We start from the raw sequence: 108,713 nt of genomic DNA, 5'->3' as shown, positions 1-108,713 counted from the left end.
TCTCCGCCATGCCCTGCTACGCCCTCGACGATGTCGGCCCTACCCTTCAGCCCGAAAGCTGGGTGGCGCCCAGTGCCGACCTCATCGGTGATGTCCGGCTTGGCGAGCGGGCAAGCGTGTGGTTCGGAGCGGTGATCAGGGCCGACAATACGCCCATCCTGATCGGCCGGGAAAGCAACATCCAGGACGGCGCGGTGTGCCACAGCGATCCGCACGCGCCGCTCACCATTGGTGAGCGGGTGACGGTCGGCCACCAGGCGATCCTCCACGGCTGCACCATCGGCGCTGGCGCGCTGATCGGGATGGGCGCGCGGGTGCTGAACGGTGCGATCATCGGCGAACGCTGCATCGTCGGAGCGGGCGCGCTGGTGCCTGAAGGCAAGGTGTATGAGGCCGGGCACCTGCTGGTCGGAACGCCGGCCCGGATCGTCCGCGCGCTGAGCGAAGCGGAGCTGCAGATGCTGCAAGCAAGCGCGCTTCATTATGCGGAGAAAGCCGCGCTTTATGCGCGCAGCCTGCGGTTACAGGGCTGACACTTGAGGGCCTCGATCGAGCGTCCCAGATTGCCGGCATGATCGAGATCCGCCCCTTCGCTTCGCTCGGCCACGCCGACCACGGCTGGCTCGATGCCCGCCACCATTTTTCCTTTGCCAACTATTACGATCCCTCCCGCATGGGCTGGGGCCGGATCCGGGTGTGGAACGACGACAAGATCGCCGGCAAGTCCGGCTTTCCGCCGCATCCGCACCGCGACATGGAAATCGTGACCTATGTCCGCACCGGCGCGATCACGCACCAGGACAGTTTGGGCAACAAAGGCCATACCGGCGCCGGCGACGTTCAGGTGATGAGCGCCGGGACCGGCGTCACCCATGCCGAATATAATCTGGAGGACGAGGACACGACCCTTTTCCAGATCTGGCTCGAAACCGACCGGCCGAATGCCAAGCCCAGCTGGGGTGCGATGCCGTTCCCGCGTGAAGCGCGTGACGGCGCCTTCCAGCTGCTCGCCAGCGGTAACGAAGGCGACGGCGCGCTGACCATCAATGCCGACGCACGGATCCTCGGTGCGACGTTGAAGGGCGGGAGCGAGATCACGCTCGAGGCCGATCCCGCGCGTCACCTGTATCTCGTGCCCTCGGCTCCGATCCGCATCAACGGTGTCGCGGCCGGCCCGCGGGACGGGGTGGCGATCACCGGCGAGACGAAGCTCGTCATCGAAGGCGACGAGGACGCCGAGCTGGTGCTGGTCGACGCCCGGTAACTCGAAGCGATGCTTGCCGCTGGAGGAGGGGAGGCCTAGATGCTGGCCATTCCTCCTTCAGCATCGATCCTGTAGCGCCCGACACGTGACGCGTTCCCCCCTTCTCATCCTGGCCGGTCTGCTGATTGGCCTCGGCGTTCCTGCGGCGGCGCAGAACAATGCGGCGCCCGCCAATGTGGTGACCCCCGCCCCGGCGCCGCGCGAAGGCACGGTCGGACCCGAGCAGCTACGTGATTTCGCCTTGCCCGGAACACGGCAGGCGCCGCCGCCCGCCACGACCGAGACGCCGCGCACGGCCCCTGCGCCGACGCCGCGGATCGTTCCGCCGCCGGTTACGACAACTCGCCCGGCCCCGCAGGACGCGCCCACTCGTGCAGCAGCCGATGCCGCGCCTTCCGCGCCCGCGCGCCCGCGCGCAGCCACGAGTGAAAGCCAGCCTCCTCAAGTCGCTGCACCTGCTCCGGCCTCCTCGCTGCCGTCCACCCTCTTGCCCTCGGCCACGCCGGCGGTTCCCGTGGCGGCCGCGCCCTTGCCGCCGATTACCGTCAGCCAGCCAGGCAGCGACACGTCCGCGCCGCCGCTGGCCTTGTGGTGGCCGTGGCTGCTGCCGGCGGTGCTCGGCGGGGTTGGCCTGGCCTTGGTGCTTCGCCAGCGGCGCCGTCCGGCGCTCGCCGGGCATTCGCAAGAGGTGTTCGAGCGGGCCGCGCCCGAGCCAGCGCCCCTGCCGCGCGCGGCGGCGCCACGACCGGCACCCGCTCCTGCGCCCGCAGAGCCGCCGCAAGCGCCGCTTCCGACCGGGCTCGTCACCACCCGGCTCCGCCCGCCGCTCGGCACCGCGCCGCCTGCCGCGCCGCCGCCTCCGGTATCGGCCCCGGTGTCGGGGGGCATCGTCAGCACCCGCCTGCGCGGCTGGGTCGAGCTCGATCTCGTGGTTCGCGAGATCCTGTTCACTCCGCGCGAAGCCCTTCTGCGTTTCGACATCATCGTCGCCAACAGCGGCACCGGGACGGCGCGTGAGATCGCGCTGGAGGCGTTCGCCACCAACGGGGGTGACGAGCAAGCCGCGGCCCTGGCGGGCTTCTTCGCCCGCCCGGCTGCGACCAGCGTCGCCATTCCCGAGCTTGGCAGGCTCGCCGAAACGGTGCTCAGCCACGAACTGGTCGTGCCGCGCAGCGCGATCCGTGCCTATGAGGCGCAGGGCAAGGCGCTGTTCGTGCCGGTGATCGCCTTGAGCGCGTCCTATCGCACCGGGTCGGGGGAAGGGCGCACGGGCGCTGCGTTCCTTGTCGGACGCGACGTGCCGGGTTCCGACAAACTGGCGCCAGTGCTGTTGCCCGAAACGGACGGGCGGCTGCTCGGCCTTGGGGTCCGGCGCCTGGAAGAAGCCGTCCGACGCTGACAGCGAAGTTGACAGGCACTGCGCCGGGCGGCATTGGCGCCCGGCCTGACCTCGTGGAGAGGTGGCCGAGTGGTTAAAGGCAGCAGACTGTAAATCTGCCCGACGTTGTCGTACGCTGGTTCGAATCCAGCCCTCTCCACCATCCCCCCGCTTCAAACCGAAGCGCCCGGATGTGAAACCTGGACCCAAGCGTTGGTTGCGAACGACGACTGATTCGCCTTCGTCTTGCGACGAGCGGGTCGGTTAATCGTGGTTACTTCCCGCCAGTAACCAAAAGGTGCAGATTTTGGGCGTATCGTCCCGTTTCTGCTCTTTTTTTCCGGGTAACGAACCCAATCGCTTTCTGCTAATCCTTGCCCATGATCTCAGCTTACCCAGCAAGTTGCGGATCGGCGGAAGGAGTTGAGCCGGACGGGGGACCGGACTTTTCGAGAGCGGCCGAGCAGGCTGCCACGGACCGCTGCGCTCGATTGAGCCGCGGTCAGCTCGAAGTGTTGCGCCTAGTCAATCGTCACCTCAGCTCCAAGGAGATCGCGGCCGAGCTCGGCATCTCCAGCCATACCGTCGATCAGCGTGTTCGCGGTGCGATCCGCACCCTTGGCGTTGCCCGTCGCAGCGAGGCTGCACGCCTGGTTGACGATTATGAAAAGGCGCTTGGCACGGGGGAAACGGCGCCCGCTCCCTCTGCAGAGACATATCAACGGTTGATACATCAACCGCCGCACATCGACGCCCAACCGGACCAACCGCAATCAGAGGGGGCGGTCAGTTCTCAGATTCGGCACGCTGATCGCACAGGTGGGACCGGGACGGTACGTCTCGAAACCGAGCAGAGCGCGTATCGCACCCGGTCCCCCCTGTTACCCTGGTCGACTTCGCAACAGGTCCGCAACACCTGGGGCGCGGGCACCAAGCTGGCGGCGATCGCGGGGATTGCGATCATCTCCAGCTTCTCGGCGGGGATGCTGCTGGCGGGGCTGGAAAGCCTGTCGCGGCTGCTCTTCTCCTGACGGGCCTGCACCCGGGCACATTTGCGGATGACAACGACAAAGCCCGAAGGCCACGCGCTTTCGGCAAGGAGAGTTCATGCGCAGGCAGATTATCGAGCAAACCGCCCTGGACGTCGCCCACCAGATCCGGGCCGTCGAGGACAGCATCGAGGCGGCTCTCATTGAGCTTGCCGAGCTTCAGAACCGAATGATCCGCGCCCGCTCCGTCACTGGCGTCGGCATTGCCACCGGCCATGACGCGCTGGAGCAAGTGGTCGTCTCGTTGCAGGGGCTGATCCATGCCCGCGGCGGCATGGCGCAGTGTCACGCCGCGCTGGTGAGCGCCAAGCAGCAGGTGCCGGGGCTTCGCACCACGTCCTTCGGCGATGGGCAGGATTGTCCGCCGGCGCCGCAGGTCGGCACGTTGCGAGCGGTCGCCTGACCCGTCACACCGCCTTACCCAAGGTGCCGCTGGCCTTCACGCCGGCGGCACCCTGAGCCGAGTCACGACTTGATGGCCTTACGGGTCTACATCTTCTATCTGTTGCTGGCAGGGCTGGTGGCCCTGACCTGGTGGCGCGGCCGCAGCGATGAGCGCTTGGCGGCCGCTGTTTGCGTTGGAGGAACGGCCCTCACCGTGCTGGTCGGCAACAAGCTCGACATCCACGGCTCGGACTTCGACCTTGCCGCCTTTATCGTCGATGGCGCCATCTTTATCGCTTTTCTCGTGATTGCCTTGCGTTCCGAGCGCTTCTGGCCGCTGTGGGTGGCGGGGCTGCAGCTGACCACGGTCAGCGTTCACCTGCTGATGATCCTTTCGCCCGATCTGCCGGGACTGATCTTCGGCACCGCACTCGCCTTCTGGTCCTATCCGATCCTGCTGCTGATCGCGATCGGCGCCTGGCGCACCCCGGTCATCGAACGCTGGCGCGTCGCGCATGACGTTGCCTCACGGCAGGGGATCACCTAGCCACCTGAGTGCCATGCCGCTGCCGCCCCTCGTGCTTGCCCTACTGGACGCGCTGGAGGAGCCGGCGCTGCTGATCGCGCGGCAGCGCACCGAAGCTGCCAATCGCGCCGCCAGGGCGCTGCTTGGCGCGGGCCTTGTCGATCAGGACGTCCGTTTCGCCATCCGTCAACCTCAGGCGCTCGACGCCATCCTGTCGGGCCGCGAAGGTCGCTTCGAGGTGCGTGGGATCGGCGGGATCGAGCGCAGCTTCGAGGTGGTGCTGACAAGCCTCGACACGGGGCTGCTGCTGGTTCGCCTGGTCGACCGCTCGGCCCGGCAGGCGGCCGAAAAAGCGCAAGTCGATTTCGTCGCCAATGCGAGCCACGAACTCAGGACCCCGCTGGCAACGGTGCTCGGCTATTCCGAGACGCTCAGCGAGGAAGGCGAGCTGCCCGAGCCGCTGCGGCGACGGTTCGGCGAGCAGATCCACGCCCAGGCAACCCGCATGATGACCATCATCCGCGACCTCATGAGCCTGTCGCGGATCGAGGCGGACCGGTTCAGCGCGCCGATTGCCGAGGTCCGGCTCGACGCGCTCGTCAGGGAAGCGGTGGTGGCCGCCGGCCCGCTCGCCGAAAGCCGCTCATGCCGGATCGAACTTGCACTGGCCGATGAGCCGGCAACGGTTCGCGGGGACCTGGCGCAGCTTCGGCAGTTGCTCGACAATCTTCTCGGCAATGCGGTGCGCTACGGGTGCCGAGGCGAGGGCGGCCGGGTGCTGGTGTCGGTCGCCGACGCCGGACGCTGGATCAGCCTTATCGTCCGCGATTGGGGCGAGGGCGTCAGCGCACGGCACCTGCCGCGCCTTACCGAACGCTTCTACCGGGTGGATGCGGCGCGCAGCCGCGACGGGGGTGGGACCGGTCTTGGTCTCGCCATTGTCGCGCAGATCGTCGAGCGTCACCGCGGCCTGCTCGACATCCGCAGCCGCGAAGGCGAGGGCACCGAAGTCGAAATCCGGCTTCCGCGGGTGTGACCGGGCCGGGCGTTGTCATAAGCCTGTAACCTGCCGGTCACATGGCGCTCCCGACGGCCGGGCAAGAGGCGCCGGAGCGGGCGAATCGCCCTCGGGAGACAAGAAGACAATGACCAAGTTCTGGCTGGCACTGCCGCTCGCGTGTCTGGTGAGCGCCTGTGGCGGCGGCTCCAACAATGCCGCGTCGCAGCTGAAGATCGTCGGCTCGTCGACGGTGTATCCGTTCACCACTGCGATTGCCGAAGCGTTCCAGAAGGCCAATCCGGGCACCAGCGTGATCGTCGAATCGACCGGCACGGGCTCGGGCATCAAGCTGTTCTGCGAAGGCGTCGGGCAGAAGTTCCCCGACATGGTCAACGCCTCGCGGCAGATGAAGAAGAGCGAATATGACGCTTGCTCGGCTGCCGGCGCCAAGCAGGTGATCGAAGTGCCGATCGGCATCGACGGGCTGACCCTGATCGAAAGCAACCAGGCCGCTCCGCTGAAGGTCACCTTGGCCGACATCTACGCCGCGGTCGCTGCCAATCCTTACGGCAAGGGTCCCAACAAGGCGCAGACCTGGAAGGACGTCAATCCGGCGCTTCCGGCGATCAAGATCCGCGTCATGGGCCCGCCGCCGACCAGCGGCACGCGTGACAGCTTTGCCGAGCTGATGCTGACCAAGGGCTGCGAGAGCGACCCGGCGATGAAGGCGCTGAAAGCCAGCGACGAGGCCAAGCACAAGGACCTTTGCACCAAGATCCGCGAGGATGGGGTGTATGTGGAAGCCGGTGAGAACGACAACCTGCTGGTGCAGAAGGTCGAAGCCGATCCCGGCACCATCGGCGTGCTCGGCTACAGCTTTCTCGAGCAGAATGCCGACAAGATCCGTCCGCTCGAGGTGGGCGGCGTGCTGCCGACCGAAGCGACCATCCAGGATCTGAGTTATCCGGGTGCGCGCAAGCTCTACATCTATGTGAAGGGCGAGCATGCGGCGGTGAAGCCGGCCATCAAGGGCTTCCTGGCCGAATACGCCAAGGGCTGGAGCACCGGCGGGCTGCTCGAGAAGCGCGGGCTGGTGCCGTTCGTCGGCGACGATGCGGCAAAGGCCACTGCGGTCGCGACCGGCCTCACGCCGCTCGACGGCGCGACGCTGAAGTAAGCGCGCCACCGGCATGAGCCTCGCCCTCGGCCTCCTTCTGGTGCTCGGCGTCGCCGTCGCCGCCTTCGTGCTGGCGCGCGGGCGGGCAGCGACGCTGCGCGCTGGCGGCGGCGCCGGGCGGCAGCGGCTCAACAGCCTGCCCTTCTACCACGGCGCCTATGCGTTCCTGTGGGCGGCACTTCCGGCCTTGCTGTTCCTGGCCGCTTGGGCACCGATCCAGCATGGCCTGATCAACGACGCGGTGCTGGCCAGTCCGGTCGGGCAGCAGCTGCCCGACTTCGACCTCGCCCGCGACGCCATCCTGTCGGAAGCGCGCGCCGTGGCGAGCGGGGCATCGGACCTTGCCTTCAACCCGCAGGCGCAGGCGCTGGTGCCGGTGTTCCAGGCGGCGAGCGGGCGGTACGGCTTGATCGGGAGCGGCCTTGCCCTGCTCCTGGCACTGGCGGGCGCGGGCTGGGCCTGGTCGCGGATCAGCCTCGACCTGCGCGCCCGGACGGGGGTCGAGAAGTGGCTGATGGGCCTGCTCGTCGCGGCGTCGATGATCGCCATCCTGACCACCTTCGGCATCGTCCTCTCGCTGTTGTTCGAGACGATGCGCTTTTTCCAGATGGTCCCGGCGAACGATTTCCTGTTCGGGCTGAACTGGTCGCCGCAGGTCGCGATCCGCGCCGACCAGGCGGGATCGTCGGGCGCGTTCGGGTCGATCCCCCTGTTCTGGGGTACGATCTTCATCGGCGCGATCATCGCCATGATTGTCGCCATCCCCTTGGGGCTGATGAGCGCGATCTTCCTAACGCAATATGCGCCGGGGAAGCTGCGCAAGGTGCTGAAGCCCTTGCTCGAGATCCTCGCCGGCGTGCCGACGGTGGTCTACGGCTATTTCGCCGCGCTGACGGTGGCACCGCTGGTCCGCGACCTCGGCCTTGCCATCGGCGTAAGCAGCGCATCGAGCGAGAGTGCGCTTGCCGCCGGTCTCGTCATGGGCGTGATGATCATTCCGTTTGTCAGCTCGATGGCCGACGACAGCATTGCCGCGGTGCCGCAGGCAATGCGCGACGGTAGCCTGGCACTCGGCGCAACGCGGTCGGAGACGATCCGCAAGGTAATCCTGCCCGCCGCGCTTCCGGGCGTGGTCGGCGGCGTCCTGCTCGCCGTGTCCCGCGCGATCGGTGAGACCATGATCGTGGTGATGGCCGCGGGCCTTGCCGCCAACTTGACCGCCAATCCGTTCGGCAGCGTGACCACGGTCACCACCCAGATCGTCCAGTTGCTGACCGGCGACCAGGAATTCGACAGCCCCAAGACGCTGGCCGCCTTTGCGCTCGGCCTGGTGCTGTTCCTGGTGACGCTGGTGCTTAACCTCATCGCGCTCAGGGTCGTGCGCAAGTATCGGGAAGCGTATGAATAAGCCTGACAGCCGCTGGTCCAGCGAGGCAATGACCCGCCGGGTCAAGCGCCGCTACGCCGCCGAGCGCCGGTTCAAGGCGCTGGGTCTGGCCGCGGTGCTGATCAGCCTCGCGTTTCTCGCCTTTCTGCTGATTACCATGACGGTGCGCGGCGCGGGCGGGTTCAGCCACACCTTCCTGACGGCAAGCGATGCCACCGACCCCGAGATGGTCGGCGTGTGGGGCGCCCTGAAGGGCTCGTTCCTGACCATCATGGTGACCATGGCGCTGGCCTTCCCGATCGGGGTGCTGGCGGCGGTCTATCTCGAGGAATTCGCCAAGCGGAACCGCTGGAACGACTTCATCGAGGTCAGCATCAACAATCTTGCCGCGGTGCCGTCGATCATCTTCGGCCTGCTCGGCCTCGCGGTGTTCCTGAACCTGATGCAGCTGCCGCGCTCGGCCGCGCTGGTCGGCGGGCTGACGCTGGCGCTTATGACCATGCCGGTGATCGTGATCGCCGGGCGCAACGCGATCAAGGCGGTGCCGCCCTCGATCCGCGATGCGGCGCTGGGCGTCGGCGCGTCGAAGATGCAGGTGGTGTTCCACCATGTTCTCCCCCTGGCGCTGCCGGGCATTCTCACCGGCACCATCATCGGCATGGCCCGCGCGCTTGGCGAAACGGCGCCGCTGCTGATGATCGGCATGCGCGCGTTTATCGCGACGCCCCCGGGCAGCGTGGTCGATCCCGCCACGGTGCTGCCGGTGCAGATCTTCCTCTGGTCGGACGAGGTCGACCGCGCCTTTGTCGAGAAGACCAGCGCGGCGATCATCGTGCTCCTGCTGTTCATGCTGCTGATGAACGGCCTCGCCATCTATCTTCGCAACCGCTTCGAGCGCCGCTGGTAAGGCCGCCTAGCCATGAACGACGAAAAAGAACCCATCCTCACCAACTCGGCGGTGCCATTTCCCTCGACCGCGATTGCCGCCGAAGCGGCGCGCGAGGATCCGCTGGCGCCGGCCGACGGCGGCGAACCGCAGGCGGCGGGCGAGCAGCCGCGGGTGGTAACACCGGCCGCGGCTGACGTTGCGACCCTGCCCAAGATGCGTGCCGAGGACGTGCGCGTGTTCTACGGCGAGAAGGAAGCGCTGAAAGGCGTGTCGATCGAGGTTCACGACGACAAAGTCACCGCATTCATCGGCCCGTCGGGCTGCGGCAAGTCGACCTTCCTGCGCTGCCTCAACCGGATGAACGACACCATCGCGGGCGCGCGGGTGACGGGCACCATCACGCTGGACGGCGAGGACATCACCGCGCCCGAAATGGACGTGGTGCAGCTTCGCGCCCGCGTCGGCATGGTGTTCCAGAAGCCCAATCCGTTTCCCAAGTCGATCTTCGAGAATGTCGCTTACGGCCCCCGCATCCACGGGCTGGCGGACAGCAAGGACGAGCTGGAAGCCATTGTCGAGAAGAGCCTGCGCCGCGCGGGTCTGTGGGACGAGGTCAAGGATCGGCTGGCCGAGAGCGGGACCGCCTTGTCGGGCGGTCAGCAGCAGCGCCTCTGCATCGCGCGGGCGATCGCAGTCGATCCCGAAGTGATCTTGATGGATGAGCCCTGTTCGGCGCTCGACCCGATCGCCACCGCCAAGATCGAGGAGCTGATCCACGAACTGCGCGGGCGTTATGCCATCGCGATCGTCACCCACAACATGCAGCAGGCGGCGCGGGTCAGCCAGCGGACCGCCTTTTTCCACCTCGGTGAGCTGATCGAATACGGCAAGACCAAAGAGATCTTCACCAACCCGCGCGAGCAGCGCACCCAGGACTATATCACCGGCCGTTACGGCTAAGGGGACAGGACACGTGGCTTCTCAAGGACATACGCTGAAGGCGTTCGACCAGGATCTGGACCGCTTACGCGCGCTCATTACCGAGATGGGCGGCCGCGCCGAGCATGCGATCATCGAGGCGATGCGCTGCCTGTCGGAGCGTGACGGCGACGCCGCGCTGAAAGTGATCGAGAACGACAAGAAGATCGACGCGCTGGAGGCCGAGACCGAGCGCAGCGTGATCCAGCTCATCGCGCTCCGCGCGCCGATGGCGGGCGACCTGCGCGATGTGGTCGCCGCGCTCAAGATTTCGGGCGTGGTCGAGCGGATCGGCGATTATGCCAAGAACATCGCCAAGCGGGTGCCGCTGCTGGAAGACGCCGGCAAGATCGAGCCCTTGTCGCTGCTCCCCGAAATGGCGCGGATCGCGGTGCAAATGGTGCACGACGTGCTGAACGCCTTCGTTCAGCGCGATGCCGAAGCGGCGCTTCGCGTATGCGAGCGCGACAAGGCGGTAGACGATTTCTACGACAGCATCTTCCGCACGCTCCTCACCCATATGATGGAGAACCCGCACAAGATCGGGCAGTCGGCGCACCTGTTGTTCGTCGCCAAAAACCTCGAACGGGTCGGCGATCATGCGACCAACATCGCCGAGATGGTCTATTATGCCGCGACCGGGCAGCAGATGGCCGACCGGGTCAAGGGCGCCGAGGGGCTGGGCGTCTGATGGCCAGCCGGGGGCGGTTGCTGCTGGTCGAGGACGATCGTTCGCTGGCCGAGCTCATCACCTTTCATTTCGAGCGCGAGGGCTACACGGTGGTCCGCACCGGCGACGGCGAAGAAGCGCTGCTGCTCGCCGAGGAACTGCGCCCCGACCTGATGGTGCTCGACTGGATGATCGAGGGGATCAGCGGGATCGAGGTGTGCCGCCGCCTGCGCCGCCGCCCGAGCACCGCCAACCTGCCGATCCTGATGCTGACCGCGCGCGGCGAAGAGAACGATCGGGTCCGAGGGCTCGAGACTGGGGCCGACGATTACATCACCAAGCCGTTCAGCCCCAAGGAGCTGGTCGCCCGGGCCGCCGCCGTGCTGCGCCGGGTTCGGCCTGCGCTGGCCGCCGAGACGCTGGATTATGCCGGGCTGGAGATGGACCTTACCGCGCACCGCGTCCGGCGCGACGGTAAGACGCTGTCGCTGGGGCCGACCGAATATCGCCTGCTGCGTCACTTCCTCGAGAATGCAGGGCGGGTGTTCTCGCGCCAGCACCTGCTCGAGACCGTGTGGCCGCACAGCGAGGAGATCGAGCTGCGCACGGTCGACGTCCACATTCGCCGGTTGCGGCTGGCGCTGGGCGAGCCCGACCTTATCCGCACGGTACGCAGCGCCGGCTATGCGCTCGACGCGGAAGGCGTCGCCTAAGCCCTAGCGAACGAGCAAGGCGACCAGGCTGGCGGTGACGCTGAGCAGGAAGGCGATGATGATGAGCGCGATCCGTAAGCCTGCGGCTTGGCTGCGCTTGATCGCGGCTTCGTCGAGCCAGTAGCGGCCGTCCCCCGTTGCGCGCACGTGGCCGCGCTTGACCAGTGCGGCAAGCAGCTTGTCCGCGCCCTTGGCCGACAGGTCGAGGGTGGTGGCACTGCGGGCGCTGGTCGCGCCGGCGGTCTTGAGTGGTGTGGTGACGTGCTGCTCGGTCAGCGCCTGCTGCGCGGCCGCCGCAGCGATAAGCGCGGCGTTGATCCCGGGATTGGCCATCGGCGCAGCCTAACGCAACCTTGCCGATCGCCCAAGCGGCCTAAGGCGGAGATCTGGTGCCCTAGCGGAGCAGCAACCAGGCACCGAGCCCGCCGATCAGCAGGGATACCAGCAGGATCTTCAGATTTCGAACGCCCTTGCCATGATCGCGAGCAAGCGCCGCTTCGTCGAGCCAGTAGCGCCCAAAGCCAGCCTCACGCATGTGACCGAGCTTGAGGTATCCCGCGAGGATTTCGCGGGAGCCTTCGGCGGTGAGGTCGAGCTCGATCGCCGTGCGGGAAGAGGTCGCACCTGCGTTCCTGAGCTGGTCGGGTGGCGATACGTCGCCTGCCACCTTGTGGGCAGCGGCGGCGAGCGCGGCGGCTAGCGCTGGGTTGGCGATTGCGGAACCCTAACGGAACCGCCGCGCTCCCCCAAGCGATTCAGGGCTGAATCGACCCTTGAGGAGCACCGACGATCATGGCCGCGCGTCCCAGCTGGCGGGGACAGATCCGCCTCGCCCTTGTCTCCATCCCGGTCGAAATCTTTCCCGCGTCCAAGTCGGGCGCGAGCATTTCCTTTCACCAGATCCACGAGCCGAGCGGGCAGCGGATCAAATATGAAAAGGTGGCGCCGGGCATCGGGCCGGTGAAGGCCGACGATATCGTCAAAGGCTTCGAGGTGACCAAGGGCGAATATGTCCTGCTGGAGCCCGAGGAAATCGAGAGCGTGAAGCTCGAGAGCCGCAAGACGCTGGAGCTGGCGCAGTTCGTCGACGCCGACGACATCGACGCCCTTTATTACGAGAAGCCTTATTTCGTGGTGCCGGCGGACGACCTTGCGGAAGAAGCGTTCATCGTGCTGCGCGAGGCGCTGCGGCGGAGCCACAAGGTGGGGATCGGGCAGCTCGCGATGCGCGGGCAGGAATATGTGGTCGCGATCAAGCCCTGCGGGCGCGGCATCCTGATGGAGACGCTGCGTTATGCCGACGAGCTGAACAAGGCGTCGAGCTATTTCCGCGATATCGAGGATGCCGAGCCCGATGCCGACTTGCTCGATCTCGCGACCACGCTGATCGACAAGAAAACCGGCAAGTTCGACGCGGGCGAGTTCCACAATCGTTATGTCGATGCGCTGAAAGGCCTGATCGAAGAGAAGCGCAAGAAGAAGGGCAACGGGTTGGTGATCCAGGACAAGGACACCGGTCCGCCCAAGAAGAGCAATGTCGTCGACCTGATGGCGGCGCTGAAGAAGAGCCTGGGCGAAAGCAACGACAATGAAGGCGCGGCGCCGGCAAAGAAGCCGGCTGCCAAGAAGGCGGCCGCCAAGGCTGCGCCCGCGCGCAAGCCGGCAACCCCGAGGAAGGCCGCCGGGGGCAAGAGGTAGGCCGGCATGGCCCGCGCCGCTCGCCCGAAGGGTCTCGACATCGAGACCTACAATGCCAAGCGCGACTTCAAGAAGACGAAGGAGCCCAAGGGCCGCAGGCGGAAGGGGAAGGGCGACAGCTTTGTCGTCCAGAAGCATGACGCGAGCCGCCTGCACTGGGACTTCCGGCTCGAGCTCGATGGCGTTCTGAAGAGCTGGGCGGTGCCCAAGGGACCGAGCCTCGATCCCAAGGTCAATCGGCTGGCGATGCGGACCGAGGACCATCCGCTTGATTACGGGACGTTCGAGGGGATCATCCCGGCCGGCGAATATGGCGGCGGGACAGTGATGCTGTGGGACCGCGGCCGCTGGATCCCGCACCCGGACAAGGATCCGCGAAAGACGCTGGAGGAAGGTCATTTGCACTTCACGCTCGAAGGCGAGCGCATGAAGGGTGAGTGGGTCATGTTCCGCATGAAGGGCAAGCCCGGCGAAAAGGGCGAGGCGTGGGTGCTGAAGAAGGTCACCGATGAGGCGGCGGCGCCGGACGAGGGGGATGCGCTGGTCGATGGGTGCCTGACCAGCGTCGAGACAGGGCGCAGCATGGCCGAGATCGCGGCCGGTGAGGACGTGTGGGTATCCAATCGCGGCGGCAAGAAGGGCGGCCGAACCAAGCGCAAGGTGACGCCGCCGCCGCCGTTCCAGGAGCCGCAACTGGCGACGCTGGCCGATACCCCGCCGACCGGAAGCGGGTGGCTGCATGAGTATAAGTATGACGGCTACCGCCTGCTGCTTAGCGTCGGCGAGGGCGGCACCGTGGCGTGGACGCGGGGCGGGAAGGACTGGTCGAATTTCTTTCCCGAACTGACCGAGGCGGCGACGGCGAGCTTGCCGGCGGGGTGCCTGATCGACGGCGAGGCGGTAGCGCTGGACGAGGCGGGCAAGCCCAATTTCGGGCTGCTTCAATCGACGGTGAAGGGCGGCAAGGGGCAGGAGCGGCCGAATCGCGCATTCTATGCCTTCGACCTGCTGATCGACCGCGGAGAGGACATTCGGAAGCTTTCCAACCTGGAGCGCAAGGAGCGGCTTGCATCGCTGATGAAGGGCGTGCCGGGACCGCTGGTCTATGGCGATCATGTGATCGGCAAGGGCGAGCAATTGTTGAAGACGATCTGCGCCGATGGGGGCGAGGGGATCATCAGCAAGAAGGCGGATGCGGCCTATCGCGGGGTGCGAACCAAGTGCTGGCTGAAGGTCAAATGCATCGCCCGGCAGGAGTTCGTGATCGTCGGCTGGCAGGCGAGCGACAAGCGGCGCGGGTTCCGCTCGCTGCATCTTGGCGTGAATGAAGGGGGTGCGCTGCGCTATGTCGGCAAGGTCGGGACCGGGTTCGACACGGCGACGCTGGAGAGCCTGAGCGAGCGGATGGCGCCGCTGAAGCTCGCCAAGCCGGCGCTGGAGGTGCCGCGGACGGCGCTTAGAGGATCGACCTGGATCACGCCCGAACTGGTGGCGGAGATCGCTTACACTGAGTTCACGAGTGACGGGGTGCTTCGGCACCCGAGCTTCCTCGGCCTGCGCGAGGACAAGACGGCGAAACAGGTGGTGCTGGAAACGCCCGTGGCGGCGCCCAAGACCAGGAGCGCGGCGAAACTACGCACCGCGGCCGATTTCAAGCTGCGCCTGACCAGCCCGGAAAAGGTGATCTTTCCCGAAGATGGCCTGACCAAGGGCGACCTCGCGGACTATTATGCGGCGGTCGCCGACCTCTTGATGGTGGATCTGGCGAAGCGGCCGATGACGCTGATCCGCTGCCCGTCGGGACGTGCCAAGAAGTGCTTCTTCCAGAAGCACGACAGCGGATCGATGGGCGAGCATGTGCTGCGGATCCCGGTCAAGGAGGGCGCCGGCACGACCGAAGAGGATTATCTCTTCGTCGAGGAGCCGCTTGGCATGCTCGAATGTGTGCAGATGAACACCATCGAGTTCCATGGTTGGGGCAGCCGCATCGATCCGCTGGAGAAGCCCGACCGGCTGGTGTTCGACCTCGATCCCGACGAGGGGCTTGGGTTCGACAAGGTCAAGGCGGCGGCGGTGCGGTTGCGCGACCTCCTCGCCGACCTTGGCCTCGAGACCTTTCCGTTGCTGTCGGGCGGCAAGGGCATCCATGTGATCGCGCCGCTCGACCAGGAAGCCGAGTGGCCGGCGGTGAAGAGCTTCGCCGAGCGGTTCAGCCGGGCCATTGCCGACGCCGAGCCCGAAACCTTCACCGCCAACATCCGCAAGAACCAGCGCAAGGGCCGGATCTTCCTCGATTGGCTGCGCAACCAGCGGGGCGCGACGGCGGTGATGCCCTATTCGGCGCGCGCCCGCGAAGGGGCACCGGTCGCGGCGCCGGTGTCGTGGGAAGAGCTGGAGGGGGTCGAGAAGGCAAGCCTCTACACCATTCGCGACGCCGCGCAGCTGCTTGAACGGGCAGGCGGCAAAGGGCTCAAGGGCTGGGGACAGTCGAAGCAGACGCTGCCCAGTGTGTGAGCCGAGCGGAGCGCGCTGAACCAGGACTGCGGTTCCTCGTTGGGCGGGTATGCTGCGTTTCTTTTTCCACATCCACAATGGCATCGGTTTTGTACCGGACAAAGAAGGTGTATCCCTGACCGGTCTGCCTGCGGCACGGACCCAGGCGATCGTGAGTATCCGATCGATCCTCGCCGAGGAGTTGAAGCTTACCGGCATCGTCGATCTTAGTGGCCGGATCGACATCGTGGACGAGGACGGAACAGTGACCGCCATCGGGTTCGGCGAGGCGGTCGAGGTGCGAGGGGCAGACTGAAACACCATGGATATTCACCTCAAGCGCCTGCGCTCCCGCTTTCATATCAGCGACGAGGAAGAAGCGGTCATCCGCGGTCTGTCGGACCGGGAAGAGGAATTCGGGCCCGACCGGACCGTCGTCCGCGCTTATGAGGAGCAGCGGGACAGCCGAGTCCTGCTGAGCGGCGTCACCGGGCGGCACAAGGGGCTCCGCAACGGTTCGCGGCAGATCACCGAAGTGAACCTTCCCGGTGATCCGATCGATCTCCACAGCTTCACCCTGAAGTGGCTCGACCACGATATCGTGAGCTTCACCAAGGTTCGCCTTGCGCGGGTGCCGCACGAGCGGCTGTGGAGGATGATGCAGAACCAACCGCGACTGGCGATGATCTACTGGTTCGGGACGAACCTCGACGGCTCCATCCATCGCGAATGGGAGTTGTCGCTCGGGCGGCGGCAGGCCTTGGGCCGGATGGCGCACCTGTTTTGCGAATTGTACGAACGTTTCGCGGTGGTCGGGCTGACCGAAGGGCTGAGCTTTGCCTTTCCGTTCAACCAGACCGAGCTTGGCGAATGCCTGGGCCTGACCGCGGTGCACGTGAACCGCACGCTGCAGCAACTGCGCGAGCGCGGGCTATGCGATGCGCGCGACCAGCGGGTGGTGATCCACGACCTGCCCAAGCTGCAGGCGCTGGCCGAGTTCGACCCGCGCTATCTGTTCCTGGGGCCCCACCCACTCTGACCTGAGGCGCGGCGGGCGAGCGCGATACCACCGAGGTTCTGCGCGCGCGGGATCCAGCGCAGGCGGCGGGGTGGGTGAGCCGCAGCGGCGTCGCGAAAGCGGGCGAGGAAGGCGCGGGCCGCGGGCGTGCGGCACGGAACGATGCCGCTTGCTTGCTCGATCACCGCGCGGCTGTCGCCGAGGAGGTCGAAGGCCGGAACGCCGAGCGAGTGTGCGACCTCCAGCGCCTTGAGGAGTGCGAGCCATTCGGCGTCGCCGTTGCTGCCTTGGCCGAGGTCGTCGAACAGGTGGACCTCACCGCGGGCGACCACCGCCACCTCGAGCTGGCCGGGGTTGGGACGAGCGCCGCCGTCGAAGAAGATCTTGAGGGTTCTAGGGGGCATGGAGCCTTGTAGGCGGTTCATCTCACCTTGACAAAAAGAACCATAGCGGCTAACGCATCTACTCAAATCTAGATGGATCCGGTTCATGGGCATTGTCGGGGGTAATGGCTGCGACATTCAGCGGCGAGGCGAGCGGGCGAACGAGTTCGGACTGGAGCGGCAACAGGCTTTTCTCTCCTTCTTTGCCGAGAGCTGCAACATCAAGGCGTCCGCGAAGAAGGCCCGGGTGTCGGCGTCGACCATCTACAAGCGGCGGCGCGACGATCCCGAGTTTCGCGTCGCTTTTGCCGCCGCACAGGATCATGCGACGGCCCTTCTGAAGGCGGAACTGGTTCGCCGCGGGCTGGAATTGCTCCGAGCGGCAACGCCGGATGAGGCGGCTGGAGCAGCGTTGGCGGGCATGGATGCCAAGCTGCTGCTGTCGCTGGTTGCCCAGCATGAACGCAATGCCGGCAAGGAGCTTGGCGACCAGAACCCGCGCAAGTCCGACGCCAAGGAGGCGGCGGCGCGGTTGCAGGCGTTGCTGATCCGGATGCGACTGGAGCGCAAGCGGGAGGAGGAGCAGCGGCGGCTCGAACGGCTGGAGCGTCTCGAGCGGAAGCGCTGAGCGATGGCCGAGGAAGTGTGCCCCCGCGCGGTGCTGCGCGAGGTCGCGAATGCGCCCAAGTGGCTGCGCGACAAGCTGCCGATCGAGCAGTTGAGCAAGGCCGATCAGCGCGCGCTGGCGTGGGCCTGGGCTTCGTTCCAGCGCGACAGCCAGAAGCCGCCGCCGGGCGACTGGTCGGTGTGGCTGCTGCAGGCCGGGCGGGGGTTTGGCAAGACGCGGGTCGGCGCGGAATGGGTGCTGGAGCAGGCGCGGCGTCATCCTGGCTGCCGGATTGCGCTGGTCGGGGCGACGATCGACGAAGCGCGGCGGATCATGGTCGAGGGCGAAAGCGGGCTGATCGCTTGTTCGCCGCCTGGCGAAGAACCGCGTTGGTGTGCGTCGCGGGGCGAATTGCGGTTCAAGTCGGGCGCGGTGGCGACGCTCTATAGCGGGGCCAATGGCGACGGCCTGCGCGGGCCGCAGCATGACTTCGCCTGGGCCGACGAGCTTGGCAAATGGAGCGATGCGGCGGAGGCGTGGAGCAATCTGCAGCTCGGCCTTCGGCTGGGCGACCATCCGCGGTCGGTGGTGACGACGACGCCCGGCAATGATGCGTTGCTGGTGGAGATCGGGGCGCAGGTGGGGACGGTGACGACCCGTGGACGGACGGCCGAGAACCTCGATTTGCCCGAAGGCTGGCACGTCAGGATGGAGGCCTTGTACCGGGGCACGCGGCTGGGTGCGCGCGAGCTCGATGGCGAACTGACCGGCGAGGCCGAGGGCGCCTTGTGGAGCCGCGAGACGGTGGAGCAATCGCGGGTTGCGGGCGAGGATTGGGGCGCGCCCGAGCGGGTGGTGATCGGGGTCGATCCGCCCGCGACCACCACCGGCGACGCGTGCGGGATCGTGGTCTGCGGCCGGGTTCCGAGCGGACGGCTGCTGGTGCTGGCCGATCTCAGTTGCCGGGGCCAGTCACCTTCCGGCTGGGCCGATCGTGTCGCGGAGGCGGCGGCGGTGTGGGGCGCCGACAAGGTGGTGGTCGAGGCCAACAACGGCGGCGACATGGTGCTGCAGGTGCTGGGCGCGGCGGACTTCCACTTGCCGGTCGCCAAGGTCCACGCGCATCTCGGCAAGTCGGCCCGGGCCGAGCCGATGGCGATCCTGTTCGAGAACGGTAAGGCGGGGTTGGCCGGCCGTTTTCCCGAGCTGGAGCAGGAGCTCTGCCACCTCACCACCAGCGGCTACGAGGGCAAGGGCTCGCCAGACCGCGCCGACGCGATGGTGTGGGCGCTGACCGAGTTGGCGGGTGGGGTGCGGGCGAGGCCCGGGGTGCGGGGGTTCGCCAGACCCTAGAAGCTGAGTTCGTCGTAGACGTGGGTGACGTCGCCCTGCCAGTCGCCATGATACCAGGCGAGGAGGCGGTCGGCGGGGGTGATGCCGGTGGCGATCACCTCGCGCAGGGGATCGAGAAAGCCAACCTCGTTGGTTCCTCCGCTGTCGAGTTCGGCGCGGGCGGAAAGACCGGCCGACGCGATGTCGAGAACCCGGGCGCCAAGGTCGCGCATCGTGCCGCCGCCGGGGACGGGTGCTTCGAGCGCCTGGGCCGGGACGGCGGAGCGGAGGGCTTCGCGTTCTTCGATGGTCCAGTGCTTGACGAGGTCCCAGGCGGCGTCGAGCGCGCCCTGGTCGTAGAGCAGGCCGACCCATAGAGCGGGAAGGGCGCAGATCCGGCCCCAGCGTCCGCCGTCCGCGCCGCGCATCTCAAGGAAGCTCTTGAGGCGAACTTCGGGGAAGGCGGTCGAGAGGTGGTCGGTCCAGTCGGCTACCGTAGGCCGCTCGCCGGGAAGCTGGGGCAGTTTGCCGTCGAGAAAGGCGCGGAAGCTTTCGCCGGCACAATCGATGTAGCGCCCATCGCGCATGACGAAATACATCGGCACGTCGAGCGCGTAGTCGCAGTAGCTTTCGTAGCCGAAGCCGTCTTCGAACACCTGCGGCAGCATGCCGGTGCGATGCGGATCGGTGTCGGTCCAGATGTGGGAACGGAAGCTCTTGAAGCCGTTGGGCTTGCCTTCGGTGAGAGGCGAGTTGGCGAACAGCGCGGTGGCGAGCGGCTGGAGAGCCAGGCCGACGCGGAACTTCTTCACCATGTCGGCTTCGGAGCTGTAGTCGAGATTGACCTGGATGGTACAGGTCCGAAGCATCATGTCGAGCCCGAGCGACCCAACCCGCGGCATGTGCCGGAGCATGATCGCATAGCGGCCCTTGGGCATGATCGGCAGTTCGGCGCGGGTCTTGTCCGGCCACATGCCGAGGCCGAGGAAGCCGAGGCCGAGGCGGTCACCGATGGCTTTGGCCTGTTCGAGGTGGCGGCCCGCTTCGGCGCAGGTGTCGTGCAGGGTGCGAAGCGGGGCGCCCGACAATTCGAGCTGGCCGGCCGGTTCGAGGCTGATGATGCCGTCGCTGCCGGAAAGGGCGATGACCTTGCCGTCTTCGAGCACCGGGCGCCACCCGAACTCGGTCAGGCCCATCAGGAGGTCGCGGATGCCGCCGGGTTCGTCCCAGGAAGGTGCGCGGTGATCGGCGAGCCGGTAGACGAATTTCTCGTGCTCGGTGCCGATGCGCCAGGCGGATTTCGGCTTTTCGCCCCCGCTGAACACCGACAGCAGGTCGTCGCGGCCCTCGATCAAGGGGCTGTCGCTAAGGTCGGTGCGCGTGGTCATGGTTTCGCCGTTAGCGCCAATCCCCGGTCGCCGCCATATAGAGCGCGACGGCGGCGAGCGCCGCGGTTTCGGCGCGCAGGATGCGGGGGCCGAGGCCTACCCCGATGGCGCCGGCGGCGAGGATGCGGTCGCGCTCTTCAGGCGTGAAGCCGCCTTCGGGGCCGGTGAGGATGGTGGCCGGGCCGGGCTCAGCGGCGCTGACGAGGGGCGCGCCGCCGGTCTCGTCGGCGAACAGGATGTGGCCGGGCGGATCGGTCAGCAACGTGTCGAGCTTCACCGGCGCGAGCAGTTCGGGCAGGCGGGTGCGGCCGCATTGTTCGGCGGCTTCGATTGCGATGGCCGAGAGGCGCTCGGGATTGAGGCGCTCCACCACCGTGCGGTGGGTGATGACGGGCTGGAGGCGGGCGACTCCGAGCTCGGTCGCTTTTTCGATCAGCCATTCGAGTGGGGCGCGCTTGACCGGGGCGAAGGCGAGGGTGAGCGGGGGCAGGTTTTCGGGCGGGCGGGTGCGAGCGGTGGGACGGAGGACCAGCTTCTTCTTGTGCGCGGCTTCGATCACCGCCTGCCATTCGCCGCTCGTGCCGTCGAACAGCAGCACTTCCGCGCCTTCGCCGAGGCGGAGGACGTTGGCGAGATAATGGGCGGGTTTGCCGTCGAGCAGCAGCGACTGTCCTTCGGCCAGTGGCTGGTCGACGAACAGGCGCGGCAGGCTGCGCGGGGGCCAGGCGGGAGTGGCGGGCATCGGCGACGGGCTAGCCCCGGGCGCGGCAATTGGGAAGGTGACAAGCCATTGGACTTCCGCGAAAGTCGACTTATATACCGATCGATATGGTAAGCTGCATGCCCAAGGTCTGCAAAGGCCGCCCGCGGGAGTTCGATGTCGATGAGGCATTGGCGGCCGCGCTGCGCGTGTTCTGGAGCAAAGGGTATGAGGGCGCGTCGCTGAGCGATCTGACCGACGCAATGGGGATCACCCGGCCGAGCCTGTATGCCGCGTTCGGCAACAAGGAAGCGCTGTTTCGCAAGGCGCTTGACCTCTACGAACGGGAAAAGCTCGCTTACATCGGCGAAGCGCTTGCGGCGCCGACGTCGCGCGAGGTGGCGGAGCGGCTGCTGACCGGCGCGCTCGAGATGCAGACCAGCGAGTGCGAACCGCGCGGCTGCCTGCGGGTGATCAGCACCATCAGCTGCGGTCAGGAGGCCGAGTCGGTGAAAGCCGACCTGATGGCGCGGCGCGGATCGTCGCACCGGGCGCTGCTCGACCGCATGCAACGCGCCAAGGACGAAGGCGACCTGCCGGCCCATGTCGATGCGTCGGCAATGACCGATTACCTGCTTGCCATCCTGCAGGGGATGTCAGTGCAGGCAAGCAGCGGCGCGTCCAAGGAGCAGCTGCAGCAGGTGGTGCGCACCAGCATCGGCATCTGGCCCGGAAAATAGCGCAAGATTTTTTCGCTACCGGGCGGTATAGAACTCTTGACGTGAGCTGAAGCTGTTTATATACCGTTCAGTATAGAACAGAGGAAAGCTTCCATGGCTCCTATGCCCGACAAGGTTCTCGACACCCGCTAAGCGGGGTTCGAACCCGCTCAACATTTCCGCAGCTTGGTTGCAGGCCGACGCGCGTTTTTGCGTCGCAGCCACGGTCGCTGCTCGCCCACTCATTGCCCTGCCTGCTCCCGAGCCCGCGTGCTCCGGGAACCGATCTGCCGCGCCTTCGAAAGGAATAACTCATGGCCTCTCAGCCCATCACCGCCTGGCCGCATCAGCCCGCCCCCGCCGCCCTGCCGTTCGCCAAGCCGCGCCTTGTGCCGGTCGAGACCGCCGCGCCGGCGAGGGTCGCCGAGCCCCGGTTGTCGGCGCTGGAATGGTCGGTGGTCGCCCTGGCCGAGCGTGACACCATCGCCAGCCTGCGCGAGCCCGGCCGGATCGCGGCGGCGCTGGAAAGCCTGTTCGGGCTGCACCGGCCGAGCAAGCTTGCCAACCCGCGGCTGGAAGTGCTGCGCCGCGTGGCGGTGTTCGCCTGGCGGCAGGGGTGGAAGGTGCCCAAGAGCGAGCTGCAAGCGTTTCTGGCCGAGGGATTCAGCCTCGATCATTATGAGCTGGTCCAGGCCAGCATCGCCAAGCGCGCGACGTCGAACCGTCGTTCGGGACGCGGTCGATGAACGCGCCGTCGCACCCTCAGAGGGATGAACGCGTGACCCCCATCGCACCGCCCGCCGGTCTGTCCCGGCTCAATCGCAGCCAGAAAATCGCGCTTGGCCTTGTCCCGCTGGCGCTGGTCGCCGGCATCGCCTTCGGTCGCCCGGGCGGACCCGAGGCCAATGCTGCCCCGCCGCCGGTCACCGTGACCGCCGCGCAGCCGCTGGTCCGCCAGGTTGCGGAGTGAGACGATTATTCCGGCCGCTTCGAAGCCAGCCGCTCGGTCGAGGTGCGCCCGCGCGTGTCGGGTGCGATCGTCGGCGTGCATTTCAAGGACGGTTCGTACGTCCGCCAGGGGCAGCTGCTCTTCACCACCGACCCGCGGCCGTTTGCCGCCGCGTTGGCGGAAGCGAGCGCGGCGGTGGCGGGAGCGCGGAGCGAACTTAATCTCGCGCAAGCCGACCTGTCGCGGGCGCAGCGTCTGCTAGAGGTCGACGCGGTGTCGCGGAGCGATGTCGACCGGCTCCGCGCGCGGGTGCAGGCGGCGCAAGCTTCGCTGGCCGCAGCCGATGCGCGGGTCCGCTCGCGCCAGCTCGACGTCGGGTTCACGCAGGTCCGGGCGCCGATCAGCGGGCGGATTTCCGACCGGCGGATCGATGCGGGCAATCTCGTCACCGGCGAGGGTGCGGGGCAGGCGCCGCCGCTGACCACCATCAACGCGCTCGACCCGATGTATTTCACCTTTGACGCGTCGGAAGCGCTCTATCTCAAGGCGCGGCGCGCGCAGGAGAATGGCGAGGCACCGAGCGAGGTGCTGATCCGGCTTCAGGACGAGACCGAGTTCCGCTGGCGCGGGCGGCTCGACTTTACCGACAATGGGCTCGACACGAGGTCGGGGACGATCCGCCTGCGGGCGGTGATCGACAATGGCCGCAATTTCCTGACGCCGGGCATGTTCGGCAATCTCCGGCTCGCGGCGGGCGGATCGCGCGCCGCGCTGCTGGTGCCGGACGCCGCGGTCACGACCGATCAGGCACGCAAGGTGGTGACGGTGGTGGCCCGAGACGGCAGCCTGGCGCCGCGGGCGGTGGTGACCGGACCGTTGATCGACGGCCTGCGGGTGATCCGCTCGGGCCTCGAGCCCAACGACCGCATCGTGATCAGCGGGGCGCAGCTAGCGATGCCGGGAATGAAGGTGCAGGTCCGCCCCGGCGCGATCAAGGCCGCGGCGGCGACGGCTTCGGCTCCGCAGGCGCCGCCGCCCGCGGGCTCGGCCACCTTCGCCACCCGCTAAGACCCACTTTCCTTCCAGCCGTCCGGCGCCCGTGCGCGCGGGCGGGGAGAACACCTATGCGTTTGTCACGCTTCTTCATCACGCGCCCGATCTTCGCGGCGGTGATTGCCGTGCTGATCACCGTGATGGGCGCCATCGCCTATTTCGGCCTGCCGGTATCGCAATATCCGGACATCGTGCCGCCCACGGTAACGGTGAACGCCAGCTATCCCGGCGCGTCGGCCGAAACGGTCCGAGACGGTCGCCGCGCCGATCGAGCAGGAGATCAACGGCGTCGACAACATGCTCTACATGTCGTCGCAATCGACCGGGGACGGGCGGCTGACCATCACGGTCACCTTCAAGCAGGGGACCGACCTCAACGCCGCGCAGGTGCTGGTGCAAAACCGCGTCGCGGTCGCCACCCCGCGCCTTCCGCAGGAAGTGCAGCGGCTGGGTGTCATCACCCGCAAGACGTCGCCCGACTTCCTGATGGTGGTGAACCTCGTGTCGCCCGACCGCTCGCTCGATCGCGGCTATATGTCGAACTATGCGCTGACGCAGGTGCGCGATCGCCTGGCGCGGCTGGACGGCGTCGGCGACGTGCAGCTGTTCGGCGCGCGCGATTATGCGATGCGGGTGTGGATCGATCCCGACCGTGCCGCCGCGCTCAACCTGACGGCGGGAGAGATCGTCGCCGCGTTGCGAGCGCAGAACGTCCAGGTCGCCGCCGGCACGCTCGGCCAGCCGCCTTATGCGACGGGCGCCGCCTACCAGCTCAATGTCGAAACGCAGGGCCGACTGACCGATCCGCAGCAGTTCGCCAACGTCATCATCCGCAGCGATGCCGACGGGCGGCAGGTGCGCGTGTCGGACGTCGGACGGGTCGAGCTCGGCGCCGCGGACTATGCCTCCAACACCTATCTGTCGGGCGAGCCGACCGTGCTCTTGGGCGTGTTCCAGCGCCCCGGCTCGAACGCCCTCGCCGCCGCCGAACTGGTCAAGCAGGAGATGGAGTCGGCGTCGAAGTCCTTCCCCAAAGGCCTCGAGTACAAAGTCATCTACAACCCGACCGAATTCATCGCCCAGTCGATCGACGAGGTCGGCAAGACCTTGTTCGAAGCGATCCTGCTGGTCGTGCTGGTGATCATCGTTTTCCTCCAGCGCTGGCGCGCGGCGGTGGTGCCGGTGATCGCCATTCCGGTGTCGCTGATCGGCACCTTCGCGGTGCTGCAGATGGTCGGCTATTCCTTGAACAACCTGTCGCTGTTCGGGCTGGCGCTGGCGATCGGGATCGTGGTCGATGACGCGATCGTGGTGGTCGAGAATGTCGAGCGCAACCTCGCCAAGGGCATGACGGCGCTCGACGCCGCGCGCACCTCCATGGACGAGGTGGCGGGCGCGCTGGTGGCGATCGTGCTGGTGCTGTGCGCGGTGTTCCTGCCGACGCTGTTCCTGAACGGCCTGTCGGGCGCCTTCTATCACCAGTTCGCGGTGACCATCTCAGCCGCGACGCTGATCTCGCTGCTGCTGTCGCTGACGCTGTCGCCGGCGATGGCCGCGCTGCTGTTGAAGCCGCACGGGCATGAGCCGGCGAAGAACCGCTTTGCCGCGCTGGCAGAACGGGCTGGGGACGCCTTCAACCGGATGTTCGAACGGTTCAGCGAAGCTTATGCGCGGCTGACCCGCCGGCTGGTCGCCGCGCCCAAGCGGATGATGGCGGCTTATGCGGTGCTGATCGCGCTGACCGTGGGGCTGTTCTCGATCACGCCGACCGGGTTCATCCCGGCGCAGGACCAGGGCTATTTCCTGACGGTGGTGCAGCTGCCGCCGGGAACGTCGCTGGAACGCACCGACGAGGTGCTGCGCAAGGTCGCCGACCGCATCCTGCCGATCAAGGCGTCGAAGGCGCGGTGATGCTGGCGGGCTTCGACGGCGCGTCGCAGACGCAGGTGCCGAATGCCGCGGCCGCCTATGTGCCGCTCAAATCCTTCGAGGAGCGCAAGAAGCTCGGCGCCATCTCGCCACCATCATGGCCGAGGCGAAAAAGCGCACCGCCGACATCAACGAAGCACGGCTGCTGATCATTCCGCCGCCCTTGATCCAGGGCATCGGCTCGGCCGGCGGCTACCGGATGATGGTGCAGGACACCGGCGGGCACAGCTTCGCCGAACTGTCCGGGCTGTCGTGGGGCATCATCGGCAAGGCCAATCAAACCCCGGGGTTGAAGCAGGTCCATACCCTGTTCGATATCTCGACCCCGCGGGTTTATGCCGATGTCGACCGCGGCAAGGCCGACATGCTGGGCGTGCCGCCGGAGCGGATTTTCGAAGCGCTGCAGGTCTATCTGGGGTCGGCGTTCGTCAACGACTTCAACCTGCTGGGCCGCACCTACCGGGTGACTGCGCAGGCAGAGGCCGATGCGCGGGCGAGCGAAGCGGATATCGCCAACTTGCGCGCCCGCTCCAACTCCGGCGCGATGGTGCCGATCGGGTCGGTCACCACCGTCGAGGACCGCACCGGGCCGTACCGCGTGTCGCGCTACAACGGCTTCCCGGCGGTCGAGATCGATGGCGACACGGCGCCCGGCTATTCGTCGGGCCAGTCGCTGCAGGCGATGGAAGACATCGCCTCGGCACAGCTGCCGGCGAGCTTCCGCACCGAATGGACCGGCGTCGCGTATCAGGAGAAAGCGGCGGGAAGCACGGCGACCCTAGTGTTCGGGCTGGCGGTGCTGTTCGTGTTCCTGGTTCTGGCGGCGCAATTCGAAAGCCTGGTGCTGCCGCTGGCGATCATCCTGATCGTGCCGATGTGCCTGCTGGCGGCGATGGCGGGCGTGAACCTGCGCGGCATGGACAATAATGTCCTGACGCAGGTCGGCTTGGTGGTGCTGATCGCGCTGGCGGCCAAGAACGCCATCCTGATCGTCGAATTCGCGCAGCAGGACGAGGCGGCGGGCATGTCCCCGGTCGAGGCCGCGGTGCGGGCGGCGCGGGACCGTTTGCGGCCGATCCTGATGACCAGCTTCGCGTTCATTCTCGGCTCCGTGCCGCTGCTGATCGCGGAAGGTGCGGGCGCGGAGCTTCGCCAGGCGCTGGGCACGGCGGTGTTCTTCGGGATGCTCGGCGTGACCGCGTTCGGCCTCATCTTCACCCCCCACCTTCTATGTCGTCTGCCGCGCGCTGGCCGAACGTATCGGCCGCCTGCGCGGTGGTCGCTCGGCAGCTGCCCCGGCGCCGCTGCCGGCGGAATGAGGAGCTTTGCCATGACCAAGCGACTGATGCTTGTTGCCGCCTCCGCGCTCACCCTTGCCGCGTGCGCCAGCGGTCCCGACTATGCTGCAAGGCCGGTGCCTGGCGCGGCGGCGGCGCCGTTCCTCGGCTCGGCAACCCCGCTGGTCAGCACCGCGCAGCCGGCGGGCGACTGGTGGCGGTTGTACCGCGATCCGGTGCTCGACGGCCTCGTGACCGACGCGCTTGCCGCCAACACCGATGTGCGGCTGGTGGTGGCACGGCTGCAACGGGCGCGGGCGCTGCTGCGCGAAAGCCGGTCGGCGCGCGAGCCGCAGGTCGGGGTCGGCGCCGGAGCGCAGGTCGACCGCTCGCCGCAGGGGATTGCGGCCGGGCAGAATGACACGGACCTTCAGCTCGATGCCGGGCTGAGCGTCGCTTATGAAGTCGATCTCGCCGGCCGAATCAGCCGCTCGGTGGAAGCGGCGCGCGGCGATGCGGCGGCGGCGGCCTTCGAAGCCGATGCGGTGCGGGTGCTGGTCGTTGCCGACACGACGCGGGCCTATGCCGACGCGGCGTCGGCGGCCGAACGGATTGCGGTGGCGCAGCGCATCGTCGCGCTGCTCGACCGCTCGCTGCGACTGACCGAGCGGCGGCGGGTGGTGGGGCTTGCCACCGGGCTCGACACCGCGCGCATCGCTGCGCTGCGCGATCAGCGGCGGGCGGAGGTGCGGTTGCTGGAGGCGGAGCGGACGGCCGCGTTGCTGCGGCTCGCGACCCTGACCGGGCGGGCACCGCGTGAGCTGCCCGCGATCGCTGCGGTGCGGAGCGACATCCTCAAGCTCGAGCAGCCAATCCCGGTCGGCGATGGCGCGGGGCTGCTCGCCCGCCGGCCCGATATCCGGGCAGCCGAGCGACGGCTGGCCGCCGCCACCGCGCGGATCGGGGTCGCCACGGCCGATCTCTATCCCCGCATCACGCTGGGCGGATCGGCGGGGGGCAGCGGGACCAGCCTCTCCAACCTGTTCAATCCGGTCAGCTGGCTGGTCGGACCGCTGCTCAATTGGACCGTCAACCGGTCCGCCGCTCGGGACCGGGTTGCGGTGAGCGAGGCCGACACCCAGGCGGCGCTGGCCGAGTTCGACGGCAGCGTCCTCACCGCCCTGCAGGAAACCGAGAGCGCGCTGTCCGCCTATCAGCGGGCGCAGGAGCGGCGCACCGCGCTTGCCGCGGCGCAAGTGCAGGCGGAAGCCGTGGTGCGGCGGGTGCGGGCCTTGCAGCGCGAGGGCCAACAGCTCGCTCGAACTGCTCGACGCCGAACGCACCTTTGCCGACGCCGAGGCTGCGCTGACCGAGAGCGATGCGCGGATCGCCAGCGCGCAGATCGACCTGTTCCGGGCCTTGGGCGGCAACTGGACGTCGTGAGGCACGTGAAGCTCTGTTGACCAGCGTGCCCCTGTCGTGGCAATCGCCCCGCATCGTTGCACGAGCGGCCTCCTGGGGCTGCTCGGACGGAATGCGGGTGTAGCTCAATGGTAGAGCAGAAGCCTTCCAAGCTTACGACGAGGGTTCGATTCCCTTCACCCGCTCCATCATCCCGCTCCCCCAAGCCGGCGCTGCCGCGATGATCAGGCCGCAGAAGCTAACGCCTGGTCCAGAGCAGCGCGTAGGTCGTCGATGCGATAGGGCTTCGGCAGGATCCTGACCCCGATCTCCTGCGCCTCGCCAGCTGCTGCCTCGGCGTAGCCGCTGGTTAGGAGGACAGGAAGGCCGCGCCTCCTTCGTTGAACCTCGCGTGCGAGTTCGACCCCATTGAGGTCGCCGGGCATCATGATGTCGGACAGCACGAGGTCGATCGAGCGGCCATTTGCCAACGCGCCAAGTGCTGCCGTGGCGCTTGCCGCCCTGGTGACTTCATAGCCGAGGTGCTGGAGCATCTGAGCGACAAGGACCGCGACTTCCTCATCGTCTTCGACCAGCAGCACGGCGCCCTTGCTGGACGCCGGCTGCCGAGCGACGGTGAGATCGATCAGGTTGCGGTCGGCGGGCTTGGGCGCCTTGTGCGAACGCGGCAGGAAGAGCGTGATGCTGGTTCCTTTTCCGATCTCGGTATCGATCCGCACGGTTCCGCCGGATTGCTTGGCGAAGCCGTGGACCTGGGCCAGGCCGAGGCCGGAGCCGCGGCCGATTTCCTTGGTCGTGAAGAAGGGCTCGAAGACCCGCTCCTTTACATCCGGAGCCATGCCTTCCCCGGTGTCGATGATCGACAAGCGGACGTAATCCCCGGCAAGGTCATCATCCGACAGACCCGCAGCGTTTTCGGCCCGGACGATGATGGTCCCGCCCCTTGGCATCGCGTCCCTGGCGTTAACGGCGAGGTTGAGCACGACCAGTTCGAGTTCGCCCGGATCGACCTCGATGGCCCACAGGTCGTCCGCCATCTCCAGCGATACGTGAACGTCGCCGCGCAGGCTGCGGTCGAGCAACTCGCGCATCCCGCCAATCTGTCGCCCGATGTCGATCGGCTCCGGCTTGAGCTCCTGGCGCCGGGAAAAGGCAAGAAGCTGCCGCGTCAGGCCGGTACCGCGCTGCGCGGCTTGCTTCATGCCGTCCATCAGACGCTGCCGGCGGGCGGGATCCGACTGCCGGTCCAGCATGTCGAGCCCGCCTGAGATCACCATCAGCAGGTTGTTGAAGTCGTGGGCGACGCCGCCGGTCAGCTGGCCGATCGCCTCGATCTTCTGGGCATGCCGCAAGCTCTCCTCAACCCGCGCCCGCTCGGTTATCTGTCGGCGCAGTTCCTCGTTCGCCGCCTCGAGTGCGCTTGTTCGCTCTGCGACCAGACCTTCCAGTTCCTGCGCCGCACGCTCCCGGGCGGCGAGCAGATCCCGCACTTCGAACTGACGTTGCCGGGCCCGCACCGCCGAGCGGACAGCGCTCGTCAGCGTCATCGGATGAACCGGCCGTTCGAGCAGCGAGACATTGCCCAGCCCGTTGGTGACCCTGCGGCGCCACTCGGCAACGGCATGCTGTTCCTGATGGCTGGTGAGCATGACGAACGGCAGGTCAGACCAGGCCGGCTGCTTCGATACCCGGTCCAGCAAGGCCTTGAGATCCCGTCCGAACAGCCCTTCCTCGGCGATGAACACCGCACCGACGTCATCGCCGATGGCGGCGATCAGTTCGGGCAGGTCGGAGCAGAGCGCCGCTTGGAGGCGAGCACGCGTGAAGAGCTCAACGGACGCCGGCCCATCGCGCCCGATCGGCGCGAAAACCAAGATACGGTTCTCGGAAGGTTCAGTCCCGCTCATGCATGCCGACCGGCATTAGCGAGGCATCTTCGCCGTGATAGGTCGGGGATCCGGCGAAGATGCCATGGAAGCCGACAAGGGGAGGGCCAAGGTTGATGCCCTCCTTCGTGAGCCGAAACTCACGAATGGTTTTCTCATGGTCTCCGCTGCGCTTCTTGACGACGGACAGGGCGCGGCGGACGGTTCCGTTGACTTCGAAGTAGCGCAGCATCAGCACCGCGTCGCTAAGATAGCTGATGTCGATCGGCGTCTCCATCGGCCCCACCAGCCCATGTTGAGCGAGGACCAGAATGGTAAGCACGCCCTGCTGTCCAAGATAGCTCAGAAGCTCGTGCATCTGCAGGACGAGGAATCGCTCATCCGGCATGGCATTCATGTAGCCGTTGAGACTATCGATGATGACGACCCGCGCGCCGTCGACGTCCACGCTGCGCCGGACATTGGCGGCGAATTCGCCCGGCGACAGCTCAGCAGGATCGATCTGCTGAAATCGGATCGATCCTTTTTCGAGCTTCTCATCGAGCGGCAGGCCAAGCGTTCGCGCGCGAGCTTCAAGGGTGCCACTGCCTTCGTCGAAGGCGAAGAAAACGGCGTGCTCGCCCCGGTCCGCAGCCGCGAGCGCGTAGGTCAGCGCCAGCGAGGATTTGCCAACACCCGCAGCGCCGATCAGGAGGACGTTGGTGCCCCGTTCCAGACCGCCGCCCAGCAGCTGATCGAGTTCGGCGTTGCCGCTCGAGGTGAAATCGCCGACGAAGGTCGTGTGATGCTCGGCCGCAACCAGTCGCGGGTGGATAACAAGGCCGCCGCGCTTGATCGTGAAATCATGATAACCGCCACGAAACGCTATGCCGCGCATCTTCATGACCCGCAGCCGGCGCCGTTCAGCGCCGTAGTCGATGGCGAGCTGCTCCAGCAGAACCACCCCGTGTGCAATGGAATGGAGCTGCAGGTCCTCGCCCTTGGACGCAAGGTCGTCGAGGAGGAGCACGGTGCAGTTCCGTTGCGCAAAGTAATGCTTCACGGCCAGCACCTGGCGGCGATATCGCAGCGGGCTTTGCGCCAGGAGCCGCAGCTCTGACAGGCTATCGCACACCACCCTGGTCGGATTGATGGCATCGACCTGATCGAAGATCAGCTTGGTGGTTTCGCTGAGCTCAACCTCAGCGGGATGAAATACCGTCAGCTCTCGCTCTGGGTCGAGCGTCGTTTCAGGTGGCACCAGCTCGAAGATGTCGACCCCGTCGAGTGACCATCCGTGGCGTCTTGCGACCAGCCTGAGTTCCCGCTCGGTTTCAGACAGCGTGATGTAGAGGACGCGTTCGCCTTTCTTCACTCCGTCCAGGAGAAACTGGAGCGCGATCGTCGTCTTGCCGGTGCCGGGGCGGCCTTCATAAAGGTACAACCGGCTGGGATCGAGACCGCCGCCCAGGATGTCGTCGAGGCCCTCGCTTCCGGTCGAGACCCGAGGTGCTTCTTCAGTCATGTCGGGCGCTCCGGAGCCCTGCTCTGTCACATGCCATCTCCCGTTCGGCTTTGGACATCTGCCGGCCGCAGCGGCACGCCGCGACGATTGCAAAGCCTGTTCTCGTTCGAACCGCCACTAACGCCCATCCTAATCAGCCCGTTGCCTACTGAGAAGCGGCCCACCGGCAGAAACGCAACATCGCAGGGCGCGTCTCCGCATCGTATTGGAAGGGCGTTAACTGCCTTTGCTAAACGATCCATCACGCAGGCACGCTAAAGGTGCGGGATGCTGCACCAGCCGATCGTCGTTCCTATCGCCACCCGGGCCGAGGTCATTGCCGCCTTCAGCTACGCGCTTGACCTGACCGAAGGACAGCCTGCCGGCCATTGCATTCGCGCCTGCTGGATCGGGATGCAGGTCGGCCGCGAACTTGGCCTTGGGCGGACGGAGCTCGCCGACCTTTACTACACCTTGCTGCTGAAGGACCTTGGCTGCAGCAGCAATGCCGCCCGTATCTGCGAATTGTACGCGGCCGACGACCGTGCTTTCAAGCAAGGCTACAAGACGGTCGGCACCAGCCTCGCGGCGACCTTGCATTTCGTGTTCAGCAAGACGGCGAAGGGGCAGCCGCTGGCACGGCGGGCGGCGGCGATCGGCAACATCCTGCGCAACGGAGACGGGATCGCGCAGGAGCTGATCCTGTCACGCTGCACCCGCGGCGCCGACATCGCGCGGCGGCTGCGGTTCAGCGAAGAGGTATGCGCCGGCATCTACCATCTCGACGAGCATTGGAACGGGTCGGGCCGGCCAGGGCGGTTGACGGGAGAGGCCATCCCGCTTGCCTCGCGCATCGCGCTGCTGGCGCAGGTGGTGGATGTGTTCCACGGCCACGCCGGGCCGCAGGCGGCGATGGACGAGGTCCGGCGGCGCAGCGGGCTGTGGTTCGATCCCGCCTTGGTCCGCGCGCTTGAAGCGGCAAGCGTAGCCTCGAGCTTCTGGACCGTGCTGCAGTCACCCACGGTTGAAGCGCGGGTGGTCCGCCTGGCACCTGAGGAAGCCGCCGGCTCGCTCGACGAGGAGTATCTCGACGACATCGCCGACGCGTTCGGACAGGTGATCGACGCCAAGAGCCCGTTCACCGCCGGGCACTCGCTGCGGGTCGGGTCGCTCAGCCATCGCATGGCGGTGACGCTTGGCCACGACCAGCATGGCGCACGGTGGGTCCGGCGGGCGGCCGTGTTGCACGATGTCGGCAAGCTCGGCGTGTCCAGCGCGATCCTCGAGAAGCCGGGCAGCCTGGACGAGCGCGAATGGGAATCGATGCGCGATCATGCGGTGCATACGCGGGCCATTCTCGGGCGGATCGGGGCGCTGGCGGACATGGCCGATGTCGCCGCGGCGCACCATGAGCGGCTCGACGGGACGGGCTATCCGCTTGCCTTGCCGGGCGCCGCGATCGGCATGGATACGCGCATCATCACCACCTGCGATTTCTTCGACGCCCTGGTATCGGACCGGCCCTATCGCGCCGCGCTGCCGGTGGAGGAAGCGCTGGGGATCATGGACAAGGAAGCAGGGTCGGCGCTCGACAGCGACTGCCTGGCGGCGCTGAAGGCGAGCCTCGGCTAAAGCCGCCCTGCGGCGTGCGCGACCTGGCTTCCGACCAGGCGAAGCTGGGCGGCGCAGTCCTGGTCGAGGAAGCGGCCGTGCTCGTCGAAGCTGTCCGGCCCGATCCTGAGCGCCGCGCCGAACGGGGTCGGCCAGCCGCGCAGGGCGTGGGCGATGGTGCGGAGCGTGGTCATCGAGCTGTTGGCGGCCTGGTGGCCGAAGGCAGTGACGATCAGGCCCACCGGGCGCCCTTCCAGATAAGGACGGCTGTCGTTTGCCAGTTCCTCGAGATAGTCGATCGCGTTCTTGACCATGCCCGAGACGGTGCCGTGATAGCCGGGTGTCGCCAGCAGGATGCCGTCGGCGGCGCGGACCGCTTCGATCATCTCGCGGCCATTGTCCGGGCTCCAGTCGGGCCCGCGATAATGGGGCAGGCCGGCCATGTAGGCGCCGCCGAACGCCTTGACCTCCGCGCCGTTGCAGCGCGCGGCGTCGGCGGCGAGGCCGAGCACCCGTTCGGTGCTGCTGTCCGGGCGGGTGGTTCCGCCGATGGCGACGATCAGGCGCGACATGATGACCTTAGAGGACCTTGGTATTGTAGCTGTGCCACGCCAGCACCGCCGCCGCACCCCGGTAAGGAGCCCAGCTTTGCGCCCGCTCACGCAGCCACTTTTCGGCAGGCTTGGCCTCGGTGCCGAGCAGGCGGCCAAGCTCGATCTGGACCGCGAGGTCGCCGGCAGGGAATACATCGGGGCGACCTTCGGCGAACAGCAGGTAGATCTCCGCCGACCAGCGGCCGATGCCCTTGACCTTGGTGAGGAGGGCGATCGCCTCTTCATTGTCTTCTGGCAAATGGTCGAGGTCGAGTTCGCCTGACAGGGTGAGGGTGGCAAGGCTGCGGAGGTAGCCCGCCTTCTGCCGCGACTGGCCGAGCGCGCGGAGTTCCTCGTCGGAAGCGGCTGCGAGGCGATGAAGATTGGGCGGGTCGCCATAGGCGCCAGTCAGCTTGTCCCACATCGAGCGGGCAGCAGCGACGCTGACCTGTTGGCCAACGATGGTGCGAAGGAGCGCCGCGGTGCCGCGTTCGGAGCTGCGAGGGCCAGGGGGGCCGAGACGGTCGATCACCGGCACGAAGGCAGGCTCCGCGGCGGTGAGGTGGGCCAACGCCTCGGCCATTGTTTCGACCGTGTGGACCATCAGGCCTGGCTTGCCGCGTAAAGGGCGATGGCGGCGGCGTTGGAGACGTTGAGGCTTTCCACCGCGTCGGTGATCGGAAGCCTTGCCAGCGCGTCGCAATGCTCGCGGATGTTCTGGCGCATGCCGGGGCCTTCGGCGCCGAGCACCATCGCCACCCGCGGGGGCCCCAGCGCTTCACCCAGCGTCGACTTGGCGTCGCCGGCAAGGCCGATGCGCCAGAAGCCGGCTTCGGCCATTTCGTCCAGCGCGCGGGCAAGGTTCACGACGCGGATCCACGGCACCCGCTCGAGCGCGCCGGAAGCGGCCTTGGCCAGCGCGCCGCCTTCGGGGGGTGAGTGGCGATCCTGCGTCACGATCCCGATCGCCCCGAACGCCGCGGCGGAGCGGAGGATGGCGCCGACGTTGTGCGGGTCGGTGACCTGATCGAGCACCAGCAGGGTCGCTTTCTCGTCAGCTTCCGACAGGATGTCGCCAAGCCAGATGTCTTCCAGCGGCTCGACCTCGATCACCACGCCCTGATGCGGCGCGTCGTTCGGCACGAGGCGGGCGAGGTCGGTGACTTCGGCGCGGGTCAGGATGACCTCGGGCGGGAAGTTCATGAAGGTGGCGGCTTCCTGCGTCGCCCAGGCTTTCAGTACCCGGCGATCGGGATTGTCGAGCGCGGCGGCGACGGCGTGGCGGCCCCAGAAGCGCGGGCGATTGGCGCTGCCGTGGGAGGATTGATGCGACTTCTTTCGGCGGGTCATGCGAAACGCTGTAGCTTCGCCTTGCCCCATGGTGAACCCGCGTTAAAGCCGGGGCCATGTGGCAGCTCCTGCAATTTCCCCTGTGCCCCTTTTCCCGCAAGGTCCGGCTGGTCATGGCCGAGAAGGGCGTGCCGGCCGAGCTGGTGCGCGAAAATCCGTGGGAGCGGCGGGACGAGTTCGTTGATCTCAACCCGGCGGGCGAGACCCCGGTGCTGGTCGAGACCGAGCGCAACATCGTCCTGATCGGCAGCCAGCCGATCGCCGAATATTTCGAGGAGACGGTCGACAAGGTGCCGATGATCCACGGCGACGCGGCGCAGCGGGCCGAGATCCGGCGGCTGACCGAATGGTTCGACGAAAAGCTGTTTCGCGAAGTGGTCGAGCCGCTGATGGTGGAACGGATGAGAAAGCGCCTGGTCAGCAAGGAAAGCCCGGATACGCGGGTGCTGCGCGATGCGATGCGGGTGGGGAACAACCATCTCGATTATCTCGACTATCTGCTCGATCATCGCCGCTGGCTGGCCGGGCCAGCGCTGAGTTTGGCGGACTTTACCGCCGCCGCCCATCTGAGCGTGATCGACTATCTCGGCGCGGTGGACTGGCGCGGGCACAAGCAGACCAAGGATTGGTATAGCGTGATGAAAAGCCGGCCGGCATTCCGCCCGCTGCTCGGCGAGCGGATGGAAGTGATCGTCCCGCCGCAGCATTACGACAAGGTCGACTTCTAAGCGCGGTGATGCGGCTGACCTTCACCAAGGGTGCCGGCAAATATGACGCGCTGCTGATCGAGCGCGGTGGCCGTGCGGACGAGCGGATCGAGTGCCCGAAGCAGGGCATTATCCCGCACGACATGGTTCATTATGCGGTGGAGAGCGTCGTCGGGCACGGCTTTCTTGGACTTGTTGCGAACGGCGCGCCGGCGGCTTTCACCACCAGCGGCGGGGCCGAGGAGGAAGCGGTCGAGCGTCTGGTCGAATGTTTTCAGGCCGAGATGTGGGGCGGGCGGGTGCCGGCGGCCGAGCTGCTCGCCGCTTATGATCATGCCTGCGCTGCACGCGGCCATGCGGCGATGGCGGTCAGCGAAACGCATGTCGATGCCATTCGCGCACGGCTGGACGAATTGAGCAGGGTCTGGGCGGCGGTGCCGGTGCTCGGCGCGCTGGTGCTGGAGCTCTAGCCCCTCCCGATTCGGAAGGCTTCGCTAACCATGATGGGCAAGCCCCTCTTGAAGGCTTGGCGAATAGGCTGAGCCCGCTCGGTTGTAGGGGGCCCTGTCATGTTCATGGAGAAGATCGTTCGCGCCGGCCTCGATGCCGAGGAGGCGAACGAGGATCGGGGCGAGGGTTTCAAGCCGCGGCGGTTCGAACGGCGCGAGGTGCGCTGCCCGGTGCGGGTGCGGATCGGCAACCGCCAATATGCCGCTTATCTCGACAATGCGTCCCATGGCGGAGTCAAGCTGCGCACAGGCTGCCCGATTGTGCCGGCCGAGCGGGTGATCGTACAGATTCCCGACCTGCCGCCGATCAAGGGCGAATTGCGGTGGGTGTCGGGACGCGAGGCGGGGGTCGCCTTTCCGCTGGTCGATGGCCTCGCGCCTTTGTCGGAGTGGCTGGAGCAGCGGGCGCCCAATTCTGCGTCGGACGACTAAGCCTCACGATTTCAAGCGGCGGTGACGCCCCAGCGGACCAGCAGCAGGTCGAACACCGCCTCGTAAACGGGCTGAACGAATTCCACCCCTGCCTTGCGGCTTTCGGTCCAGCGCACGCGCGCTTGCACGGGGGCGAGGCCGGGTAGGGCCACCCACACCCATTCGCCTTCGAACGGCGCGTCTTCAAAAGTGAGGCAGCAGCCGAAACGTGAGAAGTCGCTGACCTCCAGCACACGGGCGCGGCGGCCGGCCTGGCGGACCACCAGCTCGGTCTGGAGCGGCACGCGCGCGACCTTGCGTGGGCGCTCGATCCGGTCGGGCTCGACCGGCTTGAAGGAGACGCCGATGCCGTACGCATTGTGCCAACGCACCGTGCCGGGAATGGCGCCGCGGCGCAGCACGGTGAGATGGATCTCGTCTCCGCGCGACAGCCGCGCCGCCGATTGCATCCTGCAGCCGCCGTAGGACAGGTTGTCGATGAAGAAGTCGTGCGCCTGCTCCTCGCCGTTGCGGACCAGCCAGCCGCTCAGGGCCACGGGACGGCGTTCCTCGCGGGCAGGATGTTCGGGTACTTGGACGGCTTGTTCGGTGCCCGGCACGAGCGACTCCATCGATATTTCGACAGTTCGCGATGTTACTAATCTCGATCAGGCTAACGAATGGTTAGCGCCGGGTCGCCGCCACCAGATAGTTGAGGCTGAGGTCCTGGCTGAGGTGCAATCCGCGCGCCGGGCTGAAGGCGATCCCACGGGTTGCGGTGACGGCGAGGCCCGCGTCGGCCAGCAGGGCGGTCAGCTGCTCCGGGCTGAGGAACTGGTCGTAATGGTGGGTACCACGCGGGATCCGGCCGGTGCCTTCGGCAAGCGTAATGGTGAGGAGCCGCGACCAGGCAGTGCGGGCCGGCGTGCTCATGACCAGGAGGCCGCCTGGCGCCAGGCGCTGTTCGAGGCTGCGGATGAAGCCGGCGGGATCAGCGACATGCTCGATCACTTCAAGCGCGGTCACGAGGTCATATTGGCCTTCGAGCGCGGCGACTTCACCCGCAACATAGCGGATGGCGAGCCCGGTTTGGCCCGCATGGGTGCGAGCGGCTTCGATCAATTCGGGCGCGGCGTCGATTCCGGTGACGTGGGCGCCGAGGCGGGCGAGCGGCTCGGCGAGCAGGCCCGCGCCGCAGCCCACGTCGAGCGCGGTGCGGCCGTCAAGGGGACGAAGAGCGCGTTCGTCGGCGGCGAAGTGGCCGTCGATCGCCTCGCGGATGAAGCCGAGGCGGACCGGGTTCAGCTTGTGCAGCATGGCCGAGCTGCCCTTGGGGTCCCACCAGTCGGCGGCCATCGCCCCGAAGTGGCTTGCTTCCTCGGGACGGATGCTTGTTGTCGCTCCGGCGAAGCCTTCGCTGGTGCTCGTGCTTGTTTCGACCATCACGCGCCTCTAACAGGCAAGCCCTTCCAACCCAAGGATTGCCGCCCGACCCATGGCCCGCATCGTGATGAAATTCGGGGGCACGTCGATGGCCGGGATGGAGCGCATCCGCTCCGTCGCCGAGCGGGTGAAGCGCGAGGTCGAGGCAGGGCACGAGGTAGCGGTGGTGGTCTCGGCGATGGCGGGCGAGACCGACCGGCTGGTGCAGATGTGCCGCGAGGCCGCGCCGCTCTACGACCCGCGCGAATATGATGTGGTGGTGGCCAGCGGCGAGCAGGTGACCAGCGGCCTGTTGGCGATCACGCTTTCGGGCATGGGGGTGAAGGCCCGCTCCTACATGGGCTGGCAGCTGCCGATCCGCGCGTCCGGGCACGTGTCAGCGCTGATCGAGGATATCGACGTCGCCGTGCTTGACCGCGCCTTCGCGGCGGGCGGGGTGGCGGTGATCCCGGGCTTTCAGGGCGTGACCGGCGAAGGCGCGCTGGCGACGCTCGGCCGCGGCGGATCGGATACGTCGGCGGTGGCGCTTGCGATCGCGATGAAGGCCGACCGCTGCGACATCTACACCGACGTTGACGGGGTCTACACCACCGACCCGCGCATCGTCCCGCGGGCGGCGAAGCTCAACATGGTGACCTACGAGGAGATGCTGGAGCTCGCCTCGGTCGGGGCCAAGGTGCTGCAGACCCGCTCGGTCGGGCTCGCCATGCGCTTCAATATGCCCTTGAAGGTCTTGTCCTCGTTCGAGGACCGGCCGGGCACGCTTATCGCCGGGGAAGAGGCGGTCGAGGACACGAACATGGAACGCAACATCATCACGGGCATCGCCCATGACTTGAACGAAGCGCGGATCACCTTGCGCGGCCTGCCCGACCGGCCGGGCGCGGTGGCGGCGATCTTCCGCCCGCTGGCCGCGGCCAATATCAACGTCGACATGATCGTGCAGTCGGTGGCGCGGTCTGGCGAGCCGAGCGATCTCACCTTCACGGTGCCGACCGCGAGCCTGCCCGAGACCGTCGCCGAGCTTGAGAAGATCAAAGACGAAGCCGGGTTCGCCGATATCCTGACCGATACCGACGTGGTGAAGATCAGCGCGGTGGGTGTGGGGATGCGGTCCAACGCCGGGATCGCGGCCAAGATGTTCGACACGCTGGCCGAGCGGGGGATCAACCTCCTCGCCATCACTACCAGCGAGATCAAGGTCAGCGTGTTGATCCCCGAAGCCTACACCGAGTTGGCCGTGCGGGTGCTGCATACCGCCTTCGGCCTCGACCAGGAGCGTGTCGCTTGAGCCGTCTCGATACCCTGATGGCGCGCGGCGCCGAGTTCCTGGGCACGCGCTACGCGATTCTGGGCGGGGCGATGAGCTGGGTCTCGGAGCGCAATCTCGTCGCGGCGATCAGCAATGCCGGCGGGTTCGGCGTGATCGCCTGCGGGGCAATGAATCCCGAGCTGCTCGACACCGAGATCGCGGAGACTAAGACGCGGACGGACAAGCCGTTCGGAGTCAATCTCATCACCATGCATCCGCAATTGACCGAGCTGATCGAGGTCTGCGGGCGGCATGGGGTCGGGCATATCGTGCTGGCCGGCGGGCTGCCGCCGAGCGGAGCGATCGACCGCATCAAGGGGACGGGTGCCAAGCTGATCGCCTTTGCCCCGGCGCTGAGCCTGGCAAAGAAGCTGATCCGCTCGGGTGCTGACGCCATCGTGATCGAGGGCATGGAAGCGGGCGGCCATATCGGCCCGGTCTCGACCAGCGTGCTGGCGCAGGAGATCCTGCCGCATGTCGCGGGTGATATCCCGGTGTTCGTTGCCGGCGGCATTGGCCGCGGCGAGGCGATCGCGGCCTATCTGGAAATGGGGGCGTCGGGCGTGCAGCTTGGCACCCGGTTCGTTTGTGCGAGCGAAAGCATCGCCCATGCCAACTTCAAGAAAGCCTTCATCCGCGCCAGCGCGCGTGACGCGGTGCCGAGCATCCAGATCGACCCGCGTTTGCCGGTGATCCCGGTCCGCGCGCTCAAGAACAAGGAAACCGAGCGCTTTGCCGCCAAGCAGCGCGAGATTGCCGAGCATCTCGACAGCAAGCGGCTCGAGATGGCCGAGGCGCAGCTTCAGATCGAGCATTATTGGGCGGGTGCGCTGCGCCGCGCGGTGATCGACGGCGATGTCGAGACCGGGAGCGTGATGGCGGGCCAGTCGGTCGGCATGGTGACCAAGGAGCAGCCCACCGCCGAGATCATCGCCGAACTGGTCGCCGAGGCCGAAGCCGCGCTCGAGCGGCGGGGCTGAACGGCCGGGCGCGATGACAAGCCACTATCGCACCCTGGGCGTCGATCCCGAGGCCGATCCAGTGGTGATCCGCAGCGCGTATCTCGCGCTGATGCGGCGCTATCATCCGGACGGTGGCGGCGCGGAAGCGGACCCTGCGCAGGCCAAGGCGGTGACCGCGGCTTGGGAAGTGCTGCGCGATCCGGCGCGCCGGGCGGCCTATGACGAGGCGCGGCAAGCGCGGTTCCAGCCGGGCGGCGCCATCGCCACCGGCCCGCGGGTGCGCGGGGGTGCGGCGGGTCGCAATCTGTTCCTGCTGCTGGCGGCAGGCACGGTGGGGCTCGGCTGGTGGGCGCTTGGGACACCGCAGCTTGTGTCGCCGAACTCGCCCAAGGTCGCGTCATCGCCCGGTCCGGCCACCTCGGCGGTGGGCGAGCCTGAAATCCGCCCGGTCGAGGACCGCGCGGCGATGCACCGCCGGATCGAGGTGGAAAGGCCGGTGCCGCCGCTGCCGGGCGCCAGCGAGCCCGAAGTCGAGCGGCCGGTGGTGGTCGCCCCGCCGCCGCCGGTCAGTGCGCCGGCGCGGCTTCCGACCCGAAGCGCCGAGACGGACGTGCCGCAACGGCGCCAGCCGCAGCTCGCGCCCGAGCGCCAGGCAGCGCCCGTTGCGCCGCGTAGCGAAAGCCGCACGGCGTCGGAGGCTTCGGCTCAAGCCGGTCCGCAGGTCGATCTGGCGCCGCTGAACGGCATCTGCAACTGCTGACCGACCAGAGCTTCCGCTTCGGAACCGCGGCCAAAAAGGCGCGCCTGATGGCTTCGCGCGAGAGCTTCCTTACTCGCCTGCGCGGATGCGACACCGACACCTGCAAGCGCGACGCCTATCTTCGCCGCAATGCGGAGATCGGTGAGATCATGCGCAACTGAGCGCTCGCAATCGCGTCGCTTGGCCAGCCCCGGCGTTCCTGATAGCGCTTTTTCCATGCCATCCGCCGCCAACGCCGCTCGCGAGATCCTGACCGGGCTTCATCAGTTGATGGCTAGGCGCGGGTCGGCGCAGGCCAAGCTCGATCACGTGGTCGACCTCATCGCCGATGCGATGGGGAGCGAAGTCTGCTCCATCTACCTCCTGCGCGAGCAATCGCTCGAGTTGTTTGCGACCCACGGCCTCAACAAGGAAGCGGTGCATGTCACGCGCCTCTCGCCGGGGCAGGGCCTTGTCGGCACCATCGCGGCCGAGGGGCGCATCCTCAACCTTGCGGAGGCGAGCACACACCCGGCGTTCGCCTATCGCCCGGAAACCGGCGAGGATCGCTTCCACAGCTTTGCCGGCGTTCCGATCATTTTCCGTGAGCGCGGGGTGGGTGTGCTTGCGGTGCAGCATGCCGATCCGCGCGCTTACGCCGAGGTCGAGATCGAGGCGCTGCAGACGGTCGCCATGGTGCTGTCCGAGCTGATCGCAGGCGCGCGGCTGGTCGACGGGACCGATCGCCGCGGCGGGCAGCGCGAAGGGATGATCCGGCTTGCCGGCCTGAAGCTCGTTGCCGGCATGGGCCGCGGGACGGCGGTGTTCCACGAGCCGCGGGTGGTGGTCGAGCATACCGTTGCAGACGATCCCGAACTGGAGCGGAGCCGGGTCATTTCCGCTTTCTCGAAGATGCGGACGCAGATCGAGAACATGACGCGGGAGGCCGAGTTCGGCACCGCGGGTGAGCATCAGGAGATCCTCGAGACCTACAAGATGTTCGCCTATGACGAGGGCTGGGTCCGCCGGATCAACCTCGCCATCGACAGCGGCCTCACCGCCGAGGCCGCGATCGAGCGGGTCCAGCAGCGCACCCGCTCGCGCATGCTGGAGATCGACGATCCGCTTCTGAAAGAACGGATGCACGACCTCGAGGACCTGTCCAACCGGCTGATGCGGATCGTCAGCGGGCGCATGGGGACGGCGGCGCAGACCGGGCTGCCGGGCGATTCGGTGCTGATCGCCAAGAGCTTGGGGCCGGCCGAGCTGCTGGAATATGATCGCCGCCGGCTGAAGGCCGTGGTGCTCGAAGAGGGCTCGCTCACCGCCCATGTCACCATTGTTGCCCGGGCGATGGGTGTGCCGGTGATCGGGCGGGTCAAGGACATCGGCCACCTCGCTGCCGAAGGCGATACGGTGCTGGTCGATGGTAATCAGGGCAGCCTCGTGGTGCGGCCGACCCGAGCCACGGTGACCGCTTTCGACAACCGCATGGCAATGGGCCAGAAGCGCCGCGCCGAGTTCGCCGCGATCCGCAGCCTTCCGCCGATCACCAAGGATGGCATTCGCGCGACGTTGATGGTGAACGCGGGCCTTGCAGAGGACGCGGGCGCACTCGACGCGACGGGCGCGGACGGCATCGGACTGTTCCGGACCGAGTTCCAGTTCCTTGTGTCCGCCGCTTTGCCCGGGCGCGATGCGCAATATCGCCTTTACCGCCAGGTGCTCGACGCTGCGGGCGAGCGGCCGGTGGTGTTCCGCACGGTCGACATCGGCGGCGACAAGGCGCTGCCTTATCTCACCGACCTCGTGGACGAGGCGGAGAACCCGGCGATGGGCTGGCGCGCGCTGCGCCTCAGCCTTGAGCGCTCGACCCTGATGAAGGCGCAGGCCCGCGCCCTGATCGAGGCGGCGGAGGGGCGAACCCTCCGGGTCATGTTCCCGATGATCTCCGAGCCCTGGGAGTATGAGGAAGCGCGCACTTTGTTCGAGCAGCAGGTCGAGTGGGTGCGGGCGAGGCGCAGCGGCCCGGCTCGGATCGAGTATGGCGCCATGCTGGAAGTGCCGAGCCTCGCCGAAATGCTCGACCTGCTGCTGCCGCGGATCAATTTCCTGTCGATCGGGACCAACGATCTGACCCAATTCCTGTTCGCCGCCGACCGCGCCGACCCTCGGCTGGCGATGCGCTACGATTGGCTGAGCCCGGCGATCCTGCGCTTCCTCCGCCGGGTGGCGCGCGAGACAGCCGCGGCAGGGGTGACGCTGCGGGTGTGCGGCGAGATGGGCGGACGGCCGCTGGAAGCCATGGCGCTGATCGGGATCGGGATCACCAATTTCTCCATCACGCCGGCGGCCATCGGACCGGTCAAGGCGATGATCCGCTCGCTCGATGGCCGGGCGATGCAGGCGAAGATGGAAACCCTGCTTGCAAAACCGCCGCGCGACATGCGCAAGACGCTGACCGACTGGGCAAAGCGGCACTCCGTCGCACTCGACTGAGCCGTTCTGATTGACGGCGCCTGCCTGTGCCGCAACAAGGAGCGACAAAGCCTCGGGAGGGTATCGGGCGCGTGGTGGATGAAGTGACGAGCGAAGCCGACACGGCTGGGCAGCAGTTGCGCAGCGCGCGTGAGCGCCAGGGCATGACCTTGGAAGACGTCGCGGCGCGGACCCGTATTCCGACCCGTCACCTGCAAAGCCTTGAAGATGGCGAGTGGAGCAAGCTTCCGGCGCCGACCTACACCATCGGTTTCGCCAAGAGTTACGCCAGTGTGGTCGGGCTCGATCGCAATGAGATCGGCGAAACCCTGCGCAACGAGATGGGCACCGGCGCGCTGGCGGCGCGGCCCGAGGCGCAGGTGTTCGAACCGGCTGATCCCGCCCGTGTGATGCCCCGCTGGCTGGTGCTGCTCGCGCTGCTGGCGCTCGTCGGGGTGGCGGCCGCCTTCTTGTGGAACCGTAATCGTGAGCTGACACCGGACGAAACCGTGGCCGAAGCAACCGCGCCAGTGCCTGCTACGCCGACGGCCGGAACGCCAGCGCCCGCTGCCGCCCCGGCGGCAAGTGGGCCGGTGGTGATCACCGCCAACGAGCCGGCCTGGATCCAGGTCAGCGAGCGCGGCGGCGCGACCCTGTTCCAGGGCGAGCTTGGGTCCGGGCAGAGCTATGAGGTGCCGGCAAGCGCCACCGCGCCAGTGCTTCGGACCGGGCGGCCGCAGTCGATCCGCATCTCGGTCGGCACCGCGGATGCGCCGGCGGTCGGCGCGCCGGACCGGACGGTGAGCAATGTTTCGCTGCTCGGCCCTGACCTGATGCGTGGCCCTGCGGCAACGCCTGCCGCGCCGGCTGCGCCCGCAGCGCGCTAGTTCATTGACCGCTAAGCCGGTCGACATCACGGAATGACGTCATGAAGCGCAAATTCCTGTTGGGCCTTGCTGCCCTTACCCTCACCGTTCCCGCCGCCGCCCAGAAGCAGCAGCCGACTGCCGAAGACCGGCTCTACCGGCTCGAGAAGCAGACCCGTCAGCTTCAGCGGCAGGTGTTCCCGAAAGGCCAACCGGCCGACACGGCCGGGTTCGACGACGCGCCCGCCGCCAGCCAGACGGTGGTGGTCGCGCAGTCAGCGCGCATCGACGCGCTGGAGCGGCAGCTTGCCGAGATGACCCGCCTGGCGGAAGAGAATGGCAACCGCGTCGCGACGCTTGAAACCGAGCTGGCGCGGCTGCGGACCGATTTCGACGCGCGGCTTCGCCAGCTGGAAGCGGGTGGGTCGCCGGCTCCGGCTGCCACCGCTGCGGCTGAGCCCGCTTCCGAGCCTGCGGTCGCCGAGGTCGCTCCGCCGCCCCGCCCTGCGACAACGCCGCCGCGCCCCGTGCGCACCGGCGATGCGCTGGCCGATGGCGAGGCGGCCTATGATGCCGGTTATCAGCTATGGCTGAGCAAGCGCTATCCGCAGGCGGTGACGGCGCTCAAGTCGATGGCGTCGAGCTTCCCCGGGCACCGCCGGGTGAGCTGGGCCAACAACCTTGCCGGGCGCGCGCTGCTCGACAGCGGCAAGCCACGAGAGGCGGCCGAAGCGTTGCTCGCCAATTATCGCGGCAATCCCAAGGGTGAGCGCGCGCCGGACAGCCTGTTCTACCTTGGCCAGGCGTTGGTTGCGCTGAACCAGCCGGCGCAGGCCTGCAAGGCGTATGCCGAGCTTGAGGAAGTCTACGGCAGCTCAATGCGCGCCGACCTCCAGAAGCTGCTGCCGCCGGCCAAGGCCAAGGCGCGCTGCTGACGGGGTTCGAGCGGACGCTCAGCCGCCTGGCGCCGGAAGGCGCCTTGGGGGTCGCTGTCTCTGGCGGCCCGGACAGCCTCGCTCTTCTCCTGCTCGCCGCCAAGGCGCGACCGGGACGATTGCGTGCGGCGACGGTGGATCATGGGCTGCGGGCGGAAAGCGCCGGTGAGGCCGGGCTGGTCGCGGCCTATTGCGCCGGGCTTGGCGTTCCCCATGACATCTTGCGGGTCGAGGTCGCGGCCGGCGCCAGCGTCCAGGCGCAGGCCCGCGCGGCGCGTTATGCGGCGCTAGGTGAGTGGGCGCAGCAGAACGGCTTGGCGGCGGTCGCGACCGCGCACCATGCCGACGATCAGGCGGAAACGCTGCTGATGCGCCTCGCCCGGGGAAGCGGGGTTGGCGGGCTTGCCGGCATTCGGGAGCAAAGAGGGCTGGTCGACGGCGTAAGGTTGATCCGGCCGCTGCTGGGCTGGCGGAAGGCGGACCTGGTCGCGCTGGTTGCCGATGCCGGCTGGACCGCGATCGACGATCCCACCAATCGTGATGACCGCCATGACCGGACAAATGTGAGGCGGCTGCTCAGCGAGACGCCTTGGCTCCAGGCGGAACGGTTGGCGAGATCCGCAGCGGCGCTGGCGGATGCCGCGGAAGCGCTGGAGGCGATTGCGGCGCGGGAGCGCACGGAGAGGGTGCGGGAGGTCGGGGATTGCCTCCTTTATCAGCCATCTCAGCACCGCGAGATCAGGCGGAGGGTGGCGGCAGCGCTTATCCGCGAGCTTTCAGGCGGAGGGGAGCCGCGGGGACCGGACCTCGATCGCTTGCTCGACCGGGTGGAGGCCGGCGGTTCCGCAGCGCTTGGCGGCGTGATGGTCCGCAGCGAGGCGCAAGGCTGGCGGTTCGAGCCCGCGCCGCCGCGCCGGTCATCCACTCCATAACGGACGTATCGCCAACGGCGTGGAGCGGTTTGGAAAGATATGAGCGGAGGATGCCTTTCCCGCCGCTCGCCCACGCTGCCGAATGCGGCGATCCGCCCGTTGCTGCGGCGGACCAGCGATTGCCGGTCGAGCGCGAGGCGCGGACCAAGCTGTTTTTGGCGGCGCAGCTGTTTCTGGCTGGCGAGCTTCCCCGCGATGTGCGGATCCGCGATCTCAGTCCTTCAGGGGCAAGGGTCGACGCCCCCAGCCTTCCCTTGGTCGGCGCGACCGTGCTGCTGCGCCGCGGCGCGGCCGAAGTCGCTGCGGAGGTGATGTGGGTAGCGGGCGGCAGCTGCGGCCTGCGCTTCACCCAGATCGTCGATGTGGCGAGCTTGCGGTCGGACAGGCCTTCCGCCGTCGCCGCCCAAGTGGTGCGGCAATCCAACCTTGCGGACGATCTCGCTCTTGCCCGCCGACTGGTCGAGCGGCTTGAGCATGTGCTTGGCGGCGAGCCGGCGGTGGTGGCGGCCTTGGGCACCGAGCTACAGGCGGTCGATCTACTCGGGCAGCTGCTGCAGGAGTCGGAAAAGCGAGCTCAAGGTTCCACGGTACCGGTGACGAGGAGCCTGGTGCAGGCGGTCGTCACCTATTTGCGAGCGCCGTTGCGCGGCAAGTGAGCAGGCGAGGGCCAATGCTTAGTTGGCGCTGATCGCACGGGCCATGCTGTCGGAGAACGCAACGCTGCGAACCCAGCCGGAAAAGCCGTCGTAGATGGTCCGAGCGGCCTGCGCGATGGTCAGCGGGCGGTCGGTGCCGCCGCGGGCGAAGAAGGCCACCGCGAGACGCCGGCCGTCGGGCAGCGTCAGATAGCCGACATCGCTGGTGTAGTTGTTGAGCGTGCCCGTCTTGTGAGCGATCGGCACACCGGCCAGCATGCCGCGGATGCGGTTCTTGCCGGTGGAGCAGCGGGCCATGACGTCGAGCAGGTAGGCGCGGTTGGCGGGCGTCAGGATGTTGCCCTTGTCGAGGCTGCGCAGCATCTGGACCATGGCAACGGGCGACGCGCTGTCGCGCAAGTCCCACAGGTCGCGCTTGTCGGCGAGCAGGCGGGCGATGTTGCGGTCCACGCGAACGCCGCGGATCTGGTTGTGATTGAGCCAGTCCTGGATCGCGCGCGGACCGCCGAGATTGGCGATCAGGAGATCGGTCGACTGATTGTTCGACTTGATCATCATGGATTCGATCAGCGATCGCGCGGTCTGCCCGGCGATGCGGTCGTTCATGGTGCGGCGCCCGGCTTCCACCTGGTCGAGATAGGCGGCCGCCACCGCGACCTTCATGGTCGAGGCCATCGGATAAGCCTTGTCGCCATTGATCGAGACCGTTTCGCCAGTCATGAGGTCGAGCGCGGCGACCCCGACGTCGCCCGACCGGCTGGCAAGCAGCGCGCTCAGCTGCTGCTCGAGAGATTGCAAATGCGGGCTGGAAGCGGCCTGGGCCGGCGAAAGCGCGACCAGGCTGAGAATCCAGGCGAGCAAAGCGAAAACGCGCATCTGGGCTCCATTATCCAATCGAAAAGCCGTTCGATCCGCCCCCTTGTGACGGCAACCGGCTCACTGCTTCCTTAACGGTATGTCGAAGTTCCGTTGTCCGACAAGCAGATGGGTCAAGGCTGAGGCGAGTTGTGGCGCCGCTGCGGCGAATCGAGTCGCGGCCCCGCGATGGCGCGAAGAACACGTCTGTCCCTGATTAGGATGGCCCCTCTAGGCGGTGGGCCGCGCATCACCTACATTGGAAAACATGGACGATAAGAACAAGAAGCCGAGCAGCCCCTGGAGCAAGAGCCTGCTGATCTGGGTCGGCGTGCTGTTCGGGCTGGTGCTGTTTGCGCAGATGCTTGAAGGCGGCAGCCGCGCGCAGACCGGCAATCCGATCGCTTATTCGGACTTTGTCCGCCAAGTCGGCGAAGGCAATGTCCGCCAGGTCACCAGCAGCGCGACGCCTGCCGGCAATCAGGTCATCAGCGGCAAGCTGGCGAACGGCGAAGCCTTCCGTACCACCGCGCCCTCGGACGCGCAGGTCACCGAGCGGCTGCTCGCAGCCGGGGTCCAGGTCCAGGTCAAGGAAGCCGAGCAGTCGAGCATCTGGTGGATCATCCTGGTCCAGTCGCTGCCGTTCATCCTGATCCTTGGCATCAGCTTCATCATCATGCGCAACATGCAGAAGAACGCGGGCTCCGGCGCGATGGGCTTCGGCAAGAGCCGGGCCAAGGTGCTGACGCCCAAGGAAGGCCGCGTCACCTTTGCCGACGTCGCCGGCATCGACGAAGCGCGCGAGGAACTGCAGGAGATCGTCGAATTCCTGAAGGATCCGGGCCGTTTCGCCCGGCTTGGCGGCAAGATTCCCAAGGGCGCGCTGCTGGTCGGTTCGCCCGGTACCGGCAAGACCCTGCTCGCCCGCGCCATCGCGGGGGAGGCGGGCGTGCCCTTCTTCACCATTTCGGGTTCGGACTTCGTCGAGATGTTCGTCGGTGTCGGCGCAAGCCGTGTCCGCGACATGTTCGAGCAGGCCAAGAAGAGTGCGCCGTGCATCGTCTTCATTGACGAAATCGATGCCGTCGGCCGTCATCGCGGTGCCGGCCTCGGCAACGGCAACGACGAGCGCGAGCAGACGCTGAATCAGCTGCTGGTCGAGATGGACGGCTTCGAGGCCAACGAAGGCATCATCATCATCGCCGCGACCAACCGTCCGGACGTGCTCGACCCTGCGCTGCTTCGTCCGGGCCGCTTCGACCGCCAGGTCGTCGTGCCGCGTCCCGACATTGAAGGGCGCGAGCAGATCCTTTCCGTGCACATGAAGAAGGTGCCGCTGGCGCCCGACGTCGATGCGCGCACCATTGCCCGCGGCACGCCGGGCTTCTCGGGCGCGGATCTCGCCAACCTCGTCAACGAGGCGGCGCTGCTGGCCGCGCGCAAGGGCAAGCGCTTGGTCGCGATGAGCGAGTTCGAGGAAGCCAAGGACAAGGTGATGATGGGGACCGAGCGCCGGTCCATGGTCATGACCGAGGACGAAAAGCGGATGACTGCCTATCACGAGGCGGGCCACGCGATCGTCGCGGTGCACGAGCCGGCGTCCGATCCGATCCACAAGGCGACCATCATTCCGCGCGGCCGTGCGCTGGGCATGGTCATGCGCCTGCCGGAGCGGGACAGCTACAGCTATCACCGCGACAAGATGCACGCGAACCTGGCCGTCGCCATGGGCGGGCGCGTCGCCGAGGAGATCATCTTCGGTTACGACAAGGTGAGCTCGGGCGCGTCCTCAGACATCCAGTATGTCACCACGCTCGCGCGCGACATGGTCACCAAGTGGGGCATGTCGGACGAGATGGGGCCGCTGCAGTACGCAGAGGCGGACGAGGAAGTGTTCCTCGGCTATTCGATGAACCGCCAGCGCCAGATGAGCGACGAGACCGCCAAGGCGATCGACAAGGAGATCCGCCGGATCGTCGAAGGCGGCTACGAGCGGGCCAAGGAGTTGCTCGGCACCCACGAGGACCAGCTTCACACGCTCGCCAAGGCGCTGCTCGAATATGAAACGCTGTCGGGCGAGGAGATCAAGACGGTGCTCGAAGGCGGCACCATCGACCGTGGCAATAGCTCGCGGCCGGTCGTTCCACCGGCCGGGGTCGGCATCCCCAAAACCCGCAAGCCGACCGGCTTCGGGGGCGCGGCGCCGGCCGGGGCCTGATCCCGGCCTGCAGCTTGCACTGAATAAACGCCGCCTCGGTCAGCACCGGGGCGGCGTTTTCTTTTGGCCGTTCACTTTGCCTTCATCGCAAAACGGGCCATCACAAGGCCATGCGACCTGTCTTTGCCGACACCCTGCTGCTTGCCGCTCCGGTTCCGGCCCCCGCTGCCGCCCCCGGCACCGCCGAGAATTTCCTTAACCGTGCCGACCGGCTGCTCGGCAAAGGGCCGCTCGCGCTGTTCGATGGCGACGACAAGAAGCTGAAGGCGGAAGGCACTGCTGCCGGCAACAGTATCCGGCTGGAGCGCGAGGCTGCCGAACGCGCTGGGCGCCCGATCCTGTATTGCAGCCCCAAGCCTCGTGCCGAGCTTGGCGGCCGCGAGTTCCTGTCGGCGCTCCGACATATTCCGCTGGCCGAGCGGCAGCGCCTGACCCTGCGCGCTGCCATGCTGCAGGTGCTGCAGCGCAAATATCCTTGCCGCAAACAAGTAAACCCCCACCAACAGGAGTGACGATGCGATCCACCACCCTTGCGCTTGGCGCAGGCCTGCTGACACTGGCCGCGTGCCCTGCTGCGGCCCAGTCGATGAATGCGGAAGTTTATCACGCCCGTGCGGCCGCACTGATGAAGAAGGGGCCGCTGGCGCTATTCAGCCGGGGTGAGATCAGGGCGCTGCTTGAAGAAGGGAAAAAGGCCGGAGAGAAGTCGCGCGAACAGCGGCTCGCGGCGCTCAAGGCCGGCGGCAAGCCGCGCTCCTGTCCGCCCGAAGGCAAGCAGAGCATGGACGCGGGCGAGTTCATGAAGCGGCTCGGCGCAATTCCGAAGGCCGAACGCGAGCGGATCGACATGACCGAGGCGATGACCCGCATCTCAGCCGCCAAATATCCCTGCAAGGGCTGACGCTCAGTCGAGCACGCCAAGGCCGAGCAGGATCAGCAGGAAGAAGCTCATGGCCGTCATGCTGAACACCACCAGCAATATGGTGCGCCACAGCGCGCCCAGCCTCGACAGGCCATAAGTGCCTTTCAGCTGGCGGTACCAATGCAGCGGCGGGATGAACATCAGGATGCCCGCTGCATTGGACTGGCCGAACCTGGCGAGCAGCATCGCGGCCATCGCAAGCAGGCTCATGAAGCACAGCGAGTAGGTCACGAACACCGTGTGGTCGTACAAGCGAAAGCGACGGCTGAACGGGAACATCAGCCACATGAACGGCACGCTGAGCGGGATCAGCATCCAGCTGAACTTGTAGGCGTTCGTCTTGAGCTTGTAGATCAGCAGGTCCGGGTTCTTGGCGATCTTCTCGATCGGGCCGCGAAGCCAGGGCGGGACATTGTCTTTCTGGCCGGGTGTCCGGGTGTCCACGATCTGCCCGCGGTCGCGAAACGCTTCGGTGACCGCCAGCTCTTCGCGGGCGTCCTTCAATCGGCGGTCGATGGTCGTGGTGGGCTGCCCTTGCGTCACGGCCTTGGCTCGCTCGCTTTCCAGCCGCCCGATCGATTGTTGTTGTTCCTGAACTGTGTTGTTGATGCCTAGCGTGATCTTCTCACCGGCATGCGGGTCCATGATCCCAGTCCAGCTGATCACGGCGAACATCAGGAAGACGACGAACAGGAACAAGGCGATAGGCGACACGAAGCTCGCGCGCTGGCCGTCGATGTAGCGGCGGGTGAGCTCGCCCGGGCGCCACGCCAGCATCGGCAGGGTACGCCAGATCTTGCCTTCGAAATGGAACACGCCGTGCAGCAGGTCGTGTCCGAAGGCGCCGAGCGAGCGGTGGACGTGGGCGTGCTGCCCGCAGGCGTGGCAATAGTCGCCGGTCAGCGGCGTGCCGCAGTTTAGGCACGAGCGTTCGGTGGTGTGACCGCTGGCGTCCACCCCCGTGCGCGGTTCGGCCACGCTGGCCGCGAGACCGCCCGTGACGGCATCGGAGGTCGGTTCGACGACATTCATGGTGTTTGCTTCCCCTGCGGCCAAGAGTGGCAGAGGAGCCCGCGCGCTGCTAGCCCCTCCCGGGAATGACGCGCCGCATTGGCCTCCTTGGCGGAAGCTTCAACCCGGCGCATCGGGCGCACCGGGCGATGAGCCTTGCCGCCGCCGCCGCGCTCGGCCTCGACGAAGTGTGGTGGCTGGTCAGCCCCGGCAATCCCCTGAAGCCCAAGGCCGGGATGGCGCCTTATGGCGCGCGGCTTGCTTCGGCCCGCTATCAGGCCCGGCGTTCGCTGATCAAGGTTAGCGACATCGAGCGGGAGCTCGGTACCGTTTATACCGTGGACACGATCTCGGCTCTTGTCCGTCGGTTTCCGCGCCATCGCTTCATCTGGCTGATGGGCGAGGACACTGTGGCGCAATTCCATCAGTGGAAGGATTGGCGCCGCCTGGCCGCCACGGTGCCGATTGCCGTTCTGTCCCGTCCCGGGTATAAGTCAGGCGCCCGCACGGCTCGCGTGTCGGGATGGCTTCGGCGTTTCGTCCGGCCCGAAGCTCAGGCACGGGACTGGACGCGTTGGAGTGCCCCGGCGATCGTCTTTCTGGGCTTACCGCCTGACCGGACCTCCGCAACGCAGCTCCGCGCCGCTGATCCCCTTTGGCACGAACGTTTCGCCCGCAACATGGTGGCGGGCTCGGGCGTTACCTCTACAGCAGAACACAGGAGAAACCTTGGCTGACACCCCTGAAATGGCAGGCGTTCGTACGCCCGCTTCTGTCGAGGACCTGCATGCGGCGGTTCTCCGCAGCCTCGACGACGATCAGGCAGTCGAGGTCGTGTCCATCCCGCTCGCCGGCAAGTCCAGCATTGCCGACCATATGGTGATCGCCTCAGGTCGCTCGACCCGGCAGGTCGCCAGCATGGCGAACAAGCTCGCCGACCGGCTGAAGCAGGATCATGGCAAGCTGGTCCGGATCGAAGGCCTGCCGACCGCCGACTGGGTGCTGATCGACGCCGACGACGTGATCGTCCACCTGTTCCGCCCCGAAGTGCGCAGCTTCTACAACCTGGAACGCATGTGGGCGTTCGGGGACGAAAAGGCGGCGGCCAGCGCCTGATTTCCCGGCAGTGCTTCGGTGCTCCTCCACATCATCGCTCGCGGCAAGATCGGCCGCTCGCCCGAGGGTGAGCTGGTCGAGCGGTATCTCAAGCGCCTGACCTGGCCGCACAAGCTGACCGAGTTGCCCGATCGCGGCGGGACGATCCCATCGCCGCTGAGCCCGTGCATTACCGTGCTGCTGGACGAGCGCGGCAAGGCGCTGGCGTCGAGCGAGCTGGCCGAAAAGCTCGACAAGTGGCGTGACGCGGGGACGCGGGAGTGCCGCTTCGTGCTCGGCGCGGCCGATGGGCATGAGGAAGCCGAGCGCGCGTCCGCCGACCTGCTGCTGAGCTTCGGCGCAGCGACCTGGCCGCATCTCCTCGCCCGCGCCATGCTTGCCGAGCAATTGTATCGCGCGACGAGCTGGCTTGCGGGTCATCCCTATCACCGGCAAGGCTAGGCCCATGCGCCGCCTTGTCCTTCTTGCACTTGCGCCATTGCTGGTGTCGGCGGCCGATCCGGTGCGGGTCGCCGAGCAGGAGGCGGCTGCTGCCGCGGCCGAGCAGACGCGCCTCGAAGCCGCAGCCGATGCCGCGCGCAGCGATGCCCAGAAAGCCGCCGCCCGGCGCGCCGCCGAAGCGCAGGCGATGCTGGCGGCGGACACGAGGATCGCGCTGGCCGAAGCGCGGCTTGCCGCCCTGGAACGACGCCGCGCCATTCTCGATGCTCGGCTGGCCGAAGCGCGGCGACCGGCGACGGCGTTGCTCGCCGGGCTGGCGCGAGCCGGAAGGCGGCCGGCCTGGCTGATGCTGGCGACCGCCGGCGGCGCGGAAGAGCAGGTGCGGTTGACCGCGCTTGTGCGGGCGATGGGCCCTGAGGTCGAGAAGCGCGCTGCGGCGCTGCGCGGCGAGGCGGAAGCGCTGGCCGCTACCGTGGCCGCTCAGCAAGCAGTGCGCGAGCAACTCGCCGCCGAGCGCAAGGCGGCAAGCGAGGCGCAGGCCCGGTTCGCCGCCCGCGAGCGCGAGGCATTAGCCGCGGCGCAGAGCAACGACACGCAAGCGTTCGCCGCGGGTGATACGGTGCTGGATCGGAGCGAGCGGCTGGCCATGCTGCAGGGCGAAGCGGCGCGGCGGCAAGCGGCGCGCAGCCTTGCCTTGTCCCTGGCGCGGCTTCCGGCGTCCGAGCCGCGCCCACTGCCGTCCGACGAGCGCCAACCCCGCCCACCCTTCGAATGGAACCTGCCCGCAGGCGGCGCGGTGACGATGGGAATGGGCGAGCTTGCGAACAATGGGGTTCGCGCACGGGGGCTGACCCTCGCCGCCGCCACCGGCACGCAGGTCGTAGCGCCCGCCGCCGGACGAGTTGCCTTTGCCGGACCGTTTCGCGCCCGCGCCGGGGTGGTGATCGTGGATCATGGCCGCGGCTGGGCGACCCTGCTGACCGGCGTTCGGCCGTCGGTTCGAGTCGGCGAGCGGGTCGCGGCGAAAGAAGGGCTTGGCCGTGCGCTCGGGCCCGTCACCGCCGAGCTGTTTCGCGACGGCAAGGCGGAGCCGGCCGCACTCTTTGCACGTTCTCGATAAACGGCCCGAAATCCTCATCGGGCGTTCATCCGCGCCGCTGTTAAGTGAACGGCGAAATGGCTAAGACTGGTTCCATGATCCGCAAGCTCCTCCCTCCGCTGGCCCTTGTCGGGGCGCTCGCCCTGGTTCCCGCCGTCACCGCCACCCAGGCGGCAACGGACGCGCAGACCTACAAGGAGCTCGAGACCTTCATGGGCGTGTTCGAGCGGGTGCGCGCCAATTATGTCGACAAGGTTGACGATCATCAGCTGATCAAGGGCGCGATCGACGGCATGCTGGCCAGCCTCGATCCGCACAGCTCCTACCTCGAAGCGTCGGACTTCCGGCAGCTGCGCACCACCACCGATGGCAATTACGGCGGCCTTGGCCTCTCGGTCACGCAGGAGGACGGGACGGTCAAGGTGATCAGCCCGACCGAGGACACGCCCGCCGACCGCGCGGGCATCAAGGCCGGCGATTACATTACCCACCTCGACGGCGAGCTCTTGTACGGCCTCGATCTCGACGAAGCGGTGGAGAAGATGCGGGGGCCTCCGGGCAGCCCGATCAAGGTCACCATCGTTCGTGTCGGCCGCGACAAGCCGTTCGACGTCACGCTGCGCCGCGAGCGGATCGAGCTTCGCCCGGTTAAGTGGGAGCTGAAGGACGGGATCGGCGTCCTCAACATCAACACCTTCTCCGGCAATGTCGGCGAGCAGGTCGAAGCGGCGCTGACGGCGATGGACAAGGCCGCGGGCGGCAAGCCGATGGGCTATGTCGTCGATCTGCGCTCCAACCCCGGCGGGCTGCTCGATCAGGCGGTGCAGGTCAGCGACGCGTTCCTCGAGCGCGGCGAGATCGTGTCCGAGCGCGGGCGCGAGAAGAACGACATCGAGCGCTTCTATGCGCGTCCGGGCGACCTCACCGGCGGGCGGCCGATCATCGTGCTGGTGGATGCCGGTTCGGCGTCGGCGGCGGAGATCGTCGCGGGCGCGCTGCAGGACCATCGTCGCGCTCTCGTCATGGGCGAACGCAGCTTCGGCAAGGGCTCGGTCCAGACGGTGATCCAGATGGATCAGGAAAGCGCCCTGCGCCTGACGACCGCGCGTTACTTCACGCCGTCGGGCCGGTCGGTGCAGGCGGGCGGGATCGATCCCGATATCGTCGTGCCGCAGCTCAGCGATCCCGATTACAAGGATCGCCCGGCAATCCGCGAGGCCGACCTTCGCCGCCATCTGATCGCGCAGAACAAGGTCGACGATAAGCTGCTCGAAAAGGACGATGCAACTGATCCGCGGTTCAGCATGACCGCTGCCGAGCTCGAGAAGAAGGGCATCAAGGACTTCCAGCTCGACTATGCGGTGAAGGCGCTGAAGCGGCTGGCGTCGGGACCGGGCGGCGCGCCGCGGGCGCGCTGATGGACGCTCGAAGCGGTTATCTGAAGCAGGGGGCCGGGAGCCGGCTGCGGCTCGCGCAATGGCTTGCGCTGGCGATTCCGGGCGCGCTGCTGCTCGGGGCGCTGGGATCACAGCATCTTGGCGGGCTCAACCCGTGCGAGATGTGCTTCTGGCAGCGTTGGCCGCACCTCGTGGCGGTGGTGTTGGCGGGCCTGTCGCTGGCGCTTTCCCGTGCCGCGCGGCCGCTGACCCTGCTGGCGGCGCTGGCGATCGCCGCGTCGGGCGCGCTCGGGCTGTTCCATGCCGGGGTGGAGCAAGGCTGGTGGGAAGGGCTCACCACCTGCTCGACCGTTGCCACCGGCGCGACGCCCGACGAGCTGCTGAAATCGATCATGGCGACCCCGCTGATCCGCTGCGACCAGATCCAGTGGACCTTCCTCGGCCTTTCGCTGGCCGCGTGGAACGCCGTCATTTCCCTCCTTACCGCCGGAGCGATCCTATGGCTGACGAAGAGGCGCTAGGGGCAGGGTGGAAGCCGGGCGACCGGCGGCCCGACCTCCATTCCATGATCCGCGTCGATCATGCCGGCGAATATGGCGCGACCCGCATCTATGCCGGGCAGCTGGCGGTGCTGCGCGGTTCGTCGCGGGCGGCGCATCTCGTCACCCACATGGCGGCGCAGGAGGAGCGGCACCTTGCTCGCTTCAACCAGCTGCTTGCCGAGCGGAAGGTGCGGCCGACCCTGCTCCAGCCTTTGTGGCATGTCGGCGGGTTTGCGCTTGGCGCCGCGACCGCGCTGCTGAGCGAAAAGGCGGCCATGGCCTGCACCGACGCGGTGGAGACCGAGATCGACCGCCATTACGAAGAACAGCTGGTCGAGCTTGGCGAGCAGGATCCGGAGCTGTCGGCGGATATCCGCCAGTTCCAGGCCGAGGAGCTCGAGCATCGCGAAACCGCGCGCGAGCATGGCGCGCTGGAAGCGCCGGCTTATCCGTTGCTGAGCTTCGCCATTCGCTCCATCTGCAAGGTCGCGATCGCGGCATCGAAGCGGATCTGAGCGGGAACGTGATGTGGCCCCAAGCGCTGAAGCCTCTGAAAGGTTGAGACAATGAATACGCGTATCCTTCTTGCGCTTGGAACGGTGATCGGCGGCGGCCTGCTTGCCGCGGCGCCCGCCACCGCCCAGCAGGCACAGCAGCGCACCCGCGAAATCATCGTGTTCGGCACCGACCCCTGTCCGCGCGCCACCGATGACGAAGTGGTGGTCTGCGCCCGCCGTCCGGAAAAGGACCGTTACCGCCTGCCCGAGGCGCTGCGCCCGAGTGGCCCGCCGCAGCTCAGCCAGAGCTGGGGTGTGCGCTCCAAGGAGTTGGCGACCATCGGCCAGACCGGACCCGGCACTTGTTCGGGCGTTGGCCCCGGCGGTGACTTCGGTTGCGCGCTGAAGGACATTCAGCGCGGCGTCGCCGAGCGCAACGAGCAGGACGCGACCGACTCGCCGCCCGAGTGAGCTAGAAGCTCGGCGGCGGCGGGGTTCGCGTGAACTGCCGCAGCTCGCTGACATCGTGGGCGCAGAAAATCCGGATGTCGGTTTGTTCAAGCGATAGCTGGCGGAGCCGCTCCTGGTTTGACAGGCGCGCGGTCCGGTCGACTTCCATCATCCATTGGTAGAAGCGCATGCCCGGCGGGCACTCGCGTTTTGGCCGGCCCACCTCGCCGCGGAAGAAATAGGCGTCACCGGCGTGGAGCAGCCAGCCAGCTCCGGTGTCGATCGCCACTGCCGAATGGCCCCAAGTGTGACCCGGCATCGGCACCAACAAGATCTCGGGCGGCAGGCCCTCCAGGTCACGCACCGCGTCGAAGCCCATCCACGCCTCGCCCCGGCCCGCCGGATAAAGCGCCCAGTCCGTCACCTCGTCCCATTGCTTGGGCCGGTAGCGGCGAGTGCCGACGAAGGGCCCACCATCCTTGGCATCGGCCACTTCCTTTTCGCGCGCCAGGATGTGGACGCGGGCATTGGGGAAGTCCTCGAGCCCGCCCGCATGATCGAAGTCGAGGTGCGTGACGAGGATGTGGCGAACGTCTGCCGGATCGTGCCCGAGCGCGCGGACCTGCGCGACGGCGGTCTCTTCTGCGCGGAACTGCGGCTGATTGAGGAAGCGGAAAAAGGGAGCAATGCGCTGGTGCCGCGCCACGTCCCGGCTGCCGAAGCCGGTGTCGACCAGTACCAACCCCGAAGTCGGCGTCTCGATTAGCAGGCAGTGGCAGACGACGTGGCCCCGGACGAGGCCGAGGCTGGTTCCGTCGAAGAGGCGGCCGCCCCACGGGCAGCAGGTGCCGCAGTTGAGGTGGTGGATACGCATGGGCACAATCTCCTCGCCAAGGGAGAACGTGCCGATGCGCGTGAAGTCCCAGCCTTTGCGCGGCTGAAACGAGTGTCGCCTAACTCGCCTGCTTGCGCGCCGCGATCCAGGTGGTGACCTGGGCGTCGAGTGCGTCGAGCGGGATCGCGCCCTGGCCGAGCACTGCATCGTGGAAGGCGCGGAGGTCGAACTTGGGCCCAAGCTCCTTTTCGGCCCGAGCGCGCAGTTCGCGGATCTTGAGCTCGCCGACCTTGTAGGCGAGCGCCTGGCCGGGATTGGAGATGTAGCGGTTCACCTCGGCGTCGATGTTGGCCTCGGTCAGGGTCGAATTGTCGCGGAAATATTGCACCGCCTGCGCCTTGCTCCAGCCCTTGGAATGAAGGCCGGTATCGATCACCAGCCGGCACGCGCGCCACATCTCGTAGCCCAAACGCCCCATGTTCTTCTGCGGGGTGTCGTAGATCCCCATCTCGATCCCGAGCCGCTCCGAATAAAGGCCCCAGCCTTCGACGAAGGCGGTGAAGAAGGCGATCTGGCGGCGCCATTCGGGCAGGTCGAGCTCCTGCTGCAGCGCGATCTGCTGGTGGTGGCCGGGCACGGCTTCATGCACGGTCAGCGCCGGGATTTCCCATGACGGGCGCTGATCGAGCTTGGTCGTGTTGACGAGATAGAAGCCGGCGATCGCCGTGTTGGGGCTGCCCGGCTGATAGCGCGCAGTGGTGTCGCCGGGCGCGGTGGCGAGGTCCATCGGGCGGATGCCGTAGGGCAGGCGAGCGAGACGGCCGATCAGGCTCGGCATCTTGCCGTCGATCGCCTTGGCCTGGAGCGCGGTGGCTTCGAGCAGCTCGGTATCGGTCTTGAAGTACCATTTGGGGTTGGATCGCATGTCGGCGATCATCGCTTCGCGGCTGGCGAAACCGGCTTGCCTTGCGACCCCTTCCATCTCCGCCCGGATCCGCGCCACTTCCGACAGCCCGAGCTTGTGGATCTGGTCGGGCGTCATGTTGGTGGTGGTGTGGCTGCGCACCTGCGCGGCGTAATAGGCCGGGCCATTCGGCTGGTCGGACGCCGAGACACTTTGCCGGCAGCGGCCCTTGAGGTCGCGGTCGTAGGTGGCGGCGAACTGGCGATACGCGGGGTTGATGCCGGTTTCGACCAGGGTGCGGGCTTGTCCTTGCAGCGCCGTCCATTCGGCCGCCGGGATATTGGCCGGGCGGGCGGCGGCGAAGGGGGCATAGAAGCGCGATTTGGTGGGGTCGGCGGTGATCACCCCGGTGATCGTCTCGGGGAAGCGGGTCATGGTGACGCAGGGCTGGACGAAGCCCTCGCGCGCCGCCTTGACGCTGAGGTCGCCGTAAGCGCGCATCCGGTCGGGCACGAGCGCCAGCCGGGCAAGGTAGTTGCGATAATCGGCGGCGGTGCGGAAGGTGAGGCCCTCGGCCATGCCCGCCAGCCCGCCGTGATAACTGCCGAGCACCGAATACATGAGCTGCCGCTGGCCGAAGCGGTTCATGTCGACCTGCTCTTGCAGCAGGGTGCGGAGGATCGCGGCATTGGCCCGCTCGGTCTCGCTGAACCCGGCTTGTGGGATGGCGGCTAGGCGGGTCAGGAAGCCTTGGGAGGCGGCGGCCTGACGGTCCATTTCGGCGAGGCTGACAGGCGCGAGCTCACGGTCGTAGGTGATGACCCCGACCGAGCTGGCGAGCAGCGGGTTGGAGCGGAGGATTTCGGCCCAAACGTCGTTCTGCAGCTTGGTGAAGTCGTCGATCGGGGCCGCGCTGGCGGGGGTTGCGGCGACGAGCGCGGTGGCGGCGAGCAGGATGGTGAAGCGGCGCATGGATGTTCCCCCCCGAAGTGATCGCGGCGGAGGCTAGATCATCCCGGCTGTCATGCAAGCGACCTGCGGCGGGCAAACATTGCACGGGTGGAACGAGACGCATCATCGGCGGTTTGCCTGACGAACAGGAGACCCGGATCATGCGCACAGACCCGAGCGGCGCGCTCACCACCCTTACCCGCCTCGGCTTCGCTTCGCGCGGACTGTTGTATCTGGTGATCGGATTTCTGATCCTGCGCACCGGGCGCACCGAGGATACCAGCGGTGCCTTGTCGGTGCTGGCTGAAGGTGGCGGGCGGATCCTGCTTGGTCTGATGATCGCCGGCTTCTTCGCTTATGGCCTGTGGCGCTTGTCCGACGCGGCCTTCAACATCGAGCGGCACGAGCCCGGGAAAAAGGGCCTCGCCGAGCGCGGAGGCGCCCTGGCGAGCGGGCTTGTTCACCTGTTCCTTGCCTGGCAGGCCATCCGCCTGTTCAATCATTCGGGTGGCGGAAGCAGCGCGGGGAACGGCGGGAGTGGCACCCAGGAACAGGCACAAACCGCCTTGTCGCTGCCCGGCGGCCAGCTGCTGCTGGTCGTCGCCGGCATCACCTTGTTGGTGGTCGGCCTGATCCAGTTCAAGAAGGCCTATGAGGCCGAGTTCCTGAAGCACCTCGAGCCGGGCGTCGCCCACCAGCCGTGGGCACGCTACACCGGACAGGCCGGCTATGCCGCACGCGGCGCAGTCTTCCTGATCAGCGGCGCGTTCCTGACCAGCGCCGGCTTCAAGGAGCAGGCCGGCGAAGCGGGCGGCATGGAGGAGGCACTGACTTGGCTCACGTCGCCGTGGGACACGATCGTCGCGATCGGGCTGCTGCTGTTCGGCCTTTATTGCCTGATCGAAGCTCGCTTCCGGGTGATCAACGACGTGCCGGTCGACGGCTTGGCCGACAAGGCTCGTTCCAAGCTGCCGATCTGAGGCTCAAGCCCCGGAAAAAACGGGAAAAGCTTGCCTTGTCTCCGCCGTGAACATATATCGAACAAATGGCTCAGCTCGACACCCGCGAGAAGTTGGCGATCCTCGCGGATGCGGCGAAATATGACGCAAGCTGCGCCTCGTCGGGCACGTCCAAGCGCAACAGTGTCGGCGGCAAGGGGATCGGCTCGACCGAGGGGATGGGCATTTGTCATGCCTATGCGCCGGATGGCCGCTGCATCTCGCTTCTGAAGATCCTGTTGACCAACAGCTGCATCTTCGATTGCCATTATTGCATCAATCGCAAGAGCTCGAACGTGCGGCGCGCGCGGTTCACGGCGCAGGAGGTCGTCAACCTCACGCTCGCCTTCTACAAGCGCAATTACATCGAGGGGCTGTTTCTCTCGTCGGGCATCATCGCGACGTCCAACTACACGATGGAGCAGCTGGTCGAAGTCGCGCGGTCGCTGCGCGAAGATCATGATTTCCGCGGCTACATCCACCTCAAGACCATTCCCGACGCCGATCCCGAGCTGGTGCAGAAAGCCGGGCTTTATGCCGACCGTGTGTCGATCAATGTCGAACTGCCCACCGTCCCCGGACTGAAGCGTCTCGCGCCCGAGAAGAGCGCGGGGCAGATCGAAGGCGCCATGCTGGGGATGAAGGGCGCGATTGAGGACGGCAAGGACGCCAAGAAGAAGTACAAGTCAGCGCCGATGTTTGCGCCCGCCGGTCAGTCGACACAGATGATCGTCGGTGCCGATGCCGCTACGGATGCCGACATCGTGGGCAAGGCGAGCACGCTGTACGATCGCTTCAGCCTGCGCCGCGTTTATTATTCGGCGTTTTCGCCTATCCCCGATGCCAGCGCAGTGCTGCCTCTGCAGCGACCGCCGCTTATGCGCGAGCATCGGCTCTACCAGTCCGACTGGCTGATGCGCTTCTATGGCTTCAAGCCGGAGGAAGTGGTGAGCGCGGCTGAGCCGGACGGCATGCTGCCGCTCGACATCGATCCCAAGCTCGCCTGGGCGCTCAAGTATCGCGACTATTTTCCGGTCGACGTGAACAAGGCAAGCAAGGAGCAGCTGCTTCGCGTTCCCGGCCTTGGCACCAAAGCGGTCGACCGGATCATCAAGTCGCGGCGCTTTCGCACCTTCACCCTCGACGATGTCGCGCGGTTGACGGTCAGCGTGGCCAAGATCCGGCCGTTCATCGTGACCGGCGATTGGCGCCCGACACTGCTGACCGACAAGGCGGACCTCAAGCGCTGGATCAAGCCTGAGAAGCACCAGATGGAGCTGTTCGCGGCTTGAGCGGCCATCTGCGCACTGGCGCGTTCTTGCTGGCATGAGTGACGCCAACGGCCGCTACGGAAACAGCGCCGACCTGTTCGACCCGCGCCTCGGCAACAGCGGCCGCAAGGGCGAGCTGCTGCCCGACGGTCCGCAGATCGATCCGCTCAAGATCACGCTGGACGAGCCCGACGACTTCGACGGCTGGCGCGACGCTGCGCGCGAGCTGGTCATGGCGGGCGTGCCGCCGATGAGCGTGGTGTGGCAGGTGCGCGGAGACGACGGCGAGCTGTTCGGGAGCGAAGGCGCGGTGCCGCCGCCGTCCGGCCAGCCGATGTTCTCGGTGCCCAAGCCCTTCATCGACCTGGCCAAGGCGGCGATCTGCCACAGCGACCCGCAGCGCTTCGCCTTGCTCTATGCTCTGCTGTGGAAGCTCAAGGCCAATCGGCGGGCGCTCGAAGACCGCGCCGATCCTTTGGTCGACCGGCTCGAGAAGCTCGCCAAGGAAGTGCGCCGTGATGCGCACAAGATGCATGCGTTCGTGCGGTTCCGTGAAGTGGAGGAGGAGGGCGACACCCGCTTCGTCGCCTTCTTCGAGCCTGACCATCATATCGTCCGGCGCGAGGCGGGCTTCTTCGTGCGGCGGTTCGCGACCATGCGCTGGTCGATCCTCAGCCCCGAACTCTCAATCCACTGGGACCCGGTGACCGAGACGCTCAGCGAGGGGCCAGGTGCGAACCGTGCGGATGCCCCCGATGGTGATCCGCTCGAGGAGACGTGGCGGACCTATTACGCCAGCATCTTCAATCCCGCGCGCCTCAAGGTGAAGGCGATGCTGAAGGAGATGCCCAAGAAATATTGGCACAACATGCCGGAAACGGCGCTGGTAGCGCCGCTGATCGCGGGCGCACGGGCACGGGAGCTGGAGATGATCGAACGGGCGCGGACGAACTTGCCGCAGGTCGGTGCGCTAGAGCCGGGCGGCAATATCGAGGCGGCGTGGGCGGCCTTACGCGAAGAAGCGATGTCCTGCACCCGCTGTGAGCTTTACAAATGCGGCACGCAGACGGTGTTCGGCGAAGGGCCGCTTAATCCGCGCATCTTCTTTGTGGGCGAGCAGCCGGGCGATCAGGAGGATCTGGCCGGGCGTCCGTTCGTCGGGCCGGCCGGACAATTGTTCGATGCCGCGCTGGAGAAGGCCGGCATCGACCGCTCAACCACCTACGTCACCAATGCCGTGAAGCACTTCAAGTTCGTGCTGCGCGGCAAGAAGCGAATCCATTCCAAGCCGGATACGGCCGAGATCGATGCCTGTCGCTGGTGGCAGGAACAGGAGCGCGCGATGATCCGCCCGCCGCTGACGGTGGCACTGGGCGCGACCGCCGCCCGCTCGCTGACCGGCAAGACGCAGACGATCTCCAAGGTGCGCGACGCGCCGCTGATGCTTGCCGACGGCAGCGAATGCTGGGTGACGGTGCATCCGAGCTTCCTCCTCCGCATCCCCGAGGAAGAGCGCCGCCGGAAGGAGCGGGCGCGCTTCGTCGAGGATCTGGTGCGGATCAGGGACCGCGCGGCGGCGCTCGCCTAGAAGTCGGCCTTGAGGCTGAGGCGCGCAGAACGCGGGGCGCCGGGCGCGATGTTGTTGTCGTTATGCGCGGTCGGGAAATAGTCCCGGTTCGTGATGTTCTCGACGTTCAGCTGCGCCTCGAGGCCGGGCATCAGCTTGTAGTAGAGCGCGCCGTCGAGCCGGGCGTAGCCGGGCAGCACGGTGGCGGTGCTGACCGCCCCGGCGCCGCCGAGCGAGGCATAGCTCTTGGAACGGGCGAGCAGTCCGATGCCAGCGCCGAAGTCCCGGGTCGCCTGATACTTGGTCCACAGCGAGACGCTGTGACGCGGGACGAGCGGCACGTCGCGGCCGGCAGGCGCCGCGGTGGTGCTGCGGCGGATCTCGCTCTTCTGCAGGGCATAGCCCGCCGACACCTGCAGCCGCGCTGCGATGCTGCGTTCAAGGCCGAGCTCCAGTCCGCGGGTGCGGGTCGCGCCGGTCAGGAGGTTGGGCTGATCGACGATCGGGTTGGGGGCCTGCGTGTTCTTGCGGTCGAGCTGATACACCGCGGCGGTGGCGAGCAGGCCGTCGAGCAGCTCCCATTTGGCGCCCGCCTCGACATTGTCGAACCGTTCGGGCTTCAGCGCCGCGGTGGTCTGCGTAAGGCCGCCGAACTGGTCGCCGGACTGGGGCAGATAGGAGCGCGAGTAGCTGGTGTAGATGCTGAGATTCTTGTTCGGCTTCAGCACCAGGCCGAGGCGTGGCGAGACGAGATTGTCGGTTCGCGAAAAGGTCGGGACTCCCGCACGTTCGTCGTCGACCGACAGGCGGAAGCGGTCGAAGCGGATGCCGGCGACCAGTTCCACCCAGTCGTTGGGCTTGAGCTGCGTCTGAGCATAGCCGGCAGCAAAGGTTGCGCGGGTCCGGTTGTCGGCGTCCGTTGCGCTGCGGAAATATTCCACGCGCCTTGCCACCGTGGGGTCAGCAAGCGTGACCGAACCGAGCGACGGCGTGACAACGCCATTGGCATCGAGGAAGCGGCCCGACAGGCGCTGGTTGCGGCTCCGCTGGCGGCCCACCTCGAAGCCGAACAGCCAGGCCTGGTCGATGCCCGCCAGGCTGCCGTCCCAGACGAGATCGGTCTGGCTGATCAGATTGCGGCGGTCGTTGCGGCTGCTGTAGGTGCCGATGTTGACCGTGCCGGCGGCGCTGACGGCGCTGCTCGGGAAGACGTTGTTGTAATATTTGTCATAGTCCGCGACCTGCGTGCGATTGCGCAGCAGCAGGTGGTCGCCGAACTTCTGTTCCACGCCCAGCGTCGCGATCTGCACGTCGGCATCGCTGTGGCTGTTGGCAGGGTCGCCGAAGAACGCGCTGTCGAAGCCTTCGAGCGGGCGGCGGGTGCCAGCGCGCGAGGGAAGGCCGCGATCAGTGGTGCGGCGGTCGTGGAAATATTCGTAGGAGAGGTCGACGCGCGTGTCGGAGCCGGGCTGCCAGCCGAGCGTGGGATTGATGCCGTAGCGCTTCAATCTGGTGAAGTCGCGGAAGCTGTCGCCATGCTCCCACACGCCGTTGACGCGCAGGCCGAGCGCACCGGTCAGGCGCATGTTGTCGTCTGCGGTGAGGCGGGTGCCGCCTTCGCTGTCGTGGCTGAGGATGAACTGGCGGTCGTTGGTGAGGCCGGCGCGCTTGGTGACGCGATTGATGACGCCGCCACCGCCGCCGCGGCCGAAGATCATCGCATTGGGGCCCTTCAGCACTTCCACCCGGTCGAGGTTGTAGAAGTCGCGAAAGTACTGGGCATCGTCGCGCAGACCGTCGACGAAGAAGTCGGCCGTGGTGTTGTTGCCGCGGATCGTCAGCTGGTCGCGATTGGCCTCGCCGGTGCCGGGCGTTGCGCCGGGGACGAACATCAGGAGGTCGGCAACCGAGCGCAGCGACTGATCCTCGATCTGCGCTTCGGAAACGACCGAGATCGCCTGCGGCACGTCGCGCAGCGCAGTCAGGGTCTTGGTGCCGCTGATGGTCGACTTGACCCCATATTCCTGGCGGCTGCCGGTAACGGTAATGACCTGCGCGGCGTCCTGCTCGGCGGATGCGGTTTCCACCTCCGCAGCCAGAGCATGGGTGCTGGGGACGAGAACAAGGGTGGCGCCAGCAAGGGCGCGGTGGAGGCAACGCACGTCATTTTTCCTTCGAAAGCAGGATCGTTTCGGTGAAGGCTTGCTATAGCTAATGCGAGTTAGTCGCAACAACCCGCCGCGGGCAATCGTTATTGTTCATCGTGCGTGCAGCTTTGATTGAGCGCGGCAATTACTCGGCGGCGAGCAACTCCTCCGCGCCGCCAAGGTCCACCGACACGATCCGGCTGACACCCTTCTCGACCATGGTGACGCCGAACAGGCGGTGCATGCGGCTCATGGTGACCGCATTATGGGTGACGATGAGGTAGCGGGTGTCGGTTTCCGCTGTCATCCGGACCAGGAGGTCGCAAAAGCGTTCGACATTGGCGTCGTCGAGCGGGGCGTCGACCTCGTCGAGCACGCAGATCGGCGAGGGGCGGGTCAGGAACAGGGCGAAGATGAGCGCGACGGCGGTCAGCGCCTGTTCGCCGCCAGACAGGAGCGAGAGGGAAGAAAGCTTCTTGCCTGGTGGCTGGGCCATGATCTCGAGGCCCGCTTCCAGCGGATCGTCGCTGTCGATCAGCGCGAGGTGGGCTTGGCCGCCGTTGAAGAGGGTGGTGAACAGGCTGCGGAAATGGCGGTCGACCGCCTCGAACGCGGCAAGCAGGCGCGCGCGGCCTTCGCGGTTGAGGCTGCCGATCGAGCCGCGCAGGCGATTGATCGCTTCCTGAAGCTCGTCGCGTTCGGCGGCGCCGGTGAGCCTGCTCTGCTCAAGCTCGGCAAGCTCCTGCTCGGCGACGAGATTGACCGGGCCGATCCGCTCGCGGTCGGCGGTGGCGCGTTCCAGGGCTGCGCTCTCATCGCTGGCGGGAGCAAGGTCGGCGGGATCGAAGCCGAGCCGGACCGGCAGCAACGGCGGCGGGCATTCGAACTTCTCGCCCGAGACGCGGCCATATTCGATCCGGCGGGCGACCTGCGCTTCGGCGCGAGCCGCCGCCGTGGCCCGGCGCTCGCGGGCTGCTGCCATGGCTTCGTTGGCGCGGGCGAGGGCGGCGCCGGCGTCCGCCAATGCCGTTTCGGCTTCGCGCTCGGCATTGAGCGCGGCGCCGAGAAGCGCGCCGGAGCCTGCCACCGCTTGCTCGGTCCGGGCGACTTCGGCGGCGAGGCGCTCGGGTTCATCCGCAAGGCTAAGCTGCTCGGCGGCAATGCGTTCGGCCCGGGCGGCGATGTCGGCGTTGCGCCGGACCGTAGCCGCCGCCCGCTCGCGCCACGCAGCTTGCTCGCCGGTCGCGGCAAGCTGGCGCTCGCGGTCGGCGGCAGCGGCCCGGGCTGCGGTGGCAAGATCGGCGCGGCGTTCGGCAAGGACGCGTGCGCGATTCGCGGCTTCGGTTCGGGCGGAAACCACGGCGTCCGCGAGGAGATTGTCGGCGCGCAGGGCGGCGAGCGTCGCCTCTGCGTCGTCGACCGCTGCGGTGGCGGCAGCAAGCACGGGCGCAAGCTCGTCGCCGCGGGCGTTCAGCGCCTGTCGTTGCTGAGCCTGCCGTTCGAGCGCAGCGGCGGCGGCATCCTCGTCGCGGCGCGTCTGGCGAAGCTTCTGCTCGGCAGACGACAACGCAGCTCGTGCCGCGTCCGCCGCCTTGCTCGCCGCCGTGATCCGGGCGGCGGACTGCTCCTGCGCTGCACGGGCGTGTTCCAGCGCGGCGGCAAGGGCCGGAAGCTCCCGCCGCAGTGCTGCGAGGCGATTGACCCGTTCCAGCCGCTCCGCCGCGGCCGAACCGCTGCCGCTGCTGACGAACCCATCCCACCGGCGCATCTGCCCCGCGCGGGTGACGATCCGCTGACCGGCACGCAGCGGCCGGCCGTCATCTACCTCCACCAGACCGACCTGCGCCAGGCGGCGGGCGAGTTCGGGAGGTGCCTCGACATGGTTCGCCAGCGGGGTGACTCCAACTGGGAGCGCCGGGTCGGATTTATCGATAGGGGCGCCCAACCACGCGCGGTCGCCGCCGGTCCCGATGGGGGCACCAAGATCGTCGCCGAGCGCGGCGGCGAGTGCCTTCTCGTAGCCCGGCGCTACGGTGAGGGTTGAGAGCAGTCCGCGGCCGGGCGAGGAAGCGAGTGCGCGTTCCAGCGCCGCCATCTCGCTGCTCGCCGCCGCATGGGCGGTGCGAGCCTCGGCGAAGGCAAGGTCCACCCCTTCGCGTGCGGCGGCGGCTTCGGCGCGCTCTGCTTCCGCTTTGGCAATGGCCTGCTCCGCGGCGGCGCTGGCGCCGGTGGCTGCTTCCACGGCTTGGACGGCGGCGGCTTGCGCAGCCTTGAGTGCCGCACCCGAGCCGAGCGCCGCGAGCGATCGCTCCAGCCCGTCGCGCTCCTGGGTGAGGCGATGGAGGTGGCTGCGTGCGGCGTTGTGCGCGGCGGTCGCGACCTGCCGCTCGGCCCGCAGCGCCGCTTCGCGGGTGAGGATATCGGCGAGAGCCGCCTCAGCGGTGCGGCTCTCCTCCTCGTCCCGGCCGAGCGCAAGGACCAGCGCGGTCTGGCGCTCTTCGCCGGTCGCGAGGCGGGTGGCGATTGCGGCAATTTCGGCAGTCAGCGTGGCGGTGGCGGTCTCTGCATCAGCCGCAAGTGCCGATTCGCGGCCGCGCTCCTCGCCCAGCTGCGCATCAAGCCGGTCGAGTTCGACCAGCCGCCGCCGCGCGGTGTCGAGGGCGGCGCGGCAGGTGGCGAGACGGTGGGCTAGGTCTTGGCCTTCTTCGCGGGCGCGGGAGGCGGCTTGTCGCCGTTCGGCGACTAGGGCGGCGGCGGTTGCTTGCGCGCCTTGGGCTTGTTCCAGCGCGCGGGTCAGCGAGGCGACTTCGGCCATCGCGGCGTCGGCTTCCTTGCCCGCAGCGGTGGCGGCCGCGTCGGCTTCCGCCCAGCGGCTGTAGAGCAGGCGGCCTTCGGCAAGTCGGATCTTGTCGGTCAGCGCGCGATAGCGTTCGGCGGCGCGGGCCTGACGCTTCAGGGCGGCGACGCGCTGCTCCTGATTGCCGAGCAGTTCGTCGAGGCGCTGGAGATTGGTCTCGGTCGCGCGGAGCTTGGTCTCGGCATCCTTGCGGCGGACGTGAAGGCCCGCGATGCCGGCCGCTTCCTCCAGCATCTGGCGGCGCTCTGCCGGGCGCGCGGCGATCATGGCTCCGATCCGCCCTTGGCTGACCAGCGCCGGTGAATGCGCGCCGGTCGCCGCGTCGGCGAACAGCAGCGCCACGTCCTTCTGGCGCACGTCGCGCCCGTCGATCCGGTAGGCGGAGCCGGCGCCGCGCTCGATCCGGCGGGTGACTTCGCTCTCGCCTTCGGGTCCGCGGTCGATCAGCAGCGAAACTTCGGCAAAGTCGCGGGCGGGGCGGCTGGCGGTGCCGGCGAAGATGACGTCCTCCATGCCGCCGCCGCGAAGGGACTTGGGGCTGCCTTCGCCCATCACCCAGCGCAACGCTTCGAGGAGGTTCGATTTGCCGCAACCGTTGGGCCCGACCACGCCCGTCAGCCCCGGCTCGATCCGAAGATCGGCCGGTTCGACGAAGCTCTTGAAGCCGGTCAGCGAAAGGCGGCGGAACCGCATGGCGTTAAGTCGGCACTCCCCCCCCCCCGGAGCATGTACGCGCCTGAACCGAAAAGGATTAGAGCGCGGCCTTGATCGCTCCTTCAAGCGCCGGCCAATTGCCCTGGCCCGGCTGCGGTCGAACCTCTTCGCCATTCACGACGAATGTCGGCGTTCCAGTGATGTCGTAAGTTGAGGAAGCGTCACTGGTCATCTGAACAAGGCGATCAATTTCGGCCTGGTTTCCTAGGCACTGCAACGACTTGCCCGACGGCAGACCGCGTTGTGCGGCCCATTCCTGCAGTCCAGCATATTGGGCGGTGCGCTGAAATTGCTGCGCTGGCGACATCGACTGAAGTGCAACTAGCTGATCTTGAGGAACAGCCTGAAACCGTTCGAAGAAGCTCCTTTGGTCGGCGAAGATACCGTCCGTCAGAGCGTAAAATTGAGGCGTCGCGCCAGAGCAGCGCGCGATCAGCGATGCTGCAATGTCGAGGCCGTTGCCAACGAAGTTCCTGAATTCAAAGCTGACGTTGCCGGTTTTGACGTATTGCTCGACAAGCTTAGGCTTATCCTTGGTCGCGAAATCAGCACAATGCGGACACGTCATCGAGGCGAATTCAATGACCTTTACGCTCGCCTGCGGATTGCCCATCAGCATGCCGCCTTCGGTGGTCTGCGAGACGAGCTGGCTCCAGTCGCCATTGGGCGCCTGGACGGGCGCGGCGGCGGGATTGTTGTTCTGCGCCGTCGGCTCCTGCTTGCAGGCGGCGGTGCCGAGCGCCAGCAGACTAGCGGCAATGGCGAGGCTGAGCTTGTTCATACGTCCTGATCACTCCGAAGGGGGCGTGGTTTGAGGGAAAAGGGGGCGGGCACGACCGTCGGCGGGCCGTCGGCCGCGGCGATCTTGCCGGCAAGGCTTTCGAGCATGGTGCGAAGTTCGGTGTCGGCAATTTCGCGCAGGCCCTGGCCGAGTTCGCGCGGGACCGGGGCAGGGGCGGGGCGGGCGGGCTTTGCAGCGGCCTTTGCGCGATTGCCTTGGCGGAACACGACCTTCACCACCGCTTCGTAGCCGAAGAACAGGTTGACCCTCTCCATGATCATCGGCGCGAGATGCTGGAGCAACGGTGCGTGGGCGCCGTCGACGGCGAGGGTCAGCGTGCCGCCGCTTTTCTTGCCGGCGGGAAAGCGGATCGATTCGGGGGTCGAGACCTTGGCGTAGCGTTCGCCGACGATCTCGGTCCAGCGCGAGACCACCGCGCCCTGGACGAAGCCGAATTTCTTGAACGCCATGCCGCCGACGCCAAGCGCAAGCTCGCCCGCGGCGCGGGGGCGACCCTGGCGCGGCGCCTCGTCGGCTTCGGGCTTTTTCTTCGACATTGCAGCGGCTCATGCCATAGGCGGCGAATGGACGCTACCGCGGCGAACCTTCTCCTCGCTCATCATCGCGCCGCCGCCCGCGACCTGCCGTGGCGGATGACGCCGCGCGATCCGTATCGGACCTGGCTGAGCGAAGTGATGCTGCAACAGACCACCGTGGCAACGGTGACCCCGCGCTTCCTGCGCTTCGTCGAGCGCTGGCCGACCGTCGAGGCGCTCGCCGCCGCGCCGGAGGCCGAAGTGCTCTGCGAGTGGGCCGGGCTCGGCTATTATGCGCGGGCCCGCAACCTCATCGCTTGCGCCCGCGCGGTGGCGGAGCGAGGTGGCTTTCCGCGGACCGAAGGCGCGCTCCGCAAGCTGCCGGGGCTCGGCGCTTATACGGCGGCGGCGGTGGCGGCGATCGCGTTCGGGGAGGACGCGGTGGCGGTCGACACCAATGTCGAGCGGGTCGTGGCGCGAGTGTTCGGAATCAAGGATCGCAGGGACGCGGGCGAGGCGGCGCGGGGGTGGTTTCCGGCCGGGCGGCATGGCGATTTCGCCGAAGCGTTGATGGACCTCGGCGCCAGCATCTGCCGGCCCAAGGCGCCGAACTGCCCGGTCTGCCCGATCGCGGCGCACTGCAAGGCGCAGGCGCTCGGTCGCCCGGAGGCGTTTCCGGCGCCCAAGCTCAAGAAGGAGCGGCCACATCGCCATGGCATCGCCTGGTTGGTGCGGCGAGGCGATGAGGTTTGGTTGGTGCGGCGGCCGGGCAAGGGACTGCTGGGTGGCATGGCCGCGCTGCCGGGTCCGGAGTGGGGCGAGGAGCGGCCGGCGATCAATGCCATCGCCATCCACCACCACGGCTTCACCCATTTCACGCTCGACCTGATGGTGGTGCCCCGTGCCGAGCCGCCGCCGGGCGAGGGCTGGTGGCACGCGGTCAGCGAGCTTGCGGCTGCGGGCCTGCCGACGCTGTATAGGCGCGCGGTCGAAGCCGCCCTCGAGGCCGAACGGGAGCCACGTCTTGCCGCCTGAGGTGTTCTTTGCCGGGCCGGGACTCGACCGTGCCGATGCGCTGCGCGGGGAGCCGGCCAAGCTTGAGGCGCTGGCTCGCTTGCCGCACGCGCAGCAGCTGGTGTGGGCGGACGGCTTGCCCGCGCTCGATGCGGAGGGGCGACTCGTCTGGGAAGACGTGAGCGACCCGGCGCTGTTCCTCGGGCTCGACGGCGAGCAGCCGCGCTTTTCGCCGATCGGCGCCGGCGGCGGCGATCTTCGCGCGCAGTTCGGGGCGCTTGGTTATTTGTCAGCGACCGAAGCGCCGGTGTTCGCCGCGGCCGTTAGCCTCGCGTCGTGGCACCGCCGCCACGGCTTCTGCGCGAACTGCGGCAGCCCTAGCGCCATCGTCCGCGGGGGCTGGTCGCGGCAATGCGGGGCGTGCGGGGCGGAGCATTATCCGCGGGTCGATCCGGTGGTGATCATGCTCGCCGAAAAGGACGGCCGAGTGCTGCTTGGCCGCCAGCCGCGTTTTCCGCCGGGGCGCTATTCGGCGCTGGCCGGCTTCGTCGAAGTGGGTGAGAGCCTCGAAGCCGCCGTGGCCCGCGAATTGTTCGAAGAAGCCGGCGTGCGGGCGACCGACGTGCGGTATGTCGCAAGCCAGCCCTGGCCGTTTCCTTCCTCGCTGATGATCGCCTGCCTCTCCTCGATCGCCGACGAGGAGATCGTCATCGACACGACCGAGCTTGAGGACGCGCGTTGGTTCAGCCGGGCCGAGGTGGAAGCGGCGCTGGTCGGGGCTCCGGATGCCGCCTTCGTGGCTCCGCCGCCCTTTGCCATCGCGCACAGCTTGCTGGCTCACTGGCTGACCGCTTGAAGAAGCGCTGCCTCGCCCTTAAAGGAGCGCGAGCTTTTCCTCCGATCGGACGCACAAAGACCGCACATGCAGGACAATAACAACACCATCGCCGGCTGGGTTCTGTTCGCCGGGATCGTCGCGCTGGGCGGCACCTTGGCCTCGGGCATCGTCTTCCATGGTGAGCGGCCCGAAACGATGGGCTATCCGATCGAAGGCGTGGTCGAAGAAGGCGGCAGCGGCGAGGCCGAGCAGCCGATCGAATTCTATCTCGCCAGCGCCGACGCCGCCAAGGGCGCCGACGTGTTCAAGAAGTGCCAGGCGTGCCACACGGTCGACAAGGGCGCGGCCAATGGCCTTGGCCCCAATCTCTACGGTGCGCTGGGCAAGCCGCACGGGCACGTACCGGGCTTTGCCTATTCGGACGCGCTGAAGGGCGTGCCGGGCGTGTGGGACTGGAAGAGCATGAGCGAGTGGCTCGCCAACCCCAAGAAATATGCGCCGGGCACCAAGATGACCTTTGCCGGCCTCAGCAACCCCGAGGACCGGGCCAACGTCATCGCCTTCCTCAACAGCAAGAGCGACGCCCCGCTCCCGCTGCCCGCCGCTCCGGTCGCTTCGACCCCGGGCGCAGCCGGGGACAAGGCGGCTAGCGAAGCCGACGATGCCGGCGCGCAGAAGGCCGAGAACGAGCCGGTGCTGACCGAGCAGGAAGCCCAGAATGGCGGCATGGCCAACGTCCGCGGCGAAGGCGCACCCAAGGTCAGCGCGCCGGGAACCACGGCGGCTCCTGCTCCCAAGCAGTAAGGGTCAGATCCTCACAAGAAAAAAGGGCTCCGGCGGCAAACCGGAGCCCTTTTTCGTGGCGGGCTATTCCGCCGCGGCCCTGGCCTCTTCACGAGCGTAATAGTCGCAGACGTGGCCCCAGCCTTCCTCGGCGGTTTCGCACCAGGTGAGGAGATCGAGGTCGCGCTCGGAGATGACGCCTTCTTCGACCAGAGCCTCGAAGTTCACTACTCGCTCCCAGAACTCGCGTCCGTAGAGGAGGATGGGGAGCGGGCGGACCTTGCCGGTCTGGATCAGGGTCAGCAGCTCGAACATCTCGTCGAAGGTGCCGAAGCCGCCCGGGAACACCGCCACTGCGCGGGCGCGGAGCAGGAAGTGCATCTTGCGCAGCGCGAAATAGTGGAACTGGAAGCTGAGCGACGGCGTGACATAGGGGTTAGGCAGCTGCTCGTGCGGAAGCACGATGTTGAGCCCGATGCTCTCCGCTCCGACGTCCTGCGCACCGCGATTGGCGGCTTCCATGAACGACGGCCCGCCGCCCGAGCAGACCACGAAGTGACGCTGGCCGTCCTCGTCACGGTCGGTCTTGCTGACTAGCCGCGCCAGTTCGCGCGCAACATCGTAGTAATGCGACTTGGCGACAAGGCGCTCGGCGATGAGCTTCTCCTTGTCGGTCCGGGCCGCGGCGAGCAGGGCCTTGGCCTTTTCCGGCTCGGGCACGCGGGCGGAGCCGTAGAAGACGAAGGTCGAGCCGATCTTCTGTTCGTCGAGGAACAGTTCGGGCTTCAGGAGCTCGAGCTGGAAGCGCACGGGGCGCAGGTCCGGGCGGAGCAGGAAGTCCTTGTCCTGAAACGCGAGGTCGTAGGCCGCATGTTCGGTCTGCGGGCTGGACGGGATGTGCTTGGCAGCTTCGGCGTCGACCTTGGCGTCGGGAAAGATGCGCTTGGGGGGTACTGGATCAGTCATAAGCGGCCGCGCTTAGCCGAGGTGAACGGGTTTCCCAAGAACTTAGGTTTGCGCTCGGGAGGAGCAGGTCGGAAGCGAAGTTCTCGAAGTTCACATAGGGCGGGGGTGCGGCGGCCGGCGAAGTTCTCGAAGTTCGCATAGGGGCGGGGTTCGCCGCGTGCCCGCTGCACCACCCACGGCTCGAACTGACCGGGATGGGAGCGTAGACGAACCATGAAGGTTAGTGGAGCAGGCGCAATCCTACCTTGCAAGACCCGCCTCTTCGCCTTTTCGCGCCTTTGCACTACATGGCTGGTCAGATCGAAGAACCGGGCGCGAGTTGCCCCGGGCAGGAGCTACTTTCTTGAACATCGCGACCACTACCTTCGGCGACCCGGCGCGCGCTGGCGACGCGTCGTTCAGCGCGCTGGAGCGGCGGACCTTTGCAATCATCTCGCACCCTGACGCCGGCAAGACCACGCTGACCGAAAGCCTGCTCCACGCCGCCGGGGCGGTGCACGAAGCGGGCGAGGTCAAGGCGCGCGGCGACCGGCGGCGGGCGCGGTCGGACTGGATGAAGATCGAGCAGCAGCGCGGGATTTCGGTCACCAGCTCGGTGATGACGTTCCAGCGGGGCGACATCCTGTTCAACCTACTCGACACGCCGGGCCACCAAGACTTTTCCGAAGACACCTATCGCACGCTGACTGCGGTCGATTGCGCGATCATGGTGATCGACGCCGCCAAGGGGATCGAGCCGCAGACCCGCAAATTGTTCGAGGTCTGCCGCATCAGGAACGTGCCGATCGTCACCTTCGTCAACAAGGTCGACCGCGAGGGCAAGAGCCCGTTCGAGCTGCTGGACGAGATTGCCGAAGTGCTTCAGCTCGACGTGTCTCCGCAGAACTGGCCGACCGGGATCGGCGGGCTGTTCCATGGCTTGTATGACCTGCGCCGTTCACAACTGCTGGTGGTCGATCGCAGCGACGGCGTGGCGCCGGGCCGCTGGATCGATGCGGAGAGCGTCGACGATCCGGCGATCGCCGCCGCCATTCCGGCCGACGCCGCGGCCAGCCTCAGCGAGGAAGGCGGCCTTGCGCTCGCTTCCTATCCCGAGTTTGACCTTGCCGCCTTCCGTTCGGGCGACCTGACGCCGGTGGTATTCGGCAGCGCGCTCAGGGGCTTCGGGATCGAGCAATTGCTCGACATTCTGGCCGACGACGGGCCGCCGCCGCAGCCGCAGCCTGCGCGGCCCGCGCCGATCGACCCGGCCGAGCCGCGGCTGACCGGCTTCGTGTTCAAGGTGCAGGCCAACATGGACCCCAACCACCGCGACCGGGTGGCCTTCGTGCGGATCTGCTCGGGCAAGCTGACGCGTGGCATGAAGGTGCTGAACAGCCGCGGCGGCAAGGCGCTCGCGCTGCACAACCCGATCACCTTCTTCGCGCGCGATCGCGAGCTGGCGCATGGCGCGGTGGCCGGCGACATCGTCGGTATCCCCAACCACGGCACCTTGCGAGTCGGCGACACGCTGACCGAGAAGGGCGAGACCGTGTTCACCGGCCTGCCCGACTTCGCGCCCGAGATTCTGCGCCGCGTCCGGCTGAGTGACCCGCTCAAGGTCAAGCAGATGCGGCGGGGCCTTGCCGATCTGGCCGAGGAAGGCGTCATCCGCCTGTTCAAGCCAGCGCTTGGGTCGGCGTGGATCGTGGGCGTGATCGGCGAGCTGCAGCTGGACGTGCTGCAGACCCGGCTGGAGCAGGAATATGGCGCGAAGCTCGAGTTCGAGCCGTCGCCTTACGAGGTCGCGCGGTGGGTCCGGGCGGAGGATCCTGCCGAACTCAAGAAGCTGACCGAAGCGCTGCGATCGAACATGGCCGAAGACCAGGACGGTGTGCCGGTGCTGCTGATGCGCAATGCCTGGGAGCATGGGCGATTCGAGCAGGAGTGGCCGGCGATCACTTTCAGCGCGGTGCGCGAGCGGAGCTAAGCCGAAGGCGGTTGCCGGAACCAAAGCACGCCGCAGCCGCTCCTCCCTCCAAAGGAGAAGATTCATGTTGCGACGCCTGCTGATGACCTTTGGTCTGAGTTATCTGATGAAGCGCCTTGCCGGGGGCCGCCGTCCCGGCGTCCGCCGCTACTAACAAGACATCGCGATCCCCGGTGCAGTCCTCGTGCTGCACCGGTGAGTGAGTTCGCGCAACGCTGCGGGAGAGCCGGATGCGGTTCATGGATCTGAGTTCATGGCACGGCATCCTGGTCTCGATCGGCGGTCTTGCGCTGGTGACCCTGATCGGGGTCGGCATCCGCCTGCTGGTGATGATGACCATCCAGCAGCGCCGGGAGCGGATGAACCGGCAGATCAACGAGCGGCTGCGCACCCTGATCGCGGCGTATCGGACGTTAGGCGGGTCGTTCACCGGAGACCTTGCGGTCGATCCGTCGCATTTGCGTGATCGGCGCCCGTCGGCGATCGATGCCGACGGCGATGGCATGCCCGATCGCGCGGTCGATCTGTCGCCCGAAGCGCTTGGGTCGGACCGCTCGCGCCGGATCCGCGATGCGGTGGAGGCGGCGCTGGCCGACATCCTGCTGCTCGGCACCGACGAACATGTCCGCTTGGCCGAGCGTGCCGCAAGCGAATTGGTGGCGGGACGCAAGGTGCACACCCACGAGCTGGTGGTCGCGCTTCGCGACTATGTCCGGGAGGCCTTGCAGCTCGACCCGATCCCGAGCGACGTCGCCGCATCGATCCCCTTTCAGGGCCCGACCCGGCCGGCGAGCGGCGGCGGCGGCAAGGGCCGGGGCGGCGGTGACGGCGAGCGCGGTGGCGGCGGTGGTCGCGGCGGTGGCGGTGGCGGCATGGGCATGGGCGGCGGCATGGCTGTTGGCGGTGTCGGCCTTGGGGTCGGGGCCGGGGCGGCGGCGGAAAGCGAGAGCGACGAGCGGCCGGCGGGCTGACCCTTTCGCTTGAGATGCGGCGTCGGCTAGGCTGCGCGAATGGGCAGGACCGGGCGCGTTTCACGCGCCAACAATATCGCCGATCTGAGGGTGCTGGCGCAGCGGCGGCTGCCGCGGCCGATCTTCGATTATATCGATGGCGGCGCGGATGATGAGCTGAGCCTCGCGCGGAACAGCGCGGCGTTTGGCGATTACGAGATCGTGCCCGATGTGCTGACGGACGTGTCGCAGATTGCGACCGAGGCGCGGGTGTTCGGCGAAGCAGTGCGCTGGCCGCTGATGCTGGCGCCGACCGGGCTGACGCGGATGTTCCACGGGCAAGCCGAGCTGGCGGTGGCGCGCGCGGCGGCGAAGCACGGCTTGCTTTACAGCCTGTCCACGCTGGGGACGACGCGGTTGGAGGATCTGGCCGAGGCGTTCGGCGGGCCGAAGGTATTTCAAATCTATATCTTCAAGGATCGCGGGCTGACCCGTGAGTTCGTCGCGCGGTGCCGGGATGCGGGCTTTCACGGGCTGGCGCTGACGGTCGATACGCCGGTCGCGGGCAACCGGGAGCGGGACCGGGTCAACGGCCTGTCGCTGCCGCCGAAGCTCACGTGGCGTTCGCTGCTGAGCTTTGCCGCGTATCCGGGCTGGTCGTTGCCGGCGCTGCGCGGTCACCGCTTCGACTTCGCCAATGTCAGTCACCGGGTCGACGCACTGGCGGCCGGGCCGATGAGCCTGTTCGACTATATCGGCGGACAGTTCGACCGCAGCCTGACCTGGCGCGACGTCGAATGGCTCGCGGCGGAATGGGGTGGGCCGTTGGCGATCAAGGGGCTGATGACGCCGGAGGATGCAAAGCGCGCGATCGCGTCAGGTGCGAGCGGGGTGATGGTGTCGAACCACGGCGGCCGGCAGCTCGACGGAGCGCCCGCGCCAATCGATCAGATCGCGGCGGTGCGCGACGCGCTGGGCGATGGGCCGGACGTCATCTGCGACGGCGGCATCCGGCGCGGGTCGGACGTGGTGAAGGCTTTGGCGTTGGGCGCGACCGCCTGTTCGATCGGGCGACCGTATCTCTACGGCCTCGCGGCAGGCGGGGAGGCCGGCGTCGATCGCGCGCTCACCCTGCTGCGCGAAGAGTTCGAACGGACGCTGGCGCTGGCTGGGATCAACGCCATCGCCCGGCTCGAGCGCCGACACGTGCGCCGCCTCCGTCGCTAGGTCCGCTTGGCAAGGGGGTGCACAAGCGCGCCGCCGAGCATGGCTCCAACAAGTCCGATCGCGGCCGCGATGGCAAGGCCGGCAAGTCCGATCTTTCCGTTGAGACCAAGCTGGCTGAGGGTCACAGCGGTGGCCAGCACGAAGATGGCACCGGCGACAAGGCCAACCATCGCCGCTTTGCCGACGTCGGCGCCGTAGCTGTCGCGATTGCCGCCGCGGCTGGTCCACACCGCCAGCGCGCCGGCGAGAAATGGCCAGACCAAGGGCCAGGCATGGCTGTTGTTGATCATCGCATGGGCAAAGAACAGCAGGCCGCCGCCAAAGCCGAACAACAGGGATCGCTTGTCCATCAGGTCACTCCACCGCTGCCCGCTCGCTCAGGGGAACGAGGCAGGTGCGGCGGGGTTGCGGGACCAGACGGGCTATTCGACGAACGGCACGGCCGCTCGTATCAATACACGCGCGCCTTGGGCTTGATGTAGCCGATCTCGTCGGTGAGCGTGTAATCGTGGACCGGACGGTAATCGATCTTGACCCCGCCGCCGGTGCCGCCCCAGCCGTCGAACCAGGCAATGGTGTGCTTCATCCAGTTGGCGTCGTCGCGATCGGGGAAGTCCTCGTGCATGTGCGCGCCGCGGCTTTCCTTGCGGTTGCTGGCGCTGTGCATGGTGACGACCGCCTGGGCGAGCATGTTGTCGAGTTCCATCGTCTCGACGAGGTCGGTGTTCCAGATCAGGCTGCGGTCGGTGACCTTTACGTCGCCGAGGCCGCGGTAGATGGAGTCGATCTTGCCGACGCCTTCGGCCAGCGTGCGCTCGGTGCGGAATACGGCGCAATCGGCCTGCATGGTGCGCTGCATCTCGTTGCGGAGCTGCGCGGTCGGAGTGCCGCCCTCAGCGTGGCGGAACTTGTCGAGACGGCCGAGCGAGAGGTCGGCGCTGTCCTGCGGCAGCAGTTTCTGCGCGGCCGAGGGCTTCAAGATCTCGCCGAGACGGAGACCCGCGGCGCGGCCGAACACGACGAGATCGATCAGGCTGTTGGAGCCGAGGCGGTTGGCGCCGTGAACGGACACGCAGGCCGCTTCGCCGACCGCGAACAGGCCGGGGACGACGCTATCGGGCTCGCCGTCCTTCAGGGTCACGACTTCGCCGTGATAGTTGGTCGGGATGCCGCCCATGTTGTAGTGGACGGTCGGCGTGACCGGGATCGGTTCGCGGGTCAGGTCGACGCCGGCGAAGATCTTGGCTGTTTCGGTGATGCCGGGCAGGCGCTCGGCCAGGATCTTGGGATCGATATGGTCGAGGTGGAGGAAGATGTGGTCGCCGCTCTTGCCGACGCCGCGGCCTTCGCGGATTTCCATTGCCATCGAGCGCGACACGACGTCGCGGCTGGCGAGGTCCTTGGCCGACGGGGCGTAGCGTTCCATGAAGCGCTCACCGGCGGAATTGGTAAGGTAGCCGCCTTCGCCGCGCGCGCCTTCGGTGATGAGCACGCCGGCGCCGTAGATGCCGGTCGGGTGGAACTGGACGAATTCCATGTCCTGCAACGGCAGGCCGGCGCGGAGCACCATGGCGTTGCCGTCGCCGGTGCAGGTGTGCGCCGAGGTGGCGGAGAAGTAGCAACGGCCGTAACCGCCGGTCGCCAGCACGATGGCCTGCGCGCGGAAGCGGTGGATCGAGCCGTCTTCCATGCACAGCGCCATCAGGCCGCGGCATTCGCCGTCGACCATGATCAGGTCGAGCGCGAAATATTCCACGAAGAAGTCGGCGTCGTAGCGCAGGCTCTGCTGATAGAGCGTGTGCAGCATCGCATGACCGGTGCGGTCGGCGGCGGCGCAGGTGCGCTGCGCGGCGGGGCCTTCGCCCATGTTCTGGGTCATGCCGCCGAACGCGCGCTGGTAGATCTTGCCTTCGTCGGTGCGGCTGAAGGGCAGACCGGCGTGTTCCAGCTCGTAAACCGCCGCCGGCGCTTCGCGGCAAAGATATTCGATCGCGTCCTGGTCGCCGAGCCAGTCGGAACCCTTGACGGTATCGTACATGTGCCAGGTCCAGTGGTCCGGGCCCATGTTGCCGAGCGACGCGGCGATGCCGCCCTGCGCCGCGACGGTGTGGCTGCGGGTCGGGAAGACCTTTGTGACGCAGGCGGTCTTGAGGCCCTTTTCGGCCGCGCCCATGGTGGCGCGAAGCCCGGCGCCGCCCGCGCCGACAACAACGACGTCATACACGTGGTCGACGATTCTGTAGGCGGCGGTCATCAGTTGGCGGCTCCGAAAGCGATGCGGAACAGGGCGAAGGCGGCGAATGCCCCGGCCCCGACATGAAGGAAAAGACTGACGATGTGCCAGGTCATCCGGCCACCCTCGTCGCCCTGATAATCGTCGACGACCACCTTGATGCCCTCGAGGCTGTGTTCGAAGCAGAGATAGACGAACAGCGCCATCGGCACGAAGCCGAGCGGGCCAGACAGCCATTCGCGCAAGGTCGCCTGGCTGAAGTCCGGAAGCAGGACGAGGGAGACCAGGAACCAGGTGCCGAGCAGCAGCAAGGCGGCGGAGGAGACACGCTCGCGGATCCAGTGCTCGCCGCCCTGGCCGGCGGCGCCGAGGCCGCGGACCCGGCCCAGCGGGGTCTTGCCGTCGGGAACGGCGTTGCGCTCTTGGCGCCCGACTTGCTTGGGACCGGTCATGCGGCCTTCCCCAGGATGAGGGCCCAGAAGGCCACGGTCAGCAGGAAGGAGCCGGCCAGCGTCGCATAGGCCATGCGCTTGTTGGTGACGAGCTCGAACCCGGCGCCGATGTCCATGACCAGGTGGCGGACGCCCGACAATGTGTGCTGGAAGAAGCTCCAGCTCAGCGCGACGAGGCCGATCAGAACCACCGGAATGCCGAGCGGCTGCCAGCCGATGAAGCCGCTGAAGGTCGCGTAGGCGCCGGCGCTTCCGGACAGCGCCAGCAGCCACCAGGTCAGCAGGAACAGCCCTCCCACCGACAGGGCCATGCCCGTTGCGCGGTGGAGGATCGACACCAGCATGTGCGGTCCCCAGCGCCAGATGCTGAGATGCGGTGATAGCGGCCGGGCAGTATTTCGGGCCATGAACGCCTCGTTTTCGGGTCGAACCGGAAGAAGAACTGCCGCTTAGGGCGCAGGCCGGACAAGGGCAAGGCGGCAGTCGTCCTAACCCGGTCTTAACCACCGGCGCGCTAGCAGGCTCGCAAGGTTTTCGCATTCACGAGGGTTGAGATGCCGTCTGCACAGCACAAGGTTGGGAGTTACGATCTGGCACGGGCGTTCCGCCTCTACGATCCGGCGGGCGACCTGCCGGCGCGCTCGGCGGCGCTGTGGGAACGGATCTCGGTCCGTGAAATGGAGGTGGCGCGGGAGTTCTGGCGGCGTTTCTCGGCCTCGGAGGAAGTCAGGCAGCCGATGAACGCCGGGCAGATCGAGGACGCTGCCCAGCAGATACTGCCTTACATGAAGGAGAAGTTCACCCGGCTGGGCGATTCGACCTGGGTCACGATGGCCTGCGCTTACGTAGACCGCGCCATCTCGGAACGGATCAGCCTGTCGACCCTGCTGGCCAGCCTGAATGCCGCCTACCAGGGCTATTATGCCGCCATTCGTGAGAGTGATATGGAGGAAGCCGAGATCCAGGCCGCCAGCCGCACCCTTGGCGAAGTGGAGGCGATCGAGACCGACGTCTTCGTTCATCATGCGATTGCGCTGACCCGCGCGGAGGTCGATCATCGCCAGGCCGGCCAGGCCGCGGAATTCAATCGCAAGGTGATGGGCGTGGTGACCCGCTGCGTCAGTGAAAGCGACGAATTGCGCACCCATGCCAGCTCCACCTCCGCGGCGGCGCGGGGCATGCTGGGCAAGACCAGCGAGGTCGCCGCCGCCGCCGAGCAGTCGGCGGTCGCGATGCGCGAGGCCGCCCAGACCGCGGCCGGCCTGATCCGCGCGATCGAGGATGCCCGGCTCGAGGTCGAGACGGCGGCCGAGGTCGCAATGCGCGCCGGCGACCAGGCCGGCGACGCGGTGAAGGTCAGCCAGGCGCTGTCCGCCCATGTCGAAGCAATCGAATCGATCCTCGGCCTGATCCGCGACATTGCCGGGCAGACCAACCTCCTCGCGCTGAATGCGACCATCGAAGCGGCCCGGGCGGGCGATGCCGGTCGTGGGTTCGCGGTGGTGGCGCAGGAAGTGAAGAGCCTTGCCAGCCAGACGGCACGGGCGACGGACGATATTACCGCAAAGATCTCCGCGATCACCGCGGCGACCAGGCAGACGGTGGAAGCCAACGGCTCGATCCAGGGCACGGTCGAGGAAGTGCAGAGCAGCGCCGACCGCATTCGGCAGGCGATGGAATTGCAGGCGCAGACGGTGACCATGATCACTGCTGCCGTGGACGAAACCGCGCTCGCCGCCGATTCGATGAGCAGCACCATTGCCGCGATCCGCTCCGACACCGAGAATGTCGCCCGCGATATCGACGGGGTGGAGCAGGGCTTCGGCCGCTTCTCCGAACAGATCGGCGAATTCAAGATCGCCACCGCTGACTTCATCGCCAAGTTCGCAGCCTGAGGTTTCCGATCCAATGCAGACGCTGACCGCCGAACAGGTCCAGGCCCGGCTCGCCATCTATAATCGCGACGGTTCGCTGGACGCTGGCATCACAGCGTTGTGGAGCGATGCGAGCGATATCGTGATGGACGCGGTGCGCGCGCATTGGGGCGCGGAGTCTGCGGCATCGGCAGCAGCGCACTGGACCAGCAAGGTCGATGCGCAATGGGTGCTGAACGTCTGCCGCACCGGCAGCGACCTCTACGCTCACGGAATCGGGGTTGCGGCGCATATCGCGGACCGGGCGCAGGTCATCAATGCGGTGAATAGCGCGCTGGTGGAGCGGTTCGGGGGCGAGCCGGCACGGTTGGTCCAGCATCTTGGCACTTTCCAGAAAGTGACCAACTTCGAGATCGAGATCATCTGCGCGCAGGTGACGGTGATCGAAACCGGCATGGCGGCCGAAGCGCGCGGGCGGCAGAGCGAGCAGCTCGAACGCAAGGTCGCCGATCTTGTCCGTTTGTCGGCCGAGGAATCGCGGACGCTGAACGAGCGCACCGGCGCGACGGCGGCGGCGACCCGCGGGATGCTGGGCAAGACCAGCGAAGTGGCTGCGGCGGCCGAGCAATCGGCGGTGGCGATGCGTGAGGCTGCGCATACCGCCGCGGGTCTGATCCGGGCGATCGAGGATGCGCGCTCGGAGGTCGAGACGGCCGCAGGCGTTGCGCTTCGCGCCGGCGATCAGGCGGCGCAGGCGGTGAAGGTCAGCCAGGCGCTGTCGGCGCATGTGGAAGCAATCGAATCGATCCTCGGCCTCATCCGCGACATTGCCGGGCAGACCAACCTCCTCGCGCTGAATGCGACCATCGAAGCGGCCCGGGCCGGCGATGCCGGGCGCGGCTTTGCGGTGGTGGCGCAGGAGGTGAAGAGCCTTGCCAGCCAGACCGCGCGGGCGACGGACGACATTACGGCCAAGATCAGTGCCATCACCGCGGCGACCAAGCAGACGGTGGCGGCCAACGGCTCGATTCAGGGCACGGTCGAGGAGGTGCAGAACAGCGCCGACCGCATCCGCCAAGCGATGGAATTGCAGGCTCAAACGGTGACGATGATCACCGCCGCGGTCGATGAAACCGCGCTGGCCGCCGATTCGATGAGCAGCACCATCGCTGCGATCCGCTCCGACACCGAGAATGTCGCGCGCGATATCGACGGGGTGGAGCAGGGCTTCGGCCGATTCAGCAAGCAGATCGGGGAATTCAAGGCGGCCACGGCGGAGTTCATCGCGCGCTTCGCCGCCTGAGGATTGCGGGCCACTCGCTTTGGGGTAAGCGGGGGCCATGAACATCCTTCTCACCGGCGCCAGCCGGGGCATCGGTAAGGCCGCTGCCGACGCACTCACCGCCGCCGGGCACACGGTCATCGGCACTTCCACCAAGGGCGGGGAAGGCCTCCTCGCCGCCGATTTCGCCGATCCGGCGGCAGCCTCCGCCTGCTGGACGGAGGCGCTGGCCAGAGCCGGGCGGATCGGTGCGCTGGTAAACAATGCCGGCGTTTACGAGGGCATCGGCGAGGATGCGCCGGAAGCCGAGTGGCAAGCCTCATGGGCGCGGACGATGCAGGTCAATCTGCAGGCCGCGGCGGATCTTTGCCGGCTGGCGGTGGGGCACTTCAAGGAGCAGGGCGGCGGGCGGATCGTCAATGTCGCGAGCCGCGCCGGCTATCGCGGGGATTCGCCGCAGCATTGGCATTATGCCGCGTCCAAGGCGGCGCTGATCGCGGTGACCAAGACGATTGCCCGGGGGCACGCGCACGAAGGCATTTACGCCTGGGGTGTGGCGCCCGGCTTCACCGTGACCGAGATGACGCAAGAATATCTCGCCAGCCGCGGCGGCGAGAAGATCCTTGCCGACATTCCGCTCGGCCGGGTCGCGAGCGCGGCGGAGGTCGGCGAGACGATCCGCTGGCTTTCGCTTGAGGCGCCGGCAAGCACCACCGGCAGCGTGATCGACGTCAATGGAGCAAGCTATGTCCGCTAGTCTTGCGCTTCTCCTGGCGATGCAGCAGGTGGTGGTGCCCCTTGGCGGCGCGAAGCCTGCGCCAAAGTATCCGGCGCCGCTCGCCACCGCCGGGCCTGCCTTTGCGCGGGAATGCGAAGGCAAGGACGGGTGGGACGAGCCGGCGCCGCCGGTGCGGGTGCACGGCAATACTTATTACGTCGGCACCTGCGGGATCACCGCGCTGCTGCTGACCAGCCGCGACGGGCATGTGCTGATCGACACCGGCACGGAAGCGGGGGCCGAGCTTGTCGCCGCCAACATCCGGCGGCTCGGCTTCAAGCTGTCGGACGTCAAGTGGATCGTCCACAGCCACGAGCATCACGATCATGTCGGCGGCTTCGCCCGGATGCGGGCGCTGACCGGCGGGGAGGTAGCAGCTTCCATCAACGCCGCGGCGGTGCTTCGGTCGGGGCAGACCGGGTCAGGCGACCCGCAATTCGGAACCCTGCCGCGAATGGCGCCGGTGCCCGTTGCAAGGGTGCTGCGGGACGGCGACACGCTTCGGCTGGGCGGCATTCTGCTGACCGCGATCGAGACCAAGGGCCATACGCATGGGGCGCTCAGCTGGCGGTGGGTGAGCTGCGATGGCGGTGTGTGCCGGACGATGGTCTATGCCGACAGCCTGAGCCCGGTTAGCAGCGATAGCTACCGCTTCTCCGATCACCCGAACGTGGTGGCGGCGTTCCGCGCCAGCTTCGCCAAGGTGGCGGCGCTGGAGTGCGACATCGTGCTGACGCCGCACCCTTCGGCCAGCAATATGGCGGCGCGCTTCGACGGCGGGGCGGCGGCGCTGTTCGATCCGGCCGGCTGCAAGAATTATGCGGCGTCCAAGGCCAAGGCGCTCGACGAGCGGCTGGCCAAGGAGGCCTTGGCGAAATGAGCTGGCGGGTCACGCTCCCCTGCAACCGCGCCGAGGGCGAGGCGGTCGGCCAGATGGAGGATCCGTTCGCCGATCATCCCAATCCGCCGGTGATCGTCGCCGACGAGCCCGACGAACATCGCCCCGACGACTGGCGCATCCATGCTTATTTCGAGGCGGAGCCGACCGCGGCTGAGCTGGCGGTGCTGGCCGGTCTGGCGAGCGGCGAGCCGGTGATCGAGGAGCTGGCCGACGAGGATTGGGTCACCCGCAGCCAGGCCGGACTGGAGCCGATCGAGGCGGGCCGCTTCTTCGTTCGGACGCCCGCGCATGCGGCGCGCGAGGGCGCGATCAACTTCCTGATCGACGCGGGGCTGGCATTTGGGACCGGGCATCATCACACCACCTGCGGGTGCCTCGCCGCGCTCGACCGGATGGCGAGCGCCGGCAAGAGGTTCGAGCGGATCGCCGATATTGGCACGGGCACCGGGTTGCTGGCGTTCGGCGCGATGGCGCTGTGGCCGGAAGCATTGGCAATCGCGACAGACATCGATCCCATCAGCATCGATGTTACCCGCGACAATGCGCTGCTGAATGGCGTGGCGCTGGGGGAGGGACAGGGCGAGCTTGCGCTGGCGGTGGCCAACGGCATGGCGCATCCCGCATTGGCGGAACGGGCGCCATTCGACCTTCTCATCGCCAACATCCTTGCCGGGCCGCTGATCGAACTCGCCGAGGACTTCGTCGCCGCAACCGTGCGCGGTGGGACAATCCTGCTGGCCGGACTGCTCGATACGCAGGCCGACGCGGTGACCGCCGCTTATGTCGAACGCGGCTGCCGGCTGGTCGAACCGGGCGAGGGCGAGTGGCGGGTTCTAGTGCTGAAGCGTGAATGAAGCGCAGCGTGCTGCGGCTGGCCGGACATCTCACAGCACGGGCAGTCATTGCAGCCTTGCCACCACTGAAACATAAGTGACATCTGATCGTCATGGCGCGACTGCTTACCGATGCTTGCAAGGCAGAAGCCAACAGCCGGCTGGTCGTGCTGCGACTTGCCACCTTGATCTTGCGCATGCGGGCAGGGTGGGCGGAACTGTTCGGCGACTTTGATACCGCCGCCATCGCCATGGCGGTCGCCTCCATCCACGCCGATCGCCTGCTGCGCGACGAGAACGTCTCGCCGGAAGTTCGAAGCCTGGAGAAACCGCTTCCTGAGCACATGTACGGACGCTGCAACATCGCCTCCGTTGCTGTTGCGGCCGGCCTTAATCGGGAAACCGCGCGGCGGAAGATCAGCAAGCTGGTGGACGCGGGCATCCTAGAAAGGGAGGGTTCTGACGTCCGGCTGTCTGCGAACCTTGCGCAACGCAGCGACCTCATCAAGCTGGTGCGCACGCAAGTTGATCACGTCCGCAAGACCACTGACGAGCTGATGCGCGATGGCGTGATCGTGTATGAGGGCGACACCAACTGACGAGCGGCGGGCTCAAGCCTCCGCGACGATCCGCGCCCATTCTTCTTCGGTGGCGACGCGGATGCCGAGTTCTTCGGCTTTCTTGAGCTTGGACCCGGCGCCGGGTCCTGCCACCACCAGATCTGTCTTGGCACTGACCGAGCCGGCGGCGCGGGCGCCGAGGCGCTCGGCCTGCGCCTTGGCTTCGTCGCGGCTCATGGTTTCGAGGCTGCCGGTGAAGACGATGGTCTTGCCGCTCCATTCCGTCTCACGTGCCTGACTGACGAAGGGGGCGGGGGCGGCGAGGGACAGGAGCGCCGCCACTTCCTCACGGTTATGGGCTTCGTGGAAGAAGTCGTGCACCGCTTCGGCGACCACGGGGCCGACGCCTTCGACGGCGGAGAGTTCGGCGGTGCCGGTGTCGCTGAGGGCCGCTGCCTCAAGCGCCTCGATGGTGCCAAAGCATTTCAGCAGGTCGCGCGCGGTGACGATGCCGACGTGGCGGATGCCGAGGCCGAACAGCAGGCGGGCGCTGTCGAAGCCCTTGCGCGAACGAATCGCGGCGAGAAGGGCATCGACGCTTTTCTCCTTCCAGCCTTCGCGGCCGAGGATCTGCTCGCGGCGGAGACGGAAGATGTCCGAGGGTTTCTCGATCAGCCCGGCGTCGGAGAAATCGACGATGGTCTTTTCGCCCAGCCCCTCGATGTCCATCGCGCCGCGGCTGACGAAATGCTTGAGGCGTTCGAGGCGCTGGGCCGGGCAGACGAGGCCGCCGGTGCAGCGGATATCGACCTCGCCTTCCTCTGCGACGGCTTCGGAGCCGCAGGCAGGGCAGTGGTCGGGGTAGTGAAAGGCGGGCCGGTCCTCGTCGCGGGTGAGGTTTTCGACCACCTGCGGGATGACGTCGCCGGCGCGTTGTATGCGGACGCGGTCACCTTCACGCAGGCCGAGGCGGGCGATTTCGTCGCGGTTGTGGAGGGTGACGTTGCTGACGATGACCCCGCCGACGCCGACGGGGCGCAATCGGCCGATCGGGGTCAGCTTGCCGGTGCGACCGACCTGGATCTCGATCCGCTCGAGCGTGGTCTCGGCTTTCTCGGCCGGAAACTTGTGGGCGATCGCCCAGCGGGGGGCGCGGCCGACGAAGCCCAGGCGCTCCTGCCAGTCGAGGCGGTCGAGCTTGTAGACGACGCCGTCGATGTCGAACGGCAGGTCGGCGCGGGCGTGCTCGATCACGGCATAATGGGCGAGGGCGGCGCCGGCCTCGGGGAACAGGCCGAAGCGCTCGTCGACCGGGAAGCCGAGGGTGCGGAGGCGTTCGACCGCCTCGTTCTGGGTGGCGCCGAGGGGTGCCGAGAGTTCGCCCCAGCCGTGAGCAAGGAAGCGCAAGGGGCGGGCGGCGGTCACGCCTGGGTCCTTCTGGCGGAGCGATCCCGCGGCGCCGTTGCGCGGGTTGGCGAACACTTTGCCGCCGCTGGCCGCCTGGCGCTCGTTCAGGGCGGCGAAGTCGGCCTTGCTCATGTAGACCTCGCCGCGCACCTCCAGCACGTCCGGCGCGCCGGTGAGGGTCTGCGGGATATCGGCAATGGTGCGGACGTTGGCGGTGACGTCTTCGCCCACCGTGCCATCGCCGCGAGTGGCGGCGAGGACCAATGCGCCGTTTTCGTAGCGGAGCGAGGCGGACAGGCCGTCGATCTTGGGCTCGGCGGTCAGGGCGACCCGCTCGGTCTCGGGCAGCGAGAGGAAACGGCGGACGCGGCGGACGAAGTCGTGGACGTCCTCGGCGCTGAACGCATTCTCCAGGCTCAGCATCGGCCGCGCATGCGTGACCTTGGCGAGCGCGGTTGAGGGCGCGGCGCCGACCTGCGCGTTGGGGGAATCGGCGCGGATCAGGTGCGGGAAGGCGGCTTCGAGCTCGTTATTCTCGCGGATCAGCGCGTCATAGTCGGCGTCGCTGATCTCCGGCGCGTCCTGGTCGTGGTAGAGCTTGTTGTGCCGCGCGATCTCTTTCGCGAGGGTGCGCAGGCGGCGGCCGGCTTCCGCTTCGGTCATGGCATGGCGTCCAGCAGGGCGGCGATCTTGGCAACGCTGTTCATGTTGCGCGCGGTGCCGGCGGCGACGGCGGGTAGCTTGAGCTTGGTCGAGCCGATGCCCTCGCCATAGCTGACGTAGATGGCACGGGGGCCGAGCGCCATGCGCTCGCCGGCCACGTTGCGCGCGTCGTCGAGCATCGCCTGCTTCGGTTCGGCATCGACAACGTGGGCCATGACGCGGCTGCCCTTGTCATCGGTGAAGGGGTTCCGGGCGGCAAGGTTGGCCATCTCGCTGGCGGAACGCACGAACACCGGAATGGCTCGGCCGAAGAAGTCGGCGACCTTGGCGGCGATGCTGGCCTGCACCTGCTGCTCGCTCAGGTCGCTGGCGAAGAGGAGGTTGCCGCTGGCGATGAAGGTGCGGACGTTTTCGAACCCGCATTCCTCGCCCATCCGCTTCAGGTCGGCCATCGGCAGTTTGCCGGTGCCGGACACGTTCACCGCGCGGAGCAGCGCGACGTAGGCGGTCACCCGAACAGCTCGTCCAGATAGTCCTGAAGCGCGGCCCAGCTGCGGCGCGAAGCGGTCGGGCTGTAGTCGACGTTGGGGATGCCGAGTGCGGCGGCCCCGGGGTTGGTGAAGGCGTGGCCGGTGTGGCCGTAGCCGTGGATTTGCCAGTCGGCGCCAGCTTCGGTCAGCTCCTTGGCGAGGGCCACAACAGCCTCGGGCGGGACCATCGGGTCGTTCCAGCCATGCAGGGCGAGCACCTTGGCCTTGATCGGCTGGGGGCTAAGATCAGGGGCGTCGAACAGGCCGTGGAAGCTCGCGACGCCGGCGATGTCCGCGCCGGAGCGGGCAAGGTCGAGGACGCAGAGGCCGCCGAAGCAATAGCCGATGGCGGCGATGCGGGCGGCGTCGGTGCCTTCCTGTGCCTTGGCTACCTCCACCAGATCGAGCATCCGGTCGCGCAAGGCGGCGCGGTCGGACTTGAGGTCGGTCATGTGGGCGAAGGCCGCGTCGCGCTCGGTCGCGGGGTTGTAGCTCTTGCCCCAGAGATCGGCGACGAGGCACGCGAAGCCGCGATCGGCGAGCTTGCGGGCGAAGCCGAGTTCGAGCTCGCTGACCCCGCAGAAGGTCGGCACGATGATGACGGTGCCCCGCACTGCGCCGCCGGTGCCGACGTGGACGCTGTGCAGCTCTTGGCCGCGGAAGCTGTGGGCAATCGTGCGTTCGCTCATATTCGGTCCTCAGCCGCCGCCGCGGCGTTCGATGGTGGCGCCGACCGCGGAGAGTTTTTCTTCGAGGCGCTCGTAGCCGCGGTCGAGATGATAGACACGCAGCACCTCGGTCTCACCCTCGGCGGCAAGGCCGGCGATGATCAGGCTCATGGACGCGCGAAGGTCGGTCGCCATCACCTTGGCGCCGGTCATGCCGTCGACCCCGTGGACGATCGCCGAGCGGCCGCGCACGTCGATGTTGGCGCCCATGCGGCGCAGCTCGGGCACGTGCATGTAGCGGTTCTCGAAGATGGTCTCTTCGAGGAAGCTTTCACCCTTGGCGCGGCACAGCATGGCCATGAACTGCGCCTGCATGTCGGTGGCGAAGCCGGGGAAGGGCGCGGTCGAGAGGGCGAGCGGGCGCAAGGGGCCATCGGCGCTGACCTTCATCCCATGCTCGTGGAACTCGATCATCAGCCCGGCCTGCGCCAGCGCGTTGGTGGTCGCCAGCATGTCCTCGGGGCGGATGCCGTGAAGATCGAGGCTGCCGCCAGTGATCCCGGCCGCGCAGGCGTAGCTGCCGGCTTCGATGCGGTCGGGCATCACGGCATAGGTGCAGCCGCCGAGCTTCTCGACACCTTCGATCTTGATGTGTGGGCTGCCTTCGCCCTCGATGTCGGCGCCCATCTTCTGCAGCAGGCGGCAAAGGTCGACGATCTCAGGCTCGCGCGCGGCATTGTAGAGATTGGTGCGGCCGCTCGCGAGCACCGCAGCCATGACCGCGTTTTCAGTGGCGCCGACCGACACCACCGGGAAGGTGAAGTCGCCGCCCGGGAGGCGGCCGCCCTTGGGGGCGGTGGCGCGGACGAAGCCGGCTGCGATCTCGATCTCGGCGCCGATCGCTTCCAGCGCCTGAAGGTGGAGGTCGATCGGCCGGTCGCCGATGGCGCAGCCGCCGGGCAGGGACACGGTGGCGTCGCCGGCGCGGGCCAGCAGCGGGCCCAGCACGAGGATCGAGGCGCGCATCCGGCGCACCATGTCGTAGGGCGCGACGGTGGAAATAAGCGTTTCGGCCTGCAGCGTCATGCGCCGCCCGATCTCGCCCTTCTTAAGGCCCTCGATCTTGGTCGAGACGCCAAGCTCGTTGAGGAGATGGCCGAAACTGTCGACGTCGGCCAGGCGCGGCAGGTTGCTGAGCGTCAGCTTTTCGTCGGTGAGGATGGCGCAGGGAAGGAGCGTCAGCGCGCTGTTCTTGGCGCCCGAGATGGGGAGCGTGCCTTCGAGCCGCTTGCCGCCCTGAATGACAATGGAGTCCATGACAGCCGCGTTTAGGGCTTCATGACGGGCACGCAATAGGGCGGGCGGATCAGGCCTTTTCGAGCGTGCACTGGAGCGGGTGCTGATTTTCCCGTGCGAAGTCGGTGACCTGGGTGACCTTGGTCTCGGCGACTTCGTAAGTGAACACGCCGCACACCGCGACACCCTGTTGATGGACCTGCAGCATGACCCGGGTCGCATCCTCGATGCTCATCGAGAAGAAGCGCTGGAGGCAAAGGACGACGAATTCCATGGGCGTGTAATCGTCGTTCAGCATCAGCACCTTGTAGTTGCTGGGCTTGCGGGTGCGGGGGCGCGTGCGGGTGACGACCCCGCGCTCGATCTCCTCGACGCCGTCGCCTTTGCCGGGCCGATCGTCTTCGCCGGCCATGGTGATACGCTGAATCATTGCGGGCCTAGATAGGGGAGGGGGTGACGGCTTGCCAAGGCAGGCAAAGGGTCCATTCGCCGCACAAAAGGAAGCGGCCGCCCCCGAGATACGCCGGGAGCGGCCGCAATGAATGCCAGACAGGAGGAGGAGTTGTCAGGCAGTCAGTTCGTTGATCTTCTCGGCGTTGAGCGCAGCGCGGTTCGACAGCGGCTGGATCGCTTCACCGGCGAGCTTGACCGAGGCTTCGGTCAGCTGGCTGAGCCCGGCGACCATACGGTCGAAGTTCTGCTTGGCGATCTCGCTCTGCAGCTGGAAGAATTCGCTCGGGCTCGAAACCTGCGCGAGGCTCTTCAGCTCGGCGACATTCTGCTCGATGCCTTCGCGAACGCGGCCCAGCGCGTCTTCGCCGACGTTCTTGGCGCCGGAGGCGGCGATCTTGCCGGCCTCGACAACCGCCTCGACGTTGGCGCGGGTCAGCTCAGCCATGTCCTCGGCGGTCTTGCGGCCCTTCTCGATCGCTTCCTGGCCCTTGCTGCCGGCGTCGGCGAACAGGGTCTGGAGGCGGTCCATGCCGGGCATGGCGGCAAACGGCTGGAAGCTGGTGAAGCTGTTGGTCGGGTTGAAGTTCATGGTGGTATCCTCGATCTGAGGCGCGACCTTGGCGGCGCGCGGCGTGGTGTTCTTGACGGTCTGGCCACCGGCGGCCTTGCGGGCCCGCGGCTTGCGCTCGGTCTTCACCCGGCGCGCGTTGACCTTCTTCACCGCTTCGACGACGGCAGCCTCGACGGGCTCGGCCTGCTCGACGGCGGTTTCGATGGTCTCGTTGTTCACAGTATCGGTCATGTCACTTCCCTTGTTGCAGTGCACAATATAGTGCGCCGCACAAGATTTCAAGCGCTTTCTTCGCACTTGCAGCATTGACGGTTGCGTCTTGCCGATTGCAAGAGCGCACATGGATTCTTCGCTTCGCACCCGCCGCGGCCTGCTGATCGTGCTTTCGTCACCATCGGGGGCGGGCAAGTCGACCATCAGCCGGATGCTGATGGAGGAAGATCCAACCATCACCATGTCGATCAGCGCCACCACACGCGAGATGCGGGAGGGCGAGGTCGCGGACGTCGATTATCACTTCGTCAGCGACGCCGAGTTCGAGGCGCTGGTCCAGGCGGACGAGCTGGCCGAATGGGCTTATGTCTTCGGCCACCGCTATGGCAGTCCCAAGGAGCCGATCAAGGAAGCGCTGAAGAACGGGCGCGACACCTTGTTCGACATCGACTGGCAGGGGACGCAACAGCTCGAATATGCCTTTCGCACCGACCTGGTGAAGATCTTCATTCTGCCGCCGTCCATGGCCGAGTTGCAGCGGCGGCTGGAAGGGCGGGGCACCGACGAGCTGGAGGTGATCGACTTCCGCATGAAGCGCGCGGCGGCCGAGATCGGGCATTGGGCCGAATATGATTATGTCCTGATCAACGAGGACGTGGAGCGCTGCGCCGCCAAGGTGAAGGCGATCGTCGAGGCCGAGCGGCTACGGCGCGAGCGGCAGCCTTACCTGCTCAATTTCGTCCGTCAGCTGGTCGAAAAGCCCAACTAGGGCAGCAGCGAGAGGAAGCGGGCGGCGGCGCGGAAATCCTTTTCGCGAAGGGCGAGCGCGCGTTCCGCTTCCTCGTCGGCGCCCCATTGTTCGAGCTGCCAGCGTTCGTCGAGGCTGACCGCGGCCCATGCTTCGTCGACCGACACCGCGCCTTCGAGTAGGGCGAGTGCGGCGACCAGTGAGCCGCCGATGGTGACGAGCGGCGACAGGCCGGCGAGGCGGTAGGCATCGAGAGCGTGAACGGCTTGGGTCAACTGGTCGAGCGTTGCCTGCGGCTGGTCCACCGGAGAGATGCCGTCCGTTACCCGGAAGTCGACATCAAAGCGGCGGCGGGCCCATTGGAGCAAGGGATCCCAGGCCGCCGCTTGGGCAGCAACCAGCTTGGTGGGCGTGTCGGCGCGGTAGCAGAGGAGGTCGCTGGCGGCGTAGTTGGCGAGGCTGTCGGCGAACGGGCCGGGCTTGGGCGCGACATGATCGACGGCGGCGTTGGCGAGGCCGGTCAGCGGCATGGCGCGGGGATCGACGGTCTCGCCGGCGGCCTGCCATTCGGCCGCGGCTTCCTGCGCGAGGCGTTCACCAGGGAGCAGCAGCAAGGCGCGGGCGGGCGTACGGACGGGCCGGCCGTCGAGTTCGATCCGCCATTGGCCGGCTTCGTCGGCGACGGCGGCGGCGGCTTTCCAGAAACGCTTCATCGCCGGTCGGTCTTTTCCCAATGCTGGCGCAGCAGCACCGGGCCGAGCAACGCCTCCACCAGACCGCAGCCGATCACCACCATGCCGAGGCCCAGCGCGCCGCCCGGCCGGACGAGGTCGCTGAAGGTGATGGCCATGCCGAGGAAGAACAGCAGCAGCCCCGACACGCGAAGCAGGGCGAAGATGCCGAAGCGCTTGCGCCAGAGCTCGTCGTCGGGGGTCATGCGGCGGCCTTCACCAGTTGCTCGGCCTGGTCGAGCACGTCGGCCGGGCGGGCGGCGATGGTGTCGGCGCCCGCGGCGCGGAGCTCCGCCTCTTCATGATAGCCCCACAGCACGCCGATCGCATGGGCACCGGCCGCCTTGGCCATGCGCATGTCCCAGCCGGTGTCGCCGATCACCACCGAATGCTGCGGGTCGGCGCCGCAGTCGGCGAGCGCCTGCAGGGTCATCGAGGGGTGCGGCTTGGACGGGTGGCGGTCGGCGGTCTGGAGCGAGAGGAAGCGGGCGTGGAGGCCGTGGGCGGTTAGGCAGTGGCGTAGGCCGCGATCGGACTTGCCGGTCGCGACGGCGAGCAGCCAACCACGTTCTTCCAGCGCGTCGAGCAGGGGGAGGATACCGTCGTAAAGTGGTTCCTCGACCTGTTGCTGCCCTCGCAAGGTGACAAACGCGTCCTTGTAGGTCTGCGCCATGCGGCCGTGAAGGTCGGAGTCCTGGCTCGGCGCAAGCTCGGCCATCGCCTCAACCAGCGACAGACCGATGACGCGCTGGGCCTGCTGGCGTGGCGGTAGCTCAAGGCCGTGTTCGGCGAAGGCGAGGCCGAGCGCGCGGTGGATGGTGCCGCCCGAGTCGACCAGGGTGCCGTCGCAATCGAAGACCGCGCAGCGGATCACCGGCCGCGGCCCTTCGGCGGACCTTTGGGCCGGGGCGACTTGGATGGCGCCGACGAGGCGCCGCGGCCGCGGCGTTCGCCCTTGCGCTCCTTGCGCGCGGTCTTGGCCGCGGCGGCCTTGCGGCGGGCCTGGACCTCGGGGCTCTTGGCCGGGTCGGGGCGGTCGAGCGGCATGTTATCGCCGTCGCGCGCCTCGAAGCCGAGGGTCGCCAGCGTTTCGGCGAAATGCGCCGGAAGCTCGGCGGAGACGTCGATCTCCTTGCCGCCCGGCGCGTCGATCTTGAGGCGGCGGGCGTGGAGATGGAGCTTGCGGCTGACCCCGCCGGTCAGAAAGGCGTCCGCCCCGCCATATTTGGCGTCGCCGACGATCGGGTGACCAAGATAGGCCATGTGGGCGCGCAGCTGGTGGGTGCGGCCGGTCAGGGGCTGCAGCTCGACGAATGCAGCGCGGGTGCCGGCGCGGTCGATCACGCGGAAGCGGGTGCGGGCGGGCTGGCCGTCCTCGGCGACGTGCATCTTTTCGCCGCCGGTGCCGGGCTGCTTGGCGAGTGGGGCATCGATCAGGCCCTCGTCAGGCCCTACGTCACCGACCACGATTGCCCAATAAACCTTGCGCGCGGTGCGGCCGGAGAAGCTCTTGGAGAAGTAGGCCGCGCTGCGGGCCGAGCGGGCGACCAGCAGCACGCCGCTGGTGTCCTTGTCCAAGCGGTGGACGAGCTTGGGCCGATTGCCTTCTTCGTCGGCGAGGCCGTCGAGCAGGCGGTCCAGATGCTGGTCGGTCTTGGTCCCGCCCTGCGTCGCAAGGCCGGGCGGCTTGTTCAGGACAAAGGCGTCGGGGGTCGTTTCGATCACCATCTCCTGGACGAAGCTCCGTTCGTCATCGGTGAGCGGTTCGAGGACACGCTGCGGCCGAGCGCTGCGAACAGGCTGGGCTTCGCGCGGGGGGATGCGGATGGTCTGGCCGGCGAGGATCCGGTCCCCCGGAGTGGCTTTCTCGCCGTTGACGCGGAGCTGGCCGGTGCGGGCCCAGCGCGAGACGAGGTTGAAGCTGACTTCCTCGCCCATGTGCCGCTTGAACCAGCGGTCGAGCCGGATGCCGTCGTCGTCCGCGGCGACGGTGAAGGTGCGGGGCTCTGTGGACATGAGGCGCGCCCTAGCCCGAGCCGAGCTCTTTCGCAAAACGGAGCGAGGTGCGGGCGTAGCCGAGGCGCTGGTAGAAACGGTGCGCCGGAGTCAGTCGCTCGTTGCTGGTGACCTCGACGAGCTTGCAGCCACGTGTCGACAGCAGGCGCTCGGCTTCGGCGATCAGCGCGCCGCCGAGGCCAGCACCGCGTTCGGCTTCGGCGACGACGAGGATGGTGATCCTTCCGACCGGCGCCTCGCGGTGAGGATGCACGGTCGCCTGCACCGCGCAGGCGGCGATGACATCCTTGCCGCGGACGGTGACGAGGAGCTGGTCGCCGGCCTTTTTCATCGCCTGGAGATTGGCAGCGATCTGCGCGGGCTCGATCCGGTGGTCGAGAAGGGCGAACAACGCTGCGAGCCGCGGGGCGTCGGCCTTGATGGCGGGGCGAATGGTTGGCGGCTTCGGTTCGGGTGGCGGCGGCGCTGGCTTGGCGCGCTTTGGCTTGGGGCGGGCGCCGACGGCGCGCAGGCTTTGCTTCCAGTCGCCCGTTTCGGCGCCGCGAAGATAGTTCTCGATTTCCGCCGCCGAAGCCCGCAACGCGCGTTTGCCGCGAACGCCGAACACCGGATCATTGTTTTGGTCGGCGAGGCCGTAGCAGCCGAAGCCTGCCTTGCCCTCCGTCCGCACACGCGACCGCAGCAACTTCAGACCGCGGTTGCGGGCCATCTCCGCCAGCCGGTCGCCTTCCGCGCTCACAGCGTGTCGAGGAAATGCAGCACGAGGCCGACGAAGCCACCGACCAGGGTGCCGTTGATGCGGATATACTGGAGGTCGCGGCCGACCGCGGATTCGAGGCGCTCGGTGACGGTGCGCGCGTCCCAGCCGCGGATGGTGTCGCTGACCAGGCTGACGATCGAGCCGCCATAGCTTGCCGCCATGCCGGCGGCGGCGCGGCGGACGAACTGGTTCACCGCGCGGCGGATGCGGGGATCGCTTTCGAGCGTCGTCCCGGCCGAGCGGAGCACCTCGCCCATGCGGCCTGCCAACACCGCATCGCTGTCGCGCGCGGCGGCGATGATCGAGGCGCGGCCCTTTTGCCACAAGCGATCGAGCCATTGCGCGACCGAGCGGTTGGCGAGCAGATCTTCCTTCCACGCTTCGACCCGGGCGCGGGTCTCGGGCTTTTGCTGAAGGTCTTCGGCGAGGGAGGAGAGCGCTTCCACCATCTTGCCGCGCATCGGGTGGTCGGGGTCGGTGCTGACTTCGAGCGTCAGCTTGCGCAGGCCATCGACAATGGCGTCGGCGAGTTTTTCGTCCAATGCCGCAAGGCGCAGCACCCAGCTTGCCCGGCGCTTCACCATGTCGCGGATCAAGGATTCGTTGGCGTCGAGCGCGCGCGACAGGGCGCGGATCGCCGCTTCCAGCATGGGCACGTGGCGATTGTCTTCGATTGCCGAGGCGAGCGCGGCGCCGAGCAGGGGCGAGACCTCCGTCTTGGCGATGCGCTGCGAGATCGCGCCCTTGACGATGCCGCCGAGCCGCTCGTCGTCCAGGGCTTCGAACAGGTCGGCGATCAGGCGAGAGGCGCCGCGGCGGATGCGGGTGCCTTCGCCTGACGGCGCGCGGAGGAAGCGGCCGGCGGCGGCGGCAACGTCGATCCCGCGCATCCGCCGGGCGACCACGCGGGCAACCAGGAAATTGTCGCGGATGAAGCTCGCCAGCGTGAGGCCGATCCGGTCCTTGTTGCGCGGGATGATCGCGGTGTGGGGAATCGGCAGGCCAAGCGGATGGCGGAACAAGGCGGTGACCGCGAACCAGTCGGCCAGCCCGCCGACCATCGCGGCTTCGGCGAACGCCTTGACGAGGCCGAGCCAGGGGTAGCGCGGCTCCAGTGCGCGGGTGAGAATGAACAGCCCCGCCATGACGACCAGGAGCCCGGTCGCGACGACCTTCATGCCCTGGGCGCCCGGCTGGACGGGATTGAAGCGGGAAAGTGGTCCGGAGCGAGTCATCCGGACCACTCAATAACCGAACCGCCCTTCGGGTTCACTCCGCCGGCTGCGGAACCGGCCCCTGCGAGCCGGGCGCGCGCGGCTCCTCGACGGCGTCCGGCACCTCGTGCGCAGTCGCGGCAAGGTGACGGCCGAACTTCTGGGCGATCCACTTTTCGATGTCGATCGCGATGCTGAAGTAAGCCGGTACCAGCAGCAGGGTGAGGAAGGTCGACATGATCAGGCCGCCGATCACCGTGACACCCATCGGGGCGCGGAAGCTGCCGTCGCCGGTCAGGCTGAGCGCGATCGGGACCATGCCGGCGACCATCGCCACCGTGGTCATGACGATCGGCTGGGCGCGCTTGTGGCCGGCTTCGACGATGGCTTCATATTTGCTCATGCCATGGTCCATCATCTCCACCGCAAAATCGACCAGCAGGATCGAGTTCTTGGCAACGATGCCGAACAGCATCAGCAGACCGATGAACACCGGCAGGCTGAGCGGCAGACTGCCGATGTGCAGCGCAATCACCGCGCCCATCGGGGCCAGCAGCAGCGAGCCGAGATTGACCAGCGGCGCGAGGAAGCGGCGATACAGCAGCACCAGCACCGCGAACACGAGGCTGATGCCGGCGACGACGGCGAGGATGAAGTTGAAGAACAGTTCCTGCTGCCACTTCTGGTCGCCGAGGTTCAGGCGCGACACGCCCGCCGGCAAATTCTGCATGATCGGCAGCTTCTCGATCGCCTTGTAGGCGTCACCGCTGACCGCCCCGGGGGTGAGATCGGCGCCGACGGCGATACGATAGACCTGGTTGGTGCGCTGCACCGTCACCGGGCCCGAGCCGAAGGTAATCTCCGCCACCGACTTCAGCGGGATCGACCCGCCGCTCGACGTCGGCACCGGCAGGTTCTCCAGTGTGGAGATGTCGCGCCGCTGCGAGCGGTCGAGGCTGACGATGATCGGCACCTGGCGATCGGACAGGGAGAAGCGGGCGCTATTCTGTTCGATGTCGCCAATGGTGGCGATGCGGATGGTCTGGGCAAGCGCCTGGGTGCTGACGCCGAGGTCGGCGGCAAGGTCGAAGCGCGGCTTGATCCGGATTTCCGGCCGAACCACGTCGCCCTGCACGCGCGGCGCCACCAGCATGGGAACCGTGGCCATCTGATCCGACAGGGTGTTTGCCACCTCGTTCAGCTTCACGGGATCGTCGCCGCCGAGGAACAGGGTGATCGGGCGCCCGCCGCCGCCGGGACCGCCCGAGCCCTGGCTGAGGAAGTTCACCTGCGCATCGGGAATGGAGGCGAGCTGCGGGGTGATGTCGCGCTCGAGCTCGAAGCTCGCCTTCTCGCGGTCCTTTTTATAGACCACGTTAAGGAAAGCGGACGAAGTGAAGCTGCGCTGAAACACGGTTTCGACGTTTGGGTTGCGCAGCACGATTTCGCGCACGCGGCCCGCGACATCCTTGGTCTGGTCGAGCGTCGAACCCGGCGCCAGCGCGATCCGGACGGTGCTGTTGGGCTGATCGGTTTCGGGCAGGAAGGTGACCGGGAGCGTCATCAGCCCGCCGATGGTGGCGGCAAAGGTCAGCAAGCCGACGCCGATCATCCACACGCGGTGATCGCGCAGCCGGGCAAGGCGACGGCCAAGGAAGCTGCGCGCGTTCAAGCGGGCGCGTTCGGCCTTGGTGTCGTCGATCGTCCAGCGCAGCGTGTTGAGATAGCGCTCCATCCACTTGCCGGAAGCGTGTTCCTGAACGCCGCCGCTGCGCATGAAATAGGCCGCCATCAGCGGCGTGATCATGCGGGCCACGAGCAAGCTCATGAACACCGCCAGCACGACCGTGTAGCCGAAGTTTCGGAAGAACTGGCCGGAGATGCCGGGCATCAGGGCGACCGGCAGGAACACCGCGACGATCGACATGGTGGTGGCGAGCACGGCGAGGCCGATTTCGTCCGCCGCGTCGATCGAGGCCTGGTAGGCGCTCTTGCCCATGCGCATGTGGCGGACGATGTTCTCGATCTCCACGATCGCATCGTCGACCAGCACGCCCGCTACCAGCGCGAGCGCGAGCAGCGACAGGAAGTTCAGGTTGATGGACATGAGATCCATGAACCAGAAGGCGGGAATGGCCGAGAGCGGAATGGCAACCGCCGAGATCACCGTCGCGCGGATGTCGCGAAGGAACAGGAACACCACGAGCACCGCCAGCACGGCGCCTTCGATCAGCGCGTGCATCGAGCTCGAATATTGGCTCAGCGTGTAATCGACCGAATTGTTGATTTCGGTGAAGCTGACGCGCGGATCGTCTTTCTCGATCTTGCGCAGTTCCGCCCAGCTGTTCTCGTAAGCGGTGACGTCCGACGCACCCTTGGCGCGCGACACGTTGAAACTCACCACCGGGCGGCCGCCCAGTTCGGTGTAGGAGCGCGGTTCGGCCGAGGAGTCCCGCACCTGGGCGATCTCGCTCAGGCGGACGTAGCGGCCGCCGGGCAGGGCGATCTGCGTGGCGGCGAGCGCGGCAGCGCTTCGGGCATTGCCGAGCACGCGCACCGTCTGCTCGGAGCCGGCGATTTCGGCCCGGCCACCCGATGCGTCGAGGTTGAGGCTGCGAAGCTGCTGGTTGACCTGCGCCGCGGTAATTCCCTGCGCCTGAAGCGAGGACGGGTCGAGGATGACGCGGATCTGGCGGTCGACGCCGCCTTCTCGGGTGACCTGCGCCACGCCGCTTTGCGCAAGCAGGCGGCGGGAGACCAGATTGTCGACGTACCAGCTGAGGTCCTCGAGGCTCATGTCGGTGGCCTCGACGGCAACGAACATGATCTCGGCGCCACCATTGTCGACGCGGTTGACCTGCGGCTCGAGGATGCCTTCGGGAAGGTCGCCGCGGATCTGGTCCACAGCCGCCTTGACGTCATTCACCGCGCGATCGGTGGGCGTACCGATCTTGAACTGGACAAAGGTGCTGCTGCTGCCTTCCCGGACGCTGGAGTTGATCTCGTCAACGCCGTCCACCCCGCGGATCGCCGCTTCCACCTTTTGCGTGACTTGGTTGACCATTTCGGACGGCGCCGCGCCCGGCTGGGCGATGTTGATGTTGGCCGCCGGAAAATCGATGTCCGGGTTGTTGGTGACCTCCATCGTCGCGAAGGCGTAGATACCCGCCAGCAGAAGCGCGATGAAAAGGACGATCGGGGGGACCGGGTTGCGAATGCACCAGGCCGAAATGTTCCGGAAACTCATATGCCTGACAATCCTGCGTGAGGCCTGAACCTAGGCTTAGTTGGCGGCTGCCTGCCGCTTGGGATTGACCTTCTGGCCGGGATTGAGGAACGGCCCGGCGGACAGCACCACCGTTTCCTGACCGCTGAGGCCCGAGACGATGGTGGCACCGCTTTCATCCACCGTACCGACCTTGACGCCGCGGCGCTCGGCCTCGTTCTTGGCATTCACGATGTAGACGTAATTGCCGTCGTTGTCGGACAGCACAGCGCTCTGCGGAAGCAGGGGAGCGGTGGTGGCGCCGGCGGAAATCCGCGCTTCGGCAAAACCGCCCGGCCGGATACCCGGCGAATAGGGAATGGCGACCCGGACTTCACCCTGGCGCGACTGGGGATCGATCACGGGCGCGACCTGCCACACCCGGCCGGTGACGCTGGTGGTGCTGCCGATCGGCGTGACGCTGGCCGGCATGCCGACCCGGATCTTGGCGAGGTCCTGCTGGCTGAGCTGCGCGCGCATCTCCATTTCGCCGCCCTGAGCGAGGCGGAACAGGCCCTGGCTGCCGCCGCCGATCACCTGACCGACCTCCAGATTGCGCTGAAGGATGAGGCCGGCGCTGGGCGCGCGGATGTCGAGCAGGCCGATGCCGGCGCGGGTCGCGTTGAGCTGCGCCTGCGCGACGCGGACCTGGGCATTGGCCTGGTCGCGGGCCGCCCGCTTGCGATCAAGATCGGCGGCCGAGACGAAGCCGCGGCCGACAAGGGCGGCGGAACGCTCATATTCGTTCTGGGCGAGAGCGGCGCTGGCGCGGGCCGATTCCACCGCGGCGGAAAGCTGGGCGCTGGTCTGCACCTGGACCGAGCGATCCACCGTGGCGAGCGTCTGGCCGGCGCGGACCCAGGTCCCGGCGTCCACCAGCACGGCGGTCACGCGGCCACCCTGGCCGGCGGCGCCGATCGGCTGATCGCGGCGGGCCGCCAGGGCACCGCTGGCGGTGATGATCTGGGCGACCTGGCTGCGGCCGGGGACGACCACGGTGACGGTGGGCACCTGCCCGCCGCGGCGACCACCGCCAGCGGACTTCTCGGCAGCGGCACCGGACTTGCCATCGGCAAGGGCGTTCTGGCGATTGAACAGGTAATAAGCGAGGCCAAGCACGAGCACGCCGACCAGCACCGCAATGATGAGGTTACGGCGCCGCCGGGTGTCATCCACCACGACAATGGTTTCGTCCCGATCCAGCCGGGTCTCGCGATTCATTCCGATCACCTTTTCGTTCGACGTCATCATTGCGCCGCTACTGTATTAGACGCATAACTCACCGGGCGCAAGCCAAGGCGGAATGGCGACCAGCGACAAGCTCCATTCGACCAACGGTTCCTTCTGCTCCGCCGAAAGTTGTTTGCAGGGGAGCGGTAATGGATTGTACCGACAGTTCACCAATAGAAGGAATGCGGCATGCTGGCAGATTATGGGTGGCTAAGCTGGATCATTATCGGTTTTCTGGCAGGCGGCATCGCCAAGCTGCTGATGCCGGGCAAGGATCCGGGCGGCTGCATCGTTACCATTCTGCTCGGAATCGGCGGCGCGATGCTGGCGGGGTTCCTCGGCCGCGCGCTCGGCTGGTATGACGAGCCGACCGATGGCGCAGGCTTCCTCGCGGCGATCGTCGGCGCAGTGCTGATCCTGTTCATCTACCGGCTGACGCTGAAGCGTCGCTGATCAACCTTTTAACGCGCGCGGCGGCGGCCGATCCGGGACGCCGCCGCGACGATCCCGAGCGCCAGGAAGGCGCCAATCAGCGACAGCAGAACGCCCGGCAGCGAGAAGCCGGTCGGCTCCAGCTTGCCGGCAAGCGCGGGCGTGATCAGCATTGCACCGAGCAAGGCTCCCACGGCACCGAGGGCGACCAGGCCAAGCACGTCGCGCGCACGGTCACTGTGAAGCACGACGCTGGCCAGCCAGCCGAGCAGCGCGCCAACAAGAATAAGGGCGATCCAGGAGAGGGGCATGGACTTCCCATAAGCAAAGGGGCCGCCCGCTCCAAGAGCGGACGGCCCCGATTGCCAGTCAGCCGGTCGGCTGGTGCTTAGCGCACCCGGCCGCGACGGACGAGGTTGACGATCGCCAGCAGGATGATCGCACCAAGCAGCGACACCAGGATGTTGCCGAGGCTCAGCGGACCGTCGGTGATCGAACCGCCGGGAAGCAGGCCGCTCAGCAGGAAGCGGCCGAGCAGCGCGCCGAGGATGCCGACGATGATGTTAAGGAAGATACCCTGCTGCGCGTCGGTGCGCATCACGATGCTGGCGAGCCAGCCGAGCACACCACCGACGACGATGATCAGAATCCATTCCATGTGCGTTCCCTCCTGTTTCGCCCGGACATTATCCGCCGGGCGCTTCATTGGGGTTCAAGACGCCCGCAGGGGGTGTCTTGTTCCGGTGAGGGGAACGGTGATCGGCTGTATCGGTTCCGGAACGAGCTTGTTTCGTCAGTAACGCTGCTGGCGCTCGTAGACCTGACGGTAGTGCTGGATGCGGGTGACGCGCAGACCCGGCATGCCGCTGCGGTCGACCGCTCGCTGCCAGCTGGCGAACTCCTCGAGGCTGAGGCCGTAGCGCTCGCACGCCTCGTCGACCGTCAGCAGCCCACCGGCAACGGCAGCCACCACCTCGGCCTTGCGACGAACCACCCAGCGCGTCGTGCCGGGCTTCGGCAGCGATTCAAGCGTCAGCGGCTCGCCAAGCGGACCGATGACCTGATGGGGGCGGAACTTCTGATTTTCTAGCATTGCTTCCTCAGACCGAACGGGTGGTTGCCGGTGAGCCAGCGTTTACCGGTTGCTCTCTCAAGCAACCGTGAAGCGCGCTGGTAAACACGCTCGTCACCTTTGCGTCGGTGGTGGTTTTGGGTCCGATCCCGGCAAAGGCGCCGCGGACCAGATGGCCCTCGTCACCCTTTTTGTTGGCTAGCAGCGCAACCACGGCGGCGAGCCGGTCGTGCTCGGCTCCGTCCGGTCCAAGGCTGGTCAGCACGGCGCCGAGTTCAACGCCGTTCAGCACCCCCGCTGCCTGCAATGTCTTTGCGCTTTCGGCCAAAACCCTCGCCTTCTTCGTTCCGTTTGCCAGCACTAGCGAAAGAGGGTGAATGACGAGTAAAGACCCGTTCGTGAGTCTTCCCGATCTTCAGCTCGGCAAGCCGCCGGAAGCGGCGCGCATCGTCGTCGCCATGTCCGGCGGCGTTGATTCGTCGGTCGCCGCCATGCTCGCCGCGCGCTCGGGCGCGGAGGTGATCGGGGTCACGCTGCAGCTCTACGATCACGGCGAAGCGGTGAAGCGGTCGGGCGCGTGCTGCGCGGGGCAGGACATCTATGACGCTGCGCAGGTGTGCGAGAAGCTCGGCATCGCCCACTACGTGCTCGATTACGAGAGCCGGTTCCGGGAAGGCGTGATCGAGCGGTTCGCGGACGATTATGCGCGGGGGCGCACGCCGGTGCCCTGCTCGGTGTGCAACCAGGGGGTGAAGTTCACCGACCTCCACGCCTTCGCGCGCGAGCTTGGCGCCGATGCGCTGGTGACCGGCCATTATGTCCGGCGGGTGGTGCGTAACGGTAAGGCGGAGCTGCACAAGGGCCGCGATCCGGCGCGTGACCAGAGCTATTTCCTGTACGGCACGACGCCCGAGCAGCTCGATCTGCTGCGCTTCCCCATTGGCGAGCTGCCCAAGGCCGAGGTTCGGGCAATGGCCGCCGAAGCGGGACTGATCGTCGCCGCCAAGCCCGACAGCCAGGACATCTGCTTCGTGCCGGACGGCGATTACGCCGGGCTGGTGAAGAGAATGCGGCCGGAGACTGAGGCGCCAGGCGAGATCGTCGCGCTCGATGGGCGGGTGCTCGGCCAGCACAAGGGGATCGTGCATTTCACCGTGGGACAGCGCCGCGGGCTCGAGATCGGCGGGTCGGCCGAGCCGTTGTACGTGGTGCGGATCGAGCCCGAAGAGCGGCGGCTGGTGGTTGGGCCCAAGCAGGCGCTAGCGGTCAGCCAAGCCCTTGTCGGGAGCTGGAACTGGCTCGGCGAAGAGCAGCGGGAGGTCGAGGTCAAGGTGCGCTCGCTGAGCCGGCCGGTCCCGGCGCGGCTGGAGGATGGCCTGATCCGCTTCTATCAACCCGAATTCGGGGTCGCACCGGGGCAGGCCGCGGTTGTGTATGACGGCGAGCGGCTGCTTGGTGGCGGCTGGATCGAGGAGACCCGCGCCGCCGCGTCCACCTTGGCGACCGCCGCCTGACATGCCGCAGCAGCGCAGCGCGGGTATCCTTCTCTATCGTCGTGGCGAAGCGGGTCTGCAGGTGTTGCTTGGCCATCCCGGCGGCCCTTATTGGGCACGCAAGGATGCCGGGGCGTGGATGGTGCCGAAAGGCGCGCTGGAGGCCGGCGAAGAACCGCTCGTCGCCGCCATGCGCGAATTCGCGGAGGAGGTAGGGCCTGTCCCGCCCGGAACGCCCGTGCCGCTCCGCACGGTGCGCCAGAACGGTGGCAAATTGGTCGAGGTGTTTGCGCTCGAAGGCGATTTCGACCCAAGGACGCTGGCCAGCAATTCCTTCGAGCTCGAATGGCCGCCGCGCTCGGGTCGGATGCGGAGCTTTCCGGAGATGGACCGGGTCGAATGGATGACCATGGCTGAGGCGCGCGCCCGTATCCTCGCTAGCCAGGAGCCGCTGCTCGATGCGCTCGACGACCTGCTAGCGGATGCGGCGCGCGAGAAGATAGAGCAGCAGGCCGGCAAGTAGCAGGGCGCCGAGGGTCGCCCAGGCCGCTGCAGTCGCTTGCGTCGCGACGGCCGCGCACAGCAGGATACCGAGCGCGCCGAGCATGATGTCGCCCGGTCCGCGCCGCTCGACCTTGAGCCAGGCGGCGATGGTCACGGCATAGACTGCCATCCGCGCCAGCGTGCTGACCACCGCCAGCCAGACGAAGCCGCCGCTCAGCGCCAAGACGGCAACCAGGCCAGCCATCAGCAGGATGGAGCCGTGGGGTGTTTCCAGGCGGGGGTGCACCGCCCCGATCCAGGCGGGCAGATCGCCGCGTGCGGCGAGTGCATGGCTTACCCGGGGGCTGGCCGTCATGTTGGCGTGAAGGTTGCCAAGCAGGCTGGTCACCGCCGCGAGCAGGACGAGCAGCGCGCCGACGGGTCCGAGCAGCGCAGTGCCGAGCGCCAGCAGCGGCGCCTTTTCGCCCTCCGGAACTGGTGGCGACACCGCCGAATAAGCGAACTGAACGAGGAAATAGAGCAGGGCGATCAGGAAGATCGTCACCAGCATGGCGCGCGCGATCGCCCGCCCGCCGTCCCCCGCTTCGCCCGATACCGCGACGGCATTCTCGAACCCGATAAAGGCGTAGAAGACGAGCAGGATGCTGGCTTCAACCGCGGTGAGCGGCGGGGCTGGGCCGAAGGCGGGAAGCGGAACGGTGACCAGCGCCAGCCCGGCCAGCGCGATCAGAGGCAGGCTTTTCAGCAAGGTGAGGCCGCCGAGCAGCCGGATCGCCTTGGTGGTCCCGGCGATGTTGATGCCGGCGAGCAGCACGATGGCGATGACGATCAGGACGCTCCGCAGCCATGGCGAGGGTGCGATGTCGGTCCAGCGCAGGAGATAGTCGATCAGCACGTGCACGTTGGCCGCGAACGCCGCCATCCGCGCGATATAATAGGTCCAGCCAAGCTCGAACCCGGCGAAGCGTCCAAAGGCGGAGCCATAGACCACCGGCCCGCCTTCGCCCGGCATGGCGGCGATGGCCCGCGCAAACGGAACGGCGATCAGCAGCATGACCAGGGCGGCGGCCGGGAACAGCAGCGCTGCCCACGGGCCGACATCGCCATGGAGAGTTGCCGGAAGCGCGAAGACCGAGGCGCCGACCGCTCCGTTGAAGGACAGCAGTGCCGCGCTGCCAGCACCGACCTTTCGGGGCAGCGCCGGTTGGGTCAAATCCGGAACGTGCCTTCGATCACCGTCCGTGCCTCCCCGCCGAGCAGCACCCTATCGCCGAGGAGACGGCACCGCAAATCGCCGCCGCGGGCGCCAACCTGCGCTGCGGTGAACTCGGCCCGGCCAAGCTCGGCGGCCCAATAAGGCACCAGCGCGCAATGGGCCGAGCCGGTGACCGGGTCTTCGTCGATGCCGTGGTAAGCGGCGAA

General features: G+C 67.3%; 111 protein-coding genes, 2 tRNA genes and 1 pseudogene (1 of these 114 cut by a window edge). 69 read left to right on the top strand and 45 right to left on the bottom strand.

The window, feature by feature from the left end; translation table 11 throughout:
- Positions 1-8 precede the first annotated feature (8 nt).
- The 14 genes from ACP69Z_RS01290 (at position 9) to phoB (ending at position 11,415) form a co-directional block, all read left to right on the top strand.
- The gene (locus tag ACP69Z_RS01290) at positions 9-533 is read left to right on the top strand and encodes a gamma carbonic anhydrase family protein (protein WP_426265746.1); all 525 of its coding nucleotides are present in this window, start codon (positions 9-11) and stop codon (positions 531-533) included.
- A 38-nt stretch (positions 534-571) separates the two neighbouring features.
- Positions 572-1,264, top strand: a complete 693-nt coding sequence (locus ACP69Z_RS01285; RefSeq protein ID WP_426265745.1) for a pirin family protein — start codon at positions 572-574, stop codon at positions 1,262-1,264.
- 85 nt (positions 1,265-1,349) lie between these two features.
- Positions 1,350-2,663: a hypothetical protein gene (locus tag ACP69Z_RS01280; RefSeq protein ID WP_426265744.1), complete on the top strand. Its 1,314-nt coding sequence runs from the start codon at positions 1,350-1,352 to the stop codon at positions 2,661-2,663.
- Positions 2,664-2,718: 55 nt separating this feature from the next.
- Positions 2,719-2,805 (top strand) — tRNA-Tyr (locus ACP69Z_RS01275).
- Positions 2,806-3,133: 328 nt separating this feature from the next.
- Positions 3,134-3,673: a response regulator transcription factor gene (locus ACP69Z_RS01270; protein WP_426265743.1), complete on the top strand. Its 540-nt coding sequence runs from the start codon at positions 3,134-3,136 to the stop codon at positions 3,671-3,673.
- A 76-nt stretch (positions 3,674-3,749) separates the two neighbouring features.
- Positions 3,750-4,094: a hypothetical protein gene (locus tag ACP69Z_RS01265; RefSeq protein WP_426265742.1), complete on the top strand. Its 345-nt coding sequence runs from the start codon at positions 3,750-3,752 to the stop codon at positions 4,092-4,094.
- A gap of 72 nt (positions 4,095-4,166) precedes the next feature.
- Positions 4,167-4,622 (top strand): hypothetical protein, encoded by a 456-nt coding sequence (locus tag ACP69Z_RS01260; protein WP_426265741.1) that lies wholly within the window; start codon positions 4,167-4,169, stop codon positions 4,620-4,622.
- Positions 4,623-4,635: 13 nt separating this feature from the next.
- A complete protein-coding gene (locus tag ACP69Z_RS01255; RefSeq protein ID WP_426265740.1) occupies positions 4,636-5,637 on the top strand; it encodes a sensor histidine kinase in 1,002 nt (333 codons plus the stop codon).
- Positions 5,638-5,746: 109 nt separating this feature from the next.
- Positions 5,747-6,778, top strand: coding sequence for a substrate-binding domain-containing protein (locus tag ACP69Z_RS01250; RefSeq protein ID WP_426265739.1), 1,032 nt, complete (start codon positions 5,747-5,749; stop codon positions 6,776-6,778).
- A gap of 13 nt (positions 6,779-6,791) precedes the next feature.
- Positions 6,792-8,186 carry a phosphate ABC transporter permease subunit PstC gene (gene pstC / locus ACP69Z_RS01245; protein ID WP_426265738.1) on the top strand — a complete coding sequence of 465 codons (1,395 nt, stop codon included), beginning with the start codon at positions 6,792-6,794 and terminating at the stop codon, positions 8,184-8,186.
- On the top strand, positions 8,179-9,072 hold the full coding sequence (pstA, locus tag ACP69Z_RS01240) for a phosphate ABC transporter permease PstA (protein ID WP_426265737.1): 894 nt from the start codon (positions 8,179-8,181) through the stop codon (positions 9,070-9,072). The genes pstC and pstA overlap by 8 nt, the downstream gene beginning before the upstream one ends.
- A gap of 195 nt (positions 9,073-9,267) precedes the next feature.
- Positions 9,268-10,014 carry a phosphate ABC transporter ATP-binding protein PstB gene (gene pstB / locus ACP69Z_RS01235; protein ID WP_426268021.1) on the top strand — a complete coding sequence of 249 codons (747 nt, stop codon included), beginning with the start codon at positions 9,268-9,270 and terminating at the stop codon, positions 10,012-10,014.
- A gap of 13 nt (positions 10,015-10,027) precedes the next feature.
- Positions 10,028-10,723, top strand: a complete 696-nt coding sequence (gene phoU, locus ACP69Z_RS01230; RefSeq protein WP_426265736.1) for a phosphate signaling complex protein PhoU — start codon at positions 10,028-10,030, stop codon at positions 10,721-10,723.
- The gene (phoB, locus tag ACP69Z_RS01225) at positions 10,723-11,415 is read left to right on the top strand and encodes a phosphate regulon transcriptional regulator PhoB (protein ID WP_426265735.1); all 693 of its coding nucleotides are present in this window, start codon (positions 10,723-10,725) and stop codon (positions 11,413-11,415) included. Before phoU ends, phoB begins: the two co-directional genes overlap by 1 nt.
- Before the next feature lie 3 nt (positions 11,416-11,418).
- On the opposite strand, the gene ACP69Z_RS01220 is transcribed toward phoB, so the two are convergent.
- Entirely contained in the window at positions 11,419-11,748 is a 330-nt protein-coding gene (locus ACP69Z_RS01220; RefSeq protein WP_426265734.1) for a hypothetical protein, read from the bottom strand.
- 61 nt (positions 11,749-11,809) lie between these two features.
- Positions 11,810-12,082 (bottom strand): hypothetical protein, encoded by a 273-nt coding sequence (locus ACP69Z_RS01215; RefSeq protein ID WP_426265733.1) that lies wholly within the window; start codon positions 12,080-12,082, stop codon positions 11,810-11,812.
- Between the two features lie 125 nt (positions 12,083-12,207).
- On the opposite strand from ACP69Z_RS01215, the gene ACP69Z_RS01210 reads away from it, so the two are divergent.
- From ACP69Z_RS01210 to ACP69Z_RS01195, 4 genes are read left to right on the top strand one after another with little or no spacing between them, the layout of a single operon-like run.
- Entirely contained in the window at positions 12,208-13,113 is a 906-nt protein-coding gene (locus tag ACP69Z_RS01210) for a Ku protein (protein ID WP_426265732.1), read from the top strand.
- A gap of 6 nt (positions 13,114-13,119) precedes the next feature.
- Positions 13,120-15,627, top strand: a complete 2,508-nt coding sequence (ligD, locus tag ACP69Z_RS01205) for a DNA ligase D (RefSeq protein ID WP_426265731.1) — start codon at positions 13,120-13,122, stop codon at positions 15,625-15,627.
- 49 nt (positions 15,628-15,676) lie between these two features.
- Positions 15,677-15,922, top strand: a complete 246-nt coding sequence (locus tag ACP69Z_RS01200) for a DUF6894 family protein (protein ID WP_426265730.1) — start codon at positions 15,677-15,679, stop codon at positions 15,920-15,922.
- A 6-nt stretch (positions 15,923-15,928) separates the two neighbouring features.
- Complete coding sequence (locus ACP69Z_RS01195; protein ID WP_426265729.1) at positions 15,929-16,645, top strand: Crp/Fnr family transcriptional regulator; 717 nt, start codon at positions 15,929-15,931, stop codon at positions 16,643-16,645.
- Here ACP69Z_RS01195 and ACP69Z_RS01190 read toward each other — a convergent pair.
- Positions 16,615-17,049, bottom strand: a complete 435-nt coding sequence (locus ACP69Z_RS01190) for a reverse transcriptase-like protein (protein ID WP_426265728.1) — start codon at positions 17,047-17,049, stop codon at positions 16,615-16,617. The two genes, ACP69Z_RS01195 and ACP69Z_RS01190, sit on opposite strands and share 31 nt — an antisense overlap.
- Positions 17,050-17,113: 64 nt before the next feature.
- On the opposite strand from ACP69Z_RS01190, the gene ACP69Z_RS01185 reads away from it, so the two are divergent.
- Both ACP69Z_RS01185 and ACP69Z_RS01180 read left to right on the top strand, forming a co-directional pair.
- Positions 17,114-17,635 carry a hypothetical protein gene (locus tag ACP69Z_RS01185; RefSeq protein WP_426265727.1) on the top strand — a complete coding sequence of 174 codons (522 nt, stop codon included), beginning with the start codon at positions 17,114-17,116 and terminating at the stop codon, positions 17,633-17,635.
- Between the two features lie 3 nt (positions 17,636-17,638).
- Positions 17,639-18,967 (top strand): DNA-packaging protein, encoded by a 1,329-nt coding sequence (locus ACP69Z_RS01180; protein ID WP_426265726.1) that lies wholly within the window; start codon positions 17,639-17,641, stop codon positions 18,965-18,967.
- Here the strand turns inward: ACP69Z_RS01180 and ACP69Z_RS01175 are convergent.
- Together ACP69Z_RS01175 and ACP69Z_RS01170 are read right to left on the bottom strand one after the other, a co-directional pair.
- Positions 18,964-20,334, bottom strand: a complete 1,371-nt coding sequence (locus ACP69Z_RS01175) for a glutamate--cysteine ligase (RefSeq protein ID WP_426265725.1) — start codon at positions 20,332-20,334, stop codon at positions 18,964-18,966. The genes ACP69Z_RS01180 and ACP69Z_RS01175 overlap by 4 nt on opposite strands.
- 10 nt (positions 20,335-20,344) lie before the next feature.
- The gene (locus ACP69Z_RS01170) at positions 20,345-21,076 is read right to left on the bottom strand and encodes a 16S rRNA (uracil(1498)-N(3))-methyltransferase (protein ID WP_426265724.1); all 732 of its coding nucleotides are present in this window, start codon (positions 21,074-21,076) and stop codon (positions 20,345-20,347) included.
- A 98-nt stretch (positions 21,077-21,174) separates the two neighbouring features.
- Between ACP69Z_RS01170 and ACP69Z_RS01165 the strand changes: the two genes are divergently transcribed.
- The 7 genes and pseudogenes from ACP69Z_RS01165 (at position 21,175) to ACP69Z_RS01135 (ending at position 28,571) form a co-directional block, all read left to right on the top strand.
- Positions 21,175-21,774: a TetR/AcrR family transcriptional regulator gene (locus tag ACP69Z_RS01165; RefSeq protein ID WP_426265723.1), complete on the top strand. Its 600-nt coding sequence runs from the start codon at positions 21,175-21,177 to the stop codon at positions 21,772-21,774.
- Between the two features lie 293 nt (positions 21,775-22,067).
- Positions 22,068-22,499, top strand: a complete 432-nt coding sequence (locus ACP69Z_RS01160) for a hypothetical protein (RefSeq protein WP_426265722.1) — start codon at positions 22,068-22,070, stop codon at positions 22,497-22,499.
- A gap of 32 nt (positions 22,500-22,531) precedes the next feature.
- Positions 22,532-22,723 carry a hypothetical protein gene (locus ACP69Z_RS01155; RefSeq protein WP_426265721.1) on the top strand — a complete coding sequence of 64 codons (192 nt, stop codon included), beginning with the start codon at positions 22,532-22,534 and terminating at the stop codon, positions 22,721-22,723.
- Positions 22,724-22,765: 42 nt separating this feature from the next.
- On the top strand, positions 22,766-23,770 hold the full coding sequence (locus ACP69Z_RS01150) for an efflux RND transporter periplasmic adaptor subunit (RefSeq protein ID WP_426265720.1): 1,005 nt from the start codon (positions 22,766-22,768) through the stop codon (positions 23,768-23,770).
- A gap of 56 nt (positions 23,771-23,826) precedes the next feature.
- Positions 23,827-27,003: pseudogene (locus tag ACP69Z_RS01145) on the top strand (efflux RND transporter permease subunit).
- Positions 27,000-28,424 (top strand): efflux transporter outer membrane subunit, encoded by a 1,425-nt coding sequence (locus ACP69Z_RS01140; RefSeq protein ID WP_426265719.1) that lies wholly within the window; start codon positions 27,000-27,002, stop codon positions 28,422-28,424. Before ACP69Z_RS01145 ends, ACP69Z_RS01140 begins: the two are co-directional and overlap by 4 nt.
- A 73-nt stretch (positions 28,425-28,497) precedes the next feature.
- Positions 28,498-28,571 (top strand) — tRNA-Gly (locus ACP69Z_RS01135).
- 36 nt (positions 28,572-28,607) lie between these two features.
- Here ACP69Z_RS01135 and ACP69Z_RS01130 read toward each other — a convergent pair.
- Positions 28,608-30,257, bottom strand: a complete 1,650-nt coding sequence (locus ACP69Z_RS01130; protein WP_426265718.1) for an ATP-binding protein — start codon at positions 30,255-30,257, stop codon at positions 28,608-28,610.
- 19 nt (positions 30,258-30,276) lie between these two features.
- Positions 30,277-31,773 (bottom strand): ATPase domain-containing protein, encoded by a 1,497-nt coding sequence (locus ACP69Z_RS01125; RefSeq protein WP_426268020.1) that lies wholly within the window; start codon positions 31,771-31,773, stop codon positions 30,277-30,279.
- A 267-nt stretch (positions 31,774-32,040) separates the two neighbouring features.
- Between ACP69Z_RS01125 and ACP69Z_RS01120 the strand changes: the two genes are divergently transcribed.
- On the top strand, positions 32,041-33,384 hold the full coding sequence (locus ACP69Z_RS01120) for an HD-GYP domain-containing protein (protein ID WP_426265717.1): 1,344 nt from the start codon (positions 32,041-32,043) through the stop codon (positions 33,382-33,384).
- Here ACP69Z_RS01120 and ACP69Z_RS01115 read toward each other — a convergent pair.
- From ACP69Z_RS01115 to rlmB, 3 genes are read right to left on the bottom strand one after another with little or no spacing between them, the layout of a single operon-like run.
- Complete coding sequence (locus ACP69Z_RS01115) at positions 33,381-33,935, bottom strand: NADPH-dependent FMN reductase (protein ID WP_426265716.1); 555 nt, start codon at positions 33,933-33,935, stop codon at positions 33,381-33,383. The genes ACP69Z_RS01120 and ACP69Z_RS01115 overlap by 4 nt on opposite strands.
- 7 nt (positions 33,936-33,942) lie before the next feature.
- Entirely contained in the window at positions 33,943-34,560 is a 618-nt protein-coding gene (locus ACP69Z_RS01110; protein WP_426265715.1) for a DNA-3-methyladenine glycosylase family protein, read from the bottom strand.
- Complete coding sequence (gene rlmB / locus ACP69Z_RS01105) at positions 34,560-35,306, bottom strand: 23S rRNA (guanosine(2251)-2'-O)-methyltransferase RlmB (RefSeq protein WP_426265714.1); 747 nt, start codon at positions 35,304-35,306, stop codon at positions 34,560-34,562. The genes ACP69Z_RS01110 and rlmB overlap by 1 nt, the downstream gene beginning before the upstream one ends.
- A 56-nt stretch (positions 35,307-35,362) precedes the next feature.
- Here rlmB and ACP69Z_RS01100 point away from each other — a divergent pair, with 56 nt between their 5' ends.
- The 3 genes from ACP69Z_RS01100 to ACP69Z_RS01090 all read left to right on the top strand — a co-directional run bounded on the left by ACP69Z_RS01100 (position 35,363) and on the right by ACP69Z_RS01090 (position 36,954).
- Positions 35,363-36,034, top strand: a complete 672-nt coding sequence (locus ACP69Z_RS01100) for a glutathione S-transferase family protein (RefSeq protein WP_426265713.1) — start codon at positions 35,363-35,365, stop codon at positions 36,032-36,034.
- 8 nt (positions 36,035-36,042) lie between these two features.
- Complete coding sequence (locus ACP69Z_RS01095) at positions 36,043-36,483, top strand: hypothetical protein (protein ID WP_426265712.1); 441 nt, start codon at positions 36,043-36,045, stop codon at positions 36,481-36,483.
- A gap of 105 nt (positions 36,484-36,588) precedes the next feature.
- Positions 36,589-36,954, top strand: coding sequence for a PilZ domain-containing protein (locus ACP69Z_RS01090; RefSeq protein ID WP_426265711.1), 366 nt, complete (start codon positions 36,589-36,591; stop codon positions 36,952-36,954).
- Between the two features lie 11 nt (positions 36,955-36,965).
- Here ACP69Z_RS01090 and ACP69Z_RS01085 read toward each other — a convergent pair whose 3' ends face one another.
- Both ACP69Z_RS01085 and ubiG read right to left on the bottom strand, forming a co-directional pair.
- Positions 36,966-37,565 (bottom strand): PilZ domain-containing protein, encoded by a 600-nt coding sequence (locus ACP69Z_RS01085; RefSeq protein ID WP_426265710.1) that lies wholly within the window; start codon positions 37,563-37,565, stop codon positions 36,966-36,968.
- Positions 37,566-37,617: 52 nt separating this feature from the next.
- Entirely contained in the window at positions 37,618-38,376 is a 759-nt protein-coding gene (ubiG, locus tag ACP69Z_RS01080; RefSeq protein WP_426265709.1) for a bifunctional 2-polyprenyl-6-hydroxyphenol methylase/3-demethylubiquinol 3-O-methyltransferase UbiG, read from the bottom strand.
- A 52-nt stretch (positions 38,377-38,428) separates the two neighbouring features.
- On the opposite strand from ubiG, the gene ACP69Z_RS01075 reads away from it, so the two are divergent.
- The 8 genes from ACP69Z_RS01075 (at position 38,429) to ACP69Z_RS01040 (ending at position 47,256) form a co-directional block, all read left to right on the top strand.
- Positions 38,429-39,667, top strand: a complete 1,239-nt coding sequence (locus ACP69Z_RS01075; RefSeq protein WP_426265708.1) for an aspartate kinase — start codon at positions 38,429-38,431, stop codon at positions 39,665-39,667.
- 17 nt (positions 39,668-39,684) lie between these two features.
- The gene (locus ACP69Z_RS01070) at positions 39,685-40,668 is read left to right on the top strand and encodes an NAD(P)H-dependent flavin oxidoreductase (RefSeq protein ID WP_426268019.1); all 984 of its coding nucleotides are present in this window, start codon (positions 39,685-39,687) and stop codon (positions 40,666-40,668) included.
- A gap of 13 nt (positions 40,669-40,681) precedes the next feature.
- Entirely contained in the window at positions 40,682-41,410 is a 729-nt protein-coding gene (locus ACP69Z_RS01065) for a J domain-containing protein (RefSeq protein ID WP_426265707.1), read from the top strand.
- Positions 41,411-41,626: 216 nt separating this feature from the next.
- Positions 41,627-43,888 carry a phosphoenolpyruvate--protein phosphotransferase gene (gene ptsP / locus ACP69Z_RS01060; protein WP_426265706.1) on the top strand — a complete coding sequence of 754 codons (2,262 nt, stop codon included), beginning with the start codon at positions 41,627-41,629 and terminating at the stop codon, positions 43,886-43,888.
- A gap of 83 nt (positions 43,889-43,971) precedes the next feature.
- Positions 43,972-44,754 (top strand): helix-turn-helix domain-containing protein, encoded by a 783-nt coding sequence (locus ACP69Z_RS01055; RefSeq protein WP_426265705.1) that lies wholly within the window; start codon positions 43,972-43,974, stop codon positions 44,752-44,754.
- Between the two features lie 41 nt (positions 44,755-44,795).
- On the top strand, positions 44,796-45,668 hold the full coding sequence (locus ACP69Z_RS01050) for a tetratricopeptide repeat protein (protein WP_426265704.1): 873 nt from the start codon (positions 44,796-44,798) through the stop codon (positions 45,666-45,668).
- A 44-nt stretch (positions 45,669-45,712) separates the two neighbouring features.
- Positions 45,713-46,600 carry a tRNA lysidine(34) synthetase TilS gene (tilS, locus tag ACP69Z_RS01045; RefSeq protein ID WP_426265703.1) on the top strand — a complete coding sequence of 296 codons (888 nt, stop codon included), beginning with the start codon at positions 45,713-45,715 and terminating at the stop codon, positions 46,598-46,600.
- Positions 46,601-46,650: 50 nt separating this feature from the next.
- Entirely contained in the window at positions 46,651-47,256 is a 606-nt protein-coding gene (locus ACP69Z_RS01040; protein ID WP_426265702.1) for a PilZ domain-containing protein, read from the top strand.
- Positions 47,257-47,274: 18 nt separating this feature from the next.
- Here ACP69Z_RS01040 and ACP69Z_RS01035 read toward each other — a convergent pair whose 3' ends face one another.
- Entirely contained in the window at positions 47,275-48,132 is an 858-nt protein-coding gene (locus ACP69Z_RS01035; protein WP_426265701.1) for a serine hydrolase, read from the bottom strand.
- 247 nt (positions 48,133-48,379) lie between these two features.
- Here ACP69Z_RS01035 and ftsH point away from each other — a divergent pair, with 247 nt between their 5' ends.
- The 3 genes from ftsH (at position 48,380) to ACP69Z_RS01020 (ending at position 51,230) form a co-directional block, all read left to right on the top strand.
- On the top strand, positions 48,380-50,329 hold the full coding sequence (ftsH, locus tag ACP69Z_RS01030) for an ATP-dependent zinc metalloprotease FtsH (protein ID WP_426265700.1): 1,950 nt from the start codon (positions 48,380-48,382) through the stop codon (positions 50,327-50,329).
- A 110-nt stretch (positions 50,330-50,439) separates the two neighbouring features.
- On the top strand, positions 50,440-50,841 hold the full coding sequence (locus ACP69Z_RS01025) for a hypothetical protein (protein WP_426265699.1): 402 nt from the start codon (positions 50,440-50,442) through the stop codon (positions 50,839-50,841).
- Between the two features lie 2 nt (positions 50,842-50,843).
- Positions 50,844-51,230, top strand: coding sequence for a hypothetical protein (locus tag ACP69Z_RS01020; protein WP_426265698.1), 387 nt, complete (start codon positions 50,844-50,846; stop codon positions 51,228-51,230).
- Positions 51,231-51,233: 3 nt separating this feature from the next.
- Here the strand turns inward: ACP69Z_RS01020 and ACP69Z_RS01015 are convergent, their stop codons facing one another.
- Positions 51,234-52,283 carry a DUF3667 domain-containing protein gene (locus ACP69Z_RS01015; protein ID WP_426265697.1) on the bottom strand — a complete coding sequence of 350 codons (1,050 nt, stop codon included), beginning with the start codon at positions 52,281-52,283 and terminating at the stop codon, positions 51,234-51,236.
- Positions 52,284-52,348: 65 nt separating this feature from the next.
- On the opposite strand from ACP69Z_RS01015, the gene ACP69Z_RS01010 reads away from it, so the two are divergent.
- The 8 genes from ACP69Z_RS01010 (at position 52,349) to ACP69Z_RS00975 (ending at position 57,825) form a co-directional block, all read left to right on the top strand.
- Complete coding sequence (locus tag ACP69Z_RS01010; RefSeq protein ID WP_426265696.1) at positions 52,349-52,999, top strand: nicotinate-nucleotide adenylyltransferase; 651 nt, start codon at positions 52,349-52,351, stop codon at positions 52,997-52,999.
- A 10-nt stretch (positions 53,000-53,009) separates the two neighbouring features.
- Positions 53,010-53,378 carry a ribosome silencing factor gene (gene rsfS / locus ACP69Z_RS01005; RefSeq protein WP_426268018.1) on the top strand — a complete coding sequence of 123 codons (369 nt, stop codon included), beginning with the start codon at positions 53,010-53,012 and terminating at the stop codon, positions 53,376-53,378.
- Positions 53,379-53,396: 18 nt separating this feature from the next.
- On the top strand, positions 53,397-53,819 hold the full coding sequence (locus ACP69Z_RS01000) for a 23S rRNA (pseudouridine(1915)-N(3))-methyltransferase RlmH (RefSeq protein WP_426265695.1): 423 nt from the start codon (positions 53,397-53,399) through the stop codon (positions 53,817-53,819).
- A gap of 4 nt (positions 53,820-53,823) precedes the next feature.
- Complete coding sequence (locus ACP69Z_RS00995; RefSeq protein WP_426265694.1) at positions 53,824-54,939, top strand: murein hydrolase activator EnvC family protein; 1,116 nt, start codon at positions 53,824-53,826, stop codon at positions 54,937-54,939.
- A 74-nt stretch (positions 54,940-55,013) separates the two neighbouring features.
- Positions 55,014-56,336 (top strand): S41 family peptidase, encoded by a 1,323-nt coding sequence (locus ACP69Z_RS00990; protein ID WP_426265693.1) that lies wholly within the window; start codon positions 55,014-55,016, stop codon positions 56,334-56,336.
- Entirely contained in the window at positions 56,336-56,836 is a 501-nt protein-coding gene (locus tag ACP69Z_RS00985) for a disulfide bond formation protein B (RefSeq protein ID WP_426265692.1), read from the top strand. The genes ACP69Z_RS00990 and ACP69Z_RS00985 overlap by 1 nt, the downstream gene beginning before the upstream one ends.
- Positions 56,815-57,372 carry a demethoxyubiquinone hydroxylase family protein gene (locus ACP69Z_RS00980; protein WP_426265691.1) on the top strand — a complete coding sequence of 186 codons (558 nt, stop codon included), beginning with the start codon at positions 56,815-56,817 and terminating at the stop codon, positions 57,370-57,372. Before ACP69Z_RS00985 ends, ACP69Z_RS00980 begins: the two co-directional genes overlap by 22 nt.
- Before the next feature lie 51 nt (positions 57,373-57,423).
- Positions 57,424-57,825: a hypothetical protein gene (locus tag ACP69Z_RS00975; protein ID WP_426265690.1), complete on the top strand. Its 402-nt coding sequence runs from the start codon at positions 57,424-57,426 to the stop codon at positions 57,823-57,825.
- A gap of 1 nt (position 57,826) precedes the next feature.
- Here ACP69Z_RS00975 and ACP69Z_RS00970 read toward each other — a convergent pair whose 3' ends face one another.
- The gene (locus tag ACP69Z_RS00970) at positions 57,827-58,678 is read right to left on the bottom strand and encodes an MBL fold metallo-hydrolase (protein ID WP_426265689.1); all 852 of its coding nucleotides are present in this window, start codon (positions 58,676-58,678) and stop codon (positions 57,827-57,829) included.
- 79 nt (positions 58,679-58,757) lie between these two features.
- Positions 58,758-60,515, bottom strand: a complete 1,758-nt coding sequence (locus tag ACP69Z_RS00965) for a DUF885 domain-containing protein (protein WP_426265688.1) — start codon at positions 60,513-60,515, stop codon at positions 58,758-58,760.
- A 140-nt stretch (positions 60,516-60,655) separates the two neighbouring features.
- Here ACP69Z_RS00965 and ACP69Z_RS00960 point away from each other — a divergent pair, with 140 nt between their 5' ends.
- The 3 genes from ACP69Z_RS00960 (at position 60,656) to ACP69Z_RS00950 (ending at position 64,351) form a co-directional block, all read left to right on the top strand.
- Positions 60,656-61,474: a DUF1206 domain-containing protein gene (locus ACP69Z_RS00960; RefSeq protein WP_426265687.1), complete on the top strand. Its 819-nt coding sequence runs from the start codon at positions 60,656-60,658 to the stop codon at positions 61,472-61,474.
- Between the two features lie 65 nt (positions 61,475-61,539).
- On the top strand, positions 61,540-62,784 hold the full coding sequence (locus ACP69Z_RS00955) for a putative DNA modification/repair radical SAM protein (protein WP_426265686.1): 1,245 nt from the start codon (positions 61,540-61,542) through the stop codon (positions 62,782-62,784).
- 34 nt (positions 62,785-62,818) lie between these two features.
- Positions 62,819-64,351 carry a UdgX family uracil-DNA binding protein gene (locus tag ACP69Z_RS00950; RefSeq protein WP_426265685.1) on the top strand — a complete coding sequence of 511 codons (1,533 nt, stop codon included), beginning with the start codon at positions 62,819-62,821 and terminating at the stop codon, positions 64,349-64,351.
- Here ACP69Z_RS00950 and ACP69Z_RS00945 read toward each other — a convergent pair.
- The 4 genes from ACP69Z_RS00945 to ACP69Z_RS00930 form a co-directional block, all read right to left on the bottom strand.
- Complete coding sequence (locus ACP69Z_RS00945; protein ID WP_426265684.1) at positions 64,348-66,417, bottom strand: TonB-dependent receptor; 2,070 nt, start codon at positions 66,415-66,417, stop codon at positions 64,348-64,350. The two genes, ACP69Z_RS00950 and ACP69Z_RS00945, sit on opposite strands and share 4 nt — an antisense overlap.
- A 205-nt stretch (positions 66,418-66,622) precedes the next feature.
- Positions 66,623-70,027 carry a chromosome segregation protein SMC gene (gene smc, locus ACP69Z_RS00940; RefSeq protein ID WP_426265683.1) on the bottom strand — a complete coding sequence of 1,135 codons (3,405 nt, stop codon included), beginning with the start codon at positions 70,025-70,027 and terminating at the stop codon, positions 66,623-66,625.
- A gap of 58 nt (positions 70,028-70,085) precedes the next feature.
- Positions 70,086-70,829, bottom strand: a complete 744-nt coding sequence (locus ACP69Z_RS00935) for a DsbA family protein (protein ID WP_426265682.1) — start codon at positions 70,827-70,829, stop codon at positions 70,086-70,088.
- Positions 70,826-71,386 (bottom strand): DUF721 domain-containing protein, encoded by a 561-nt coding sequence (locus ACP69Z_RS00930; protein WP_426265681.1) that lies wholly within the window; start codon positions 71,384-71,386, stop codon positions 70,826-70,828. Before ACP69Z_RS00930 ends, ACP69Z_RS00935 begins: the two co-directional genes overlap by 4 nt.
- A gap of 27 nt (positions 71,387-71,413) precedes the next feature.
- On the opposite strand from ACP69Z_RS00930, the gene ACP69Z_RS00925 reads away from it, so the two are divergent.
- From ACP69Z_RS00925 to ACP69Z_RS00915, 3 genes are all read left to right on the top strand, one after another.
- On the top strand, positions 71,414-72,400 hold the full coding sequence (locus ACP69Z_RS00925; protein ID WP_426265680.1) for an A/G-specific adenine glycosylase: 987 nt from the start codon (positions 71,414-71,416) through the stop codon (positions 72,398-72,400).
- Positions 72,390-73,235 carry an NAD(+) diphosphatase gene (gene nudC, locus ACP69Z_RS00920; protein WP_426265679.1) on the top strand — a complete coding sequence of 282 codons (846 nt, stop codon included), beginning with the start codon at positions 72,390-72,392 and terminating at the stop codon, positions 73,233-73,235. The genes ACP69Z_RS00925 and nudC overlap by 11 nt, the downstream gene beginning before the upstream one ends.
- Positions 73,236-73,301: 66 nt before the next feature.
- Positions 73,302-74,021, top strand: a complete 720-nt coding sequence (locus ACP69Z_RS00915) for a c-type cytochrome (protein ID WP_426265678.1) — start codon at positions 73,302-73,304, stop codon at positions 74,019-74,021.
- Between the two features lie 63 nt (positions 74,022-74,084).
- Here ACP69Z_RS00915 and ACP69Z_RS00910 read toward each other — a convergent pair whose 3' ends face one another.
- Positions 74,085-74,966 carry an LOG family protein gene (locus ACP69Z_RS00910; protein WP_426265677.1) on the bottom strand — a complete coding sequence of 294 codons (882 nt, stop codon included), beginning with the start codon at positions 74,964-74,966 and terminating at the stop codon, positions 74,085-74,087.
- 406 nt (positions 74,967-75,372) lie between these two features.
- Between ACP69Z_RS00910 and ACP69Z_RS00905 the strand changes: the two genes are divergently transcribed.
- From ACP69Z_RS00905 to ACP69Z_RS00895, 3 genes are all read left to right on the top strand, one after another.
- A complete protein-coding gene (locus ACP69Z_RS00905; protein ID WP_426268017.1) occupies positions 75,373-76,935 on the top strand; it encodes a peptide chain release factor 3 in 1,563 nt (520 codons plus the stop codon).
- Positions 76,936-77,174: 239 nt separating this feature from the next.
- Positions 77,175-77,906, top strand: coding sequence for a hypothetical protein (locus tag ACP69Z_RS00900; RefSeq protein ID WP_426265676.1), 732 nt, complete (start codon positions 77,175-77,177; stop codon positions 77,904-77,906).
- A 39-nt stretch (positions 77,907-77,945) separates the two neighbouring features.
- Entirely contained in the window at positions 77,946-79,112 is a 1,167-nt protein-coding gene (locus ACP69Z_RS00895) for an alpha-hydroxy acid oxidase (RefSeq protein WP_426265675.1), read from the top strand.
- Here the strand turns inward: ACP69Z_RS00895 and ACP69Z_RS00890 are convergent.
- The 4 genes from ACP69Z_RS00890 to sdhC form a co-directional block, all read right to left on the bottom strand.
- The gene (locus ACP69Z_RS00890; protein WP_426265674.1) at positions 79,109-79,462 is read right to left on the bottom strand and encodes a hypothetical protein; all 354 of its coding nucleotides are present in this window, start codon (positions 79,460-79,462) and stop codon (positions 79,109-79,111) included. The genes ACP69Z_RS00895 and ACP69Z_RS00890 overlap by 4 nt on opposite strands.
- A gap of 101 nt (positions 79,463-79,563) precedes the next feature.
- A complete protein-coding gene (gene sdhA / locus ACP69Z_RS00885; RefSeq protein ID WP_426265673.1) occupies positions 79,564-81,366 on the bottom strand; it encodes a succinate dehydrogenase flavoprotein subunit in 1,803 nt (600 codons plus the stop codon).
- Positions 81,366-81,797, bottom strand: coding sequence for a succinate dehydrogenase, hydrophobic membrane anchor protein (gene sdhD, locus ACP69Z_RS00880; protein ID WP_426265672.1), 432 nt, complete (start codon positions 81,795-81,797; stop codon positions 81,366-81,368). Before sdhD ends, sdhA begins: the two co-directional genes overlap by 1 nt.
- Positions 81,794-82,204, bottom strand: coding sequence for a succinate dehydrogenase, cytochrome b556 subunit (gene sdhC, locus ACP69Z_RS00875; RefSeq protein ID WP_426265671.1), 411 nt, complete (start codon positions 82,202-82,204; stop codon positions 81,794-81,796). Before sdhC ends, sdhD begins: the two co-directional genes overlap by 4 nt.
- 147 nt (positions 82,205-82,351) lie before the next feature.
- On the opposite strand from sdhC, the gene ACP69Z_RS00870 reads away from it, so the two are divergent.
- The 6 genes from ACP69Z_RS00870 (at position 82,352) to ACP69Z_RS00845 (ending at position 88,064) form a co-directional block, all read left to right on the top strand.
- Positions 82,352-83,692: a methyl-accepting chemotaxis protein gene (locus ACP69Z_RS00870; protein WP_426265670.1), complete on the top strand. Its 1,341-nt coding sequence runs from the start codon at positions 82,352-82,354 to the stop codon at positions 83,690-83,692.
- Between the two features lie 13 nt (positions 83,693-83,705).
- Positions 83,706-84,974 carry a methyl-accepting chemotaxis protein gene (locus ACP69Z_RS00865; protein WP_426265669.1) on the top strand — a complete coding sequence of 423 codons (1,269 nt, stop codon included), beginning with the start codon at positions 83,706-83,708 and terminating at the stop codon, positions 84,972-84,974.
- A 37-nt stretch (positions 84,975-85,011) separates the two neighbouring features.
- Entirely contained in the window at positions 85,012-85,710 is a 699-nt protein-coding gene (locus tag ACP69Z_RS00860; RefSeq protein WP_426265668.1) for an SDR family NAD(P)-dependent oxidoreductase, read from the top strand.
- Entirely contained in the window at positions 85,700-86,611 is a 912-nt protein-coding gene (bla, locus tag ACP69Z_RS00855) for a subclass B3 metallo-beta-lactamase (protein WP_426265667.1), read from the top strand. The genes ACP69Z_RS00860 and bla overlap by 11 nt, the downstream gene beginning before the upstream one ends.
- A complete protein-coding gene (locus ACP69Z_RS00850) occupies positions 86,608-87,486 on the top strand; it encodes a 50S ribosomal protein L11 methyltransferase (protein ID WP_426265666.1) in 879 nt (292 codons plus the stop codon). Before bla ends, ACP69Z_RS00850 begins: the two co-directional genes overlap by 4 nt.
- Positions 87,487-87,578: 92 nt before the next feature.
- Positions 87,579-88,064, top strand: a complete 486-nt coding sequence (locus tag ACP69Z_RS00845) for a hypothetical protein (RefSeq protein ID WP_426265665.1) — start codon at positions 87,579-87,581, stop codon at positions 88,062-88,064.
- A 12-nt stretch (positions 88,065-88,076) separates the two neighbouring features.
- Here ACP69Z_RS00845 and ligA read toward each other — a convergent pair whose 3' ends face one another.
- The 6 genes from ligA to ACP69Z_RS00815 all read right to left on the bottom strand — a co-directional run bounded on the left by ligA (position 88,077) and on the right by ACP69Z_RS00815 (position 93,844).
- Positions 88,077-90,095, bottom strand: a complete 2,019-nt coding sequence (gene ligA / locus ACP69Z_RS00840; protein WP_426265664.1) for an NAD-dependent DNA ligase LigA — start codon at positions 90,093-90,095, stop codon at positions 88,077-88,079.
- On the bottom strand, positions 90,092-90,607 hold the full coding sequence (locus tag ACP69Z_RS00835) for a DUF1697 domain-containing protein (RefSeq protein WP_426265663.1): 516 nt from the start codon (positions 90,605-90,607) through the stop codon (positions 90,092-90,094). The genes ligA and ACP69Z_RS00835 overlap by 4 nt, the downstream gene beginning before the upstream one ends.
- Complete coding sequence (locus ACP69Z_RS00830; protein WP_426265662.1) at positions 90,604-91,314, bottom strand: dienelactone hydrolase family protein; 711 nt, start codon at positions 91,312-91,314, stop codon at positions 90,604-90,606. Before ACP69Z_RS00830 ends, ACP69Z_RS00835 begins: the two co-directional genes overlap by 4 nt.
- A 9-nt stretch (positions 91,315-91,323) precedes the next feature.
- Positions 91,324-92,610: a UDP-N-acetylglucosamine 1-carboxyvinyltransferase gene (murA, locus tag ACP69Z_RS00825; RefSeq protein ID WP_426265661.1), complete on the bottom strand. Its 1,287-nt coding sequence runs from the start codon at positions 92,608-92,610 to the stop codon at positions 91,324-91,326.
- Between the two features lie 49 nt (positions 92,611-92,659).
- Positions 92,660-93,001, bottom strand: a complete 342-nt coding sequence (gene clpS, locus ACP69Z_RS00820; RefSeq protein WP_426268016.1) for an ATP-dependent Clp protease adapter ClpS — start codon at positions 92,999-93,001, stop codon at positions 92,660-92,662.
- Between the two features lie 153 nt (positions 93,002-93,154).
- The gene (locus ACP69Z_RS00815) at positions 93,155-93,844 is read right to left on the bottom strand and encodes a phasin family protein (RefSeq protein ID WP_426265660.1); all 690 of its coding nucleotides are present in this window, start codon (positions 93,842-93,844) and stop codon (positions 93,155-93,157) included.
- 109 nt (positions 93,845-93,953) lie between these two features.
- Here ACP69Z_RS00815 and gmk point away from each other — a divergent pair, with 109 nt between their 5' ends.
- On the top strand, positions 93,954-94,595 hold the full coding sequence (gene gmk, locus ACP69Z_RS00810) for a guanylate kinase (protein WP_426265659.1): 642 nt from the start codon (positions 93,954-93,956) through the stop codon (positions 94,593-94,595).
- On the opposite strand, the gene ACP69Z_RS00805 is transcribed toward gmk, so the two are convergent.
- Genes ACP69Z_RS00805 through ACP69Z_RS00770 form a run of 8 tightly spaced genes read right to left on the bottom strand, consistent with a single transcriptional unit; the run spans position 94,592 to position 103,781 of the window.
- A complete protein-coding gene (locus tag ACP69Z_RS00805) occupies positions 94,592-95,287 on the bottom strand; it encodes an ATP12 family chaperone protein (protein ID WP_426265658.1) in 696 nt (231 codons plus the stop codon). The two genes, gmk and ACP69Z_RS00805, sit on opposite strands and share 4 nt — an antisense overlap.
- Entirely contained in the window at positions 95,284-95,511 is a 228-nt protein-coding gene (locus ACP69Z_RS00800; protein WP_426265657.1) for a hypothetical protein, read from the bottom strand. Before ACP69Z_RS00800 ends, ACP69Z_RS00805 begins: the two co-directional genes overlap by 4 nt.
- Positions 95,508-96,176, bottom strand: coding sequence for an HAD-IA family hydrolase (locus ACP69Z_RS00795; protein ID WP_426268015.1), 669 nt, complete (start codon positions 96,174-96,176; stop codon positions 95,508-95,510). Before ACP69Z_RS00795 ends, ACP69Z_RS00800 begins: the two co-directional genes overlap by 4 nt.
- Positions 96,176-97,321, bottom strand: a complete 1,146-nt coding sequence (locus tag ACP69Z_RS00790) for an RluA family pseudouridine synthase (RefSeq protein ID WP_426265656.1) — start codon at positions 97,319-97,321, stop codon at positions 96,176-96,178. The genes ACP69Z_RS00795 and ACP69Z_RS00790 overlap by 1 nt, the downstream gene beginning before the upstream one ends.
- Positions 97,322-97,331: 10 nt before the next feature.
- A complete protein-coding gene (locus tag ACP69Z_RS00785; protein ID WP_426265655.1) occupies positions 97,332-98,060 on the bottom strand; it encodes a GNAT family N-acetyltransferase in 729 nt (242 codons plus the stop codon).
- Positions 98,057-99,316 carry a DUF445 domain-containing protein gene (locus ACP69Z_RS00780; RefSeq protein WP_426265654.1) on the bottom strand — a complete coding sequence of 420 codons (1,260 nt, stop codon included), beginning with the start codon at positions 99,314-99,316 and terminating at the stop codon, positions 98,057-98,059. The genes ACP69Z_RS00785 and ACP69Z_RS00780 overlap by 4 nt, the downstream gene beginning before the upstream one ends.
- 34 nt (positions 99,317-99,350) lie before the next feature.
- Positions 99,351-102,542 (bottom strand): efflux RND transporter permease subunit, encoded by a 3,192-nt coding sequence (locus ACP69Z_RS00775; protein WP_426265653.1) that lies wholly within the window; start codon positions 102,540-102,542, stop codon positions 99,351-99,353.
- Positions 102,543-102,578: 36 nt separating this feature from the next.
- Positions 102,579-103,781, bottom strand: coding sequence for an efflux RND transporter periplasmic adaptor subunit (locus ACP69Z_RS00770; protein ID WP_426265652.1), 1,203 nt, complete (start codon positions 103,779-103,781; stop codon positions 102,579-102,581).
- Positions 103,782-103,979: 198 nt separating this feature from the next.
- Between ACP69Z_RS00770 and ACP69Z_RS00765 the strand changes: the two genes are divergently transcribed.
- The gene (locus ACP69Z_RS00765) at positions 103,980-104,243 is read left to right on the top strand and encodes a GlsB/YeaQ/YmgE family stress response membrane protein (protein ID WP_426265651.1); all 264 of its coding nucleotides are present in this window, start codon (positions 103,980-103,982) and stop codon (positions 104,241-104,243) included.
- Between the two features lie 8 nt (positions 104,244-104,251).
- On the opposite strand, the gene ACP69Z_RS00760 is transcribed toward ACP69Z_RS00765, so the two are convergent.
- From ACP69Z_RS00760 to ACP69Z_RS00745, 4 genes are all read right to left on the bottom strand, one after another.
- Positions 104,252-104,533 (bottom strand): GlsB/YeaQ/YmgE family stress response membrane protein, encoded by a 282-nt coding sequence (locus ACP69Z_RS00760; protein ID WP_426265650.1) that lies wholly within the window; start codon positions 104,531-104,533, stop codon positions 104,252-104,254.
- Between the two features lie 77 nt (positions 104,534-104,610).
- Complete coding sequence (locus ACP69Z_RS00755; protein WP_426265649.1) at positions 104,611-104,880, bottom strand: GlsB/YeaQ/YmgE family stress response membrane protein; 270 nt, start codon at positions 104,878-104,880, stop codon at positions 104,611-104,613.
- A gap of 135 nt (positions 104,881-105,015) precedes the next feature.
- Positions 105,016-105,315, bottom strand: coding sequence for a DUF1153 domain-containing protein (locus tag ACP69Z_RS00750; RefSeq protein ID WP_426265648.1), 300 nt, complete (start codon positions 105,313-105,315; stop codon positions 105,016-105,018).
- A gap of 7 nt (positions 105,316-105,322) precedes the next feature.
- Positions 105,323-105,622, bottom strand: a complete 300-nt coding sequence (locus tag ACP69Z_RS00745) for a hypothetical protein (RefSeq protein ID WP_426265647.1) — start codon at positions 105,620-105,622, stop codon at positions 105,323-105,325.
- A 49-nt stretch (positions 105,623-105,671) separates the two neighbouring features.
- Between ACP69Z_RS00745 and mnmA the strand changes: the two genes are divergently transcribed.
- Positions 105,672-106,808 (top strand): tRNA 2-thiouridine(34) synthase MnmA, encoded by a 1,137-nt coding sequence (gene mnmA, locus ACP69Z_RS00740; RefSeq protein WP_426265646.1) that lies wholly within the window; start codon positions 105,672-105,674, stop codon positions 106,806-106,808.
- A gap of 1 nt (position 106,809) precedes the next feature.
- Entirely contained in the window at positions 106,810-107,310 is a 501-nt protein-coding gene (locus tag ACP69Z_RS00735; RefSeq protein ID WP_426265645.1) for an NUDIX domain-containing protein, read from the top strand.
- Here the strand turns inward: ACP69Z_RS00735 and ACP69Z_RS00730 are convergent.
- On the bottom strand, positions 107,263-108,504 hold the full coding sequence (locus ACP69Z_RS00730; protein ID WP_426265644.1) for an APC family permease: 1,242 nt from the start codon (positions 108,502-108,504) through the stop codon (positions 107,263-107,265). The two genes, ACP69Z_RS00735 and ACP69Z_RS00730, sit on opposite strands and share 48 nt — an antisense overlap.
- Positions 108,501-108,713: the final stretch of a PhzF family phenazine biosynthesis protein gene (locus ACP69Z_RS00725; RefSeq protein ID WP_426265643.1), read on the bottom strand. The gene runs 579 nt beyond the window's last position; the window shows 213 of its 792 coding nt (coding positions 580-792); its start codon lies beyond the right edge, outside the window; it ends in the stop codon at positions 108,501-108,503. The genes ACP69Z_RS00730 and ACP69Z_RS00725 overlap by 4 nt, the downstream gene beginning before the upstream one ends.

Source organism: Sphingomonas sp. LHG3443-2, assembly GCF_049896405.1.
Taxonomy (GTDB): domain Bacteria; phylum Pseudomonadota; class Alphaproteobacteria; order Sphingomonadales; family Sphingomonadaceae; genus Sphingomicrobium.
The sequence above is the reverse complement of the archived record's forward strand: the minus strand, read 5'-3'. Positions and strand labels throughout refer to the sequence as shown.

What these genes read in the sequence shown, in the direction of transcription:
- ACP69Z_RS01290 (WP_426265746.1), top strand. Translation starts at nt 9, where the DNA reads ATGCCCTGCTACGCCCTCGACGATGTCGGCCCTACCCTTCAGCCCGAA.
- ACP69Z_RS01285 (WP_426265745.1), top strand. Translation starts at nt 572, where the DNA reads ATGATCGAGATCCGCCCCTTCGCTTCGCTCGGCCACGCCGACCACGGC.
- ACP69Z_RS01265 (WP_426265742.1), top strand. Translation starts at nt 3,750, where the DNA reads ATGCGCAGGCAGATTATCGAGCAAACCGCCCTGGACGTCGCCCACCAG.
- ACP69Z_RS01260 (WP_426265741.1), top strand. Translation starts at nt 4,167, where the DNA reads ATGGCCTTACGGGTCTACATCTTCTATCTGTTGCTGGCAGGGCTGGTG.
- ACP69Z_RS01255 (WP_426265740.1), top strand. Translation starts at nt 4,636, where the DNA reads ATGCCGCTGCCGCCCCTCGTGCTTGCCCTACTGGACGCGCTGGAGGAG.
- ACP69Z_RS01250 (WP_426265739.1), top strand. Translation starts at nt 5,747, where the DNA reads ATGACCAAGTTCTGGCTGGCACTGCCGCTCGCGTGTCTGGTGAGCGCC.
- pstC (WP_426265738.1), top strand. Translation starts at nt 6,792, where the DNA reads ATGAGCCTCGCCCTCGGCCTCCTTCTGGTGCTCGGCGTCGCCGTCGCC.
- pstA (WP_426265737.1), top strand. Translation starts at nt 8,179, where the DNA reads ATGAATAAGCCTGACAGCCGCTGGTCCAGCGAGGCAATGACCCGCCGG.
- pstB (WP_426268021.1), top strand. Translation starts at nt 9,268, where the DNA reads ATGCGTGCCGAGGACGTGCGCGTGTTCTACGGCGAGAAGGAAGCGCTG.
- phoB (WP_426265735.1), top strand. Translation starts at nt 10,723, where the DNA reads ATGGCCAGCCGGGGGCGGTTGCTGCTGGTCGAGGACGATCGTTCGCTG.
- ACP69Z_RS01220 (WP_426265734.1), bottom strand. Translation starts at nt 11,748, where the DNA reads ATGGCCAATCCCGGGATCAACGCCGCGCTTATCGCTGCGGCGGCCGCG.
- ACP69Z_RS01210 (WP_426265732.1), top strand. Translation starts at nt 12,208, where the DNA reads ATGGCCGCGCGTCCCAGCTGGCGGGGACAGATCCGCCTCGCCCTTGTC.
- ligD (WP_426265731.1), top strand. Translation starts at nt 13,120, where the DNA reads ATGGCCCGCGCCGCTCGCCCGAAGGGTCTCGACATCGAGACCTACAAT.
- ACP69Z_RS01200 (WP_426265730.1), top strand. Translation starts at nt 15,677, where the DNA reads ATGCTGCGTTTCTTTTTCCACATCCACAATGGCATCGGTTTTGTACCG.
- ACP69Z_RS01195 (WP_426265729.1), top strand. Translation starts at nt 15,929, where the DNA reads ATGGATATTCACCTCAAGCGCCTGCGCTCCCGCTTTCATATCAGCGAC.
- ACP69Z_RS01190 (WP_426265728.1), bottom strand. Translation starts at nt 17,049, where the DNA reads ATGAACCGCCTACAAGGCTCCATGCCCCCTAGAACCCTCAAGATCTTC.
- ACP69Z_RS01185 (WP_426265727.1), top strand. Translation starts at nt 17,114, where the DNA reads ATGGGCATTGTCGGGGGTAATGGCTGCGACATTCAGCGGCGAGGCGAG.
- ACP69Z_RS01180 (WP_426265726.1), top strand. Translation starts at nt 17,639, where the DNA reads ATGGCCGAGGAAGTGTGCCCCCGCGCGGTGCTGCGCGAGGTCGCGAAT.
- ACP69Z_RS01175 (WP_426265725.1), bottom strand. Translation starts at nt 20,334, where the DNA reads ATGACCACGCGCACCGACCTTAGCGACAGCCCCTTGATCGAGGGCCGC.
- ACP69Z_RS01170 (WP_426265724.1), bottom strand. Translation starts at nt 21,076, where the DNA reads ATGCCCGCCACTCCCGCCTGGCCCCCGCGCAGCCTGCCGCGCCTGTTC.
- ACP69Z_RS01165 (WP_426265723.1), top strand. Translation starts at nt 21,175, where the DNA reads ATGCCCAAGGTCTGCAAAGGCCGCCCGCGGGAGTTCGATGTCGATGAG.
- ACP69Z_RS01160 (WP_426265722.1), top strand. Translation starts at nt 22,068, where the DNA reads ATGGCCTCTCAGCCCATCACCGCCTGGCCGCATCAGCCCGCCCCCGCC.
- ACP69Z_RS01140 (WP_426265719.1), top strand. Translation starts at nt 27,000, where the DNA reads ATGAGGAGCTTTGCCATGACCAAGCGACTGATGCTTGTTGCCGCCTCC.
- ACP69Z_RS01125 (WP_426268020.1), bottom strand. Translation starts at nt 31,773, where the DNA reads ATGACTGAAGAAGCACCTCGGGTCTCGACCGGAAGCGAGGGCCTCGAC.
- ACP69Z_RS01120 (WP_426265717.1), top strand. Translation starts at nt 32,041, where the DNA reads ATGCTGCACCAGCCGATCGTCGTTCCTATCGCCACCCGGGCCGAGGTC.
- ACP69Z_RS01115 (WP_426265716.1), bottom strand. Translation starts at nt 33,935, where the DNA reads ATGTCGCGCCTGATCGTCGCCATCGGCGGAACCACCCGCCCGGACAGC.
- ACP69Z_RS01110 (WP_426265715.1), bottom strand. Translation starts at nt 34,560, where the DNA reads ATGGTCCACACGGTCGAAACAATGGCCGAGGCGTTGGCCCACCTCACC.
- rlmB (WP_426265714.1), bottom strand. Translation starts at nt 35,306, where the DNA reads ATGACCCGCCGAAAGAAGTCGCATCAATCCTCCCACGGCAGCGCCAAT.
- ACP69Z_RS01100 (WP_426265713.1), top strand. Translation starts at nt 35,363, where the DNA reads ATGTGGCAGCTCCTGCAATTTCCCCTGTGCCCCTTTTCCCGCAAGGTC.
- ACP69Z_RS01095 (WP_426265712.1), top strand. Translation starts at nt 36,043, where the DNA reads ATGCGGCTGACCTTCACCAAGGGTGCCGGCAAATATGACGCGCTGCTG.
- ACP69Z_RS01090 (WP_426265711.1), top strand. Translation starts at nt 36,589, where the DNA reads ATGGAGAAGATCGTTCGCGCCGGCCTCGATGCCGAGGAGGCGAACGAG.
- ACP69Z_RS01085 (WP_426265710.1), bottom strand. Translation starts at nt 37,565, where the DNA reads ATGGAGTCGCTCGTGCCGGGCACCGAACAAGCCGTCCAAGTACCCGAA.
- ubiG (WP_426265709.1), bottom strand. Translation starts at nt 38,376, where the DNA reads ATGGTCGAAACAAGCACGAGCACCAGCGAAGGCTTCGCCGGAGCGACA.
- ACP69Z_RS01075 (WP_426265708.1), top strand. Translation starts at nt 38,429, where the DNA reads ATGGCCCGCATCGTGATGAAATTCGGGGGCACGTCGATGGCCGGGATG.
- ACP69Z_RS01070 (WP_426268019.1), top strand. Translation starts at nt 39,685, where the DNA reads ATGGCGCGCGGCGCCGAGTTCCTGGGCACGCGCTACGCGATTCTGGGC.
- ACP69Z_RS01065 (WP_426265707.1), top strand. Translation starts at nt 40,682, where the DNA reads ATGACAAGCCACTATCGCACCCTGGGCGTCGATCCCGAGGCCGATCCA.
- ptsP (WP_426265706.1), top strand. Translation starts at nt 41,627, where the DNA reads ATGCCATCCGCCGCCAACGCCGCTCGCGAGATCCTGACCGGGCTTCAT.
- ACP69Z_RS01050 (WP_426265704.1), top strand. Translation starts at nt 44,796, where the DNA reads ATGAAGCGCAAATTCCTGTTGGGCCTTGCTGCCCTTACCCTCACCGTT.
- ACP69Z_RS01040 (WP_426265702.1), top strand. Translation starts at nt 46,651, where the DNA reads ATGCCTTTCCCGCCGCTCGCCCACGCTGCCGAATGCGGCGATCCGCCC.
- ACP69Z_RS01035 (WP_426265701.1), bottom strand. Translation starts at nt 48,132, where the DNA reads ATGCGCGTTTTCGCTTTGCTCGCCTGGATTCTCAGCCTGGTCGCGCTT.
- ftsH (WP_426265700.1), top strand. Translation starts at nt 48,380, where the DNA reads ATGGACGATAAGAACAAGAAGCCGAGCAGCCCCTGGAGCAAGAGCCTG.
- ACP69Z_RS01025 (WP_426265699.1), top strand. Translation starts at nt 50,440, where the DNA reads ATGCGACCTGTCTTTGCCGACACCCTGCTGCTTGCCGCTCCGGTTCCG.
- ACP69Z_RS01020 (WP_426265698.1), top strand. Translation starts at nt 50,844, where the DNA reads ATGCGATCCACCACCCTTGCGCTTGGCGCAGGCCTGCTGACACTGGCC.
- ACP69Z_RS01015 (WP_426265697.1), bottom strand. Translation starts at nt 52,283, where the DNA reads ATGAATGTCGTCGAACCGACCTCCGATGCCGTCACGGGCGGTCTCGCG.
- ACP69Z_RS01010 (WP_426265696.1), top strand. Translation starts at nt 52,349, where the DNA reads ATGACGCGCCGCATTGGCCTCCTTGGCGGAAGCTTCAACCCGGCGCAT.
- rsfS (WP_426268018.1), top strand. Translation starts at nt 53,010, where the DNA reads ATGGCAGGCGTTCGTACGCCCGCTTCTGTCGAGGACCTGCATGCGGCG.
- ACP69Z_RS00995 (WP_426265694.1), top strand. Translation starts at nt 53,824, where the DNA reads ATGCGCCGCCTTGTCCTTCTTGCACTTGCGCCATTGCTGGTGTCGGCG.
- ACP69Z_RS00990 (WP_426265693.1), top strand. Translation starts at nt 55,014, where the DNA reads ATGATCCGCAAGCTCCTCCCTCCGCTGGCCCTTGTCGGGGCGCTCGCC.
- ACP69Z_RS00985 (WP_426265692.1), top strand. Translation starts at nt 56,336, where the DNA reads ATGGACGCTCGAAGCGGTTATCTGAAGCAGGGGGCCGGGAGCCGGCTG.
- ACP69Z_RS00980 (WP_426265691.1), top strand. Translation starts at nt 56,815, where the DNA reads ATGGCTGACGAAGAGGCGCTAGGGGCAGGGTGGAAGCCGGGCGACCGG.
- ACP69Z_RS00975 (WP_426265690.1), top strand. Translation starts at nt 57,424, where the DNA reads ATGAATACGCGTATCCTTCTTGCGCTTGGAACGGTGATCGGCGGCGGC.
- ACP69Z_RS00970 (WP_426265689.1), bottom strand. Translation starts at nt 58,678, where the DNA reads ATGCGTATCCACCACCTCAACTGCGGCACCTGCTGCCCGTGGGGCGGC.
- ACP69Z_RS00965 (WP_426265688.1), bottom strand. Translation starts at nt 60,515, where the DNA reads ATGCGCCGCTTCACCATCCTGCTCGCCGCCACCGCGCTCGTCGCCGCA.
- ACP69Z_RS00960 (WP_426265687.1), top strand. Translation starts at nt 60,656, where the DNA reads ATGCGCACAGACCCGAGCGGCGCGCTCACCACCCTTACCCGCCTCGGC.
- ACP69Z_RS00955 (WP_426265686.1), top strand. Translation starts at nt 61,540, where the DNA reads ATGGCTCAGCTCGACACCCGCGAGAAGTTGGCGATCCTCGCGGATGCG.
- ACP69Z_RS00950 (WP_426265685.1), top strand. Translation starts at nt 62,819, where the DNA reads ATGAGTGACGCCAACGGCCGCTACGGAAACAGCGCCGACCTGTTCGAC.
- smc (WP_426265683.1), bottom strand. Translation starts at nt 70,027, where the DNA reads ATGCGGTTCCGCCGCCTTTCGCTGACCGGCTTCAAGAGCTTCGTCGAA.
- ACP69Z_RS00935 (WP_426265682.1), bottom strand. Translation starts at nt 70,829, where the DNA reads ATGAACAAGCTCAGCCTCGCCATTGCCGCTAGTCTGCTGGCGCTCGGC.
- ACP69Z_RS00930 (WP_426265681.1), bottom strand. Translation starts at nt 71,386, where the DNA reads ATGTCGAAGAAAAAGCCCGAAGCCGACGAGGCGCCGCGCCAGGGTCGC.
- ACP69Z_RS00925 (WP_426265680.1), top strand. Translation starts at nt 71,414, where the DNA reads ATGGACGCTACCGCGGCGAACCTTCTCCTCGCTCATCATCGCGCCGCC.
- ACP69Z_RS00915 (WP_426265678.1), top strand. Translation starts at nt 73,302, where the DNA reads ATGCAGGACAATAACAACACCATCGCCGGCTGGGTTCTGTTCGCCGGG.
- ACP69Z_RS00910 (WP_426265677.1), bottom strand. Translation starts at nt 74,966, where the DNA reads ATGACTGATCCAGTACCCCCCAAGCGCATCTTTCCCGACGCCAAGGTC.
- ACP69Z_RS00900 (WP_426265676.1), top strand. Translation starts at nt 77,175, where the DNA reads ATGGATCTGAGTTCATGGCACGGCATCCTGGTCTCGATCGGCGGTCTT.
- ACP69Z_RS00895 (WP_426265675.1), top strand. Translation starts at nt 77,946, where the DNA reads ATGGGCAGGACCGGGCGCGTTTCACGCGCCAACAATATCGCCGATCTG.
- ACP69Z_RS00890 (WP_426265674.1), bottom strand. Translation starts at nt 79,462, where the DNA reads ATGGACAAGCGATCCCTGTTGTTCGGCTTTGGCGGCGGCCTGCTGTTC.
- sdhA (WP_426265673.1), bottom strand. Translation starts at nt 81,366, where the DNA reads ATGACCGCCGCCTACAGAATCGTCGACCACGTGTATGACGTCGTTGTT.
- sdhD (WP_426265672.1), bottom strand. Translation starts at nt 81,797, where the DNA reads ATGACCGGTCCCAAGCAAGTCGGGCGCCAAGAGCGCAACGCCGTTCCC.
- sdhC (WP_426265671.1), bottom strand. Translation starts at nt 82,204, where the DNA reads ATGGCCCGAAATACTGCCCGGCCGCTATCACCGCATCTCAGCATCTGG.
- ACP69Z_RS00870 (WP_426265670.1), top strand. Translation starts at nt 82,352, where the DNA reads ATGCCGTCTGCACAGCACAAGGTTGGGAGTTACGATCTGGCACGGGCG.
- ACP69Z_RS00865 (WP_426265669.1), top strand. Translation starts at nt 83,706, where the DNA reads ATGCAGACGCTGACCGCCGAACAGGTCCAGGCCCGGCTCGCCATCTAT.
- ACP69Z_RS00860 (WP_426265668.1), top strand. Translation starts at nt 85,012, where the DNA reads ATGAACATCCTTCTCACCGGCGCCAGCCGGGGCATCGGTAAGGCCGCT.
- bla (WP_426265667.1), top strand. Translation starts at nt 85,700, where the DNA reads ATGTCCGCTAGTCTTGCGCTTCTCCTGGCGATGCAGCAGGTGGTGGTG.
- ACP69Z_RS00850 (WP_426265666.1), top strand. Translation starts at nt 86,608, where the DNA reads ATGAGCTGGCGGGTCACGCTCCCCTGCAACCGCGCCGAGGGCGAGGCG.
- ACP69Z_RS00845 (WP_426265665.1), top strand. Translation starts at nt 87,579, where the DNA reads ATGGCGCGACTGCTTACCGATGCTTGCAAGGCAGAAGCCAACAGCCGG.
- ligA (WP_426265664.1), bottom strand. Translation starts at nt 90,095, where the DNA reads ATGACCGAAGCGGAAGCCGGCCGCCGCCTGCGCACCCTCGCGAAAGAG.
- ACP69Z_RS00830 (WP_426265662.1), bottom strand. Translation starts at nt 91,314, where the DNA reads ATGAGCGAACGCACGATTGCCCACAGCTTCCGCGGCCAAGAGCTGCAC.
- murA (WP_426265661.1), bottom strand. Translation starts at nt 92,610, where the DNA reads ATGGACTCCATTGTCATTCAGGGCGGCAAGCGGCTCGAAGGCACGCTC.
- clpS (WP_426268016.1), bottom strand. Translation starts at nt 93,001, where the DNA reads ATGGCCGGCGAAGACGATCGGCCCGGCAAAGGCGACGGCGTCGAGGAG.
- ACP69Z_RS00815 (WP_426265660.1), bottom strand. Translation starts at nt 93,844, where the DNA reads ATGACCGATACTGTGAACAACGAGACCATCGAAACCGCCGTCGAGCAG.
- gmk (WP_426265659.1), top strand. Translation starts at nt 93,954, where the DNA reads ATGGATTCTTCGCTTCGCACCCGCCGCGGCCTGCTGATCGTGCTTTCG.
- ACP69Z_RS00805 (WP_426265658.1), bottom strand. Translation starts at nt 95,287, where the DNA reads ATGAAGCGTTTCTGGAAAGCCGCCGCCGCCGTCGCCGACGAAGCCGGC.
- ACP69Z_RS00800 (WP_426265657.1), bottom strand. Translation starts at nt 95,511, where the DNA reads ATGACCCCCGACGACGAGCTCTGGCGCAAGCGCTTCGGCATCTTCGCC.
- ACP69Z_RS00790 (WP_426265656.1), bottom strand. Translation starts at nt 97,321, where the DNA reads ATGTCCACAGAGCCCCGCACCTTCACCGTCGCCGCGGACGACGACGGC.
- ACP69Z_RS00780 (WP_426265654.1), bottom strand. Translation starts at nt 99,316, where the DNA reads ATGACTCGCTCCGGACCACTTTCCCGCTTCAATCCCGTCCAGCCGGGC.
- ACP69Z_RS00775 (WP_426265653.1), bottom strand. Translation starts at nt 102,542, where the DNA reads ATGAGTTTCCGGAACATTTCGGCCTGGTGCATTCGCAACCCGGTCCCC.
- ACP69Z_RS00770 (WP_426265652.1), bottom strand. Translation starts at nt 103,781, where the DNA reads ATGAATCGCGAGACCCGGCTGGATCGGGACGAAACCATTGTCGTGGTG.
- ACP69Z_RS00765 (WP_426265651.1), top strand. Translation starts at nt 103,980, where the DNA reads ATGCTGGCAGATTATGGGTGGCTAAGCTGGATCATTATCGGTTTTCTG.
- ACP69Z_RS00760 (WP_426265650.1), bottom strand. Translation starts at nt 104,533, where the DNA reads ATGCCCCTCTCCTGGATCGCCCTTATTCTTGTTGGCGCGCTGCTCGGC.
- ACP69Z_RS00755 (WP_426265649.1), bottom strand. Translation starts at nt 104,880, where the DNA reads ATGGAATGGATTCTGATCATCGTCGTCGGTGGTGTGCTCGGCTGGCTC.
- ACP69Z_RS00750 (WP_426265648.1), bottom strand. Translation starts at nt 105,315, where the DNA reads ATGCTAGAAAATCAGAAGTTCCGCCCCCATCAGGTCATCGGTCCGCTT.
- mnmA (WP_426265646.1), top strand. Translation starts at nt 105,672, where the DNA reads ATGACGAGTAAAGACCCGTTCGTGAGTCTTCCCGATCTTCAGCTCGGC.
- ACP69Z_RS00735 (WP_426265645.1), top strand. Translation starts at nt 106,810, where the DNA reads ATGCCGCAGCAGCGCAGCGCGGGTATCCTTCTCTATCGTCGTGGCGAA.